General features: G+C 71.4%; 84 protein-coding genes, 1 other RNA gene and 2 pseudogenes (1 of these 87 only partly in view). 70 read left to right on the top strand and 17 right to left on the bottom strand.

What is annotated here, in order from left to right; genetic code table 11:
• Positions 1–204: 204 nt before the first annotated feature.
• Positions 205–1,206 carry an energy transducer TonB gene (locus KF823_07740; protein MBX3725795.1) on the top strand — a complete coding sequence of 334 codons (1,002 nt, stop codon included), beginning with the start codon at positions 205–207 and terminating at the stop codon, positions 1,204–1,206.
• Between the two features lie 936 nt (positions 1,207–2,142).
• Here KF823_07740 and KF823_07735 read toward each other — a convergent pair.
• Positions 2,143–3,366 carry a beta-lactamase family protein gene (locus KF823_07735; GenBank protein MBX3725794.1) on the bottom strand — a complete coding sequence of 408 codons (1,224 nt, stop codon included), beginning with the start codon at positions 3,364–3,366 and terminating at the stop codon, positions 2,143–2,145.
• Between the two features lie 76 nt (positions 3,367–3,442).
• On the opposite strand from KF823_07735, the gene KF823_07730 reads away from it, so the two are divergent.
• The 5 genes from KF823_07730 to KF823_07710 are packed head-to-tail and all read left to right on the top strand — an operon-like array spanning position 3,443 to position 9,438.
• Complete coding sequence (locus KF823_07730; GenBank protein MBX3725793.1) at positions 3,443–4,033, top strand: LemA family protein; 591 nt, start codon at positions 3,443–3,445, stop codon at positions 4,031–4,033.
• Between the two features lie 33 nt (positions 4,034–4,066).
• Positions 4,067–6,070 carry a M48 family metallopeptidase gene (locus KF823_07725; GenBank protein MBX3725792.1) on the top strand — a complete coding sequence of 668 codons (2,004 nt, stop codon included), beginning with the start codon at positions 4,067–4,069 and terminating at the stop codon, positions 6,068–6,070.
• On the top strand, positions 6,067–7,461 hold the full coding sequence (locus KF823_07720) for an MFS transporter (protein ID MBX3725791.1): 1,395 nt from the start codon (positions 6,067–6,069) through the stop codon (positions 7,459–7,461). Before KF823_07725 ends, KF823_07720 begins: the two co-directional genes overlap by 4 nt.
• Before the next feature lie 20 nt (positions 7,462–7,481).
• A complete protein-coding gene (locus KF823_07715; GenBank protein ID MBX3725790.1) occupies positions 7,482–8,603 on the top strand; it encodes a histidine kinase in 1,122 nt (373 codons plus the stop codon).
• A gap of 4 nt (positions 8,604–8,607) precedes the next feature.
• The gene (locus tag KF823_07710; GenBank protein MBX3725789.1) at positions 8,608–9,438 is read left to right on the top strand and encodes a response regulator transcription factor; all 831 of its coding nucleotides are present in this window, start codon (positions 8,608–8,610) and stop codon (positions 9,436–9,438) included.
• Between the two features lie 59 nt (positions 9,439–9,497).
• Here the strand turns inward: KF823_07710 and KF823_07705 are convergent, their stop codons facing one another.
• The 3 genes from KF823_07705 to lptF all read right to left on the bottom strand — a co-directional run bounded on the left by KF823_07705 (position 9,498) and on the right by lptF (position 13,106).
• Entirely contained in the window at positions 9,498–10,706 is a 1,209-nt protein-coding gene (locus tag KF823_07705; protein ID MBX3725788.1) for a M23 family metallopeptidase, read from the bottom strand.
• Positions 10,707–10,941: 235 nt separating this feature from the next.
• Positions 10,942–12,027 carry an LPS export ABC transporter permease LptG gene (lptG, locus tag KF823_07700; GenBank protein ID MBX3725787.1) on the bottom strand — a complete coding sequence of 362 codons (1,086 nt, stop codon included), beginning with the start codon at positions 12,025–12,027 and terminating at the stop codon, positions 10,942–10,944.
• Positions 12,027–13,106, bottom strand: coding sequence for an LPS export ABC transporter permease LptF (lptF, locus tag KF823_07695; protein ID MBX3725786.1), 1,080 nt, complete (start codon positions 13,104–13,106; stop codon positions 12,027–12,029). Before lptF ends, lptG begins: the two co-directional genes overlap by 1 nt.
• 134 nt (positions 13,107–13,240) lie before the next feature.
• Between lptF and KF823_07690 the strand changes: the two genes are divergently transcribed.
• Positions 13,241–14,719, top strand: a complete 1,479-nt coding sequence (locus tag KF823_07690; GenBank protein MBX3725785.1) for a leucyl aminopeptidase — start codon at positions 13,241–13,243, stop codon at positions 14,717–14,719.
• A 10-nt stretch (positions 14,720–14,729) separates the two neighbouring features.
• Positions 14,730–15,161: a DNA polymerase III subunit chi gene (locus KF823_07685; GenBank protein MBX3725784.1), complete on the top strand. Its 432-nt coding sequence runs from the start codon at positions 14,730–14,732 to the stop codon at positions 15,159–15,161.
• Between the two features lie 862 nt (positions 15,162–16,023).
• Here KF823_07685 and KF823_07680 read toward each other — a convergent pair.
• A complete protein-coding gene (locus KF823_07680) occupies positions 16,024–16,482 on the bottom strand; it encodes an RDD family protein (protein MBX3725783.1) in 459 nt (152 codons plus the stop codon).
• A 43-nt stretch (positions 16,483–16,525) separates the two neighbouring features.
• On the opposite strand from KF823_07680, the gene xerD reads away from it, so the two are divergent.
• The 31 genes and pseudogenes from xerD to KF823_07525 all read left to right on the top strand — a co-directional run bounded on the left by xerD (position 16,526) and on the right by KF823_07525 (position 59,206).
• Positions 16,526–17,467: a site-specific tyrosine recombinase XerD gene (xerD, locus tag KF823_07675; GenBank protein MBX3725782.1), complete on the top strand. Its 942-nt coding sequence runs from the start codon at positions 16,526–16,528 to the stop codon at positions 17,465–17,467.
• A gap of 374 nt (positions 17,468–17,841) precedes the next feature.
• A complete protein-coding gene (locus tag KF823_07670) occupies positions 17,842–18,570 on the top strand; it encodes a DsbC family protein (GenBank protein MBX3725781.1) in 729 nt (242 codons plus the stop codon).
• A gap of 165 nt (positions 18,571–18,735) precedes the next feature.
• Positions 18,736–20,769, top strand: a complete 2,034-nt coding sequence (locus KF823_07665) for a hypothetical protein (protein MBX3725780.1) — start codon at positions 18,736–18,738, stop codon at positions 20,767–20,769.
• A gap of 243 nt (positions 20,770–21,012) precedes the next feature.
• Complete coding sequence (locus KF823_07660) at positions 21,013–23,031, top strand: hypothetical protein (protein ID MBX3725779.1); 2,019 nt, start codon at positions 21,013–21,015, stop codon at positions 23,029–23,031.
• Between the two features lie 142 nt (positions 23,032–23,173).
• Positions 23,174–25,198 carry a hypothetical protein gene (locus KF823_07655; GenBank protein ID MBX3725778.1) on the top strand — a complete coding sequence of 675 codons (2,025 nt, stop codon included), beginning with the start codon at positions 23,174–23,176 and terminating at the stop codon, positions 25,196–25,198.
• A gap of 263 nt (positions 25,199–25,461) precedes the next feature.
• On the top strand, positions 25,462–27,531 hold the full coding sequence (locus tag KF823_07650) for a hypothetical protein (GenBank protein MBX3725777.1): 2,070 nt from the start codon (positions 25,462–25,464) through the stop codon (positions 27,529–27,531).
• A gap of 139 nt (positions 27,532–27,670) precedes the next feature.
• Positions 27,671–31,516, top strand: coding sequence for a phosphoribosylformylglycinamidine synthase (gene purL / locus KF823_07645; GenBank protein MBX3725776.1), 3,846 nt, complete (start codon positions 27,671–27,673; stop codon positions 31,514–31,516).
• A gap of 60 nt (positions 31,517–31,576) precedes the next feature.
• Positions 31,577–32,341, top strand: a complete 765-nt coding sequence (locus KF823_07640; protein MBX3725775.1) for a hypothetical protein — start codon at positions 31,577–31,579, stop codon at positions 32,339–32,341.
• Positions 32,328–34,052 carry a type II secretion system ATPase GspE gene (gene gspE / locus KF823_07635; protein ID MBX3725774.1) on the top strand — a complete coding sequence of 575 codons (1,725 nt, stop codon included), beginning with the start codon at positions 32,328–32,330 and terminating at the stop codon, positions 34,050–34,052. Before KF823_07640 ends, gspE begins: the two co-directional genes overlap by 14 nt.
• A 192-nt stretch (positions 34,053–34,244) precedes the next feature.
• A complete protein-coding gene (locus KF823_07630) occupies positions 34,245–35,465 on the top strand; it encodes a type II secretion system F family protein (protein ID MBX3725773.1) in 1,221 nt (406 codons plus the stop codon).
• 5 nt (positions 35,466–35,470) lie between these two features.
• Positions 35,471–35,893, top strand: a complete 423-nt coding sequence (gene gspG, locus KF823_07625; protein ID MBX3725772.1) for a type II secretion system major pseudopilin GspG — start codon at positions 35,471–35,473, stop codon at positions 35,891–35,893.
• A 56-nt stretch (positions 35,894–35,949) separates the two neighbouring features.
• Entirely contained in the window at positions 35,950–36,456 is a 507-nt protein-coding gene (locus tag KF823_07620; GenBank protein MBX3725771.1) for a prepilin-type N-terminal cleavage/methylation domain-containing protein, read from the top strand.
• On the top strand, positions 36,453–37,004 hold the full coding sequence (locus KF823_07615; GenBank protein ID MBX3725770.1) for a type II secretion system protein: 552 nt from the start codon (positions 36,453–36,455) through the stop codon (positions 37,002–37,004). The genes KF823_07620 and KF823_07615 overlap by 4 nt, the downstream gene beginning before the upstream one ends.
• A complete protein-coding gene (locus KF823_07610) occupies positions 37,004–37,750 on the top strand; it encodes a prepilin-type N-terminal cleavage/methylation domain-containing protein (protein ID MBX3725769.1) in 747 nt (248 codons plus the stop codon). The genes KF823_07615 and KF823_07610 overlap by 1 nt, the downstream gene beginning before the upstream one ends.
• Positions 37,737–38,654: a general secretion pathway protein GspK gene (locus tag KF823_07605; GenBank protein ID MBX3725768.1), complete on the top strand. Its 918-nt coding sequence runs from the start codon at positions 37,737–37,739 to the stop codon at positions 38,652–38,654. The genes KF823_07610 and KF823_07605 overlap by 14 nt, the downstream gene beginning before the upstream one ends.
• On the top strand, positions 38,654–39,892 hold the full coding sequence (locus KF823_07600; protein ID MBX3725767.1) for a PilN domain-containing protein: 1,239 nt from the start codon (positions 38,654–38,656) through the stop codon (positions 39,890–39,892). Before KF823_07605 ends, KF823_07600 begins: the two co-directional genes overlap by 1 nt.
• Entirely contained in the window at positions 39,867–40,517 is a 651-nt protein-coding gene (locus tag KF823_07595; protein MBX3725766.1) for a hypothetical protein, read from the top strand. Before KF823_07600 ends, KF823_07595 begins: the two co-directional genes overlap by 26 nt.
• Positions 40,514–41,221, top strand: coding sequence for a hypothetical protein (locus KF823_07590; GenBank protein MBX3725765.1), 708 nt, complete (start codon positions 40,514–40,516; stop codon positions 41,219–41,221). Before KF823_07595 ends, KF823_07590 begins: the two co-directional genes overlap by 4 nt.
• A gap of 11 nt (positions 41,222–41,232) precedes the next feature.
• A complete protein-coding gene (gene gspD, locus KF823_07585) occupies positions 41,233–43,491 on the top strand; it encodes a type II secretion system secretin GspD (protein ID MBX3725764.1) in 2,259 nt (752 codons plus the stop codon).
• 63 nt (positions 43,492–43,554) lie between these two features.
• Positions 43,555–43,989, top strand: coding sequence for a hypothetical protein (locus KF823_07580; GenBank protein MBX3725763.1), 435 nt, complete (start codon positions 43,555–43,557; stop codon positions 43,987–43,989).
• Between the two features lie 986 nt (positions 43,990–44,975).
• A complete protein-coding gene (locus tag KF823_07575; protein ID MBX3725762.1) occupies positions 44,976–46,565 on the top strand; it encodes a hypothetical protein in 1,590 nt (529 codons plus the stop codon).
• Positions 46,566–46,726: 161 nt separating this feature from the next.
• Positions 46,727–47,779, top strand: a complete 1,053-nt coding sequence (locus KF823_07570) for a hypothetical protein (GenBank protein ID MBX3725761.1) — start codon at positions 46,727–46,729, stop codon at positions 47,777–47,779.
• Between the two features lie 112 nt (positions 47,780–47,891).
• Complete coding sequence (locus tag KF823_07565; GenBank protein MBX3725760.1) at positions 47,892–48,887, top strand: hypothetical protein; 996 nt, start codon at positions 47,892–47,894, stop codon at positions 48,885–48,887.
• A gap of 78 nt (positions 48,888–48,965) precedes the next feature.
• On the top strand, positions 48,966–49,898 hold the full coding sequence (locus tag KF823_07560) for a peptidylprolyl isomerase (GenBank protein ID MBX3725759.1): 933 nt from the start codon (positions 48,966–48,968) through the stop codon (positions 49,896–49,898).
• Positions 49,899–49,964: 66 nt separating this feature from the next.
• Positions 49,965–50,786, top strand: a complete 822-nt coding sequence (locus KF823_07555; GenBank protein MBX3725758.1) for an ABC transporter permease — start codon at positions 49,965–49,967, stop codon at positions 50,784–50,786.
• Positions 50,783–51,967: an ABC transporter ATP-binding protein gene (locus tag KF823_07550; GenBank protein ID MBX3725757.1), complete on the top strand. Its 1,185-nt coding sequence runs from the start codon at positions 50,783–50,785 to the stop codon at positions 51,965–51,967. Before KF823_07555 ends, KF823_07550 begins: the two co-directional genes overlap by 4 nt.
• Positions 51,964–52,818: a glycosyltransferase gene (locus tag KF823_07545; protein MBX3725756.1), complete on the top strand. Its 855-nt coding sequence runs from the start codon at positions 51,964–51,966 to the stop codon at positions 52,816–52,818. The genes KF823_07550 and KF823_07545 overlap by 4 nt, the downstream gene beginning before the upstream one ends.
• Positions 52,815–53,702, top strand: coding sequence for a class I SAM-dependent methyltransferase (locus KF823_07540; GenBank protein ID MBX3725755.1), 888 nt, complete (start codon positions 52,815–52,817; stop codon positions 53,700–53,702). Before KF823_07545 ends, KF823_07540 begins: the two co-directional genes overlap by 4 nt.
• Before the next feature lies 1 nt (position 53,703).
• Entirely contained in the window at positions 53,704–55,557 is a 1,854-nt protein-coding gene (locus KF823_07535; GenBank protein MBX3725754.1) for a hypothetical protein, read from the top strand.
• A gap of 6 nt (positions 55,558–55,563) precedes the next feature.
• Positions 55,564–56,478, top strand: coding sequence for a glycosyltransferase family 2 protein (locus KF823_07530; GenBank protein MBX3725753.1), 915 nt, complete (start codon positions 55,564–55,566; stop codon positions 56,476–56,478).
• A gap of 1,492 nt (positions 56,479–57,970) precedes the next feature.
• Positions 57,971–59,206, top strand: a pseudogene (locus KF823_07525) (IS256 family transposase).
• 382 nt (positions 59,207–59,588) lie between these two features.
• Here the strand turns inward: KF823_07525 and ettA are convergent.
• Together ettA and KF823_07515 are read right to left on the bottom strand one after the other, a co-directional pair.
• Complete coding sequence (gene ettA, locus KF823_07520) at positions 59,589–61,250, bottom strand: energy-dependent translational throttle protein EttA (protein ID MBX3725752.1); 1,662 nt, start codon at positions 61,248–61,250, stop codon at positions 59,589–59,591.
• Between the two features lie 113 nt (positions 61,251–61,363).
• Complete coding sequence (locus KF823_07515; GenBank protein ID MBX3725751.1) at positions 61,364–62,920, bottom strand: hypothetical protein; 1,557 nt, start codon at positions 62,918–62,920, stop codon at positions 61,364–61,366.
• Positions 62,921–63,016: 96 nt separating this feature from the next.
• Here KF823_07515 and KF823_07510 point away from each other — a divergent pair, with 96 nt between their 5' ends.
• The 10 genes from KF823_07510 (at position 63,017) to KF823_07465 (ending at position 70,650) form a co-directional block, all read left to right on the top strand.
• On the top strand, positions 63,017–64,285 hold the full coding sequence (locus KF823_07510; protein MBX3725750.1) for a serine hydroxymethyltransferase: 1,269 nt from the start codon (positions 63,017–63,019) through the stop codon (positions 64,283–64,285).
• On the top strand, positions 64,282–64,764 hold the full coding sequence (locus tag KF823_07505) for a hypothetical protein (GenBank protein MBX3725749.1): 483 nt from the start codon (positions 64,282–64,284) through the stop codon (positions 64,762–64,764). Before KF823_07510 ends, KF823_07505 begins: the two co-directional genes overlap by 4 nt.
• Positions 64,764–65,291, top strand: coding sequence for a transcriptional regulator NrdR (gene nrdR / locus KF823_07500; protein ID MBX3725748.1), 528 nt, complete (start codon positions 64,764–64,766; stop codon positions 65,289–65,291). Before KF823_07505 ends, nrdR begins: the two co-directional genes overlap by 1 nt.
• A gap of 47 nt (positions 65,292–65,338) precedes the next feature.
• On the top strand, positions 65,339–66,418 hold the full coding sequence (gene ribD, locus KF823_07495; protein ID MBX3725747.1) for a bifunctional diaminohydroxyphosphoribosylaminopyrimidine deaminase/5-amino-6-(5-phosphoribosylamino)uracil reductase RibD: 1,080 nt from the start codon (positions 65,339–65,341) through the stop codon (positions 66,416–66,418).
• A gap of 16 nt (positions 66,419–66,434) precedes the next feature.
• On the top strand, positions 66,435–67,046 hold the full coding sequence (locus KF823_07490; GenBank protein MBX3725746.1) for a riboflavin synthase: 612 nt from the start codon (positions 66,435–66,437) through the stop codon (positions 67,044–67,046).
• A gap of 50 nt (positions 67,047–67,096) precedes the next feature.
• Positions 67,097–68,182 (top strand): 3,4-dihydroxy-2-butanone-4-phosphate synthase, encoded by a 1,086-nt coding sequence (gene ribB / locus KF823_07485; protein ID MBX3725745.1) that lies wholly within the window; start codon positions 67,097–67,099, stop codon positions 68,180–68,182.
• Between the two features lie 61 nt (positions 68,183–68,243).
• Positions 68,244–68,696 carry a 6,7-dimethyl-8-ribityllumazine synthase gene (locus KF823_07480; GenBank protein ID MBX3725744.1) on the top strand — a complete coding sequence of 151 codons (453 nt, stop codon included), beginning with the start codon at positions 68,244–68,246 and terminating at the stop codon, positions 68,694–68,696.
• Positions 68,693–69,139 carry a transcription antitermination factor NusB gene (gene nusB / locus KF823_07475; protein ID MBX3725743.1) on the top strand — a complete coding sequence of 149 codons (447 nt, stop codon included), beginning with the start codon at positions 68,693–68,695 and terminating at the stop codon, positions 69,137–69,139. Before KF823_07480 ends, nusB begins: the two co-directional genes overlap by 4 nt.
• A 72-nt stretch (positions 69,140–69,211) precedes the next feature.
• On the top strand, positions 69,212–70,177 hold the full coding sequence (gene thiL, locus KF823_07470) for a thiamine-phosphate kinase (GenBank protein ID MBX3725742.1): 966 nt from the start codon (positions 69,212–69,214) through the stop codon (positions 70,175–70,177).
• On the top strand, positions 70,156–70,650 hold the full coding sequence (locus KF823_07465; GenBank protein MBX3725741.1) for a phosphatidylglycerophosphatase A: 495 nt from the start codon (positions 70,156–70,158) through the stop codon (positions 70,648–70,650). Before thiL ends, KF823_07465 begins: the two co-directional genes overlap by 22 nt.
• A gap of 188 nt (positions 70,651–70,838) precedes the next feature.
• Here the strand turns inward: KF823_07465 and KF823_07460 are convergent, their stop codons facing one another.
• The 3 genes from KF823_07460 to KF823_07450 all read right to left on the bottom strand — a co-directional run bounded on the left by KF823_07460 (position 70,839) and on the right by KF823_07450 (position 74,336).
• Positions 70,839–72,098 (bottom strand): FAD-binding protein, encoded by a 1,260-nt coding sequence (locus KF823_07460; GenBank protein ID MBX3725740.1) that lies wholly within the window; start codon positions 72,096–72,098, stop codon positions 70,839–70,841.
• A gap of 113 nt (positions 72,099–72,211) precedes the next feature.
• Positions 72,212–72,571, bottom strand: coding sequence for a YraN family protein (locus KF823_07455; GenBank protein MBX3725739.1), 360 nt, complete (start codon positions 72,569–72,571; stop codon positions 72,212–72,214).
• A gap of 16 nt (positions 72,572–72,587) precedes the next feature.
• Positions 72,588–74,336, bottom strand: coding sequence for a penicillin-binding protein activator (locus tag KF823_07450; GenBank protein MBX3725738.1), 1,749 nt, complete (start codon positions 74,334–74,336; stop codon positions 72,588–72,590).
• Between the two features lie 28 nt (positions 74,337–74,364).
• Between KF823_07450 and rsmI the strand changes: the two genes are divergently transcribed.
• Together rsmI and bla are read left to right on the top strand one after the other, a co-directional pair.
• Entirely contained in the window at positions 74,365–75,213 is an 849-nt protein-coding gene (rsmI, locus tag KF823_07445; GenBank protein ID MBX3725737.1) for a 16S rRNA (cytidine(1402)-2'-O)-methyltransferase, read from the top strand.
• Between the two features lie 262 nt (positions 75,214–75,475).
• On the top strand, positions 75,476–76,414 hold the full coding sequence (gene bla / locus KF823_07440) for a class A beta-lactamase (GenBank protein MBX3725736.1): 939 nt from the start codon (positions 75,476–75,478) through the stop codon (positions 76,412–76,414).
• A gap of 139 nt (positions 76,415–76,553) precedes the next feature.
• Here bla and KF823_07435 read toward each other — a convergent pair whose 3' ends face one another.
• Positions 76,554–78,035, bottom strand: a complete 1,482-nt coding sequence (locus KF823_07435; protein MBX3725735.1) for an aldehyde dehydrogenase family protein — start codon at positions 78,033–78,035, stop codon at positions 76,554–76,556.
• Positions 78,036–78,057: 22 nt separating this feature from the next.
• Positions 78,058–79,704, bottom strand: coding sequence for an acetolactate synthase large subunit (locus KF823_07430; GenBank protein MBX3725734.1), 1,647 nt, complete (start codon positions 79,702–79,704; stop codon positions 78,058–78,060).
• 276 nt (positions 79,705–79,980) lie between these two features.
• Between KF823_07430 and rnpB the strand changes: the two genes are divergently transcribed.
• An RNA gene (gene rnpB, locus KF823_07425) (RNase P RNA component class A) lies at positions 79,981–80,334 on the top strand.
• 413 nt (positions 80,335–80,747) lie between these two features.
• Here rnpB and KF823_07420 read toward each other — a convergent pair.
• Positions 80,748–82,385 carry a hypothetical protein gene (locus tag KF823_07420; protein MBX3725733.1) on the bottom strand — a complete coding sequence of 546 codons (1,638 nt, stop codon included), beginning with the start codon at positions 82,383–82,385 and terminating at the stop codon, positions 80,748–80,750.
• Between the two features lie 351 nt (positions 82,386–82,736).
• Between KF823_07420 and mraZ the strand changes: the two genes are divergently transcribed.
• The 16 genes and pseudogenes from mraZ (at position 82,737) to KF823_07340 (ending at position 102,193) form a co-directional block, all read left to right on the top strand.
• Positions 82,737–83,183 carry a division/cell wall cluster transcriptional repressor MraZ gene (mraZ, locus tag KF823_07415; GenBank protein ID MBX3725732.1) on the top strand — a complete coding sequence of 149 codons (447 nt, stop codon included), beginning with the start codon at positions 82,737–82,739 and terminating at the stop codon, positions 83,181–83,183.
• A gap of 20 nt (positions 83,184–83,203) precedes the next feature.
• A complete protein-coding gene (gene rsmH, locus KF823_07410) occupies positions 83,204–84,142 on the top strand; it encodes a 16S rRNA (cytosine(1402)-N(4))-methyltransferase RsmH (GenBank protein ID MBX3725731.1) in 939 nt (312 codons plus the stop codon).
• A gap of 17 nt (positions 84,143–84,159) precedes the next feature.
• Complete coding sequence (gene ftsL, locus KF823_07405; protein ID MBX3725730.1) at positions 84,160–84,408, top strand: cell division protein FtsL; 249 nt, start codon at positions 84,160–84,162, stop codon at positions 84,406–84,408.
• Positions 84,405–87,673 (top strand): annotated as a pseudogene (locus tag KF823_07400) (UDP-N-acetylmuramoyl-L-alanyl-D-glutamate--2,6-diaminopimelate ligase). The gene ftsL and the pseudogene KF823_07400 overlap by 4 nt, the downstream one beginning before the upstream one ends.
• The gene (locus tag KF823_07395) at positions 87,667–89,022 is read left to right on the top strand and encodes a UDP-N-acetylmuramoyl-tripeptide--D-alanyl-D-alanine ligase (protein MBX3725729.1); all 1,356 of its coding nucleotides are present in this window, start codon (positions 87,667–87,669) and stop codon (positions 89,020–89,022) included. The pseudogene KF823_07400 and the gene KF823_07395 overlap by 7 nt, the downstream one beginning before the upstream one ends.
• A complete protein-coding gene (mraY, locus tag KF823_07390) occupies positions 89,012–90,097 on the top strand; it encodes a phospho-N-acetylmuramoyl-pentapeptide-transferase (protein MBX3725728.1) in 1,086 nt (361 codons plus the stop codon). The genes KF823_07395 and mraY overlap by 11 nt, the downstream gene beginning before the upstream one ends.
• Positions 90,097–91,377 carry a putative lipid II flippase FtsW gene (gene ftsW, locus KF823_07385; GenBank protein MBX3725727.1) on the top strand — a complete coding sequence of 427 codons (1,281 nt, stop codon included), beginning with the start codon at positions 90,097–90,099 and terminating at the stop codon, positions 91,375–91,377. Before mraY ends, ftsW begins: the two co-directional genes overlap by 1 nt.
• The gene (gene murG / locus KF823_07380) at positions 91,374–92,441 is read left to right on the top strand and encodes an undecaprenyldiphospho-muramoylpentapeptide beta-N-acetylglucosaminyltransferase (protein MBX3725726.1); all 1,068 of its coding nucleotides are present in this window, start codon (positions 91,374–91,376) and stop codon (positions 92,439–92,441) included. Before ftsW ends, murG begins: the two co-directional genes overlap by 4 nt.
• Positions 92,438–93,862 (top strand): UDP-N-acetylmuramate--L-alanine ligase, encoded by a 1,425-nt coding sequence (locus KF823_07375; protein MBX3725725.1) that lies wholly within the window; start codon positions 92,438–92,440, stop codon positions 93,860–93,862. The genes murG and KF823_07375 overlap by 4 nt, the downstream gene beginning before the upstream one ends.
• On the top strand, positions 93,859–94,800 hold the full coding sequence (locus KF823_07370) for a D-alanine--D-alanine ligase (protein MBX3725724.1): 942 nt from the start codon (positions 93,859–93,861) through the stop codon (positions 94,798–94,800). Before KF823_07375 ends, KF823_07370 begins: the two co-directional genes overlap by 4 nt.
• On the top strand, positions 94,797–95,582 hold the full coding sequence (locus KF823_07365) for a cell division protein FtsQ/DivIB (GenBank protein MBX3725723.1): 786 nt from the start codon (positions 94,797–94,799) through the stop codon (positions 95,580–95,582). Before KF823_07370 ends, KF823_07365 begins: the two co-directional genes overlap by 4 nt.
• Positions 95,579–96,817, top strand: coding sequence for a cell division protein FtsA (gene ftsA / locus KF823_07360; GenBank protein ID MBX3725722.1), 1,239 nt, complete (start codon positions 95,579–95,581; stop codon positions 96,815–96,817). The genes KF823_07365 and ftsA overlap by 4 nt, the downstream gene beginning before the upstream one ends.
• A 176-nt stretch (positions 96,818–96,993) precedes the next feature.
• Positions 96,994–98,178: a cell division protein FtsZ gene (gene ftsZ / locus KF823_07355; protein MBX3725721.1), complete on the top strand. Its 1,185-nt coding sequence runs from the start codon at positions 96,994–96,996 to the stop codon at positions 98,176–98,178.
• 355 nt (positions 98,179–98,533) lie between these two features.
• Entirely contained in the window at positions 98,534–100,258 is a 1,725-nt protein-coding gene (gene pilB / locus KF823_07350; GenBank protein ID MBX3725720.1) for a type IV-A pilus assembly ATPase PilB, read from the top strand.
• A gap of 552 nt (positions 100,259–100,810) precedes the next feature.
• Entirely contained in the window at positions 100,811–101,530 is a 720-nt protein-coding gene (locus tag KF823_07345) for an HAD family hydrolase (protein MBX3725719.1), read from the top strand.
• Positions 101,531–101,632: 102 nt separating this feature from the next.
• Positions 101,633–102,193, top strand: coding sequence for a hypothetical protein (locus tag KF823_07340; protein ID MBX3725718.1), 561 nt, complete (start codon positions 101,633–101,635; stop codon positions 102,191–102,193).
• Between the two features lie 906 nt (positions 102,194–103,099).
• On the opposite strand, the gene KF823_07335 is transcribed toward KF823_07340, so the two are convergent.
• Together KF823_07335 and KF823_07330 are read right to left on the bottom strand one after the other, a co-directional pair.
• Complete coding sequence (locus KF823_07335; GenBank protein ID MBX3725717.1) at positions 103,100–104,299, bottom strand: DEAD/DEAH box helicase; 1,200 nt, start codon at positions 104,297–104,299, stop codon at positions 103,100–103,102.
• A 334-nt stretch (positions 104,300–104,633) separates the two neighbouring features.
• On the bottom strand, positions 104,634–105,041 hold the full coding sequence (locus KF823_07330) for a hypothetical protein (GenBank protein MBX3725716.1): 408 nt from the start codon (positions 105,039–105,041) through the stop codon (positions 104,634–104,636).
• Between the two features lie 340 nt (positions 105,042–105,381).
• Between KF823_07330 and KF823_07325 the strand changes: the two genes are divergently transcribed.
• Positions 105,382–106,662: a hypothetical protein gene (locus KF823_07325; protein ID MBX3725715.1), complete on the top strand. Its 1,281-nt coding sequence runs from the start codon at positions 105,382–105,384 to the stop codon at positions 106,660–106,662.
• A gap of 527 nt (positions 106,663–107,189) precedes the next feature.
• A complete protein-coding gene (locus KF823_07320) occupies positions 107,190–108,146 on the top strand; it encodes a sensor domain-containing diguanylate cyclase (GenBank protein MBX3725714.1) in 957 nt (318 codons plus the stop codon).
• Positions 108,147–108,822: 676 nt separating this feature from the next.
• Here the strand turns inward: KF823_07320 and KF823_07315 are convergent.
• Both KF823_07315 and KF823_07310 read right to left on the bottom strand, forming a co-directional pair.
• Positions 108,823–112,374, bottom strand: a complete 3,552-nt coding sequence (locus tag KF823_07315) for a fused MFS/spermidine synthase (protein MBX3725713.1) — start codon at positions 112,372–112,374, stop codon at positions 108,823–108,825.
• Positions 112,375–112,522: 148 nt separating this feature from the next.
• A protein-coding gene (locus KF823_07310; protein MBX3725712.1) for a fused MFS/spermidine synthase crosses the window boundary here: on the bottom strand, positions 112,523–115,343 show its 3' portion. 206 nt of this gene lie beyond the right edge of the window; 2,821 of the gene's 3,027 nt are visible here — the last part of the coding sequence; its start codon lies beyond the right edge, outside the window; its stop codon occupies positions 112,523–112,525.

Below are 115,343 nucleotides of genomic sequence, written 5' to 3'. Positions count from 1 at the left end.
GGGTGGACAAGAGGTCTGCCCCTGAAATCTGGCGGCCAGGTGATGGCCGCGAGGGGGCATCGTCCGGCGAACGCCCCATCCGCGGGGTCGTCGACGGCGCGGCGGGGTCCCGGCCGCGCGCGTAGCCGCCTCCGTCACAGTTGTTTTCTTGCCGTTCCCGGGGGGAGCAGGTAAAAGGCTGGGCAGACCAGGGAGAAACCCGCCATGGCCCAGCCACAACGTGACGTCGTCGATCGCGTCCAGCGCGGAATGCTGATCGCGCTGATCGCCATCGTCGCCGTCCTCGCCGTCGCTCTTGCCCTTCGCTACATCGTCACCGGTCGCACCGAACTGACCAGCCTGGCCGAGAATCGCGGCACCGGCACGGGTTCGGAAGCCGCCGGCACCGTCGATGCCCTGCTCGCCCAGGCGCGCGCCGCGATGGCCGAGAGCCGGCTGGTGGCGCCGGCCGGCAACAACGCCTACGAGAACTACCTTGCGGTGCTCGAGCAGCAATCCGGCAATGTTTCCGCCCGCGAAGCCCTGAACGATCTCTACGGCATCGCCGTCAGCAGTGCCGACCAGGCGGTGGGCGCCGGTGATCTGGACGAGGCCGAGCGCCTGGCCGGCATGCTGGGGCGCACCAATCCCGACTCGTTCACCGTGGTCAACCTGCGCCAGCGTATCGAGCGCGCCCGTGCCGCGATTGCAGCGGCAGAACTGGCGGAGCAGCAGCGGCAGGCCCAGGCCGCCGCCGCCGGCGTCGCGCCGCCGCCCGCACCGGAGCCCGCCGCACCGGTGGGCGAGGTGGTCTCCGACCTTGCCAGCATGATCTCGCCGACCGCCCCGCCAACCCCGGCGCCCGAGCCGGCGGCTTCGACGCCACCGCCCAGTCCGCCGCCGGCCACCACGACGACCACCTCCGCTGCCCCGACGCAACGTCCGGCGGCCCCTGCGGTGCGCGAGGCGCGGTTGCTCAGCCGGGTCGATCCGGTCTATCCGCGCGAAGCCGCGCGCAGCCGTCAGAACGGATGGGTCGAGGTCGAATTCACCATCGGCAGGGACGGCACGGTCAGCGACGTGCGTGTGGTCGACGCCCGCCCCGCCCGCGTCTTCAACCAGGCCGCGCAGCGGGCGATCCAGGAATGGCGGTTCGAGCCGCGCCTGGAGAACGGCGAACCAGTCGCCTCCCGCATGCGCCAGCGCTTCGACTTCCGGCTCGATTGAGTCGGTCGGTCCGGCGGGCGCCCGACGCGCCCGCTCCCGCCTCCTGTCCGCCTGATTGATGTTGTGGCCCAGCTCAGGGTCGGACCAAGGGCCAGGACCCGGTGTTCGGTGAGCAGAGCGCGCTGTGCTCCCCTCTCCCAGTGGGAGAGGGGCCGGGGGAGAGGGTCGGGACTTGCCATGATCTGCATGGTTGCCGGCCCAGCTGCGTGCGCTGGCTGGGGCGGCCCTCTCCCCCGCCCCTCCCCCGCAGGCGGGGGAGGGGAGAAGTGCGGTGCCGTCGCACCGGCGAAACGCCGACTGGCAGGGGCCTGAGACACGATGCCAATCAGGTCCTGCCTGGATGCGGCTGGCGGCGGGTGGGCGTTTTCGCCTGCAGCGGTATCGCCGACACCCTGACTGCCCGGCGCAACACGACCGTCCTGGTCGGGTTGCATGCTGGCCGGCCCGGCCCTGGTCCGGTCTGACATCCCTGGTCGCAGCCGGCAGGCCGCCGTTCGACCGCCTTCCCGGCGTGCGCCAGTCGCGTGTGTACCGGCGTCGTTGCAGTACCCGCGTTGCTGGGCCGTTCGTCCCATGAGAACGCGTGGTGCGGCTGCCGAGCTCGCCTCCTGATGCGGGCAGCGGATCGACGCGCGGTTGGCCGCCTCGAATCGACTTGCGGGCGCAGGCTGCCTCATGGCGCGGAGACCGGCGGCCGCAGTAGCGGCCTCGGGAAGCACCCGGCAGGACCAGGTGTGGGAGTTCATCGTCCTGCCGCGCAGGCGCCTGGTCGCCGCCTGCCTGGATCGCCGCACTGCGATGCCTCCGTCATGCCGGAGGCGAGCGCCCGGAAGGCGAGCCGGCGCGGGGCGGCTGGAGCTGTGCCGCGGGCATGCGGCGGTTCCGCGCGCGGAGACGGACCGGGGCAGGCAGATGAACGGTTCCCGCTGTGTCTGCTCAGTCGGAGCCGGATTCGGTGCTGCCGGCGGTGGGCGGCAGTCGCACGTTGAGGCGGTTGAGCTCCAGCCAGTCGACTTCCGGCAGGCCCAGGAAACGGTCCAGGGCCACCGGCATCAGCCCGGCGGGCTGGCCGGCCTCGCTGTTCCAGACCACCGCGAAGCCGAAGCCGTGGTCGGGCAGGAAGCCCAGCATCGCCCGATAGCCCTGCACCGCACCGGCGTGGAACACCAGGCGTTCGCCAGCGTAGTCCATGACCCGCCAACCCAGGCCGTAGGCGGCGGCGTTGAGGCGCTGGCGCCGCCAGCCGGTGCCGCGGATCTCGCCGGGCGTCTCGACGATCGGCGCGTGCAGTTCGTCCAGCAGCTCGGGCGGCAGGTCCTCGGGGAAACCGCCCATCTGGGCGATCAGCCACTGGCCGAGGTCGCGGGCGCTGGCGTTGACGCCGGCCGCCGGCGCCACCCGGTAGTAGGTCTCCTTGGGGTCCACCGCCTGCAGCCGGTCCTGGCGGCGGACGTGCGGGCGCGCCCAGTTGCGCGAGCTTTCCAGGCCCTCGCGGCCGTAGGTGGCGGTGTCCATGCCGAGCGGCGCGAACAGCCGCTTCTCGACCTGGAACGAATAGAACTCGCCGGTGGTGGCGAACACCATGTCGCCGACCAGGCTGAAGGCGATGTTCTGGTAGCCGTAGCAGTCGCCGACCGGACAGCGCAGCGGGATGTCCTGCAGCGCCTGCACCAGCAGCGGGTACGGTTCGTTGGCCTCGAGGCGGCGGTCCAGCGTGTTGTAGGGCAGCCCGACCCGGTGGCTGAGGATGTCGCGCAGCGTCACGCGCTGGCTGTCGTCGGGGTTGGCGAGCTGGAAGCCGGGCAGCCACGGCTGCACCAGCATGTCCCAGCGCAGCGCGCCCTCGCGGACCAGCAGGCCGGCGACCGCGGCGGCGAAGCCCTTGGACAGGGAGGCGACCCGGAACACGGTGTCGCCGTCGACGGCCGCGCGGGTGCCGACGTCGCGGATGCCTGAGCCGTGGGCCAGCACGGTGCGACCGCCGTGGACGACGACCATGCCGATGCCGGCGACCTGGGGCAGGGTGGCCAGGGCGTCGGCGGAGCGGGCCAGGTCGCTGGCCAGCAGGGCGACGCGGTCGGCCGTGGCGTCGCCCGCCGACCGGGCCGGGGAGGCCGCGAGCAGGGCGGCCAGGGCTGCGAGGAGGGCGGTCAGGCGCATGCTATTCTTCGGCCGGCGCGAACATGCGCCCCATCATAGCCAAAAGCCGTCCGGGCTTCGTCAACGGAGTACGTCCATGTCCTGGTTGATCCTGATCCTCCTGGTCGGTCTGGTCCTGTGGGCCGTCGGCATCTACAACGGCCTGGTGATGGCGCGCAACGCGTACAAGAACGCGTTCGCCCAGATCGACGTCCAGCTCACCCGCCGCCACGACCTGATCCCGAACCTGGTCGAGGTCGCCAAGCGCTACATGGCGCACGAGAAGGACGCCCTGGAAGCGGTGATCATGGCCCGCAACTCGGCGGTCGGCGGCCTCGACCGCGCCAAGGCCAATCCCGGCGACCCGGGCGCCATGCAGGCGCTGTCCGGCGCCGAGAACCAGCTCACCGGCGCGCTCGGCCGGCTGTTCGCGCTGTCCGAGGCCTATCCGGACCTGAAGGCCAACCAGACCATGATGCAGCTCAGCGAGGAGCTGACCTCGACCGAGAACAAGGTGGCGTTCGCGCGGCAGGCCTACAACGACGCCGTGATGAACTACAACAACCGCCGCGAGATGTTCCCGAGCAGCGTGGTCGCCAACATGTTCGCGTTCACCCCGGCCAGCCTGCTCGAGGTCGAGTCGGCCGAGGTGCGCAAGGCGGTCCGGGTCGACTTCGGCGCGCCCTGAGGCGGCCGCCGGTCCGCCTGAGCGCGTCCGGTCGTGGACTTCTTCGAGCGCCAGCGGCAGGCGCGCACCGACTCGCGCCGCCTGGTCGCGCTGTTCGTGGCGGCGGTGGTCGGCATCGTCCTGGTCATCCAGGCCGCCCTGCTGGCCCTTCTGCACAGCCAGTCGATGCAGCGCCAGCGCGGCCAGCAGGCCTGGACGGCCACCGCCGCGGAGCATGCCGGCCTGATGCTGCTGGTCGCGGCGGTGGTGCTCGGCGTGATCTTCGTCGGCAGCCTGGTGCGCGCCGCGCAGTTGCGCGAGGGCGGCGCCGCGATCGCCCGGTCGCTGGGCGGCACCCAGATCCCGCCGTCCAGCCGCGATCTCGCCCACCAGCGCCTGCGCAACGTCGTCGAGGAAGTGGCGATCGCGTCGGGCGTGCCGGTGCCTCAGGTGTTCGTGCTGGAAAAGGAATCCGGCATCAATGCTTTCGCGGCCGGCTTCAGCACCGCCGACGCCGCCATCGCGGTGACCCGCGGCGCCCTGGACAGCCTGGACCGCGACGAGCTGCAGGGCGTGATCGCCCATGAATTCAGCCATGTGCTGAACGGCGACATGCGGCTCAACCTGCGCCTGGTCGGCTGGCTGGCCGGGATCACCGTGCTTTCGATGATCGGCCGCATCCTGATGCGGGCGCGCGGCCGCAACGCCGGCGGCGTGGTGATGGCCGGCCTGGTGCTGGCCGTGGTCGGCTCGGTCGGCCTGTTCTGCGCACGCATGATCAAGGCGGCGATCTCCCGGCAGCGCGAGTACCTGGCCGACGCCTCTGCGGTGCAGTTCACCCGCCAGACCCGCGGCATCGCCGATGCGCTGAAGGCGATCGCCGCCAGCAGCCACGGTTCCCGGCTGTCGGACACCGACGGCGAGGAAGTCAGCCATCTGCTGTTCGGCGACGGCGTCGGCTATTCCCGTCTGTTCGCCACCCATCCGCCGCTGGAACAGCGCATCCAGGCCCTGGAGCCGCGCTTCAAGCTGGCCGATCTCAAGGACTGGGCGCGCCAGCGCGCCGCCCTGCGCGCCGCCGCCGGCGAACGCGAGCGGGACGCCGCCGCGGCGGCGCGCTCGCGCGCCCGGGTCGGCTCGCCGATCGGCGTGCTGGGCGACGCCCTGCCCATGCCGGTGGTGCTGGCCGGCCTGGCCACCGGCGCTTCCGCCGCCCTGGACCCCAGGGAGGTGGTCGGCCAGGTCGCCAATCCCGGCAGCGAGGACATCGACACCGCCCACCTGCTGCACGAGGCGATCCCACCGGACCTCGAGGAGGCCGCGCACGACCCCGACCGGTCGGTGGCGGTGATCGCCGGCCTGCTGATCGCCACCGATGCCGCGACCCGCGAGCGCCAGCTCGGTGCCATCCAGCGGCAGTTCGGCCTGGCGACCGGCACTGCGGCGCTGGTCCAGGCGCAGCGCATCGCCGCCCTGCATCCGATGCAGCACCTGCCGCTGGCCGAGATCGCCTTCGCCTCGCTGCGCCGGCTGCCGGCGGCGGACATGCGCAAGGCCGGCGAGCTGGTCGACGTGCTGATCGCCGCCGACGGCGCGGTCGCACTCTTCGAGTTCTGCCTGGGCCACCTGCTGCGTCAGCACATCCGCGAGGCGCTCGACCCGACCGCCGTCCGCCTGTCCGGCCGGCGCTCGCTGAAGGACGTCGAGGCCGAGGCCGGGCTGCTGCTGTCGCTGCTTGCCCGGGGCGGCGGCGCCGACGCCGCGCGCGCCTTCGCCGCCGGCGTCGCCGAGCTCGGCCAGGCGGTGACTCCGCGCTTCGCGGTGCCGTCCGACTGGCCGCAACGGCTGGATGCCGCGCTCGACGCCCTCGACCAGCTCAAGCCCGCCGCCAAGTCGATGCTGGTGGCGGCGATGACCCGTACGGTCATGCACGACGGCCGCGTCGACGTCGCCGAGGCCGAATTGCTGCGCACCGCCTGCGCGGCCCTGCACTGTCCGCTGCCGCCGCTGCTGCACCAGGCGCGGACCCGGCTGGCCGGCCCGCCCACCGTCGAATGAGCGCCGGCGTCCAGGGCCTGCCCGGCGAGGCGCTGCCGCGCCAGCCCTGGTGGTCGGTCTGGGTCGGCGCGCGGCCGGGCGAATGGACGGCGCTGGCCTGGTCGTTCGCCTACTTCTTCTGCCTGCTGTGCGCCTATTACCTGATCCGTCCGATGCGCGACGAGATGGTGGTGCGCTTCGGCGCCGACCGCATGCAGTGGATCTACACCGTGGTGTTCGTGATCATGCTGGCGATCACGCCCGTCTACGGCTGGCTGGTGTCGCGCTGGCCGCGACGGCGCTTCCTGCCCTTCGTCTACCTGTTCTTCATCGCCTGCCTGGCCGGCTTCTGGCTGCTGTTCCGCTACAACGGCGCGCTCGCCGGGCTGGCCGGCGCCGACGCCGCCGCCTTCGGCCGCGGCTCGGCGGCGGTGCTGGCGATCTGGATCACCGTGTTCAACCTGTTCGTGGTCTCGGTGTTCTGGAGCTTCATGTCGGACATCTACGCCCCGGAACAGTCGCGCCGGCTGTTCGCGACCATCGCCACCGGCGGTACCCTGGGTGCGATCGTCGGCCCGCTGCTGGCACGGACCCTGGCGCCGCTGCTCGGCGTCGAGCGCCTGCTGCTGCTGTCGGGTCTGCTGCTCAGCCTGTGCCTTGTCTGCATCGCCCGGCTGATCCCCTGGGCCCGCGCCCGCGAGCGGGCGCTGCAGGGACTCGACCGCGACACGCCGATCGGTGGCAGCCTGCTGGCCGGCGCGACCCTGGTGTTCCAGCAGCCGATCCTGCGGCGCATGGCGGCCCTGATGCTGCTCGGGGTGGTGGTCGGCACCATCCTCTACAACCGGCAATTGCACCTGCAGAGCGCCAACCCGGACTCGCTCGGCCGGTTCGTGTTCTTCGCCAACCTCGACCTGTGGATCAACCTCCTGGCGATCACCGTGCAACTGGGCGCGACCCGGTTCCTGCTGCCCCGGTTCGGTGCCGGCTGGTTGCTGATGGCGCCGGGCCTGGCACTCATCGTCTGCTTCGCCGTCATCTACGGCAATCCAGTGGTGATGACGGTGGCCATAGCGCAGCTGGTTTCGCGCGGGCTGCTGTTCGGGATGCTCTCGCCCGCGCGCGAGACCCTGTATACGCGGGTCGACCGCGAGGCCCGCTACAAGGCCAAGAACTTCATCGACACCGCGGTCTGGCGAGGCGGCGACCTGGCCACGCAGTGGGGCATCGTGGTGCTGGCGGCGGTCGGCCTGGCGACGCCGGGGTTCGCCCTGGTCGGCATCGGTGCCGCGATCTGCTGGGTCGCCGTGGCCTGGGCGATCCGGCGCTGGGAGCGTGGCCGGGAAGGGCTCGAGCGCGCCGCCGCGGCCAGCGGACCCGGCACCACGCCGGGCCGAACCGGGGAGCGATAGGCCACGGCTATCATGCCGGCATGAACGCCGCCCCGGACGTCGCAGACCCTCGCACCGCGACCGTGCTCGACGGCAGCCGGCGCTCCTTCTGGCTGCTGCACAGCCTGGGCTGGATCGGCTACGGCGCCCTGCATTACCTGTCGGCGCTGAGCTACGGCAAGCACTGGGCCTATTTCGTGGTCAGCTTCGCCTCTGCGGGCATGGGCTTCGTGCTGACCCTGGGACTGCGCCTCCTGCTCAAGCGCTTCTGGGGCATCGCGCCGCCGCGCTTCGCGGTGGTGGTCGCGATCGGCGTGCTGGCGGTGGCGACGGTCTGGGCGCTGCTCTACGTCGAGATGGCGGTGCCCTACTGCCTGTGGCTGCACCCGCCCAGCGAATGCACCATGAAGATGCCCTGGGGCTACATCGGTTACATCGGCTCCCTGCTGTACGTATGCCTGAGCTGGACCGGCCTGTACCTGGGCATCAAGTACTACCGGCAGATGCGCGCGCAGACCGAGAGCGCGCTCAAGGCCAACGCCATGGCCCACCAGGCGCAGCTCAAGATGCTGCGCTACCAGCTCAACCCGCACTTCCTGTTCAACACCCTGAACGCGATCTCCACCCTGGTGCTGGAGAAGGACACCGGCACCGCCAACCGCATGGTCACCAGCCTGAGCGCCTTCCTGCGCCACTCGCTGGACTCCGACCCCATGCAGCGGGTCACCCTCAAGCAGGAACTGGATGCGCTGAACCTGTACCTGGGCATCGAGAAGGTGCGCTTCGCCGAGCGCCTGGGCCTGCGCTCCAGCATCGACGAGCAGGCCTACCGCGCCCTGGTGCCCAGCCTGCTGCTGCAGCCGCTGGCCGAGAATTCCATCAAGCACGCCATCTCGCAGCGCATCGAGGGCGGCGTGATCGAGATCGAGGCCCGTGTCGTCGACGGCCGCCTGGAGATCGCCGTGTCCGATACCGGCCCCGGCTGCGACGGCCTGCCCAGCGGCGGCGGGCTGCCGCAGGGCAGCGGCGTCGGCCTGGTCAACATCAGCGAGCGCCTGCGGGTACTCTATGGCGAGCGCAGCCGGTTCACCCTGGGCAACCGTCCGGGCGGTGGCTGCGAAGCCAGGATCGTCCTGCCCTTCGAATCCGCACTGTCAAGCTGAGCCCATGGAGTCGCCGAAGCCGCCGTCCACCTTGCGCACCGTGATCGTCGACGATGAGCCGCTGGCCCGGCGCGGCCTGCGCCTGCGCCTGGCCGGCGAGACCGACATCGACATCGTCGGCGAGTGCAGCAACGGCGACGAGGCGGTCAAGGTGATCGCCGCGCAGCGGCCGGACCTGGTGTTCCTGGACGTGCAGATGCCCGGCACCGACGGCTTCGGCGTGCTGCGCCGGCTGCCGCTGTCGTCGCTGCCGATGGTGGTGTTCGTGACTGCCTACGACCACTACGCGATCAGCGCCTTCGAGACCAACGCCGTCGACTACCTGCTCAAGCCGGTCGAGGAGACCCGCCTGGTGCAGGCGCTGTTCCGGGTCCGCGAGGCCGCCCAGGCGCGCGCCGCCGCCCGCCAGCGCGACCATCTGCTGAATCTGCTCGGCACGGTGACCGGCCAGCCGGAACTGACCCTGGAGCAGGCGCTGGCCGATGGCGCGGCCCTGCCCGATCCGCGCCGGCCGGTGCGCCTGGCGATCCGCGACGGCGGCCGTACCGTGCTGGTCGAGGAATCCGACATCGACTGGATCGACGCCGCCGGCGACTACATGTGCATCCACGCCGGCGGTGCCACCCACATCCTGCGCGGCACCCTGCGCGAGCTGGAAGCCAAGCTCGACGAGGACCGCTTCGCCCGCATCCATCGCTCGACCATCGTCAACGTCGACCGCGTGCGCGAGCTGCGCCCGCACATCAACGGCGAGTATTTCCTGACCCTGGACGGCGGCCACGAGGTCAAGCTCAGCCGCAGCTACCGCGAGCAGCTCAAGCGCTTCCGCACCTGAGCAGCCGCTCGCGGCGGCACCCTGGGGGACTCCGCACCGTCGCGCGAACCACCGCGGCTTCAGCCGCCGAAAGTCGTCGCCATCAGGATGTCGGTGCCGACGGTGAACTCGTGGCGGGCGACCTGGTCGCCGTACTGCGCCTCGAAGATCCAGACGCCATGGGCGGTGCCGGCCGGCAGCGGCTGCCAGGACCACGACCACCAGGAGGCGTTCCAGGTCTGCGGGCTGGCGTGCTGCCACTGGCTGGCGACGTTGCCGCGGCGACGCAGGCGGTAGGTGGCGGCGACGCCCTGCACCTGGTCGCGGTAGTAGGGCACCACGAACAGGTTGTCGATGCCGGGCCGGAAGTGGTTGCTGAAGTTCGGGGTTTCCTGGCCGGGGTTGGGGCAGCCGGCGTTGTGGTTGGGCACGGCCGAATGGGTGGCGAGCTTGTTGATGCCGCTGTCGCGGTAGGGCCGCTGGGCGGCCCACAGGGTCGGGCCGGTCCGGCAGGCGCCGGCATGCGGCTCGATGATGGCCGGGTTGGCGCCGGCGTCGGCGCGCAGCTCCAGGTGCAGGTGCGGGCCGGAGGAGCGGCCGGAGCTGCCGACCAGGCCCAGGTATTCGCCGGCCACCACCGGCTGGCCGACCGCCTTGGTCGTGGTGCTGCCGTTCTTCATGTGGCCGTACCAGGCGACGGTGCCGTCGGCATGCTGGACGTAGACGGCATTCCAGTTGGCGGCGGCGTTGGCGTCGCAGCTGCGGTCGGGGTGGCCGTCGTGCTTGTGCAGGATGACGCCGGGCGCCACCGCGACGATCTCGATGACCGCCTGGTCCATCATCCGCCAGGGGAACGGCCACAGGAAATAGTCGATGCCGGCGTGGTTGTAGCCGTTGGCCATGTCGTAGGTGCGGGAACCGCAGTTCCAGTCCAGCAACTGGTTCGGGAAAGCCGGGTTGAGGTCCACGTAGTTGGAGATGCCGTGGTAGTCCGGATCGCGGTAGCCGGGCCGGGCGCGCAGCGGCCAGACCAGGGCATCCAGGGCGCTGGTCGACGAGGGCGCGGGCAGCCGCCCTAGCGCGCGCAGCAGCGCCTGGCTCTGCGCCAGCTCGCGCTCGATGTTGGCGCGCACGAACGGCGGCATCTCGTCATGCGGCAGGGCGTCGGCATCCAGGCCGCCGCCCGCGGCCAGGGTCGGCGGTGGCAGCGGATCGCCGGCCAGGGCGGCGCAGGGCAGGGCGAGGGCCAGCAGCAGGAACGGCGCGGTGCGGCGATGGACGGGCTTCATGGCAGGACTCCGCAGGGTTTCGCCGACTAGGCGCAGGAAGCGCCCGGATCGGCTCATACGCGTGGCTGGACTCGCCGGGGGCAACCACGGGTTGCCTCGATGGCAGGGAACCACGCGGCAGGCACCCGGCTCGCACACCGGCGAGCGGCAGGGCAAGGTTAGTGCTGTCCGCGGCCAGCGTGCGCGGCCGGACCGGACACCGCCCGGCGCGACCGCCCCGGCTGCCAGGTGGCCGTTACGGGTGGCGGTGGTAGTACAGCCAGCCGGCCGCCCCCAGCAGCAGCAGGGGCAGGGCGTTGACCAGCGGCAGGCTGTAGCCGTAGACGTCGGCCAGGTTGATCAGCGCCCGCTGCAGGAAATGGAAGCTGACCGCGATCACGATGCCCAGGAACAGGCGCTTGCCGAAGCCGCCCGAGCGCAGCGCGCCGAACGCGAACGGCGTCACCGCGAACACCAGGGCCAGGGTGGTCAGCGGCGAGAACAGGCGCATCCAGAACGCCGCCTCGATGTCCTGGGTATGCAGGCGGTTGGCCTTGCGGTACTGCCAGCTTTCCCACAGCGCGGCCAGGTCCAGATAGCGGGCGCGGATGGCGCCCTGGCCGAGCACGGCCGGGTCCAGGCTGGACTGCCAGCCGTCGCTTTCCGCGGCCAGCGACTCGACGCGGTCGCCGTGGAAGCGGAAGCGCTGCACTTCGTCCAGGCGCCACTGGCCCTGCTCGTGGACGGCACGGCCCGCGCGGGTCACCTCGGCGAGGCGGCCGCCGGGCTCGAAGGCGAACAGGCGGATCTCGCGCAATTCCAGGCGGCCCCGGTCGTTGAGCACGCGCTTGGCGTTGATCACGGTGTCGGCGTCGCGCGCCCACAGGCCCAGGCCGGACAGCGCGTAGTCGCGGTTCTTGGCCTGCAGCGCCAGGGCCTGGGCCCAGCGCTCGCCCTGCGGCGCCAGCGTCTCGCCGATCGCGGTCACCGCCAGGGTCATGGCGGCGACCACGGCGACCGCGGCCAGCGCGATCCGGCGCTTGGCGAGGCCGGCGGCGCGCAGCGCGGTCAGCTCGCCCTGGCTGGCCAGCACGCCCAGCCCGACCAGGGTGCCGATCAGCGCGCAGTAGGCGAAGTTCTCGTGGATGCGGCGCGGCACCGTGTAGGCGACGTAGACAAGCGCCTTGACCAGGGTGTAGTCGCCCTCGCCGAGGTCCTCGAACTCGCCGACCAGGGCCAGCAACAGGTCGAAGCCGATCAGCACCGCCATCACCACCAGGGTGCTGGCGGCCACCGTCGAGGCCAGCAGGCGGTCGACCTGGCGCACCGGCAGCAGCGCCATCAGCCGGCTCCGCCGCCGGGCAGGCGGCTGTCGCGACGGTACAGCCAGCCGGCCAGCAGCAGGCCGCCGGCGTAGATCCACCACAGGCCAAGATAGGGCGGCAGCACGCCCTGCTGCAGCCAGGCGCGGCCGAGGCCGAGCAGGTTGGTCATCACCAGATAGGCCAGCAGGGCCAGCAGGATCTTGCCGTAGCGGGTGCGTCGCGGCGGCGAGCGCGACATCGGCAGCGCCAGCCAGGCCAGCAGCAGCGGCGCCAGCACCGCCGAGAGGCGCCAGTGCAGCTCCGCCCGCGCCGCCGGCGACTCGTCCTCGAGCAGGCTCAGGGTGTCGATCTCGGCGGTCGGGTGTTTGAGCTGGGTTTCCGGCGCATCGGGGATGCGCAGGCTGTTGCGCTCGAAGCGCATGGTCCGGAACGCCGCGTTCTCCAGCGTGCCCTCGACGCGGAAGCCGTCCTCGAGCTGCAGGTAGCGCTCCTCGACGGCGTCGCGGAAGAACTCGCCCGACTCGGCGCTGATGATGTCGATGCCGTCCTCGCGCTCGTTGTAGACGAACAGCTGGCCGAAGCGGGTGCCGGCGGCGTTCATCTCGCCGATGTAGAGCACCGCGTCGCGCCCGGGGATCTCCACGAAGCGGCCGGGTTCCAGGCCGGCGACCAGCATCGACCGGCTTGCCTCCTGGATCATCCGGTTGCCGGCGCGCGCGGCGCCGGGGGCCAGCCAGAACGACAGCGCCGCCAGCACCGCGGCGACCGGCAGGGCGACGCAGGCGATCGGCACCAGCAATTGCCTCGGGCCGTAGCCGGAGGCCGCTAGCACCGCCATCTCGCCGTCGCGGTACAGGCGACCCAGGCCCAGCAGCACGCCCAGGAACAGCGCCAGCGGCAGGATCAGCACCAGCGCCTCCAGCGAGCGCAGGCCGATCTGCGAGACCAGCAGCGCCGCGGCAACCTTGCCGCGCGCGATCTTGCTCAGCGTGTCGGCCATGACGCCGCCCAGCACGACGATCAGCATCACCGCCATCACCGCCAGCAGGGCCTGCAGCAGCTCGGTGATCACGTAGCGGTCGAGGCGGCCCAGCATCAGGGTCTCCGGACCGGGCTGCTAAACTCACGTGCTGCCGGGGCGCCCGCGCGCGCGCCGCCCAGGATCATCCCGGACCACCTTCACGGACCGCGGCGCCGCTGGCGCCCCGGTTCCCTTGCTGCAGGAATGCCATGTCGATCGATTTCGCTCTGACCCAGGCCCGGCCCGCTTCGGCGGCAGTGGGCGCCCTTGTCGTCGGTCTCTTCGAGGACCGCGTGATGACCTCGGCGGCGGCAGCCGTCGATGAAGCCTGCGGTGGCCGCCTGAAAGCCCTGGTCGACGCCGAGGATATCAGCGGCAAGTCGGGCAAGGTAGGCGTGCTGCACCGCCTGGATGGCCTGGATTCACCGCGCGTGCTGGTGGTCGGCCTGGGCGATCGCCGCAAGTTCGATGCCGCCGCCTACCGCAAGGCGGTGGCGGTCGCCGTGCGCGCGCTGCGCGAGACGCCAGCCGCCGACGCCCTGCTGACGCTGCCGGAAATCGACGTGCCCGGTCGCGACCGCGCCTGGCGCATCCGCCACGCCGTCCAGGTCGCCGCGGCGGAGTCCTACCAGTACACGGCCACCCGCAAGCCCAGGCCGGTGGCCCTGCGCCGCCTCGACCTGCCCGGCGGCGACGCCGACGCGCCGGCGCTGGCGCGCGCCCGCGCCACCGCCGCCGGCGTTGCTGCGGCCCGCGAGCTGGGCAACCTGCCGCCCAACATCTGCACGCCCGAGTACATGGCCAAGCACGCCCAGGCGCTGGCCGCCAGCCTGGAGGGCGTGGATTGCACGGTGCTCGAGGAAGCCGAGATGGAATCCCTCGGCATGGGCTCGCTGCTGGCGGTTGCGCGCGGCAGCGCCAACCGGCCGCGCCTGATCGCGCTGTCCTGGCGCGGCGGCGCCGAGGGCGACAAGCCGCATGTGCTGGTCGGCAAGGGCATCACCTTCGACACCGGCGGCATCTCGCTCAAGCCCGGGCCGGGCATGGAGGAGATGAAGTTCGACATGTGCGGCGCGGCCACCGTGCTGGGCGCCTTCGAAGCAGCGGTGCGCGCGCGCCTGCCGGTCAACCTGAGCGTCGTGGTGGCGGCGGTCGAGAACATGCCCGACGGCGCCGCCTACCGGCCCGGCGACGTGCTGACCTCGATGTCGGGCAAGACCATCGAAGTGCTCAACACCGACGCCGAGGGCCGGCTGATCCTGTGCGACGCGCTGACCTGGGCCCAGAAGACCTTCGAGCCGAAGGTGCTGGTCGATTGCGCGACCCTCACCGGCGCCTGCGTGGTCGCCCTGGGCAAGCATCCGCACGGGCTGTTCAGCGCCGACGACGAGCTGGCCCGCGAGCTGCTCGAGGCCGGCGAAGCCGAGCACGACCGCGCCTGGCGCATGCCTCTGTGGAGCGACTACCAGGAGCAGATCGACTCGGTGGTCGCCGATGTCGCCAACCTGGGCGGCAAGTGGGGCGGCGCGATCACCGCCGCCTGCTTCCTGTGGCGGTTCACCGAAGGCCAGCGCTGGGCGCACCTCGACATCGCAGGCACCGCCTGGGACGAGGGCCGCAAGGGCCTGGCCACCGGCCGGCCGGTGCCGCTGCTGGTGGAATACCTGGCACGCCAGGCCGCCGGCTGAGCCGCACGCCATGCCGGACGCCGTCGAGTTCCATCGCGCCGCCGGCTTTCCCGACGCCGATCCCCTGGCGCCGGCGCTTACCCTGCTGGCGCGGCTGGCCACCGGCGGCGGGCGACCGCTGCTGGTGCTGGCCGGCAACGCCACGCAGGCGCGCGTGCTGGACGACCGCCTGTGGGCGGTCGATCCGGGCCTGTTCCTGCCCCACGCGCTGGCCGACGACGAGCACGCCGCGGCAGCCTGGATCCTCATCGCGGCGCCCGGCCAGCCGGCGCCCGAGGCCGACGTGCGGCTGAACCTCGGCCCGGCGCCGCTGACCGCCGCGCCGGGACGGATCATCGAGATCGTGCCCCAGGACGACCGCGGCCGCACCGCCGCCCGCCAGCGCTGGCGCGACTACCAGGCCGCCGGGCTGGCGCCGGTCATGTTCGAGCTGGGGCCCTGAGGGGGAGCGGGGAGCGGGGAGCGGGGACCGGGGAGCGGGGAGCGGGGACCGGGGAGCGGGGAGCGGGGACCGGGGACCGGGGACCAGGGACCAGGGACCAGGGACCAGGGAGCCAGGGACCAGGGACCAGGGACCAGGGACCAGGGACCAGGGACCAGGGACCAGGGACCAGGGGCCAGGGGCCAGGGGCCGGGGCCAGGGGCCAGGGGCCAGGGGCCAGGCACCAGGGACCAGGGGCCAGGGGCCAGGGGCCAGGGACAAAGGACCAAGGGCCAGGGACCAGGGAGCCAGGGAGCCAGGGAGCCAGGGAGCCAGGGAGCCAGGGAGCAGGGACGGAGCGTGAACTGTCCTTCCCCCCGCGGCGAGGCTTGTCCCTTTCGTATCGCCACCCCCACAGCCAGCGCCCCTGCCAAGCGCGTACCGCCAGTGCGACGGCACCGCACTTCTCCCCTCCCCCGCCTGCGGGGGAGGGGCGGGGGAGAGGGCCGCCCCGGCCAGCGCGCGCCCTAAAACGTGGCCACGCCCACGGGCACCCGCGCGCCCCGGAAACGGTCGTACCGGAACACCACCCCCAAGCACGCTCACCTGCCGCGGCATGAGGGACCGGATCCCGCTGCACTCCCGGGAACTCGAAGCCCGGAACCCCGTTGCCAGATCTCTGGCCACCCCCGCCCACGTCCCCAGTCCCGGTCCCAACCCCCGACGACGAAAGAATCGCGGCACCCAGGTGCTGGGAGAGCCCGCCTAGCCACCTGGAGGACCCCTGCCGGCTTTGCTCGATGAGATCGCTCTGATCTCCAGCTTTGCCGTTGCCCCTGACCCGGCCAGCCCAGGACGCCCCGCTCAGTTGCCCGGGGACGACTCAGCCGGACGGCAGCAGCGCCATCCTGGTGCCGGCGGCAAGATCGTGCGGCGCGCGGCGGTCGCGGTCGATCAGGGTCCACAGCAGGCCGGCGCCGGCCGGCAGCGCCACCAGGCAGCCGACCAGGTAGCGCAGCCAGGCCTGGCCCCAGCCGATCCGGCCGCCGTCGCGGCTGCGCACCACCAGCCGCCAGGGGCGCATGCCCAGGGTCTGCCCGCCGAACCGCCAGGACAGCGTGTAATACAGCCCGGTGGCCAGCCACAGGGCGACATACAGCGCGATCTGCGCCGGCCAGTCGCGCACCCGCACGGCGCCGTCCTCGATCGCCGAGCCGACCGGTCCGCCACTGACCGCCACCGCCACCAGGGCGATGAAGAACCACAGCCCGATCAGCGCCATCAGGTCGTAGACGAAGGCGATCAGGCGGCGCCAGGGGGCGGCGGGCGGCTCGGCGGACATGGCGGGACTTGGCAGGGCAGGGCGGGGAACGGACCATACCAGCATGCCGCGAACCCGCCCCGCCCCTGCGCTTGCCGGCCTGCCGCCGCTGCCGGCCGCGGCCGCGGCACTGGTCGATGCGTTCCTCGACCACCACTGGTCGGAATCCGGCGCCAGCCGCAACACCCTGGCCGCCTACCGGCAGGACCTGTCCGGCATCGGCCGCTGGCTGGCCGGCCGCGGCCTGGCCCTGGACCAGCTCGATCGCGCCCTGCTGTATGACCATCTCGCCGAGCGCCTGGTCGCGGGCTACCAGCCGCGCAGCAACGCGCGGCTGCTGTCCTGCCTGCGCCGGTTCAGCCAGTGGCTGCTCCGCCAGGGCCGTATCCAGGCCGACCCCACGGCGCTGATCGAGGCCCCGAAGCCGGGGCGCAGCCTGCCCCGGGCGCCCGGCGAGGCCGATGTCGAGGCGCTGCTGCGCGCCCCCGATGTCGACACCCCGCTGGGCCTGCGCGACCGCGCCATGCTGGAATTGATGTACGCCACCGGCCTGCGCGTCTCCGAACTGGTCGGCCTGCGCCTGGACCAGGTCAACTTGCGCCAGGGCGTGCTGCGCGTGGTCGGCAAGGGCGACAAGGAGCGCCTGCTGCCGGTCGGGGAAGAGGCCGGGCACTGGCTGCAGCGCTACCTGACCGGCGCCCGCCCGCTGCTGGCCCGGCACCCGGGCGAACCTGCGCTGTTCCTCAACGCCCGCGGCGGTGCGCTGACCCGCCAGGCGTTCTGGCAGTTCATCAAGCGCCATGCCCTGGTCGCCGGCATCGACACCGCGCTGTCGCCGCATGGCCTGCGCCATGCCTTCGCCACCCACCTGCTCAACCACGGCGCCGACCTGCGCGTGCTGCAGCTCCTGCTCGGCCATGCCAGCCTGTCGACCACGCAGATCTACACCCTGGTCGCCCGCGAGGGGCTGAAGCGCCTGCACGCGGCCCATCATCCGCGCGGCTGACCTGTGGCCCCTCCTGCGGCCCATGGTTTCATCCGCGCGGCGCCGGCGGTCTGAGCCGCCCACATCATCGCTGTCAGGCGATCGGAAGGCGCCGTCCACGCAACGAGGGGCAGGGCAGGGCGACGGCAAGGGGCCTGACGTCGCACACCGCCTCGGTGGCGGGTCGCGGTGTCGCTGCGACATCGGTCACGGGACACGGCGCGCTCCAGCACCGGCGCTTGCGCCCCGGAGGGCCCTGCCTCCGCCCCGTGCTACCCTGCGCCCCGCTCCGCGCCAGGCTGGCCGCGCCAGCGTCCCGCCGCCGGTGCGCGGTGGGGAACCTGACGCCCCCGGCGCGGTCGGAGCCCCACGCCCCGCCCCTGACGGATGACCCGATGAACAAGTTCCTTGCCGCCGTTGGCCTGCTGCTGGCCGCCTCCCTTCCTGCCAGCGCCGACGACAAGGTGGTCCGCGAGGCCATCCAGGGCCTGGTGCCTGGCGCCAGCATCGACGCCATCGCCGAGTCGACCCTGCCCGGCTTCTACGAGGTCACCCTCGGCGGCCAGGTGGTCTATGTCACCGCCGACGGCCGCTACCTGGTCCAGGGCGCGGTGTTCGACATCGTCAACCGGGTCGACCTGACCGAGCAGAAGCGCGCCGGCGCCCGCCGCGAGGCCCTGGCTGCCGTGCCCGCCGACAAGCGCATCGTGTTCGCGCCGTCCGAGGTCAAGCACCGGCTGACCGTGTTCACCGACATCGACTGCGGCTACTGCCGGCGTCTGCACCAGGAGATGGCCGAGTACAACGCTCGCGGCATCGCCATCGAGTACCTGTGGTTCCCGCGTGCCGGCGTCGGCAGCGAATCCTTCCAGAAGGCCGTCAACGTCTGGTGCGCGCCGGACCGCCGCGACGCCATGACCCGCGCCAAGGCGGGCCAGGAGGTCGAGCAGCGCACCTGCCCCAACCCGGTCGGCGAGGACTACACGCTGGGCCAGCAGATCGGCATCTCCGGCACGCCGGCCCTGATCACCGAGGACGGCACCCTGCTGCCCGGCTACATGCCCGCCGACCAGTTGCTGATGCGGCTGGACGGCCTCAAGCAGGCGGCGGCCGGCACCGACTGATCGGCACCGCCCTGCGGCAGTTCCAGCGGGCCCGCCACGCGCGGGCCCGCGGCTTTTCCGGGGGCGGGGAGGCGGGCGCGCCGACCCGTCCAGGTCGCTGGTTTGACCTGCCGGCGGGCGTGGCCTACCGTACAAAGCCACGCTTGCCACGATGACGCCATCTCGATGAATGCCTGCGTCCGCTCCCGGGCAGGTCGCTTCGCCGCTGCCCTGCTGTTCCTGCTGGCGCCCGCGATCGCCCTGGCGATACCGGTCAAGCCCGGCCATGCCGGCCACTGGTCGGCGCCGGAGCGCGACGGCGAGGGCTGGGTGCTGGAGATGCTGGCTGCCGACAGCGCGCTGCTGTACTGGTTCACCTACGACGAGGCCGGCAACCAGCGCTGGCTGACGGCGGTGGGCGAGCTGCGCAGCGACGCCGAAGGCGAGTACCTGGCGTTCCCGGAACTGGTCGCCACCCGCGGCGCCCGCTTTGGTGCGGCGTTCGATCCTGACGACGTGGTGCGCGAGGTGGTAGGCAACGGCCGGCTGCGCTTCGAGGACTGCGAGCGCGCGACGTTCGGGTTCCAGGCCTACGGGCAGACGCTGACGATCCCGCTGCGCCGGCTGGCGCACCTGATGGGCAGCGCCTGCGAGCGGCCGCACGGGACGACCGGCCGGCCGTCGGCGGCGCATGCCGGGCTGAGCGGATCCTGGTTCGATCCGTCGCGCAGCGGCGAGGGTTACGCGCTGCAGTGGATCAATCCCGAGCAGGCGATCGTGACCTGGTACACGTACGACACGGCGGGCCGGCAGTACTGGCTGATCGGCGAGGGCCGCTTCGATGCGCAGGGTCGGATCGTCGCGCAGGTGCACAGCACGCGTGGCGGCCGGTTCGGCGCGGCCTTCGATCCGGGCCAGGTGGAGCGGGTCGACTGGGGCGAGGTGGTGCTGTCGATCGGCTGCGACGGCGGCCCCGGCGACTATGCCTCGACGGTGCCAGGCTTCGGCCAGGGTCGCCAGCAATTGCAGCGGCTGACCGCCCTGCACCGGCTGGGCTGCCCCTGGCAGGCGCCGCGGCTGACCGACCTGTACGAGGTCGAGCTGGTGGAGCTGCCCCGCGACATCGCCGACGCGCAGTACCCAGGCCACTCCAACCAGACAGCCATCCTTACCGATTTGAGCAATCTTGGTTACCTGAACGACGCCGGCGCCCTCTGGTCGGAAGGTCAGATCGGGAGTCCGTTCGCAGCTCCGCTCAGGCCCGTGGTGAGCCTCTCGCCGGGTGACACGGCCTGGCGGGTGCTGGGGCCTCTGCCCGCCTACATGTACTGGTTCCGGGGTGCGGCTCAGGGGGGCGAGTTGGTTGGGTACAGGGGCTCCATCTCCGGCTCTAGCGTGGAGACGGTTCGCTGGTCGGGTGAGACCTGGCAGGGCATCGATCCGGTTCACGGGCCAGGTCACGCGCCGGAGGCCATGTCTGCCGATGGCCAGAACCTTGTGCTGAGGCGTTTCGCGGCCGGCCAATCCGTCGGGCAGTACCGCTGGACCCGGGGCTCGGCCCCAGTCGAGCTGCCGCGGGGCCCGTATGCGGCCACCCGCGCGTTCCTGGTGGGAGACGGCGACGGGCCCGCCGTCGGCATCGTCACTGATGCAAGCGCGGGCGGCGCCTCGTCCATGGCGATCATCTGGAACGAACCCGGCCAGCCGCCGCATCGGCCGTCCGGCCCGCCGATGCAGCCCGGCAACCCGGCTTCGCCGCGCTGGGTTCTGGTTCGCCCAGGCGCCTGCTCCAGCGATTGTCGCATCGTGTTCGGCGGGGAGGCGGCGGCCGGCGACGACGCATCGTGGCTCCGCGCGGAGCCCTGGTACCTGCTGGCCGATGGCCGCAGCGCCTTCCTGGGCGCCGTGCCCGTTCCGGCGAGCCAGCAGCCGCGGTCCCGTTACTTTCTCCGGGGCGCCGCGGCGGATGGCAGCCTGCTGTCCGGCTGGGAGTCCAGTGCGGCGGCCGGCCCGTTCGCAGACCGGTACGACGGCTTCATCTGGACGCAGCTCACCGGCATGGCATCGCTGAGTGCGGTGCTGGAAGAGGTTGGTGTGCCAGTGGCCGACTGGGGCAGCGCCCGGGTCCACTTGGTGTCACCCAGCGGACTTCGCATGATGGTCGTGGGTGGTGCGGGCCGATACCTGCTCACCCTGGTTCCCCGAACCAACGCACGCTGAAGGCGTCCCTTCGCGCTGACGCAGGGTTCGCTGGGCGGGGCGACCCAAGGGACTTGCTGGTCGGGTGCAGGACCGACGAGTGCCCTGCTCGTGTGGCAAGGCCGACCCAGGTCCCGGCCACCGCCGATGCGCCATCGGGAGCCCGGGCAGACCAGGTGCGCGTGCCGTGACGGGGACGCCCGCCGATTGACCCCGCGGCACCGCGCACCTACGGTGCGAAGGCGAAAATGCTGGAGCATCGCCATGTCGACGAAAGAACGCGCCACGATGCGCCGCAATGGCTTCGCCGCTGTCCTGCTGCTCCTGCTGGCGCCCGCGATCGCCCTGGCGATGCCGGTCAAGCCCGGCCATGCCGGCCACTGGTCGGCGCCGGCGCGCGACGGCGAAGGCTGGGTGCTGGAGCTGCTGGATGCCGACAGCGCGCTGCTGTACTGGTTCACCTACGACGAGGCCGGCAACCAGCGCTGGCTGACGGCGGTGGGCGAGCTGCGCAGCGACGGCGAAGGCGAGTACCTGGCCTTTCCCGAACTGGTCGCGACCCGCGGCGCCCGCTTCGGTGCGGCGTTCGATCCGGACGACGTGGTGCGCGAGGTGGTCGGCAGCGGCCGGCTGCGCTTCGAGGACTGCGAGCGCGCGACGTTCGGGTTCCAGGCCTACGGCCAGACGCTGACGATCCCGCTGCGCCGGCTGGCGCACCTGATGGGCAGCGCCTGCGAGCGGCCGCACGGGATGACCGGCCGGCCATCGGCGGCGCATGCCGGGCTGAGCGGATCCTGGTACGACCCGGCGCGCAGCGGCGAGGGTTACGCGCTGCAGTGGATCAATCCCGAGCAGGCGATCCTCACCTGGTACACCTACGACACGGCGGGCCGGCAGTACTGGCTGATCGGCGAGGGCCGCTTCGATGCGCAGGGTCGGATCGTTGCGCAGGTGCACAGCACGCGTGGCGGCCGGTTCGGCGCGGCGTTCGATCCTGACCAAGTGGAGCGGGTCGACTGGGGCGAGGTGGTGCTGTCGATCGGCTGCGCCGGCGGTCCTGGCGACTATGCCTCGACGGTGCCGGGCTTCAGCCAGGGCCGCCAGCAGTTGCAGCGGCTGACCGCCCTGCATCGGCTGGGCTGCCCCTGGCAGGCGCCGCGGCTGACCGACCTGTACGACGTCGAGTTCGTCGAGCTGCCGACCCGTCTGGCCGACCCGGATCGATCGATAGGCTTTTTCTTGAGTCGAACCGAGATCAGCAACGCCGGGGCAGTGTGGAGTCTCGGGAGCGCTGCCCCCCTGATGGGCTTGTGGGCGCTGAGCTATACGCCTGGCGACTCGGCATGGCACAGGATGGGGACCATCTCCGATGCCTACAGTCTGCTCGCGGGTGGGCATGACAGCGGCCGTTTGATGGCGAGCTACCGGGTAAGCCAGTTCGGAGGCTATCGCACGGCCGTATGGGATGGACAGGAATGGCGGGCAATCGTCGAACCCCAACTCGGTATAGGGGACGTTATTGATGTGATGTCGGCCGATGGTCGGGGACTGCTTTTTTCCCTATCGTCGCCCGTGCCGGGGGGCACTCGTCCCCGGGCTCGCTGGCAGGCGGATACAGGCATTCAGGAAATCAACCCCGGAGCCTATCTCGTGCATTCCGTGCACCTGCTGGGCGACGATTCCGGCCCCCTGGTAGGCCGGATCACTGTGCTTCCCGGCGGAGGGGTGGGCGACCAGGCGACCGTGGTCTGGACGGATCCCACCCAGCCTCCACTGCGTCCCCCTGGACCGCTGATGGACCCGGCGGCCCCGGGCGGTCTGCGTTGGGTCCTGGTCCGCCCCTCTGCCTGCTCGGCCGACTGCCGGATCATCTTCGGCGACGACGCCTTGGCTGGCGACGATGCGAGCCGGTTCCGGGCCGAGCCCTGGTATCTGCTGGCCGACGGACGCAGCGGATTTCTGGGCCAGATCAACCATGGCCAGCAGACCCGCTATGCGATCGCTCGAGGCGCGCACGACGGCAGCCTGGTGGCAGGGGTGATCACGCAGCCAGGTGGCGGCGCCTTCGCCGACGGCACGGAGGACGGATTTATCTGGACATCCCTGACCGGGCTGTCGGCTCTGGGTACGGTGCTTCAGGAAGGTGGCGTGCCAGTCGACGACTGGATCAGTGCCAGGGTCCAGGTCGTCTCCCCTAACGGTCTTCGCATGCTGGTCATCTTCCGGGCCAGCATGCTTGAGACCCGGCTGGGGATACTTACCCTGGTTCCGCGCGTGGACTGATCCCCGGTTCCCGTTCACCGCGCATCGCGCGCCATTGGGTGCGCGAGCGGGCGAGACGCGGATCCTGCGTTGTGTCTCCTCCGGGTTGACCCCGCGGCACCGCGCATCTACGGTGCAAAGGCGACAACGCTGGAGCATCGCCATGTCGAGGAACGAACTGCTTGGGATTCGCCGCAGCGGCTTCGCTGCTGTCGCCGTGCTCGTGCTGCTCCTGCTGGCGCCCGCGATCGCCCTTGCGACGCCGGTCAAGCCCGGCCATGCCGGCCACTGGTCGGCGCCCGAGCGCGACGGCGAGGGCTGGGTGCTGGAGCTGCTGGATGCCGACAGCGCGCTGCTGTACTGGTTCACCTACGACGAGGCCGGCAACCAGCGCTGGCTGACCGCGGTGGGTGAGCTGCGCAGCGACGCCGCAGGCGAGTACCTGGCCTTTCCCGAGCTGGTCGCGACCCGCGGTGCCCGCTTCGGTGCGGCGTTCGACCCGGGCGATGTGGTGCGCGAGGTGGTTGGCAGCAGCCGGCTGCGCTTCGAGGACTGCGAGCGCGCGGTGTTCGGGTTCCAGGCCTACGGCCAGGTGCTGACGATCCCGTTGCAGCGGCTGGCGCATCTGATGGGCAGCGCCTGCGAGCGGCCGCACGGGACGACCGGCCGACCGTCGGCGGCGCACGCCGGGCTGAGCGGGTCCTGGTACGACCCGTCGCGCAGCGGCGAGGGTTATGCGCTGCAGTGGATCAATCCCGAGCAGGCGATCCTCACCTGGTACACCTACGACACGGCGGGCCGGCAGTACTGGCTGATCGGCGAGGGCCGCTTCGACGGCGAGGGTCGGATCGTCGCGCAGGTGCACAGCACGCGTGGCGGCCGGTTCGGCGCGGCCTTCGACCCGGGCCAGGTGGAGCGCGTCGACTGGGGCGAGGTGGTGTTGTCGATCGGCTGCGCCGGCGGCCCCGGCGACTATGCCTCGACGGTGCCTGGCTTCGGCCAGGGCCGCCAGCAGTTGCAGCGGCTGACCGCCCTGCACCGGCTGGGCTGCCCCTGGCAGGCGCCGCGGCTGACCGATCTGTATGACGTCGAGTTCGTCGAGCTGCCGAGCGGCCTGGTCGAGCCGGACCTGAACGTGGGTTTGGCTGATCCCGTCTACCTGGATGATTCGGGCGCCCTTTGGGCGCGCGGAGGGTGGGCGCCTGTGTTCGGGGGAGCCTGGGCGGTCGGACTCGCCCCTGGCGATTCGGTGTGGAGGCGGTTGGGCACGATCGTGGACGTCCGTTCGCTCTTCGTGGCAGATGGGGGCGGTATCGTGCTGGCAACCCATGTTCCTGAACGATTCGCGCCGTACCAGAGGGGGCGCTGGGATGGGCAGGAATGGCAGACCCAGACAGAACCGGAGCTTGGTCCCTTCGACTTCATCAACGCGGTCTCCGCCGATGGGCGGGGATTCCTGCTGACGCCCTCGCGGCAGTCCCCGAACGACCCCTGGCGCCGCGTGCGTTGGCAGGCGACCACCGGGTTCGAGGACATTTCCTTCGGCCCCTACACCTCTCCCACCCCGACCTTGCTGGGCAATGCCTCTGGGCCGATGGTCGGCCGGGTCGCGGCATTGCCGGGTTCCGGTGCGGCCGACCAGATGGCCGTCATCTGGGTGGATCCCCGGCAACCGCCGCAGCGCCCGCCCGGCCCGCCGATGAACCTGGAGGACCCCGCCTCCCCTCGCTGGATCCTGGTGGCACCCTCCGTGTGCTCCGCTGACTGCGGGATCGTCTTCGGCGACGCCGCGGTGGCGGGCGACGACGCGAGCCGCTTCCGGGCTGAGCCTTGGTACCTGCTTGTCGAGGGTCGCAGCGCGTTCCTGGGACAGGTCAACGCGGGGGTGGAGACCCGGTACACCATCCGTGGCAGCGCACAGGACGGCAGCCTGGTCGCGGGCCGGATCGCGCAACCTTCGGCAAGTGCATTCTCGACCACCACGACCGACGGATTCGTCTGGACCCCGCTGACAGGCATATCGGCCCTGAGTACGGTCCTGCAGGATGCCGGCATGCCGGTGGACGAGTGGGCCTGGGCCGAGGTCCGGTCAGTGTCGCCCAATGGGCTTCGCATGTTGATGTACGTGCGGACCGACGGGTCTGGTTTCGCCCGGGGCATGCTGACTCTGGTGCCTCGCATGGAGTGAAGGGCAGTTCCTGGCGTGCGCCTCGTGGGTATTCGCCAAGGTCCGGGCAAGGACCGGAAGACTGCAACGAGACGGGTTGGATGCCGCGCACCTGATTGCCTGCGGTGTGTATTCCACGGTTTCGCGAGCGGCCTGGTCATGCGTATCTGGCCAGTGCCTCCTGCACGCAAGGGGATACTCGGGCCGTGCAAGGCGAGCAGCAGCGGTTGACCCCACGGCGCGATGCACCTACGGTGCAAAGGCGACAACGCTGGAGCATTGCCATGTCGACGAAAAAACGCGCGACGATGCGCCGCAACGGCTTCGCCGCACTCCTGCTGCTCCTGCTGGCACCCGCGATCGCCCTGGCGATGCCGGTCAAGCCCGGCCATGCCGGCCACTGGTCGGCGCCCGAGCGCGACGGCGAGGGCTGGGTGCTGGAGTTGCTGGATGCCGACAGCGCGCTGCTGTACTGGTTCACCTACGACGAGGCCGGCAACCAGCGCTGGCTGACGGCGGTGGGCGAGCTGCGCAGCGACGCCGACGGCGAGTACCTGGCGTTCCCGGAACTGGTCGCGACCCGCGGTGCCCGCTTCGGTGCGGCGTTCGATCCTGACGACGTGGTGCGCGAGGTGGTCGGCAACGGCCGGCTGCGCTTCGAGGACTGCGAGCGCGCGACGTTCGGGTTCCAGGCCTACGGGCAGACGTTGACGATCCCGCTGCGCCGGCTGGCGCATCTGATGGGCAGCGCCTGCGAGCGGCCGCACGGGACGACCGGCCGGCCGTCGGCGGCGCATGCCGGGCTGAGCGGTTCCTGGTTCGATCCGTCGCGCAGCGGCGAAGGTTACGCGCTGCAGTGGATCAATCCCGAGCAGGCGATCCTCACCTGGTACACCTACGACACGGCGGGCCGGCAGTACTGGCTGATCGGCGAGGGCCGCTTCGACGGCGAGGGGCGGATCGTCGCGCAGGTGCACGGCACGCGTGGCGGCCGGTTCGGCGCGGCGTTCGATCCTGACCAGGTGGAACGAATCGCCTGGGGTGCCGTTGCCCTGGAAATCGATTGTGAGAGCGGCTATGCGGTCTATGCCTCCGAGCTGCCCGGCTTCGGCGACGGTCTGCTGGAGCTGCAGCGGCTCACCGCCAACCACCGCGTCGGCTGCCCGTGGCAGGCCCCGACCCTTGGGGTGCTCTACACGCTCCAACTGGATGAACTGGACAGTGCCGTGGCTGCATTGCCCGGGGCGGTTGCGTCGGGCAGTCTCGCAAGCCTCGGCGATTCGGGCGCGATCTGGACGACGACCAGCGGGCCGGGCGAGACGGGGCAGCGGGCGGTCACGCTGCAGCCGGGAGCCTCCCAGTGGCAGACGCTGGGATCCATCCGGCATGCCGGGCGGCTCTGGGTGGCGGCGCAAGGCGCGGTGCTGGTGTCAACCTGGGCAGCGTCGGACGAGTCCACGGTACCGGTCCGCTGGTCCGGCGACGCCTGGGCGCCCATCGATCCGGGCCTGGGCGAGCAAGCGCGCGTCACAGGGATATCGAGCGATGGCGAAGTCGTGCTGCTCCAGTCCCGGCCCGAGTCGCCGGGTACGCAGCTGGCATGGCGCTGGCGTGCCGACACGGGGGCCCTGGAGCTGCCCATGCAGGAGCACAGCTCCCAACGGGTGACGGCGGTGTTCGCCGGCATCGACGACGGTCCGGTGATCGGCCTTGTCGACCCGGTACGACCGCCCGGCGCATCCACGACGCGGCGGGCGCTGTTGTGGACCGGTCCCATGCAGTCGCCCGAGACCCTGTGGGGTCCCCCGGTCTTCGCCGGCCAGCCCTGGCCCTGGATGCTGCTGGAACCGGCGGCCTGCGCCAGCGACTGTTCCGTGGTGTTCGGCAATGCGACGATGTGGACCCAGCCATCGCCACCGGCCCTGAACGCCGAGCCCTGGTACCGGCTGGACGACGGCCGCAGCGCCCTGCTCGGCCGGCTGCCGGACGAGGATCCCCGCGTCGCCTACGGGATCAGTGGCGCCTCCCTCGACGGCAGCATCGTGGCCGGCAGGGCCGGCGTGCCGTACGGCTTTTCCTTAGGGGCCGAGGGACTGGCCGGTCAGGACGACTGGCGCTGGAATGGCTTCGTGTGGACCCAGCACACCGGCATGGTGTCGCTGCGGGCGCTGCTCGCCGGGGCCGGGCTGACGCTCGACGGCTGGCGCGACGCCGAGGTCGCCGCGGTGTCGCCGGACGGCCTGCGCCTGCTGCTTTCCGGCAACCGCCAGGGTCCAGGTGCGCCCGGGGTGATGACCCAGGGCCTGGCCGTGCTGACGCTGGTGCCGCGCGACGGCGGGCAGCCGTTGCGCTGAGGCGGGCAGGGCGGGTCCGCGCCCTGCCGGTGCGGGCGCTTCCGGCATCGGTCACCGGGCCGACCCCGGGACGGCGGCGGGCACCGGCCGCAGGCCGCTCCGGTATCCTAGGCGCCCCCCGATGCCCCCCCGCCGCCGCATGATCGTCCTCCACGGCGCCGCCGCGCTGTCCCCGTTCCGGCTCGACCGTCTGAATCAGGCCCTGGCCGGGGCCGGCCTGGGCCAGCGCGTCCGGGCCGCGCACTGGCGCTACTACGTCGATCCCGAGGGCGGCGTCGATGTCGAGGCCCTGGTCGCGCGCCTGGCGCCGATCGTCGAGGGGCGCCCTGCCGACCCTGCCGACGCGGCGCAGGCGCACGTGGTGCCGCGCCTGGGCACGATCTCGCCCTGGTCCTCCAAGGCCACCGAGATCCTGCGCGGCTGCGCGCTGCCGGTGCGCCGCATCGAGCGCGGCCGCAGCCTGGTGCTGGACGGCCCGGCGCCGGACGACGCGCAGGCGGCGCGCCTGGCCGGACTGCTGCACGACGCCATGACCGAGACCTGGCTGCAGCGCGCGCCGACCGCGGTCGACCTGTTCGCTGCCGGCGCGCCACGGCCGCTGGTGCGGATCGACGCGGAAGCGCTGGCGCAGGCCAACCGGTCCCTGGGCCTGGCGCTCAGCGACGACGAGATCGCCTACCTGCGCGACAGCTACGCGGCGCTCGGCCGCGCCCCGACCGATGCCGAACTGATGATGTTCGCGCAAGCCAACTCCGAGCACTGCCGGCACAAGGTGTTCAACGCCACCTGGACCCTGGACGGCGTCGATCAGTCGCGCTCGCTGTTCGCGATGATCCGCAACACCCACGCGGTGACGCCGGACGGCACCTTGTCGGCCTACAGCGACAACGCCGCGGTGATCGAGGGTCATGCCGCTGCCCGTCTGCGTGCCGACCCCGCCACCGGCGTCTTCGTGCGCCAGGCCGAGGCGGCGCCCTATGCGATCAAGGTCGAGACCCACAACCACCCGACCGCGATCGCGCCATTCCCCGGCGCCGCCACCGGCGCCGGCGGCGAGATCCGCGACGAGGGCGCGGTCGGCCGCGGCGGCAAGCCGAAGGCCGGCCTGGTCGGCTTCTCGGTCTCGCACCTGCGCGTTCCCGGCCAGCCGGAACCCTGGGAGAGCGAGCGGCCGCTGCCGCCGGGCTATGCCACGGCCTTCGAGATCATGCGCGACGGCCCGATCGGCGCCGCCGCCTTCAACAACGAGTTCGGCCGGCCCTGCCTGGCCGGCTATTTCCGCAGCTTCGAGCAGGACGAGGGCAGCGGCCGCGTGCGCGGCTACGACAAGCCGATCATGATCGCTGGCGGCCTGGGCGCAGTGCGTCCCGACCACGTCGCCAAGCGCCGGGTCGCGCCGGGCGACCCGGTGATCGTGCTGGGCGGGCCGGCCATGCTGATCGGCCTGGGCGGCGGCGCCGCGTCCTCGAAGGCGGCCGGCGACAGCGCCGAGCTGGACTTCGCGTCGGTGCAGCGCGACAACCCGGAGATGCAGCGCCGTTGCCAGGAAGTGATCGACGCCTGCATGGCGCTCGGCGCCGCCAACCCGATCGTCGCCCTCCACGACGTCGGCGCCGGCGGCCTGAGCAACGCGGTGCCGGAGCTGCTGCACGACGCCGGCGTCGGCGGCGAGCTGTCCCTGGACGCCATCCCCTGTGCCGACCCGGCGCTGAGCCCGATGGAGCGCTGGTGCAACGAGTCGCAGGAGCGCTACGTGCTGGCGGTGCGGCCCGACGACCTGGCCGGCTTCGCGGCGCTGTGCGCGCGCGAGCGCGCGCCGTTCGCGGTGCTCGGCCAGGCCACCGCGCAGGAACACCTGCTGCTGCGCTCCGGCGACGGCGAGGCGGTCATCGACCTGCCGATGTCGGTGCTGTTCGGCAAGCCGCCGCGCATGCACCGGCAGGCCGACACGGCGCCCGCCGACGCCGCCGCGATCGACCTGACCGGCATCGACCTGGCGCAGGCGCTGCCGCGCGTGCTCTCCCATCCCAGCGTCGGCGACAAGGGCTTCCTGGTCACCATCGGCGACCGCAGCGTCGGCGGCCTGTGCGCGCGCGACCAGATGGTCGGTCCCTGGCAGGTGCCGCTGGCCGACTGCGCGGCGACCCTGGCCGACTTCGACGGCCACGCCGGCGAGGCGATGGCGATCGGCGAGCGCACGCCGCTGGCCCTGCTCGATGCCGCCGCCAGCGCCCGGATGGCGGTCGCGGAGGCCTTGACCAACCTGCTGGCCGCGCCGGTGGCCCGCCTCGAGGACGTCAAGCTGTCGGCGAACTGGATGGCCGCGGTCGGCCAGCCCGGCGAGGACGCCGCCCTGTACGCCGCGGTGCGCGCGGTCGGCATGGAACTGTGCCCGGCGCTGGGCGTGTCGATCCCGGTCGGCAAGGATTCGATGTCCATGCAGGTGCGCTGGCGCAACGGCGACGGCGGCGAGCGCGCCACGGTCGCGCCGGTGTCCCTGGTCGCCAGCGCCTTCGCGCGCATCGACGACGTCCGCCAGGTCTGGACGCCGGTGCTGGTGCGCGACGCCGCCAGCGAGGTCTGGCACGTCGACCTGGGCGCCGGGCGCGCCCGCCTGGGCGGTTCGATCCTGGGCCAGGTGTTCGGCCTGCGCGGCGGCACGGCCCCGGATCTCGACGAGCCGGCCCGGTTGCGTGCCCTCGCGGGCCTGCTGCGCGACGCCCGCAGCGCCGGCCTGGTGCTGGCCTACCACGACGTCTCCGACGGCGGCGTGCTGACCGCCCTGGCCGAGATGGCGCTGGCCAGCCGCTGCGGACTCGACATCATGCTGGATGCGCAGCCAGCGGAGGCGGCGCTGGCCGCGCTGTTCTCCGAGGAACCCGGTGTGCTGGTGCAGGTGGCGCAGGCCGACCGCGCCGCCTTCCAGGCGCTGCTCGGCGACGCCGGCCTGGACGCCTGCGCAAGCGTGCTGGCCACGGTCCGCGCCGAGCCGGTGCTGAAGGTCGCTGCCGGCGACATCGAGCTGGCGCAGTGGGACTGGCAGGACCTGATGGTGGCGTGGAGCCGCACCGGCCATGCCATGGCCCGGCTGCGCGACGACCCGGCCTGCGCCGACGAGGAGCAGGCGGCGCGCCTGGACGTCGCGGCGCCCGGCCTGGTGCCGCTGCTCACCTTCGATCCGGCCGTCGACGTCGCCGCGCCGATGATCGGCACCGGCGCCCGGCCGCGCGTGGCGATCCTGCGCGAGCAGGGCGTCAACGGCCAGGTCGAGATGGCCGCCGCCTTCGACCGCGCCGGCTTCGAGGCGGTCGACGTGCACATGAGCGACCTCGCCGCCGGCCGCCATGATCTTGCCGGGTTCGCCGGCCTGGCTGCCTGCGGCGGCTTCTCCTACGGCGACGTGCTCGGCGCCGGCCGCGGCTGGGCCACCTCGATCCTGGAGAACCCGGCGCTGCGCGACCGATTCGCCGCCTTCTTCGCCCGACCCGACAGCTTCGCCCTGGGCGTGTGCAACGGTTGCCAGATGCTGGCCCGGCTGCGCGACATCATCCCGGGCACCCGGCACTGGCCGGTGTTCGTGCGCAACCGCTCCGAGCAGTACGAGGCGCGCCTGAGCCTGGTCGAGGTGGTCGACTCGCCGTCGATCCTGCTGGCCGGCATGGCCGGCAGCCGCATCCCGGTGGTGGTCGCGCACGGCGAGGGCCGCGCCGATTTCGATGCCACCGGGGCCGACCCGGGCCAGGCGCGGGTGTGCCTGCGCTACGTCGATGGCGACGGCGCGGTGGCGTCGCGCTACCCGGCCAACCCGAACGGCTCGCCCGGCGGCATCACCGGCCTGACCAGCGAGGACGGCCGGGTGACCGTGGCCATGCCGCATCCGGAGCGCGTGTTCCGCACCGCGCAGATGAGCTGGGCGCCGGCCGGCTGGGGCGAGGCCTCGCCCTGGCTGCGGATGTTCCGCAACGCCCGCGCGGCGCTGGGGTGAGCGGATGAACGGTCCCGTCGCCCGCCCTGGTCGCCGCTGCCACCCTGCCGGGACCGCGTCATGAGCGCGGTGCCGATGCGGCGCTTCTTCCTGGCTGCGTTGCTGTGGCTGCCGGCGATGTTCTTCATCTGGGTGTACTGGTCCAGCGTGTTCATGCTGCCGTCCAGCCTGGCCGCGCAGTCGGTGCTGCGCGGCCAGCCGGCCCTGTTCGAGGATGTCTGGCGCGGATTTCCCCGGCACCTGATCGATCCGGGCGCGAGCCTGCCGACCGGGCCGGGCGCACCGACCGAAGGACGCACCGCGCGCGACGACCACCTGCTGGTGCTGCGTTTTTCGGAGCAGGCGATGCCGGCGCCGATGCGTGCCGAGAAGCAGGCCACCGGCGAGGAGCCGCTGCCGGTGGTCAACACCATGAAGTACGGTTACGGCCTGGCGTTGATCTGGGGCCTGGTGATGGCGACGCCGCTGGGCGCCCGGCGCCGGCTGGCGCAGATGCTGGCCGGCTGGCTGGCGGTCTGCGTGGTGCAGGCGTTCGGCGCGGTCACCGGCGCCTGGGTGGTCGCCCTGCAGTTCCTGGGCGCCGACGCCCTGCGCGGCGCCGGGCTGGAGCCCGAGCTGGTCGCGCTGGCCTACCAGCTCGGCTACCTGATCCTGCCGGCGGTGGTGCCGGTGGTACTGTGGATGCTGATGAACCGGCGCCTGGTCGAAGACCTGGCGCGGCCGGCCGCGGCGGAACCTGCGGCCCCGACGCCGGTCCCAGCGCCACCCGCCCCGGCCGCGTCCGGTCCGGAGGCAACCAGGAATGAACCCGATGGACGTGGCTGAACCGCAAGCGCCGGTGGCGACGCTGGACGAGAATGAGGTGCGCATCTGCGCTGCCCTTGTCGAACGCGGTCGCCTCAAGGAGGCCGACCTGGGCCGCGCGCGGCGCCTGCACGAGGAGTCCGGCGGCAGCCTGGTCGCCCTGCTGACCAAGCTGGGCCTGGCCTCCGAGCGCGACGTCGCCGAGGCGATCGCAGCGGTCATGGGCCTGGACGTGCTGGCCGCCAAGGACGCGCCGGAGTCGCCGCCCGAGAACATCCAGCTTCCGATGCGCTTCCTAAAGCAGTACCACGTGGTGCCGATCGCCGAGACCGAGGCCAGTGTGCGCCTGCTGGTCGCCGATCCGCAGGAGGACTACCCGGTGCAGGCCACCGCCCTGGCCACCGGCCGCCGGGTCGAGGTCGCGGTCGGCCTGCGCTCGGAGATCGACGACCTGATCGAGCGTTACTACGGCCAGGGCCGTTCGGCCCTGGGCACCATCGTCGAGAGCCTGTCCGAGGACGGCGGCCGCGGCGAGGACGACGTCGAGCACCTGCGCGACCTCGCTTCCGAGGCCCCCGTCATCCGGCTGGTCAACCTGGTCATCCAGCGTGCCGTCGAGGGTCGCGCCAGCGACATCCACATCGAGCCGTTCGAGAACCGCCTGAAAGTGCGCTACCGCGTCGACGGCGTGCTGCACGAGGTGGAATCGCCACCGGCCTCGAGCACCGCGGCGGTGATCTCGCGCATCAAGATCATGGCCAAGCTCAACATCGCCGAACGGCGCCTGCCGCAGGACGGCCGCATCATGCTGCGCGTGCAGGGCAAGGAGCTCGACCTGCGCGTCTCCACCGTGCCGACCGCGCACGGCGAGAGCGTGGTCATGCGCATCCTCGACCGCGAGAGCGTGGTCTTCGACTTCCACCGGCTGGGCTTCACCGACGAGTTCCTGCCGCGCTTCCTGAAGGTGCTGGAGCTGCCGCACGGCATCATGCTGGTGACCGGCCCGACCGGCTCGGGCAAGACCACCACGCTGTACACCGCGCTGTCCCAGCTCAACACGCCGGACGTGAAGATCATCACGGTCGAGGATCCGGTCGAGTACCAGATCGAGGGCATCAACCAGATCCAGGCCAAGCCGCAGATCGGCCTGGACTTCGCGCACGCGCTGCGCTCGATCGTCCGCCAGGACCCCGACATCATCATGATCGGCGAGATGCGCGACCTGGAGACGGCGAAGATCGCCATCCAGTCGGCGCTGACCGGCCACCTGGTGCTGTCGACCCTGCACACCAACTCGGCGGCCGGCGGCATCACCCGCCTGCTCGACATGGGCGTCGAGGACTACCTGCTGTGCTCGACCATCAACGGCATCCTGGCGCAGCGCCTGGTGCGGCGCATGGAGCCGACCCACGCCGAGCCCTACGTCGCCCTGCCAGAGGTGGTCGCCGAGTACCGCCTGGAGCGCTACACCAGCGAGCGGCCGGTGAAGCTGTTCCGGCCGATGCCCTCGACGATCACCCCGACCGGCTACTTCGGGCGCACCACGATCATGGAGTTCCTGACCATGAGCGAGCCGCTGCGCCGCCTGATCATGCAGCACGCCGACGAACTCAAGCTGCAGGCCCAGGCCCAGGAAGAGGGCATGCGCATCATGTTCGAGGATGGCCTGGCCAAGTCGGTCGCCGGCGTGACCACGGTGGAGGAGGTGTTGCGTGTCACGCAGGAGGGCTAGGGCGCAGCGCAGCTGTCCGGGACCGGGGACCGGGGACCGGGGACCGGAGGTCGGCCCGTCGTGGCGGGCTGAGCTTACCTGCCGGTCTTGGGTGCTGCGTGTCCCGCGCCTGCCGCTCAGCACGGTTCGCGAACGCTCCTGCCCTGCCCCGGTCCCCGGTCCCCGGTCCCCGGTCCCCAGCCCCCCCAACCCATGACCCTCTACCGCTACAAGGCCGTCACCCCCGCCGGCGACACGCTGGAGGGGCAGATGGACGCCGGCAGCGCCGACGAGGTGATCCTCAAGGTGCAGGAGGCGGGCAACATCCCGCTGTCGGCCGAGGAGGCCGACGCGGCGATGGCGGGCGGGCTGTTCGGCGGGCTGATGCGCAAGAGCGCGATGAACGCCAAGCAGGTCACCGCGTTCACCGACCAGCTGGCCACCCTGATGGGTGCCGGGCAGCCACTCGACCGGGCCTTGCAGATCCTGCTCGACATGCCCGAGAGCGAGAAGGCGCGCGCCATGATCGGCCGGGTGCGCGACCAGGTGCGCGAGGGCAGCACGCTGTCCGACGCCCTGGAGGCCCAGCACGGCTCGTTCAGCCGCCTGTACGTGAACATGGTCCGTGCCGGCGAGATCGGCGGCACTCTGGAGCGCACCCTGCGCCGCCTTGCCGAGTACATGGACCGCAGCCAGAAGCTGAAGGCCACCGTGATCAGCGCCCTGATCTACCCCGCCATCCTGGTGGTGGCGGTGCTGGCCACCATCGTGCTGCTGCTGATGTTCGTGGTGCCGCAGTTCGTGCCGATGTTCGAGGACCTTGGCACCGACCTGCCCCTGATCACCCGCATGGTGCTGGCCTTCGGCAACCTGCTGACCGGCTGGTGGTGGCTGCTGCTGGGCGGCTTCGTGGTGCTCGCCGCCTGGTTCCGCCGCCAGCTCGCGCAGGCCGATACCCGGCGCGCCTGGGACGAGCGCTTTCTGCGCATGGGCCTGTTCGGCACCCTGATGCTGCGCCTGGACACCGCGCGCCTGGCGCGCACCCTGGGAACTTTGCTGCAGAGCGGCGTTCCATTGCTTGCGGCCCTGTCGATCGCCCGCAACGTGCTCAGCAATTCGGTGCTGGCCGAGGCGGTCGACGAGGCCGCCGGCCTGGTCAAGACCGGCGACGGCCTGGCGTACGCCCTGGGACAGCAGAAGCGCTTTCCCAAGCTGGCGCTGCAGATGGTCGCGGTGGGCGAGGAGTCGGGCGAGCTGGACACCATGCTGCTCAAGGTCGCCGACGCCTTCGACAACGAGACCAAGGCCACCATCGACCGCCTGCTGGCGGCGCTGACCCCGGTGCTCACCCTGGTCATGGCGCTGGTGGTCGGGCTTATCATGATGGCGCTGCTGATGCCGATCATGACCATCATGTCCACCGTAGGAGGCTGAACCCCATGCTGCACGCCCTTCCCCGCAACCGCGCCGGCGGTTTCAGCCTGATCGAGATGGTCGCCGTGCTGGTGCTGATCGGCATCGTCGCCACCCTGGTCGTGCGCGGCGTCGCGCCACAGTTCGGTCGCGGCCAGGTCAACGCGGCCAAGTCGCAGGTGAAGATCGTCGCCGCCGCGGTCGAGAACTTCTACATGGACACCGGCAGCTATCCGAACGGGCTGCAGGAACTGGTCACCCGGCCGTCCGGTGTCGGCAACGACTGGGGCGGTCCGTACATCCGTGAGGCCCAGCTCAAGGACCCCTGGGGCACCGACCTGGTCTACCGCCTGCCCGGCCAGCACGGCGACTTCGACATCGTCTCCCTGGGCCGCGACAAGCAGCCCGGCGGTGACGGCAACAACGCCGACATCGGCAGCTGGCAGTAGGCCCGGGCGCCGGGCGGAGCCCGCCGGCGCCGGCGCCGCCCGGCAGGACGACAGCCATGACCAGCTCCTGCCGACCGCCCATTCCGGGTGACCGCCACCGGTCGCGGCGCGGTCGCCGCGGGCGCGCTTCCGGCTTCTCGCTGATCGAGCTGGTGGCGGTGCTGGCGCTCAGCGTGATCGTGGTCAGCGCCATGGCGTTCAGCCTGTCCCGGGGCCTGGCCTCGACCAAGGTCAAGTCGGCCAGCCGCGACCTGGCTGCGGCGCTGCGCTACACGCGCGGCCAGGCGATCCTGCAGCGCCAGGAGCGGGCCCTGGAGGTCGACGTCGAGGCGCGCACATACAGCGCGCCCGGCAGGGCGACCGTCAAGCTTCCGGACGACATGCGGATGGTGCTGCGAACCGCCCGCCAGGAGATCACCCAGGAGACCGCCGGCCGCATCCGGTTCTTCCCGGACGGCAGCTCGACCGGCGGCTTCGTCCGCCTGCTGGCCGGCCAGCGCGAGTGGCTGGTCAACGTCACCTGGCTGACCGGCGAGATCTCGCTCGAGGAGGTCAGGCGATGATGCGCCTGCCGCCAGCGCGCCGCGCCGCGCACGGCTTCACCCTGATCGAGGCGATCGCCGCCTTCGTGCTGCTCGCCATCTTCCTGGGCGTGCTGATGTCGGCGCTGAGCATCTCGATGCGGCAGACCGTGCGCGCCGAGCAGGAATCCCTGGCGGCGCAGTGGGCGCAGAGCAAGCTGGACCTGGTCGGCATCGGCGAGAAGCTCGAGGAGGGCAGCAGCCGCGACCGCTTCGACAAGGACTTCCGCTGGGAGATGCTGGTCGAGGAATACGTGCCCGAGCGCGACGAGCCGGTCGACACCGAGTCCATCGGCATGCGCCTGTACCGGGTCGACCTGGACGTCTTCTGGGGGCGGCCGCCGCGCGAGCGCAGCACGCGCTTCACCACGCTGCGCGCCTATGCGCCCGACCAGGCGGTGCTGTTCGACACCCCGCCTGGCGAGACCGCCGGCGAGGGCGGCGCGCTGCCCACCCAGCGGTCCTCCCGGGGCGGCAGGGGCGCCGGCAACCGCGATCCGGGCGGCAGCATGGCGGAGGAGAAGCGGTGATGCCGCGCATCGCCCGGCGCTCCCGCGGCTTCACGCTGATCGAGGTGGTGCTGGCCATGATCCTGGTCGCCATGATCATGGCGATCGCGGTGGGCGCGATCCGCATGAGCCGCAAGGCGGCCGAACGCGGCGAGCAACGCATCGAGGCGGTCAACTCGATCCGGGTCACCCAGGAGTTCGTGCGCCGCCAGCTGTCCCGGTCGGTGCCGCTGGCGTTCGCCGCGGATCGCCGCGAGGGGCGCAATCACGTGTTCGCGGGGAAGGAGCGCGAGATCACCTTCGTGGCGCCGATGCCGGGCTACCTGAGCAGCGGCGGACCCTATGTGCAGTCGCTGTCGATCGAGCGGGGTCGGCTGGTGTTCAACCACCGCCTGCTGCTCGGCGACGAGGACGACGCAGCCGAGCCGGTGTTCCTGCTCGACCGCATCCGCCGGGGGCGCTTCGAGTTCCGCGGCATCGACGAACGCGGCCGTCTGGGCGACTGGCGGGACGACTGGGAGGACCCCTCGCGCACGCCGATGATGGTCCGACTGAGCATCGATTTCGACCGTGACAGCGGCCTGACCTGGCCGGTGCTGGAAGTGCCCCTGCTGATCGACGTCGGCGGCGTCAACAACGCCTACCGGTTCTTCGGCGGCGACGACCAGGCGGGCATGGAGGCCTCCGGCATCATCCAGCCGATGACGCCGGAGGGTCAGCCGGTACCGCAACCGCCCGTAGGGAACAACCCCAATGCCGAACGCTGACCGCCATCACCCGCGCCGGGCGCGCGGCGCCGCCCTGCTGTTCACGGTCTGGGCGACCGCCATGCTGACCCTGATCATCGGCGGCTATGCCCTCATCGCCCATGTCGAACACCTGCAGGCGCGCAACCTGTTCGACACCACCCGCGCCCGCTACCTGGCCGAAGCAGGCCTGCACCGGGTGGTGCTGGAGATGCGCCTGCCCGATCCCGCGCTGCGCTGGATCCCGGACGGCCGGCCGTACGCCTTCGAGATCGACGGCGTGCGCATCGAGGTGGCGATCGTCGACGAGAGCGGCAAGCTGGACCTGAACATCTCCGATGAGGCGACCCTGGTGAACTTCCTGCGCGGCAAGGGGGTCGAGGAGCTCCATGCCCAGGAACTGGCACACGCGATCATGGATTGGCGGGACCCCGACGACTCGGCCATGCCGCTCGGTGCGGAATCGGCCGACTACCGCGCCGCCGGCTATCCGTACGGCGCGAAGAACGCCTATTTCGACACCGTCGCCGAGCTCCAGCAGGTGATGGGCATCACCTATGAGCTGTTCCGCGAACTCGAGCCGGCGGTGACGGTCTACGCCGGTCGCATGCAGCCGAACGCCGCCTACGCCTCCGCCGACGCCCTGCTGGCCCTGCCCGGCATGACCCCGGAAATGGCCGAGGAATTCGTCGCCCAGCGGCGCGAGCTGCCGCTCGGCGACCCGGCCATGGCCGGCCTGCTGACCCTCCCCGACGGCACCCCCGTCATGGCGGGCGGCGGCGGTTTCACTTACAGTGTGCGGTCCAAGGCCACGCTGGCCAACGGCGCGACCGGGCTGCTCGAGGCCACCATCCGCATCGGCGGTGCCGCGGCGAACGGCCGCCCGTTCGTCATCCTGCGCTGGCGCGACAACGAAAACGCCTGATGCCCCTGCTCGACGCCCTCAAACCGACGGTCGCCCCCTGGGTGGCGCGCTACCGGCGCTCCCCGGTGCCGGTCTTTCTTGCCTGGTGGCGGGCCGAGCTGGTCGGGCTGCTGCCGCCGCACTGGCAGGGCTGGTTCCAGGACCGGCGCGTGGCCTGGCTCGTGGAGCTGGATGGCCAGGAGCTGCGCCTGCGCCGTGGCGGCGAGGCCGAGCCGTTCGCGCGGCTGCCGCTCGAGGGCGATCGCGACATCCTGCGCGCCGACGCCCAGCGCCTGCTCGGGCGCGAGCCCGATCCCGACCGCCGCCTGCTGCTGGTCCTGCCGTCCGGCCAGGCCCTGCTCCGTTCCTTGCAGTTCCCGGCCGCCGTCGAGACCAACCTGCGCCAGGTCCTGGCCTTCGAGATGGACCGGCAGACGCCCTTCAAGGCCGATCAGGTCTACTACGACCAGCAGGTCGAGCCGGCCGCGGCCGGCCGCCAGATCAAGGTCCGGCTGGCGATCGTGCCCCGGCCGGTGCTCGACGGCCTGGTCGAGCGCGCGCGCGCCCTGGACCTGCCGCTGGACGGTGCCGACCTGCTGACCGGTCCGGCGCGCGAGCCGGCCGGCTTCAACCTGCTGCCCGAGACGCTGCGCGCCCGGCGCAGCGACCCCCAGCGGCGCATGAACTGGATCCTGGCCGCCGCCGCCGTGCTGCTGGCGGTGCTGGCCATGCAGCAGTCCCTGGCCAATCGCGCCCAGGCACTCGAGGGCCTGCGCGCCAACGTCGAGCAGGCGCGCACCGAGGCGCGCGCCGTGACAGCGCTGCGCAACCAGCTCGACAACGCCGTCGAGGGCGCCGGCTACCTGACCGAGCGCAAGCGGCAGACGCCATCCGCGCTGCGGGTGCTGGCCGACGTCAGCGCCCGCCTGCCCGACCACACCTGGCTCGAGCGGCTGAGCTTCCGCGAGGGCGCCCTGGAGATCGCCGGACAGAGCGACGAGGCGACCCGCCTGATCGCACTGCTGCAGGATTCCCGGACCCTGGCCAACCCCGCCTTCATCGGCCAGATCTCGCCGGACGCCCGCACCCGCAAGGAGCGCTTCACCCTGAATGCCCGCTACCGGCTGCAGCCCGGTGCGGACGACCCCGTCGTGCCGCCGACGCAGGCGCCCGACAAGCCCGACGACGCGCCGGAATCCCCCCCGGAGCGACAGGACGACGAGGAGGCCGCCGATGCGGGTGCTTCCGCCGCCGGGTAAGGGCCGGTTGCTGGCCGTGGTGCTGGCCCTGATCGTCGCGATCGGCGGCTACCTGCTGCTGGTCCACTGGTGGTTCGTGTCGCCGCACCTGGCCATGGCCGGCGAGATTTCCGACCTGCGCCAGCAGGAGGCGCGGTTCCGCGCCGCGATCGCCGCCCGTACCGACATCGAGGCGCGCCTGGCGCAGGTGCGCGCCTTCGAGTCCGGCAGTCCGTCCTTCCTGCCCGAGGCCGACTTCGATTCGGCGGCCGCGGCGCTGTTCCTGCGCCTCAAGGACGTCGTCACCCAGCATGCCGAGGTGCCCGAGCGTTGCGAGGTGGCGAGCCACAATCCCAAGCGCTCGATGGCCGAGGAGCGCTACGAACGGGTCACCATCTCGGTGCACCTGCGTTGCGACATCGACGATTTCGGCGAGATCCTGCACGCGCTGGAAGGCGGCAAGCCCCTGCTGTTCGCCGACGAACTGAACATCTACCGGCAGCAGGTCGCTGCCGGGCGTCCGACCGCGTTCGGCGGCGGCACCGGCGCGCCTGTCGGCAGCTACCGTCTGGATATCCGCTTCGATCTGTACGGTTACCTGCGGGCGCCCGGCCCCGGGGCGGGCGGCGCAAGGACCGGCCGATGAGCAGGCAGCAGCGACAGCGCCTGACACGCGTGCTGGCGGCGGTTGCCGCCGGCGCCGGCCTGCTCTATCTGCTCATGCTGGCAGGGTTCGGCCGTGGCGTGCCGGGCGTGCGCGAGCCGGTGCCGGAGCCGGTACCGGAACTGGCCCTGACCGAGGCCCAGGTCGACCTTCCGCCGCTGGACCGTTTCCCCGACCTGGCGCAGCGACCGCTGTTCGCCGAGGACCGCCGGCCCGAGCCCAAGGAAACGCCGGAAGCCCCCGAGCCGGTGGTCGAACAGCCCCCGACCGCGCCGCTGAACGCCGTGCTCACCGGCGTGATCCACACGCCCCGTACCCGCATCGCGCTGCTGCGCGACAACAGCAACGGCCAGAACCTGCGGCTGAGCGAAGGCATGCCGATGCCGGGTGACCAGGGTGGCTGGGTGGTCAAGACCGTGGAGCCGCGCCGGGTGGTGTTCGAGGACGCCGCCACCAGCACCGAGGAGACCCTGGAGCTGGCGATCGGCGGCGGTGCCGCCATTCCCGCCCCGCCACCGCTGCCGCAGCCGGTTGCGGCGCCTGCCATGGCGCGGCCGGGCCAGGCCGCGGCCGAGGCGGTCGGCAGCGAGGAGGACGAGGTCGCGCGCCGTGCCGCCGAGATCCGCCGCCGTATCGAGGAGCGCCGCGCCCAACTGCGCCGCGAAGCCGAGCAGAGCAAGCAATGACGAGTGAATTCATGATCCCCTCCCGCACTTCCTGCCGCGTCGCCGCGGCGTTCGCCCTGCTTGCGATGCTGGCCGGCTGCGCGACCACGCCCACCCAGGCGCCGGTGCAGCCGCCCGCGCGTGACTGGAACCAGCCGAGCCGGGCGCTTTCCTACGTGGGTGGCGAAGACCGCGTCGCCGCGGCCGACCCCGCGAACGACGCCGGCATCACTCTGGAGGAGGGCAGCGGGGACGACGACGACGCCATCCGCGAGGAGATCATCCAGATCGGCAGCCGCGACCTGGTCAACGTGCAGGCGGCGTCGCGGCCGTTGCCGGTGCCGCCGACCGACGGCGAGGTCAACTTCAATTTCCAGGACCAGCCGATCCAGGCCGTGGTCCAGGCGATCATCGGCGAGGTCTACGGCGAGAACTACCTGATCGCCCCGGGCGTCGGCGGCACCGTCACCTACGTCACCCAGAAGCCGATCCGCGCCGAGCAGGCGATGGCCGTGCTGGAGTACCTGCTGGCGCTCAACAACGCCAGCATCGTGTTCAAGGAAGGCCGCTACGAGATCCTGCCGGTGACCGGCGCGGTGCCCGGCAACCTCAGCCCGCGCATGGGCCCGATCCCGGCCGGACGCGGCTACCAGGTGCAGATCGTGCCGTTGACCTACATCTCGCCCAGCGAGATGCAGCGCCTGCTGGCGCCGTTCGCCCGGCCCAACGCGGTGATCAGCGCCGACAACTCGCGCGGCATCCTGGTGCTGGCCGGCACCCGCGAGGAACTGCAGGCCTATCTGCGCACCATCGAGATCTTCGACGTCGACTGGCTGAAGGGCATGTCGATCGCCTTCTACCCGCTGGAGAACGCTGAAGTTGCCGAGGTCATGCCGGAGCTGGAGAAGCTGTTCATGGACCCGAACGGCTCGCCCCTGGCCGGCATGTTCCGGTTCCTGCCGGTCGAGCGCCTGGGCGGCCTGTTCGTGATCACCCAAAATCCCGACTATCTCGACGAGGCGCGCCGCTGGCTGCGCCGCCTCGACCGCAACAACGCCTCGGTGGCCGGCACCCAGCTGTTCGTCTACGACGTCCGCAACATCAAGGCGGTCGACCTGGCCGACTACCTGGGCGCGATCTTCTCCGGTGGCGGCACGCCGGCCGGGCCCAGCCAGCGCCGGGCGCCGCGCGCCAATGTCGCGCCCGGGCTGGAGGCGACCGAGATCGGCAGCGGCGGCACCGTGCCCGCCCCCGCCCAGACCCGGCGCCGCCAGCAGGCGGGCGGCGAGGGCGGCATCGCGGTCAGTGGAAGCGACGAGATCAGCTTCACCGCGGTCGAGGAGAACAACCAGTTGCTGGTGCGCGCCACCAGCAGCCAGTACCAGGCGGTCCTGGCCGCGATCCGCAAGCTCGACATCGAGCCGCTGCAGGTACATGTCGAGATGCAGATCATCGAAGTCAGCCTGACTGGCGACCTGCAGTACGGCGTTCAATGGTTCCTGGAGGGGCTGTTGGGCGGGAACACCAACCTGCAACCTGGCAACAAGCAACAATGGGCGATCGGCTCTGGCGGCGCCAACTATGACGGTGAGCCTTTCTTTTACAGGTTCCTAAACAACGAGCTCAACGTCGCCATCCGAGCGCTGCAGTCGAGAAGCGAGGTACGGATTCTTTCCGCGCCCTCTCTGACGGTATTGAACAATCAGGAGGCAACCATCAACGTTGGCGACCAGATTCCAGTCGTCTCGCAGTTCCTCAATCCCGGAAGTGTTGGAGGGGTGGGTGCCTTCAACACCAATACGGTGCAGTTCAGGGACACTGGCGTGATTCTTTCGGTCAAGCCCCGCGTGAATCCCGGAGGGCTGGTTTACCTGGAGCTGTCGCAGGAGGTGAGCAAGCCTGGCGAAATCGAGGAGCTCACCCGGAATCGAGCGATCAATCGTCGCACGGTGGAAACGCAGGTCGCCGTCCAGGGCGGAGAGTCCGTGCTTATCGGTGGCTTGATTGACGAAGAGAATACCGGTGGGCGCCGCGGTGTCCCTGGCCTCTCGAACATCCCAGTGGTAGGCAAGCTGTTCGGCAGCACTTCGAGGCGCGAGGTGCGACGGGAGCTGATCGTGCTGATACGTCCTACGGTCCTGCGCGACGTGCGGGATGCTCGAGGCATCACGGAGGAGTATCAGCGCAACTTCCGCCAGTTGAAGCCTCTTGATCTGCGCACTGGGCAGCCATTGGGCGTGGGAACTCCCGCTCCGGAAGACAGTCAGGTCGAACCCCTGCCGGAACACTAACTATCCGCGCCCACATCCGGGCGCGGCACCCCGGTCCATTGCCCCCTTTCCCGGAGACCCACCATGACGGCCCGTTTCCCAATCCTGCCGCTGCTCACTCTGGCCATGATGGTCTGGGCCCTGCTGGCCGGCTGCGCAAGCAACCCGGCCGGCCGCGCCCCGGCCGACCCGCTGGTCGCGCTGGAGCAGCGCGCCACCGCCCGTTGGCAGCACCTGATCGCCGACCAGTTCGCAGAGGCCTACGCGTTCTTCAGCCCGGGCTACCGTTCGACCCGCTCACTGGAGGGCTATGCCTCCGGCGCCCGCTCCGCCGCGCTGCGCTGGGACGGGATCGAATGGCAGGAGGCGCGCTGCGCCAACGAGGACAGCTGCACCGCGATCCTGCTGCTCACCTATTCGGTGCGCATGCCGGGTGCCGGCGACGTTCCCGGCGTCCGCCAGGTGGAGGAGCAGTGGGTCCGACTGGACGGCACCTGGTACCACGTTCCCGAGCGCTGATCCGCGCTCTCCGCGGCGCCGATCACGGCCTGTCGCGTAGCCGGCTTGCTCGGCGAGGAGTGGGGCCGGACGCTGACCGTTCCGCACGCGTCGGGCCGGGTGCCCGGCGCTCCGCCCCCTCCCGGCTTGCCCTGGCAGAGTGGGCAGGGCAGGGGCACGGCGGCCACGAAGTTGCGGTTCCGGCGGTGCTGCATGCGTTGGCGCAGGCCAACTCGGGCCGTAGGCCGGCTCTGCACCGAATCTCCGTGGTCGGCCCGATCGATCGTCGGTCCCGGCCGATCCGGCCCCGCTGCCCCCGGGGCCCAGGGTCCAGCCGAAACCCCTCCGGGGTCGGACACGGCGCAGGAGCCACGCGCCCACCCCCACGGCAAGACCCGATTAGCGTCGTGTCTCAGCCCAGGATCGGGGACCAAGGACCAGGACTCGGTGTTCGGTGAGCGGCTCGCGCTGTGCTCCCCTCTCCCTGTGGGAGGGGGCCGGGGGAGAGGGTCGGGGCTGGCCATGATCTGCATCGTTGCCGGCCCAGCGGCGTGCGCTGGCCGGGGTGGCCCTCTCCCCCGCCCCTCCCCCGCAGGCGGGGGAGGGGAGAAGTGCGGTGTCGTCGCACTCACGTAAAGCCGCCTGGCAACGGGCTGAGACACGACGCTAGTCAGGACGGCAGGTTGCCGGCCAACTGCGCGTCCTGGGCCAGGGTGGCCCGGGCCCCGCGACTGCCCGCCGCAGGTCCTGCGTCCGGCGGCCAGGCGGCGTCGCCGCCGGTCCCGGGCCGCTTCGAGGGCGTCGGATCGCCGCCTGCCGGCCCCTCGAGGAGGGGCCGGAACCGCCGAAAAGCCGCCCCGGTGGGGCTATTGCGCTGCCCGAACCCTTTGTCCTATAGTTGCGGCGCTGTTGCCTTCACCGCCCGTTGAACCGGGGCGTATGCCTGCGGCACACGGCGGTGGGGGGTCGAGCACAAAAAGCCCTGTGGTCCATTAGGAGTGTCTGTAATGAGAAAGAATGCTTTGACGAGCGCCGTCGTCGCCGGTTTCGCCGGCCTGGCGGGCGTCGGCAGCATCGCCGATGCCGTTAACCTGAACCCGGATGGCCTGGGTCAGGTCCTGATCTACCCGTACTACACCTCCCAGGGTGGCAACGACACCCTGATCTCGGTGGTCAACACCGCCGCCGTCGCCAAGGCCGTCAAGGTCCGCTTCCTGGAAGGCCGGAACAGCCGCGAAGTCCTCGACTTCAACCTGTACCTGTCGCCGTTCGACGTGTGGACCGCGGGCATCTTCCAGATCCCGCAGGGCGCCACCGGCTTCCCGGCCGCCGGCATGTTCACCCGCGATCGTTCGTGCACCGCGCCGAACATCGTCACCAACCCGGACCTGCCGGAGATCGGCGGCACCCGCTACGTGCCGTTCGTGAACTTCGCCTACTCCGGCGTCGCTGCCGACCATCCGGCCGCCGCCGCTGGCGTGCTGAGCTCGCTCGAGCGTACCCGTGAGGGCTACATCGAGATGATCGAGATGGCCGACATCATCGGCACCCAGGCCGCTTGGGTCACCCACAACGCCTCGGGCAACCCGGCCAACTGCGCCGCGGTCAGCAACCAGTGGCTGACGGGCACCTGGCCGGATGCCGGCCACCGCGCCCCGACCGGTCAGGGCCAGCTGTTCGGCAACGCCATGGTCGTCAATCCGTCGCGTGGCACCATCGCCGGCTATGCCGCCGACGCCATCGAGGGCTTCAACTACTCCATCCTGCACTTCGCGCCGGGTGATGCCGAGCCGTCGCTGGCCGACGTCAACAACCCGGGTGGCGATTTCAGCCAGGCCACCGCCAACGTGTTCGAGTTCGGCCAGCTGATCCAGGCCACCTACTCGGCCGCCGCGCCCGGCAACTTCGGTCGCGTCGACGCGCTGTCGGCCCTGTACGCCTCCCCGCGTGTGGTCAACGAGTACTACCTGGACGGCAACGCCTCGGTCCAGGGCAACTCGGAGTGGGTGATCAACTTCCCGACCAAGCGCTTCTACGTCGACCGTTCGCCGTTCATCCAGGATCAGTTCGGCACCGTCAACCCGGCGTTCAACCCGGCGGCCCCGGTCGCTCCGTTCGCCAACGCGTTCGGCGCCAACGGTTCCTGCCAGGGCATCCGCGTCCGTCTGTACGACCGCGAGGAGCGTACGCCGGCCGGTGGTGGCCTGGGCTTCTCGCCGCCGCGTCCGGGCACCCCGCAGAACGCTCTGTGCTGGGAGGCCCAGGTGGTCACCTTCGGCCAGGGCGCTCGCCTGACCGCCAATGAGCCCTCCAACATCCTGGGTTCGACCTACTACACCAACATCACGCCTCCGACCGGTTTCGACGCCGGCTGGACGTCGATCGAGTTCGGTCAGCAGGCGGGTGGCGGCTTCACCGTTCCGGCCATGCGTCCGTCGACCACCCAGCAGGTGTTCCGCGGTCTGCCGGTCACCGGCTTCTTCGTGGCCAACTACGACAACGGCGTGAACGCCAGCGGCGTGCTGGCCAACTACACCTCGCTGTTCCGTCACCGTACGGAGCGCGACTGTGTGGTCGGCTCGGTGGCCTGCTCCTAAGCAGCGCCTGCAACAAGGGTTGAATGGTGCTGCCCATGCGGACACCAGACAACCTTGAGTGATCCGGTCGGCCCTGTCGCAAGCCAGGGCCGACCTTTTTTGTGATGCCGGCCGTCCGACGTCGCGCGACGGTCGCCTTCCCGTCCAACCGGAAGCCCTTTATGAAGTCCCTGCTTGGCAAGATTCTCGCCGCCACCGTCCTGACGGCTGCGGCCTCCCCCCTGCTGGCCACCGTGCCGGTGTCCTGCGCCCCCGGCCTGCCGCCGGTGCAGAGCGAAGGTATCCGCATCAATGCCGGCACCATCGAACTGCTGGACGATGCCTGTCGCCCGGCCACCGGCGGTACCCTGCCGCCTGCGCTGCAGTTCAGCAATACGGCCGCAACGCCGAACATCATCAATGCCGGCGAAACCACCACCTACAGCGCCAGCGTCAGCAACTTCATCGCGATGCCGGAGCCGAACGTCACCTACGACACCTGCTCGCTGGACGTCGTGCGTCCGAACGGCAACGTCAGCGCCACGGTGCCGGTGCCAGCGCTGAGCGCCAGTCTGGCGCTGCCGGTCACCATTCCCGCCGGCTCGCCGGCCGGCAATTGGCAGCTCAACATGCGCTGCCGCCGTTTCGTGTCCGGGCAGGAAATCGTCCTCCCGGCGGTCGCCAGCGTCGCCGTGCAGGTGAACTCCAACGTCGCCCCGGGCGGCTGCGAGAGCCTGCCGGCACCGTTCGTGGCGGGTACGGTGGGTACGTACGAGTCGCACTACCAGGTGCCGTTCGGCACCAACCACTCCTGGATGTGGGATTTCACGGGCAACAACTACAACCTGAACAATGAGCTGATCGGCGTTCGCGTGCGAGCCTACTCGTTCGTCGCGCCCCAGGCCGGCCTACAGGCCAAGCTCAGCCTGCCCTCGTCGGTAGCCGGCGTCACCGCAAGCATCAGCAGTCAGTGCGGCAACTTCGACGTGCCGTCTTCGTGCATCGCCGGCGCTTCCGGTGCACTGCAGTGGTCGACAGCCAGTGCGCCGCCCACCTTCCGCTGCGCCTTGGTGCCCGGCCAGACCTATTACGTCAATTTCGCCTGGATGGACCTGGCAACCTGGATCAACAGCGGTACCGTGAACTCGACCTGCGTCTGTCCGGGACCGACCTGCCAGACCTCGGGCAACGTGCAGAGCAGTTCCTGCCAGTTCGGCAACAACGCCACCCCGTGACCACGGCAGCCACTCCTGATGCCGCAACACGTACGCCGGTGCCGACCCTCTGGGTCGATGCCTGGCTACGGCAATGGCGTGGAGTGTGCCCTGACGACCAGGCAGGAGAACCATGAACAAGCAATCGATTCAATGGCTGGCGCCTCTGGCGTTGGCCCTCGTCGTTGGCGCCACAGGCGCCAGCCAGGCCCAGACCGCAGGTCTGCGTCTCTCCGTGGATGCCCTGAACGACGTCCTGTTGACCGACATCGCCTCCGGTGATGCCGTCCGCTTCACCCGTCCCCAGCCCCAAGCAGGCTCGACGCTGGTGGTCCGTTCCGTGGAGCCCGTGCTGTGCGCCTCCAGCGGCGTGGTGCCCGGCACGCTCCAGGGTTTTGCTCTCGATCCAAACGGCTACCTTCCATCGTTCGTGATAGGCGCCCGCGGAGATGAGCCGGAACTGCAGCTCGCCACGTATCCGGACGGTGCCCTGTTCCGCACTGCCGATCGGGTGACTTTCGGCGACATGATCTATCCCGTGCCGCCCAACTACGTCGTGGTTGGCAACCTGGAATCCAATTGCGTGGTTGGACTGACACAGCCCACGGCGCCATCGGTTCCGGCCTGCACGGTACAGGCGGACAGCTACACTGCGGACCGTATCGCCAACCTCAGCTTCGAGACGGGCGGTCAGCTCCAACTGCAGACACGGATCATCGACCGGACCCCATCCGGCATCTACTACGAGCACGTACTTACCGCGAGCGGTGGACGGGTGGCCGGGGTGCAGCTGCGAGAGATGTTTCCCTACAGGGACAACCTGCCCGGCCAGTCGCGTTTCAAGCAGTCCATGCTGATCGATTCAGCCTGGGTGTGCCGGGCCTCCGAAGGTGCGCAGTGCTCGAGTTCGGCGGTAACGGATGCTGGCAGGGGCTACGCCCAGCTCGACAGCGCCTCCCTGGATGCCGGCGCCTGCTTGCGGGTGGTGGCCATCCGCCCCACAGACAGCACCGGCCAGATCGACAACGATTTCTCCGGAAGCCTGCATGGCGCGGTGTTCTACCCGGGTCACAACGCGAACGGCGGTTACCAGCTGGGGACCGACCGCAGCCGTGTGAACTTCGATTGAGCCTTTCGGTCCCATGACTGAACCCACCCCGGCCGCTGGCCGGGGTGTTTACTTGGGCCCTCGCAAAACGGAAAGAACATGACCGCACCGATTTCCCTCCGACTCGCCTTTCTGCCCCTCATGGTCGCAGTCCTGCTGCCCCGCGTTGCCCAGGCCGAGCAGCCCGATGCCGTGCTGGTCAGCCGGGGGGAGCACGTCCTGACCCTGGGCGACATGGATGCCCGGATGTCGCGCTTTCCGGCCCACGAGAGGGCGCAGTTCGCGCACAACCCGGAGAACATCGGGCGTCTGATGGATCGCCTGCTGATCGACAGCCAACTCGCCGAACAGGCGCGCGAGCTCGGTATCGATCAGCGCCCCGAGGTGCGGCGGGACCTCGAGCTTGCCGTGCGCGAGGTGCTTGCCATCCATCGGATGAACCGGTTGTTCGAGCCGGACCAGATGCCCGACTTCCGGTTGCTGGCGCGAGAGCGCTACCTGGCCGACCCGGCCAGCCAGGTCCAGCCCGAACGCCTGGTGGTCGAGCATGTGCTGGTCAAGACGGAGACCCGTGACGAGGCGCAGGCACAGGCCCTGGCAGAGCGAATCCGGGACCAGGCGCGTCGCGATCCCGCCGCCTTCGCGACCCTGGTGCGCGAGCACTCCGAGGACCCGTCGAGCGCCGACAACAATGGCCGCTTCGTCATCGAGGATACGGCCCAGTTCGTGCCCGAGTTCGTCGCGGCGGCCCAGACACTTGCGAATGCCGATCAAATCAGCGAGCCGGTTCGGACCCAATTCGGCTACCACGTCCTGCGGTTGGTCGAGCGGGTTCCGGCCCGGGCCCTCGCCTTCGAGGAGGTCGAGGCGGCTCTGATCCGCGGCGCGGAGCTCAACTACCTGGAGACGGCACGCACGGACTTCCTGGCCGAGCTGCGCGGTCGCCACCCTGAAACCGGCGACGAGGCGCTGCTGCGTTCCCTGCCTGCCCGTTACGGTGGCCGTCCGGAACAGCCCGGCGGCGCGAACTGACCCTTCGCAGCGCCGATGGGTGCGTCCTGACAGGCCGCACCCGCACGCCCCTCCACCGCCATACCCATGCCCGGCCCAGCGCAGACATCGGCATTGCCGCCCGGATCGGCCATCCGCCATCTGAACCTGCTTCGTGAGCTGGTCCGTCGCGACCTGCGCCAGCGCTACCTGGGCACCTTTTCGGGTGCCGCCTGGGCGCTGCTGCAACCGCTGATGCTGCTGGCGATTTACGGCTACGTGTTCGGCACCATCTTCCGGGCCCGCCTGCCCGAGGCCGAGTTCGGCGAACTGGGCTTCGTCACCTTCCTGGCGATCGGGCTGTGGCCCTGGACCGCCTTCGCCGAGTCGCTGGCACGGGCCAGCACCGCGATCCCCGACAATGCCGGCCTGCTGGGCAAGGTCGCCTTGCCGCGCTCTTTGCTGGTCCTGGTCCCGGTGGCGTCGGGCTTCCTGCTGCACCTGGCCGGATTCGCGATGGTGGTGATGGTGCTGCTCGGCCTGGGCTGGCTGGAGCCGCGCTGGTCGATGCTCTGGCTGCCGCCCCTGTTCCTGCTGCTGTCCCTGTTCACGCTGGGCCTGGCCTGGCTGTTCGCGGCGCTGAGCGTGTTCGTGCGCGACTTCAGCCACATGCTGGGCCAGGCGCTGGTCCTGCTGTTCTTCCTGACACCGGTGTTGTATCCGCGCAGCCTGGTGCCGCCGGCCCTGCAGCCGGTCGCCGACGGCAACCCGATGGCACTGTTCGTCGCGCTGTTCCGCCAGGCTGCGCTCGGCGTCGGCGAGATCGGCCTCGTCCATGCCGCGATTGCGGTGCTGGCGACGGCCGCCAGCCTGCTCCTGGGTCTGGTCGTGTTCCGCAGGCTGGCACCGCACTTCGAGGATTTCCTGTGACCGCCCTGCTGGTCGAGGCGCGTGGCATCAGCAAGCGCTACCCGCTGGTCAGCCAGCGCGACGCCCGGCTGCGCGCGCTCGCAAGCCTGCTGTTGCGGCGACCCGGCGGCCCGGTGCACGAAGTGCTCAAGCCGATGGATCTGCAGATCCACCGCGGCGAATCGACCGGCATCATCGGCGCCAACGGCGCCGGCAAGTCGACCCTGCTCAAGCTGCTCACCGGCGTGCTGACCCCTTCGACAGGCAGCGTCCGGGTCGATGGCAGCATCGGCGCCCTCCTCGAGCTGGGCGCCGGCTTCCATCCCGAGTACAGCGGTCGCGACAACCTGCGCATGGCCGCCGCCCTGGCCGGCCTCTCGCCGGACGCCATCCGCGAACTCCTACCGGGCATCGTCGAGTTCGCGGACATCGGCGACTACGTCGACGAGCCGGTCAAGCACTACTCCAGTGGCATGGTGGTTCGCCTGGGCTTCGCGATCGTCGCCGCACTGAAGCCCGACCTGCTGATCACCGACGAGGTACTGGCGGTCGGCGACGAGTCCTTCCAGAAGAAGTGCATCGCCTGGATGGAGCGCTACCTGGGCGATGGCGGAACCCTGCTGCTGGTTTCGCACGGCATGTACCACGTCCAGAAGCTGTGCAGCCGCGCGCTGTGGCTGCACCAGGGCAGGGTGGAGGCCGCCGGAGATGCGTTCACGGTGACCCAGGCCTACCTGGCCTGGCATGAGCGCCAGGGCCGCAAGGGCGCCCAGGTCGCCCTTGCCGATGGCGCGCTCGCCGAGTACCGGATCACCGCCTGGCGCATCGACGGCGAGGCCGACGTCGAACATCTGCTGATCGACGGCGAGCAGCGCGAAGTCGGCGTCGAAGTCGAGCTGGCCAGCGTGGACGACCGTCCGCCGGTGCTGCTGGTCGGGGTCGCCCAGGCGGCCGGCCTGCCGGTCTACGGCATCAGTTCCGAAATGGCAGGTGCCGCAGCCGAGCGACTCGGTCCGGGCCGCTACCGGCATTCGCTGGTGCTGGACCTGAAGGCTTTGCTGCCGGGCGAGTACCTGCTGCGCCTGCACCCCATGGACCCCGAAGGCCTGCGTCTGTTCGGCACCCGGGAGATCCAGGTCCTGGTTCGCGGCGCGACCCGCGAGATGGGCACGGTGCGGCTGCCGCACCGCTGGTCGTCGTGAGCGCTGTGCAGGAAGCGGCGCGCCCCCCCGAGGTGGTGGTGCCGATCCACAACGCTGCGGATCTGCTCGAGGACTGTTTGGATGCCTTGGCACGCACATTGCCGGACGGGGCAACCGTGCAGCTCGTCGACGATGCCAGCACCGAGGCCGGCGTGGCCGGACTGCTGGCGGCACATCCGCTGGTGCGTCGACTGGGGGTGCAGGTGCTGCGGCAGGACCGCAATCTCGGCTTCGTCGCCACCGTGAACGCCGCCGTGGCGCGGGCGCCCGGCGACGTCATCCTGCTCAATTCCGATACCAGGGTGACCCCGGGGTGGTTGGAGCGGCTGCTCGCATGTGCCGACAGCGACCCGACCATCGCCTCGGTCACGCCCTGGTCCAACAACGCGGAGATCTGCTCCCTGCCGGACTGGTGTCGGAACAACCAGGTGCCTGCCGACCCCGATGCCGTGGCACTGGCACTGGCCGGCGCCGGACGGCCCGAGTACCCGTCGCTGCCCACCGCGGTCGGATTCTGCATGTTCCTGCGCCGCGCCGCCTGGGATCAGGTCGGCGACTTCGATGTCGCCACCTTTGGCCGCGGCTACGGCGAGGAGAACGACTGGTGCCTGCGCGCCACTGCGTTCGGCTGGCGCCACGCGCTGTGCGACGACGCCTACGTCGTGCATGTCGGCGGCGCCTCCTTCGCCGCCACCGGACACCGGCCGGGCGGCGGACAGCTGCAGCGCCTGTGCGCCCGCTATCCGCACTACAATGCCCTGATCGCGGACTTCATCCGGTCCGATCCCTACGCCGCCCGCCGAAAGGCCCTCCTGGCCGATCCCGCGCTGGCGGCCGCACTGCGTCCATGACCGACACCGACAACCCCGGCATCCTCGACTTCACAGGTGAGCGCTTCACGCCCGAATGCGTGCGCGAGATGTGGTACGAGCACTGGCACCGCTACGCGCTGGCGCAGCCGCTGGCCGCCGGCCGCCGGGTGCTCGATGCGGCCTGCGGCGAAGGCTACGGCAGCGCGTTCCTGGCAGAAGGCGCCACCGAGGTGACCGGCGTCGACGTCGATGCGCAGACCATCGAGCATGCGCGCCGCCGCTATGGCGACAGGGCAGGCCTGCAATTCCGGCAGGGCAGTGTGGCGGAGCTGCCGCTCGCCGATGCCAGCGTCGATCTGGTGGTCTCGTTCGAGACTATCGAACACCTCGACGAACAGGCGCGGATGGTCTCGGAATTCGCACGCGTGCTCGCGCCGGGCGGCTGCCTGCTGATTTCCTCGCCGGACCGCCACGCCTACAACGCACAGGGCGACGGCACGCCCAACCCCTTCCACGTGCGCGAGCTGGACCGCGACGAATTCACCGGCCTGTTGCGGCCGCACTTTCCGGCGATACGCCTGTACGGTCAGCGCCTGGCCTTCCAATCGACCGTGTGGGCGGTGGAACCGAAGACTGAGGACCGTTGCGAGCAGCTCCGCATGGACGCCGCCGATGGCGTCCTGCGGCGGGGAGGCGACCCGTCGCCGGTTTACTGGCTGGCAATGTGCGCGCGCAGCGAAGCCGACCTGCCATCACTGCCATCGGTATCGGTGTTCGCCGATGCCGCGCACTCCATCTACGCGCACTACAACCAGGAGATCCGGCGGGTCATCCAGGCCGACCGGCGCATCATCGAACTCGAGCGTGAGCTGGCCGTGCTGCGGGCCCGGCCTGCATCCGCCCGCGAGCCCGGACAGGCCTGACATGGAATTCGACCCCACCCCCGCCGCACCCAACGCCACCCAGCCGGCTGCGCAGGTACCGCAAGGGCCCTTGCTCGCGGCGGTGGACGGCCGCGCCGCTTCCCTGTCGAACAGCGAGTGCATATTCCAGGCGCGCGACGGTGGCGAACTGCACGTCATGACCCACCAGGTTCTGCAGGCGCTCGACCAGTGCCGGGAGTTCCGGACCCTGGACGAACATGTCGCCCGTGTGACCTCGGTGCTGCCCGGGCTGGGCGGCCAGGCCGATGCCGTCCGCCACGTGCTGGCGGGACTTGCCGAGCGCGGCGTGTTGCGCACCGACAGCCAGTTCCTGGCAGCCCTGACGCAGACCAGCGAGGCTGCACCGGTCGCGCTGGCGGCAATCGCCATCCGGGCCTGCGACCGGCCGGCGCAACTCGCCCGCCTGCTCGCCAGCCTTGCCGAGCACGGCCGTCGCCACGGGCGTACGGACGCGGTATGGATCATCGACGACTCGCGCGACCAGGCGGCCCGCGATCGCCATCTCTCGCTCGCCCGCGAGCATGCCCAGGGCGCAGGCGTCCCGGTCCGGCATATCGGGCCGGAACAGGCCGCCGCCGTGGCCGAGCGCCTGGCACGGGAGCTGCCACAGGCCCGCGAGGTCCTGCGTGCCCTGCTGCTGCGCGATCGCACGAGTGATGCGTTCGGCGGCGGTCGTGGCTACAACCTGGCGCTGCTGCTGTCGGCGGGCTCGCGACTGTCCATGCTGGACGACGACTACGTCCTGCCGTTCCACCAGGCCAGTGTCGCCCGCCCCGGCCTGGAGCCCACCCCGGCGACGTCCTTCGAGGCCCGCTTCCAGGACGGACTGGACGCGTCGCTGGCGACCGGCCCGGCGCTTGCCGAGGACGGCTTCGCCCTGCAGCAGGACCTGGTCGGTTCCACCCTGGGCAATGCCATCGCCCGGCATCCGGCGCTGCTCGGGCTCGATCGCCAGCGCCTTCGTGGCCAGACCCTGGCCCGCCTGGCGCACCTGGGCGGCAAGGCCCGGGTGCTGGCCACCTTCACCGGTACGCGCGGTGCGTCCTTCACCGGCGACAGCCTGTGGCTGTACCGTCTGGCCGGACCCTCGCGCGAGGCGTTCTGGGCCAGTCGCGAGGGCTACCTGGCCAACATCCACGCCGAGGCCCTGGAGTTCGCGCCGGCGCGGGCGATCGCCCGGCCACATGGTCTGTTCACGCCCTTCATGCTCGACAACAGCGCCCTGCTGCCCTGCACCTCGGTGCTCGGTCGCGGCGAGGACGGGTTGTTCGGCGTCGCCGCCAGCTACCTGTATCCCGATGCCCTGACCCTGCACCTGCCGATCACCATCGGGCACGTCCAGGAGGGCCGCCGCGACCGCCACGCGCGGGCCATGGCGCCGCTGACCCCTGGCATCAACCGGTTCCTGCGCGAGTGGATCGTCAACCAGGCGCAGCCGGCACGCAGCGCCGATCCAGGCGAACGCCTGGCCCTGCTCGCCGCCCAGCTCGAGGACCTGGCCGGCGCGCCGCTGGCTGTCCGCATCGAGATGCTCGAGGAATACCTGCGCTACGTCCGTGCCGACCTGATCGAGCACCTGCAGCAGCAGATCCTCGACAACCCCAAGGCGCCGGTGTACTGGCTGGCCGACGTCCGGCAGATCGTCGAGGCCAACGGCCGGGCACTGCTTGCCGGCGAGCCGCCCCGGCTCGACGAGTGGCCGGCCGGGCTGACCGCGGAAGAATGCGGCGAGCGCCTGGCGGCGGCCTGCCGCGATCTGGCGGCAAGCTGGCGCCTCTGGCCGGCAGTGTGGCGCCGCGCCGCGGACCTGGGCGGCCGCCTGCTCGCGGACTGAGCGACCTTGGCCACGTCGTCCGCCAAGTGCGCGGCGCCGGCCGTCTCCAAACCTGTCGCCGGCCTCACCTCGGTGGTGGTGGTGAGCCACCGCTCGGCGACGACCCTGGGGCGCTGCCTGGATGCAGCGCTGTCGCAGTCGGCGGCGGTCGAGGTGATCGTGGTCGACAATGGTTCGGATGACGGCACGGTGGAGCTGGTACAGGCGCGGCTGGCGCGTGAGCCCTGCCTGCACCTGCTCGCCAATGAAGCCAATCGCGGGTTCGCCGCGGCCTGCAACCAGGGCGCGGCCCAGGCGCGGGGCGACGCCTTGCTGCTGCTCAATCCCGATGCCTTCCTGGGCGCCGATGCGGTCGCGCGGCTGCGCCGCCACCTCGATGCCGATCCCGCCCTCGGCCTGCTGGGCTGCGCGGTTCTGGACGAGTCCGGTCGTCCGCACGGCCCGCAGCGTCGTCGCGAACCGACACCCGCGCGTAGCCTCGCCAGCCTGCTGCGCCTGGACCGCTGGGCAGGTCGGGAGGGCATCGAGGCGACGACCGACGCGAAGGCGGCCGGCCATCCGGAGCCGGTCGACGCGGTCAACGGCTCGGTGATGCTGGTCGACCTCGGCCTGTACCTCCGGCTGGGCGGCATGGACGAACGATTCCTCCTGCATGCCGAAGACCTCGACCTGTGCCGTCGCGTGCGCGAGGCGGGCAGGGCGGTCGCGCGCGCTGGCGACGTCGCCGTGGTGCACCTGGGCGGCGTCTCCGGCCGGCGCCGGCCGCTATGGGTGGAGTGGCAGAAGACCCGTTCGCTCTGGCGCTACTACCGCAAGCACTACCCCGCCGCTGGCGCGGCCCAGTGCATCTCGGTCGCCGCCGGCCTGTCGGTTCGTCTGCTCGCCCGCCTACCGTTCCTACTACTGCGGCGCCGCCACTAGATTTCGGTGAGGCTGGCGATATGCATGTTGATGGCATCTCGGGCGAATTAGTTTTGTGACGCTTTTCGCGGTATACAAAACACTAAAGCCGTACTGTTCATGTGCAGATGATGGGGGTGCTTCTCCAGGACATCTGTCACAACGCAAAGGGAGTTAGGCGCATGAGAGCCTGTAAGGTGGGAAGGTGGGTATTTGGTCTTGTCTCGACGCTCGGTGCTGTCGGTGGAGTTGCATCAGAGGATAGTTTCGCATCGACAGAGTTGTTTAGGCCAATTTCCGGGGGCAGCGTGTCATCCGACGCGCTCGATGTGCGAACTAGGCCGGAGCTTGCGCTCATACCTGCAGAATGGGAGATCTTGGCTGATCCGCTAACAGGGTTTGAGCACAGCCTTGATTCGATGGCCGATGCAACAAATGCTCCAAAAGCGACCACTCCGCTTACTTGTACGACTCCCGGAAACGCATTGCCGCCTAACGGATGGACTATAACTTACACGGCCAACTCATCCGTATGCACGCCTCCATTCACTCCCACCTACCATCAGGTTTGTTGGCCCATCGGCTATTGTTACAACCAGTATAGATTCACCTCATATTATGACATTCCTGTGGGCGGAACTCTAAGGTATTGCTCCGCAGTAGGTGTGCCGACTGGTTGGGTCGTTATCCAGACTGGGCTTCCCCCATCGTGCGGAACGTCCGGTCCAGACTTTGTAATGCAGCATGTCTCTTGTATTTCCGGACGCGACACGAACTGTTACCCGCAAAGCGCTTCAATCAATGCGTGGCCGCAGACTGTCACTGTGCCCTATGGTTCCACTTTTGGGGAAGTCACGGTTGGTTGGAATACCACTAATGCCAACAATGCTTGCGTTTGGGTGCAAAATTCTGGTGGGCCAGTCGGGCTGTGGTCATGCATGGGTGGCGGGGCGCATTCTCAAGTATGGCCTTATGTTCCTGCAGGGGGCACTTCAACCTTTTGGGTTAGTGGGGGTGGCAATACATCAGCATCCCCAAATCTCGCCCAAGTGGTGGTCACAGGAGTTGCTGGAACGGCGCCTACGATCTCCGCATCCCCAACAGTGGTGAACGTTCCGGCAGGCCAATCCCACGGTAGCACCGCGATCAGCTACAGCATCCAAGGCTCTGGATATAATGGCATTTGCATTTGGATCTCTCAGAATGCCGGGCCACCATCACTCTGGGCGTGCGAAGGAGCCCAGAGTGGAACATTGGTATGGCCGTATGTGCCCAAGGGGGGGTCGACGGAATTTGGTCTAAGTAGAAGCTCGACATCCTATGTGCATCTAACCAATACCGTGGTCGTCTTTGGCCAGTGACTTAGGAAAGATTGGGCCCGGTTCAGATTTCTTTCTTGATCGGGCCCTTCTTCTGGGTCGAGCATCTAGGAAAAGGCCGGTCGGATTAAAGACGGAGAGGCTGTCAGAAATTTTGTGTGAGAGGCATACCATGAGGCTGCCAATGAGCATGTATGCCCCGCAAGAAGAAGACGCCGGTGGTCACGCCGGCCCTTGATTTGCCAAAGGAGTTTCTGGAGAAGCTGATCCCGGGCCCGATGGACGCCGCGGGGGTCGAGGCTGTGTTTCAGCAGCTCAAGAAGGCCGTGATCGAGCGGGCGCTGGGAGCCGAGCTGGGCCTTCACCTGGCCAACGCCGAGGGCGGGAGCGGCAACCACCGCAATGGTCGCAGCTGCAAGACGGTGCTGACCGAAGAGGGCCCGTTGCGCATCGATGTGCCACGGGACCGGACCGGGACTTTCGAGCCGCAGCTGATCCCCAAGCATGAGCGGCGTTTTGCCGGGTTCGACGAGCGCATCGTCTCGATGTACGCCCGCGGCATGACAGTGCGGGAGATCCAGGGCCATCTGGCCGAGATGTACAGCGTCGAGGTGTCGCCGGAGTTCATCAGCAAGGTCACCGACGAGGTGATGGCCGAAGTGACCGCATGGCAGGCGCGGCCGCTGGAAGCGATGTATCCGGTGGTGTTCTTCGACGCGCTGCGGGTGAAGATCCGCGGGGACGGTGTGGTGCGCAACAAGGCTGTGTACCTGGCGCTGGGCGGTCTGGCCGACGGCACCCGCGACATCCTTGGACTTTGGATCGAGAACACCGAGGGTGCGAAGTTCTGGATGCGGGTGTTCAACGACCTCTAGACCCGAGGGGTGGGTGACATCCTGATCGGCGTGGCCGACGGCCTCAAGGGCTTCCCCGAGGCGCTGGAGGCGGTATTCCCGGCGAGCACGCTGCAGACCTGCATCGTGCACCTGATCCGCAACAGCCTGGAGTACGCGAGCTGGAAGGACCGCAAGGCGCTGGCCGCGGCGATCAAGCCGATCTACACCGCGCCGACAGCCGAGGTCGCTGAGGCCGCGCTGGACGCGTTCGAGGCCGGCGACTGGGGTCAGCGCTTCCCGACGGTGGTCGCCGCCTGGCGCCGCGCCTGGACGCGCGTAGTGCCGTTTTTCGCCTTCCCGCCGGACGTGCGGCGTGTGATCTACACGACAAACGCGATCGAGAGCGTGCATGAGCGCCTGCGCAAGATCATCAAGACCCGCGGCCACTTCCCAAGCGACGAGGCCGCCACCAAGCTGATCTGGCTGGCCTTGCGCAACATCACCGCCGACTGGAGCCGCGCAAGCCGCGACTGGAGGGCGGCAATGAACCAGTTCGCGATAATCTACGACGACCGATTCACGCTGGCCCGTTGACGGAAGCACCGAGACTACACCGCCTCACACACGAAAAATCGGACACGCCCGCGGCCAGCGACCACCGAACGCCGAAAGGCAAAAGCCGAAAGGCAAAAGCCGAACAGCGGGAGCCGAACATCGAAATGCGACGCCAGTCCATGGCGCGCGCCCCGCATCATCCGTGCCGGGGCGCCGCACTTCTCCCCTCCCCCGCCTGCGGGGGAGGGGCGGGGGAGAGGGCTGCCTGGGCAGCGCGCACTGCTGCGCCGGCAACGATGCAGATCATGGCCAGCCCCGGCCCTCTCCCCCAGCCCCTCTCCCTGAGGGAGAGGGGAGTACTGCGCGCTCCGAGTCCCGAGTCCCGGGTACCGGGTACCGGCTCCCCAGTCCCGGCTCCCGATCAGGCCAGCTTCTTGAAGCGCAGCCGGTGCGGGCGGTCGGCCTCGGCGCCCAGGCGGCGCTTTTTGTCGGCCTCGTATTCCTGGTAGTTGCCCTGGAAGAACTCGACGTGCGAGTCGCCCTCGAAGGCCAGGATGTGGGTGGCGATGCGGTCCAGGAACCAGCGGTCGTGGCTGATCACCAGCGCGCAGCCGGGGAACTCCAGGATGGCGTCCTCGAGCGCGCGCAGGGTCTCGATGTCGAGGTCGTTGGACGGCTCGTCGAGCAGCAGCACGTTGCCGCCCTGCAGCAGGGTCTTGGCCAGGTGCAGGCGGCCGCGCTCACCACCGGACAGGGTGCCGACCAGCTTCTGCTGGTCCTGGCCCTTGAAGTTGAAGCGGCCGATGTAGGCGCGCGACTGGATCTCCACGCCGTTGATGTTGAGGATGTCCGAGCCGCCGGAAACTTCCTGCCAGACGTTGTTGTTGCCGGCCAGCGCGCCGCGGCTCTGGTCGACGTAGGCCAGCTTGACGGTCTGGCCGATCTTCACCTCGCCCGAGTCCGGCTTCTCGGCGCCGGTGATCATCCGGAACAGGGTCGACTTGCCGGCGCCGTTCGGGCCGATGATGCCGACGATCGCTCCGGGCGGGATCTTGAAGCTGAGCTTGTCGATCAGCAGGCGGTCGCCATAGGCCTTGCTGACGTCGACGAACTCGATGACGTTGTCGCCCAGGCGCTCGCCCGGCGGGATGAAGATCTCGTTGGTCTCGTTGCGGCGCTGGTACTCCTGCGAGTTCAGCTCCTCGAAGCGGGCCAGGCGCGCCTTGCCCTTGGACTGCCGGCCCTTGGCCGCCGAGCGCACCCATTCCAGTTCGCGGGCGATCGCCTTCTGGCGCGCCTTCTCCTGGTTCTCTTCCTGCTTCAGGCGGGCGTCCTTCTGGGACAGCCATTCCGAGTAGTTGCCCTTCCAGGGGATGCCGCGGCCGCGGTCCAGCTCGAGGATCCACTCGGCGGCGTTGTCGAGGAAGTAGCGGTCATGGGTGACCGCCACCACGGTGCCCGGGTAGCGCTGCAGGAACTGCTCCAGCCACTCCACCGACTCGGCGTCCAGGTGGTTGGTGGGCTCGTCGAGCAGCAGCATGTCGGGCTTCTGCAGCAGCAGGCGGCACAGCGCGACGCGGCGCTTCTCGCCGCCGGACAGCGGGCCGACCTTGGCCTCCCAGGGCGGCAGGCGCAGGGCGTCGGCGGCGACCTCGAGCTGCTGTTCCAGGGTGTGCGCGTCGTTGGTGGCCAGGATCGCCTCCAGGCGCGCCTGCTCGGCGGCCAGCTTGTCGAAATCGGCGTCCGGCTCGGCGTAGGCCTCGTAGACCTTGTCCAGCGCGGCCTGGGCGTTCAGCACCTCGGAGACGCCTTCCTCGACCGCCTCGCGCACGGTCTTGTCAGGGTCCAGGCTCGGCTCCTGCTCCAGGTAGCCGACCTTGATGCCGGGCTGCGGCCGCGCCTCGCCCTGGAAGTCCTTGTCGACGCCGGCCATGATCCGCAGCACGGTCGACTTGCCGGCGCCGTTCAGGCCGAGCAGTCCGATCTTGGCGCCCGGGAAGAAGCTCAGCGAGATGTCCTTGATGATCTCGCGCTTTGGGGGCACGGTCTTGCTGACCCCCTGCATGGTGTAGATGTACTGCATGGCGTGTCCTGGCTGCGGCGCGGCCTGATCCGGGCGCCGGTGCGGAAAGAAGGAAACAGCCGGGCATTATCGGGCAGCCGCCGGGCCGGCGCCATGGTGCGAGGCGCGTCCGTTCAGGCCGGGCCGCAGGTGGCCAGGAACTCGGCCAGGGCAGCCGCGCTCGCGGCGCGGTCGTCGAGAGCGGCCGGGGCCGCCTGCCGCAGTTGCCCGGACAGGTCCTGGCGGCGCCCGGGGTCGCCGGCCAGCGCGATCGCCTTGGCGCACCAGTCGGCCTCGTCCCTGGCGATCAGCTCGGCGACGCCCATCCGTTCCAGCAGCACGGCGGTCTGCCGGCTGCGCAGCGTCCGTCCCGGCAGGGTGACCGTGGGCAGGCCGCGGCGCAGAAGGTCCATGCCGCTCATGCCGCCCGACCAGCCGATGCTGTCCAGGTTGACGGCGCAGCCGTCGGCCAGCGCCAGGAATCCGTCCAGCGGCTGGTAACCATGCATGACCACCCGGCGGTCGGCATCGATACCGTGTCCGGCCAGGCAAGACCGCAGCCGGTCGAGCAGGCCGGCGCGTACCCCGGCGTCGAAATGCGGGATCAGATGCAGCCGCGCCGCCGGCAGGGCGGCCAGGACACGAGCGAACAGCGCGTCCTGGGCCGGCATCAGCTTGAACACGCTCTGCGCGCACAGCAGGTTGGTCCCTGGCGCCGGCGGCGCGGCCGCGGCGGCGGGAGGCTCCAGGCCGTTGCCCAGGCCCGGAAGGCGCAGCAGGCGCTCGCTGTAGTGGTCCTGCGCGTCGGCCGGCTCCAGCGCGTCGGCGCTGATGAACCAGTCGATGGTGGGCAGGCCGGTGGTCACCGGGTGCCCCCAGAGCACGCACTGCACGGGCGCCAGGCGCAGCGCCGCCAGCACCTGCGGCAGGGGATGCATGCCGATGTCCAGGTAGACGATCACGTCCGGTGCCAGCTCGGCGAACAACTGTCGCCACTGCGGTCCGGCCCGGGGTCCGGCATGGAAGGTGCCGGCGGCGCGCGCGCGCGCGGTCATCGCGTCCGACTCCGCGCCCAGGTGCGCCAGGTGGACATCGAAACGCGCGGCGTCGAGGTCCTCGATCAGGGGCAGGAACAGGCGGGCGACGGTGTGCTGGAACAGGTTCGGGGAAACGAACAGGATCCGTCGGCGGCCGCTGCGCATCGCCCGCGCCGGCTCGCCAGGATCGAGCGCCGCCATCATCCGGTGCACCAGTCGGCCGTAGCGTTTCGCAGCGGCTACAGCGTCGTCCACGTAGTGGCGGTAGAAGGCGGGTGCCGAGCCGATGCAGCCGAACACCTGGGCACGCAAGGCCGGTTGCCGGAAATCCATCGCCTCGAAGGCGGCGACGCCGGCTTCCCAGCGCTGGCGGAAACGCTCGGCGTCGTCCTCGTCCGCGGGCGACGGCGCCTCGGGAAACTGGAAATGCAGCCACCGGGCGGCCAGCAGCCCGGGGTCGCGGCGCAGGGACTCGGCCAGCGCGGCATGGCCGTGGCCGAACCGCCAGCCCGCGAAGTGCTCGAAGGCGAGATTGAGCCAGGCCACGGCGTCGCCGCCGGCCATCGCCACCGCTTCCGCGGCCTGCATGCGCACCGGATCGCCCGCCGGCCGCTGCCCGCATGCACGGACATAGGCCTGTTGCAGGGCCGCCATTGCGGGGGAGTTCGGGTCGCTGGGCACCTGGTCCACCGGGCCATCGAGGGGGGCGCCAAGGTATCATGCGTCTTCGCATCGCAAGGTCCCCAGCCCATGTTCCCCGCAGACGCCGACATCGCAGGATTCGACCCCGAACTGGCCGCGGCGATCGCCGCCGAGCGCAGCCGCCAGGAGGACCACGTCGAACTGATCGCCTCGGAGAACTACGCCAGCCCGCGCGTGCTGGAGGCACAGGGCAGCGTGCTGACCAACAAGTACGCCGAGGGCTACCCGGGCAAGCGCTACTACGGCGGCTGCGAGCATGTCGACGTCGCCGAACGGCTGGCCATCGAGCGCTGCAAGGCGCTGTTCGGCGCCGACTACGCCAACGTCCAGCCGCATTCGGGCTCGCAGGCCAACCAGGCCGTCTACCTGGCGCTGCTGCAGCCCGGCGACACCATCCTGGGGATGTCGCTGGCGCATGGCGGACACCTCACCCATGGCGCCAAGGTGAACATCTCCGGCAAGCTGTTCAACGCCGTCCAGTACGGCGTCAACGACCAGGGCCTGATCGATTGCGACGAGGTCGCCCGGCTGGCCCGCGAGCACCGGCCGAAGATGGTGGTGGCCGGGTTCTCCGCGTACTCGCGGGTGGTCGACTGGGCGCGCTTCCGGGCCATCGCCGACGAGGTCGGCGCGTTGCTGTTCGTGGACATGGCGCACGTTGCCGGCCTGGTCGCCGCCGGCGTCTACCCGAACCCGGTGCCGCACGCCCACGTGGTCACCTCGACCACCCACAAGACCCTGCGCGGGCCGCGCGGCGGCATCATCGTCGCCAGCCACGCCGCCAATGGCGACGGCGCCGCCGACCTCGAGAAGAAGCTGCAGTCCATCGTCTTCCCCGGCATCCAGGGCGGCCCGCTGATGCACGTGATCGCCGCCAAGGCGGTGGCCTTCAAGGAAGCGCTGGAGCCCTCCTTCCGGGCCTACCAGCAGCAGGTCGTCGCCAACGCCCGGGCGATGGCGAAGGTGCTGGTCGAGCGGGGCTACCGGATCGTCTCCGGTGGCACCGACAACCACCTGATGCTGGTCGACATGATCGGCAAGGGCGTCACCGGCAAGGCCGCGGAAGAAGCGCTGGGCCGCGCCCACATCACGGTCAACAAGAACGCCGTGCCGAACGATCCCCAGAAGCCCTTCGTCACTTCCGGCCTGCGCATCGGCACGCCGGCGGTGACCACCCGTGGCTACGGCGAGGCCGAGTGCATCGACCTGGCCGGCTGGATCGCCGACGTCCTGGACGCGCCCGGCGACGACGCCGTGATCGCCGCGGTGCGCGACAAGGTCACCGCGCAGTGCCAGGCGTTCCCGGTCTACCGGTGACCGCAGCCGGCGACGGGCGTTTCGCCAGGACGACATTCGCCGTCGCCGCGCTGGCGCTGGGCGCGCCGACCGTGGTGTTCGGGGGCTGGCTGGCGTCGGTGGGTCTGTTCTACGGCCTGGCCGGGGCGATGTCCGGCGATGCGGGCAGCCTGCTGCTCATGCTGTGGGGACTGGCCGGGCTGGTCGGCGTGATTGCTGCACTGACCCTGTCGGTGTCCTACGTGCACGGCGGGCGCGCGTCGCTGCGCAGGCGCGCCTGGCCGTGGTGGCCGGCACTGCTGGCCGGCATGGCGGCGGCCTCGGTCTGGCTCCCGGCGAGCCTGCCTTTGCGCGACGGCGAGTGGATCGCGCTCGCCGCCGGCCCGCTGCTGTTGCCGGTGGCGCTCGCACTGCTGGTGCTGCGCGGGTCCGCTCGCGGCGCCTTCACGGCCCCGCCTTCGCCACCGGTCCCCGGTCCCCGGTCCCCGGTCCCCCCCTGATGCACTGCCCCTTCTGCCAGCACGACGACACCCGGGTCATCGACTCGCGACTCAGCGAGGACGGCGCAACGGTGCGCCGCCGCCGCGAGTGCCCCTCCTGCGGCGCCCGCTTCAACACCCATGAGACGGCCGAGCTGAAGCTGCCGGCGATCGTCAAGCACGACGGCCGCCGCGAGGCTTTCGACGAGGCCAAGCTGCGCGCCGGGCTGGAGCTCGCCCTGCACAAGCGGCCGGTGGCCGCCGACGCCGTGGACCGGGTGCTGGCCGGCATCATCGATGCCCTGCGTCGCAGTGCCGAGCGCGAGGTGCCGGCGCGTCGGATCGGCGAATGGGTGATGGAGGCCCTGCGGCCGCTCGACCAGGTCGCCTACGTCCGGTTCGCTTCGGTGTACCGGCGCTTCGAGGACGTCCAGGCGTTCCGCGAGGAGATCGAGCGCCTGGAGCGCGACATCCCGGTGCTGGAGGGCAAGCAGTTGCCGTTGCTCGATTCCGGCGCCAGCCCCGGCGGACCGCGCCGCAAGCCGTGAACGCGCACCCTGGGGCCACCGCCTTCTCCGCCATCGACCACGCCCACATGGCCCACGCCCTGCGCCTGGCGGCGCGCGGCAGCCACACGACCCGGCCGAACCCGATGGTCGGCTGTGTGCTGGCGCACGGCGGCGACATCGTCGGCCGCGGCTGGCACCAGCGCGCCGGCGAGGCCCATGCCGAAGTCCATGCCCTCGCCGACGCCGGTGCCCGGGCGCACGGCGCCACCGCCTACGTCACCCTGGAACCCTGCGGCCGCCACGGCCGTACGCCGCCCTGCGCCGACGCCCTGGTCGCGGCCGGCGTCGCGCGCGTGGTGTTCGCCAGCGAGGACGGCTTCCAGGACGAGGGCGATGGCCTGGCGCGCCTGCGCGCGGCCGGCGTGGTCGTCGAACAGGGCCTGATGCGCGCACAGGCGCGCGAGCTCAACCGCGGCTTCTTCAGCCGCATCGAACGCGGCCGGCCCTGGCTGCGCATCAAGCTCGGCGCCAGCCTGGACGGGCGCACCGCGCTCGCCGACGGTCGCAGCCAATGGATCACCGGGAGCGCGGCCCGCGCCGACGTGATGTGCTGGCGCGCCCGCAGTTGCGCGCTGCTGACCGGCGCCGGTACCGCGCGACTGGACGACCCCCGGCTGACCCTGCGCTGGCCGGCGGGCGGCGCGCCCGAGCCGACGCCGGCACCGGTGCTGCGCGTGCTCCTCGACGCCGGCCTGACCGTTCCGGATGGCCACCACCTGCTGGATGGCAGCGCCCCGACCCTGGTCATGCACGCCGCCGCGACGACGGTGCCGCCACGATTCGCCGCCGTCGAGCGCCTGGCGCTGGCTGCGACAGGCGGCCGGCTGGACCTGGGTCAGGTGCTCGCGGCGCTGGCCGGGCGCGGCTGCAACGAAGTCCAGGTCGAGGCTGGCGCCACCCTGGCGGGCGCCTTCGTGGCCGCCGGTCTGTGCGACGAGCTGCTGCTATACCTTGCGCCCCGTCTGCTGGGCGATGCCGGCCGGGCGTTGCTAGCCCTGCCGCCCCTGGCCGGCCTGGAGCAGGCCCGAGCCTGGCGCTGGCACGATGTCCGCCAGGTCGGCGACGACCTGCGTGTCTTGCTGCGGCCGCCCCTGCCGCCTTCCTGAGCGAGTCCTGCGCCCCATGTTCACCGGCATCGTCACCGCCATCGGCCGCATCGCCAGCACCGCCCCGCACGACGGTGGCCTGCGCCTGGCCATCGATGCCGAAAACCTGCCCGGCGAAGCCCTGGTCCTGGGCGAGAGCATCGCCGTCGCCGGCGTCTGCCTGACCGTCGCCGGCATGGCCGGTCGGCGCTTCGACTGCGACGTCTCCGGCGAAACCCTGCGCCTGACCACGCTGGGACGGCGCAATGCCGGCGATGCCGTCAACCTGGAGCGCGCGCTGCGTGCCGGGGACCGCCTGGGCGGCCACCTGGTCAGCGGCCACGTCGACGGCATCGGCCACCTGCGTTCGATCGGCGACGACGGTCTGTCCCGGGTGTTCCGCTTCGAGGTGCCGCAGGCGCTGCGCCGCTACCTGGCCCCGAAGGGCTCGATCACCGTCGACGGCACCAGCCTGACCGTCAACGCGGTCGACACCGACGGCTTCACCGTCAACCTGATCCCGCATACCCTGGCCCACACCACCCTGGGCACCCTGGCGCCGGGCGACGCCGTCAACCTCGAAGTCGACCAGGTCGCCCGCTACGTCGAGCGGCTGCTGGCCTGGCGCGACGAGGCCTCCGGCCAGTAGACGCGCGGCCGCCGGGCCGCACCAACGACAGCACACCGACACCAACCGCCATGACCTTCGCCCCCGTCCCCGAACTGCTGGAAGAGCTGCGCGCCGGCCGCATGATCGTGGTGCTCGACGACGAGGACCGCGAGAACGAGGGCGACCTGCTGATGGCGGCCCAGCACGTGCGGCCGGAGGACATCAACTTCATGGCCCGCGAGGGCCGCGGCCTGATCTGCCTGACCCTGACCCGCGGGCACTGCGAGCGCCTGCGCCTGCCGCTGATGGTGCGCGACAACCGCAGCCGGCACAGCACCAAGTTCACGGTGTCGATCGAGGCCGCGCGCGGCGTCAGCACCGGCATCTCCGCGCACGACCGCGCGCTGACCGTGCGCACCGCGGTCGACCCGGCCAGCGGCCCCGACGATGTCGTGCAGCCCGGCCACATCTTCCCGCTGATGGCCGAGGACGGCGGCGTGCTGGTGCGCGCCGGCCACACCGAGGCCGGCGTCGACTACATGCGCCTGGCCGGGCTCGACCCGTCGGCGGTGATCGTCGAGATCATGGCCGAGGACGGCACCATGGCCAGGCGGCCCGAGCTGGAGCGCTTCGCCGCCCGGCACGGCCTGAAGATGGGCAGCATCGCCGACCTGATCCGGCACCGCCTGCAGCACGAGTCCAGCATCGACCGCGTGCTCGAGCGCGACGTCGACACCCTGTACGGGCCGTTCCGCCTGGTCGTCTACCGCGACCGCATCGAGGGCGGCACCCACTACGCCCTGCTGCATGGCGACCCGGCGCCGGACGACGTGGTGCTGACCCGGGTGCACGTGCAGACGCCGCTCAGCGACCTGCTGCACCTGCGCGACGACGGCGTCAGCCTGCCGCTGCACCAGGCGTTCGCGCGGATCGCCCAGGCCCGGCACGGCTGCCTGCTGATCCTGGCCGCACCGGGCGGCGGCGACGCGCTGGCGGCGCTGACCGGCGTCGATCCGGGGGATTCCGACCTGCTGCGCCAGTGGCGGCGCACCGGGCTGGGCGCGCAGATCCTGGCCGACCTGCGCCTGCGCCGGCTGCACCTGCTGGGCACGCCGCGCGCCTATCCCGCCTTGGCTGGCTTCGGCATCGAAGTGGTAGACTTCGCAGCCCCCTGACCGCCCCCGGCCGGCGCCCGGCGGCCACGCGCCCCGGCGCGTGCCGACTGCCCGAGCAGCCATGTCCAGCGTCCTTCCCGACGGCCAATTCGTGATCGTGCACTCCCGCTGGAACGACGCGGTGGTGCGTCCGATGCTGGCCGCCGCACGCGCCACCCTGGCGGCGGCCGGCGTCGCAGCCGATGCCATCGAGGTGGTCGAGGTTCCGGGTGCCTGGGAGCTGCCGCTGGCCGCGGCCCACCACGCCGACCGCGAGGAGGTGCTGGCCCTGGTCGCCCTGGGCTGCGTGGTGCGCGGCGAGACCCGCCACTTCGAGCATGTCGCCGACGAGTGCGCGCGCGGCCTGATGACCGTGCAGCTCACCTCCGGTGTGCCGGTCGCCAACGGCGTGCTGGCGGTCGAACGCTACGCGGATGCCGAGGCCCGCGCCGGCGGGGCGCTGGGCAACAAGGGCGAGGAGGCGGCCCTGGCCGCCCTCGAGATGGCCCGCCTGCTGGCGGGGATGGCGCGATGACCGGCGCCCTCGACCGCAACGAGCGGCTGCTGCGCACCCGGGCGCGCCGGCGCGCCCTGCAGGCGGTCTACGCCTGGCAGCTCAGCGGCTATCCGATGCGCCAGGTCGAGCAGCAGTTCGCCCATGAGCAGGACGACGAGACCGCCGACCTCGAGTATTTCAAGGCGTTGATCGCCGGCGTCGAGACGCAGGTCGAGCAGCTGGACGCCCAGCTCGGCCAGGTGCTCGACCGGCCGCTGGCGCAGGTCGATCCGATCGAGCGCGCGGTGTTGCGGCTGGCCGCCTGGGAACTGATCAACCGCATCGACGTGCCCTACAAGGTGGTGCTCAACGAGGCGCTGGAACTGGCCAAGCGCTTCGGCAACGAGCAGGGCCACGCCTACGTCAACGGCGTGCTCGACCAGTTGGCCGCACGCCTGCGTCGGGCCGAGTACCGGGCCTGAGCGTTGCCGGCCGATGACCCTGCGTCGCGCCTCCCGTTCCGGCCGGCCTTCGCTGCCGCAGCAACCTGGGCCATGTCCGAGTTCGAACTGATCGCCCGGCTGCGCCGGCGTCTCGGCGCGACCGGTGCCGATCGCCTCGAGGTCGGCAACGGCGACGATGCCGCGGTCTGGCGCCCTGGCCACGGAATGCATGTGGTCGCGTGCTGCGACACCCTGGTCGAGGGACGCCATTTCCCCGTCGGGACGTCGCCATTCGACCTGGGCTGGAAGGCGCTCGCGGTGAACCTGAGCGACCTGGCCGCGATGGCCGCACGCCCGGCGGTGGCGCTGCTGGCGTTGACGTTGCCGGCCGATCCGGGTGCCGACTGGATCGAGGACTTCTGCGCCGGCTGGGAGGTGCTGGCGCAGCCGCACCGCCTGGCCCTGGCCGGTGGCGACCTGACCCGCGGGCCGGTGCTGACGGTGACCGTCACCTGCCTGGGCGAATTGCCGCCCGGCGCCGCTCTGCGCCGGGCCGGCGCCGCGGCCGGCGACGCCATCTTCGTCAGCGGCACGCTGGGCGATGCCGCCGCCGCACTGGCCCTGTGGGACCGGCGCGGTGAGCCGGAACTGACACCGTTGATGGCCCGGCTCACCCGGCCGACGCCGCGCCTGGCGCTGGGTCGCGCCCTGCGCGGCGTGGCCAGCGCGGCCATCGACGTCTCCGATGGCCTGGTCGCGGACCTGGGTCACCTGCTCGACGCCAGCGGCGTCGGCGCGCGCATCGACGCCGATGCCGTGCCCTGCGGCGAACTGGCGACCGCGCTGCTGGGCGCGACGCAGGCGCGCACGCTGGCCCTGGCGGGCGGCGACGATTACGAGCTGTGCTTCACCGTGCCGGCCGACCGGATCGACGCGGCCGCCGCCGCGGCGGCGGCGGCCGGGACCCCGGTCGCGCGGATCGGAACGGTCGAATCCGGGGCCGGTCTTGCGGTGGTCGACCGCAACGGCCGGCCGGTGCCGCTGGCACGGGCCGGATGGGATCATTTCCGGTCATGAGCGTCCCGCCCGTCGCGCTGTTGCGGCATCCGCTGGGCTGGCTGGCCACCGGCTTCGGCAGCGGCCTGCTGCCGAAGGCGCCCGGCACCGCCGGCTCGCTGGTCGCGCTGGCGCTCTGGCTGGCCTTCCTGCAGGCCTCGCCCTCGATCACCTTGCAGGCGGTCGCGGTGGTCCTGGCGATCGGCCCGTGCGTGCTGGCCGCCGACTGGGCGGCGCGCCGGCTGGGTCGCAAGGATCCCGGCTGCGTGGTCAGCGACGAACTGGCCGGCCAATGGCTGGCCCTGCTGGCGGCGCCGCCGGCCTGGCCCTGGTGGCTGGCGGCGTTCGTGCTGTTCCGGATCTTCGATATCGCCAAGCCCTGGCCGATGCCGGCCCTGGAGCGCCTGCCGGGCGGCCTCGGCATCGTGCTGGACGACCTCGCCGCTGGCGCCTACGCTGCCGTCCTGCTGTTGCTCGCGGCGCGGTTCTTGTAGCGGCGCGCCCGGAACGGTCGCACCCGTCGGCCTGCCGGCTGTGCGACGGCGTCCGCGGCCGCCATCGGGCAGGTGCCGCCACCCGGTGGGGTCAAAGCTGCCAGCGGATCGCCCTGGATCCGGCGCGAAGGATGCGGGTCGAGCTTGCAGCAGGCGGGCCCGGTCAGCCTGGGCAAGCCCCGGGCGCGCTACGGCAGCAGCTTGCCGGGATTGAGGATGCCGTCGGGATCGAATGCCTGGCGGATGCCCGCCATCAGCGAGAGCGCGACCGGATCCAGCGCCTGCGGCATGAACGGCCGTTTGTCCAGGCCGATGCCGTGTTCGCCGGACAGGCTGCCGCCCAGTTCCAGCACCCGCCCGAACAGGCGCTGCAGCGCGAGCGGCGCGGCGGCCGCCTGGGCCGGATCGGCGGGGTCGTACATCAGGTTGACGTGCAGGTTGCCGTTGCCGGCATGGCCGAAGCAGACGATGGCGATGCCGCTCTCGGCTTCCAGGACATCCAGGAAGGCGGTCAGCTCGGGCAGGCGCGGCACCGGCACCACGATGTCCTCGTTGATCTTCTTCGGCGCGACCGCACGCAGCGCCGGCGACAGCGCCGTGCGCGCCGCCCACAGGGATTCGCGCCCGCCGTCCTCGCCGGCCTCCCGGAAGTCGAGCAGTCCCTCGACGTCCGCCGCGGCACGCAGGGCCGCCACCTGGCCGTCCAGCGAGGCGGCGGGACCATCGACCTCCATCAGCAGCAGGGCGCCCGCCTGCGGCACAGCATCGCCGGCGCGCGCGCGCGCCAGCGCCAGCGACTTGCCGTCCAGGAACTCCAGCGCCGATGGGGTGGCCGCCTGCGCCATGATCCGGGTCACCGCCTGCGCGGCTGCCGCGACGTCGCGGAATGCGGCCGCCAGGGCCCGGCTGGCCTCGGGCCGTGGCAACAGGCGCACGGTGGCCTCGACGATCAGCGCCAGGGTGCCCTCGCTGCCGACCAGCAGGCGGGCCAGGTCGTAACCCATGGCCTGCTTGGCCAGCGGCCGGGCGCTGTCGAACAGGCGGCCCTGGCCGTCGACCGCGGTGACCGCCAGCACGTTGTCGCGACTGGCGCCGTACTTGACCGTGCGCGGCCCGCCGGCATTGCAGGCGAGGTTGCCGCCGACCGTCGACCAGGGTGCGCTGGTCGGATCCGGCGGCCAGAAGAAGCCGTGCGCCGCGGCGGCCGCCTGCAGGTCGCCGTTGAGCACGCCCGGCTCGACCACGGCCAGGCGCTGTTCGGGATCGATGGCGACGATCCGGTCCATGCGCTCGAAGGAGACCACCAGCGCGCCGTCGGGGGGCACCGCAGCGCCGGTCGTGCCGGTGCCGCGGCCGCGCGCGGTCAAGGCCACGCCATGGGCGCGGCAGGCCTGGACGATTGCCACGACCTGGTCGCGGTGGGTCGGCAGGGCGACCGCGCACGGCATGCCCTGGCGCCGGGAATTGTCGTAGCCGTAGGCCAGGCAGTCGGCCGGGTCGGTGCGCAGGGCCGTCGGCGCCAGCACCGCGCGCAGGCGCGCGAGCAGGTCCGGTGGCGCGCTCACAGGCCGGCCTCGAAGGCGGCGCGTCGCCAGTCCAGTCGCGGTGCCTCGCGCGGACCGCCCAGGGCGACCACGTCGAAGCGGCAGGGCAGGGTGGCCAGGCGTGGGTTGGCCTGCAGGAACTGCGCGGCGGCGGTCGACAGGCGGCCGCGCTTGGCGGCGGTGATGCTGTCGGCGCCGCCGCCGTGCCCGGATCCGGCGCGATAGCGGACCTCGACGAACACCAGGGTGTCGCCGTCGCGCATCACCAGGTCGATCTCGCCGTGCCGGGTGGCGAAGTTGCGCGCGAGCAGCCGTAGGCCGGCGGCCTGCAGGTGGTCGCAGGCCAGCGCTTCGAACGGCTCGCCTGCGCGGTTCACCCGGGCGTCGTGCGGGTCACGGCTGCAGCGGGTCGCCGAAGCTGAGCGCGCCCTCGACCGGTTCCGGCACGCCGCCCCGGAACCGGGCCCAGGCAAGCTGCCGGCGCACCTGGCGCGATTCGTCGACGCTCAGCTCGCCGGTCGCGCCGTTGACGAAGGAATAGGGGCGCCCGGACAGCCAGTCGACGTAGCCGAGCAGGCGGTAGGCGTCCATGCCGAAGGCGAACAGCCGCAGCGCCGGCCCCTGCAAGCCGCGCAGTGCCGGTGCCAGTTCGACGCGGCTGGGCACGCCGCTGGCGGTGCCCACCACCCAGGGGGCATCTGAGAACTCCAGGCCATCCAGGTCGCGGTCCAGCGCCGGCATCGGCGAGCCGCCATAGACGCGCGACATGGCGAGCCAGGTGCCGCCGACGCCGTTGGCGCGAAGCTGCGGAACCAGCAGTCGCGCGGGCTGGGCGCCGATCGCCAGGAACACGGCATCGGCGCCGGCATCGGCCACTGCTGCGGCCGGCCTTCCAAGGTCGAAGTCGCGGGCGTTGATCGGCACCTCGCGCAGGACCTCGCCGCCGGCCGCCTCGTACTGGCTGCGGAAGGCGAGCGCGGCGCGGCTGCTCCAGTCCTCGTCGGTGCGCACCACCACCGCGCGCACCAGGCCCAGTCTCAGCATGCGGTCGGCGGCGGCGAGCGCCTCCTCGTCGGGCAGCAGGCCGAACTGCACGCTGCCCTCGGGCGGGACCGCGCCATCGGCGTGGTTGAGCGCGAGCAGCGGGACCGGCAGCATCGGCTCACGGAACAGCGCGCTGACCGCCTCGCGCGACAGCGGGCCGACCACGCGCTCGGCGCCGCCTTCCAGTGCCCGGCGATAGGCGGCCACGGCGGTTTCCGGCGTGCTGCCCGAATCGATCACTTCGACTTCCGGTCGGGGCGCGGCCCCCGCGAAGTAGGCGCTCATGAAGCCGTCGCGGACCGCCTGTCCGGCGGCCGCGATCTGGCCGGTCAGCGGCACCAGCAGGGCGACCTTGCCGTAGAGCGCGCGGCCATCGGCGTCGGTGGGCGGCGGCTCACGCGGCGCCATCGGATCGCGGCCGCCAGCGAGCATCCGGGGCGGCGTCACGCCGCGCGCGCGCAACGAGGCGTCGGCGGCGCCGCGCAGCGGGTCGTCGGCCGCCATCGCCACGCGTTCCCGGTACAGCTCGCGCACTTCGACGCTGTCGAGCAGGCGTCGTACCTGGGCCTGCAGGGCCTCCTGGTCCTCGGCATCGGCGAAGCGCATCTGCTCGCCCCGTTCGCGCGCGGCGGCCAGCGGCTGACCCAGCTCGACCAGCGAGCGCGCGCGCAGGTCGTGGAATCGTGGGCGCAGGCGATCGGGCACCCGGTCGGCAGGGACGGTCAGCAGGTCGAGGGCTCGCTCGTGCTCGCCCTCGACCACCGCCAACTCGGCCAGCAGAAGGTCCAGGCGCAACTGTTCGCCGGGGCGCAGGTTGCCGTGCAGGATGCCGTTGCTGACCTGGCGGACCGCGGCGTAGTCGGCGAGTTGCCGGTAGCTCTCCGTGGCGCGCAGGTTGAACGCGTCGGCTTCGGCGCCGCGACTGCGGCTGGCGGCCTCGAGGTATTCGCGGGCCGCCTGCGCGAAGTCGCCGGCGGCGAACGCGGCCTCGGCACGGTCGGCGGCACGGCTGCCGGTGCCGACGCCGGCGCAGGCGCCGAGGAAAACGGCGAGAATGAGCAGGCCGCAGCGGGCGGCGAGCGCGGGGTGGAACTTCATGGGCGGGCCATCTCTTCCTGACCCGGGCATGATAGCCGAGCGTCGCGACGCCCCGGGCGCCCTGTTCGTGGTGGCCACGCCGATCGGCAACCTCGAGGACATCTCGGCGCGGGCGCTCGATACGCTGCGTCAGGCCGACCTGATCGCCGCCGAGGACACCCGCGGCAGCCGCGTCCTGCTCGACCGGTACGGCATCGGAACGCCGATGCAGTCCCTGCACGAGCACAACGAGGCCGCCCAGTGCGAGCGCCTGGTGGAGCGTCTGCGCGCCGGCCAGCGCATCGCGCTGATCTCCGATGCCGGCACCCCCCTGGTCAGCGATCCGGGCTTCCGGCTGGTCGCGGCGGTGCGCGCCGCCGGCCTGCCCGTGCATCCGCTGCCAGGTGCGTGCGCCGCCATCGCGGCGCTGAGCGTGGCCGGCCTGGCCAGCGACCGCTTCGTGTTCGAGGGTTTCCTGCCGGCCCGCGCCGCGGCCCGCCGGTCCCGGCTGGCGGCCCTGGCCGCCGAGCCGCGCACGCTCATCCTCTACGAGTCGTCGCACCGGATCGTCGACAGCGTGGCCGACATGGTCGCCGTGTTCGGCGGCAACCGTCCGGCGACCCTGGCGCGCGAGCTGACCAAGCGCTTCGAGACCCTGATCGGTCCGGATCTCGCGACCATCGCCGCGGCGCTCGCCGCCGATGCCGACCAGCGCCGGGGCGAGTTCGTCCTGGTGGTGTCGGGCAATGCCGAGGAGGGCGCCGCCGCATTGGCCGAGGGCAGGCGCCTGTACGCGGCGCTCGCGCGCGAACTGCCGCCCAGCCGCGCCGCCCGCATCGCCGCCGAACTGAGCGGCGCGCCGCGGCGGGCGCTTTACGAGGGTGCCGGCGAAGGCTGACCGGCTCCGAACCTGTCGGCCAGCGCACCGAGGCGACGTTCCCGATCGGCTCTCGCGTGCCTGGCCGACTCCAACTCCTGCCGCGCCTCCGGCCGGGCCCGGGAAGCGTGCCGGGGTCAGCGCCGCATTCGGGCCCCTGCGCGGACGCCGTCTAGTCGACGGCCGGGGCGCCGCCCGGACCCGGCCGCAATGTGCCCGAAGATCGCCAGGTGGGCGATCTACCATCGTGGCCCGCCCTCGACCCGAGCCGTTCCCGATGCCCATGCGTACACCCTCGATCACCCGCCGTCAGGCCCTGCACCTTCTCACCGCTGCCGGCGCCTCCGCGCTCGTCGCCTGCGCCGCGCGCGACCGCAACGCGGCAGGCGGGCACGACACCGAAGCCGGCCTGCGCGATCTGGAAAGGACCCATGGCGGGCGCCTGGGCGTGTTCGCGCTGGATACCGGCAGCGGCAAGGCCCTGGCCTGGCGCGCCGACCAGCGCTTCGCCCTGTGCTCGACCTTCAAGCTCCTGCTCGCCGGCATGGTCCTGCACATGCACCAGCAAGGCAGCCTGGACGGCGATTCGCCGATCGGCTTCTCCGCCGGGGATCTGGTGCCGCATGCGCCGGTGATACAGGCACGCCTCGACGCCGGCATCCAGGCCATGAGCGCACTGGAGCTCGCGCGCGCCACCCAGGTCACCAGCGACAATGTCGCCGCCAACCTGCTGGTCCGCCGACTCGGTGGACCCCGGGCGGTCACCGCCTACTGGCGGGACGTGTTCGGAGATTCCGTGTCGCGGCTGGATCGCTGGGAACCGGAGATGAACCGGGTCGGCCCCGGCGAGGAACGCGACACCACCACCCCGCGCGCGATCGCCGGGACGACGGCCCGGCTGCTCGGCGGCGACCTGCTCGCCCCGCGCGGGCGCCGGCAGCTCGAGGACTGGCTGGTGGAAACCGGCACCGGGCTGAAGCGACTGCGTGCCGGCCTGCCACCGGACTGGCGGGCCGGCGACAAGACCGGCACCGCGATCGTCGACGGCCTTCCCAGCAAGTACAACGACGTGGCCGTCGCCTGGCCGCCGCAGCGGGCACCGCTCGTGATCGCCTGCTACTACGAGGCCGACGGCCACCATCCGCGCATCCGCCCCGAGGACGAGGCCGTGCATGCGAAGGTCGCGCGCCTGGTCGCGGAGCATCTGCTGGCGAGCACCTGATCGCCGGCGCCTGGCCTTGCGACGCCGGTCGCAACGCGCCTGCGCCGCCCTGTCGGACCGCGCGGGCGCCCATGCCGCCGGCTCGCTTCGGGACGCCGGGGCCGAGCCGCCGCGCGCCTCGCGGCGGTACCGCCCCGGCTCAGGTCCTGACCACCAGCAGGCGGGGTTCGCTCATGTCCTCGATGGCGTGGCGCACGCCCTCCCTGCCGAGCCCGGACTGCTTGACCCCGCCGTAGGGCATGTTGTCCACGCGGAAGCTGGGCACGTCGCCCACCACCACGCCGCCCACGCGCAGCCGGTCCCAGGCGAGCATCGTGTGCGCCAGGCTGCCGGTGAACACGCCCGCCTGCAGTCCGAAATCGCTGTCGTTGACGCGCTCGATGGCCTGCTCGAAGTCCTCGAAGGGCTCCATCATCGCCACCGGGCCGAACACTTCCTTGCGATAGAGATCGCTGTCGCGCGGCACCTTTTCCAGCAAGGTGGCGGGCAGCAGGTTGCCCTTGCGCTTGCCGCCCGCGAGACGCCTGGCGCCCTTGCGCTCCGCGGCTGCGACCCAGGACTCGATGCGCCTGGCGGCGTCCTCGTCGATGACCGGGCCGATGAAGGTCCTCTCGTCGCGCGGATCGCCCATGCGCAGACCAGCGACCTTGTCCCTGAACCGCTTGCGCAGGGCAGGGTAGAGACTGGCGTGGACCAGGATGCGCTGCACGCTGATGCAGCTCTGGCCGGACTGGTAGTAGGCACCGAACGCCAGGCGATCGACCACGTGGTCGAGATCGGCGCCCGGGTCGGCATCGACGATGCAGGCGGCGTTGCCGCCCAGTTCCAGGGTGACCTTCTTGCGACCGGCACGCGCCTTCAGATCCCAGCCGAGCAGGCTGCCGGTGAAGCTGAGCAACGCGATGCGTTCGTCCTCGACCAGGATGGCCGCGTCCTCGTTCGAGCAGTTGAGCACCGAGAACGCGCCCTTGGGCAGGTCGGTCTCGGCGAGCACCTCGCCGATGATGAGCGCGCCCACCGGCGTCTTCATGGCCGGCTTGAGCACGAACGGGCAGCCCGCGGCGATCGCCGGCGCCACCTTGTGCGCAACGAGGTTGAGCGGGAAGTTGAACGGCGTGATGAAGCTGCATACGCCGACCGGCACGCGCTTGACCATGCCGCGGTAGCCGCGGGTGCGCGGCGACAGTTCGAGGTTGATCACCTCGCCCGGCGGGCGTGTCGCTTCGCCGGCGGCGATCCGGAAGGTGTCGATCAGGCGGTCGACTTCGCCCCGCGCATCCTTGATCGGCTTTCCCGCTTCGATGCAGAGCGACAGCGCGAGTTCGTCGTGGCGCTCGACGAAACGGCGCACGCAGTGTTCCAGAACGTCCCTTCGGGCGTCGGGCGGGAACGCCGCCATCGCCTCGCGCGCCCTGTAGGCGGCGCCGACTGCCTTGCGTACCTCGGCGGCACCGACCAGCGGCACCCGCGTGGCGACCTCGCCGGTGAACTTGTCGAGGACGTCGAGGTCGGCCTTCGCCGCGACCGGCCTGTTGGCGAGGTACCAGGGATAGCTGGCGGGCAGCCTGGCCTCGCCCGGCTTGCCGTCCCTGGAAGTATTGCTGCGCTTGCGCTTGGTCATGGAGGTCTCCGTCATGTGCAGGTCATTCGACCGCGGCGGCCAGCCTGGGGATGTCCTCGTTGAGCAGCCGGTCGTCGTCGACATAGGTGATCGGCACTTCGACGACATGCACGCCGGGCATGTCCAGGATCTCGCGCAGGCGGGGCGCGAAGGCGTCCAGCGAGCCGATCCGGTGCCCGTGCGCGCCGTAGCTTTCGGCGTATCGCACGAAGTCGGGGTTGCCGGTGTCCATGCCGTAGACCGGGTAGTTCTCGTGCTGCTGCTTCCACTTGATCATCCCGAAGGCGTCGTCGCGCAGCACCAGCACCACCAGGTCCTGCCGCAGACGCACCGCGGTCTCCAGTTCCTGCGAGTTCATCATGAAGCCGCCATCCCCGCAGATGGCGACGACCTTGTGTTCGCGGTCGTGGATGCGCGCGGCGATGGCCGATGGCAGCCCGGCGCCCATCGTCGCCAGGGCGTTGTCCAGCAGCATCGTGTTCGGATGCCTGCAGCGGTAGTTGCGCGCGAACCACAGCTTGTACAGGCCGTTGTCCAGGCACAGGCGGTCGCGTGGCGAGAGGATCTGCTGCAGTTCGGCGACCATCCGCGGCACGGTCATCGGGAAGCGGTCGTCCTGGCCGCAGCGCTCGATCTGCCGCAGCAGGGCCTCCCGGGTCCGCCGGAAGAACCCGAAATCCCAGTGCGGTTGCGCTTCGAGCGCCCCGGCCAGCTGCCAGACGGCATCGGCGATGTCGCCGACCACCTCGATCTGCGGGAAGTACACCGCATCGACCTCGGCGCTGCTGTAGTTGACGTGGATCACCGTGCGCCGGCCCTTGCGCATGAAGAACGGCGGCTTCTCGATCACGTCGTGGCCGATGTTGATGATGCAGTCGGCGGCGTCGATGGCGCGGTGCACGAAATCATGATCGGACAGCGCCGCATTGCCCAGCCACAGGGGATCCTCCTCGTCCATCACGCCCTTGCCCATCTGCGTGGTGAAGAACGGGATGCCCAGCTTGCCGAACAGGTTGCGCAGGCTGTTGGCCACGGTCTTGCGATTGGCGCCGGCGCCGATCATGACCAGCGGATGGCGCGCGCTGCGGATCGCATCCGCCGCGGCGGCGACGGCCTTGCGCTCGGCGATGGGCCGACGCGAATACGACGCGGGAATCACGGTCGCCTCGCTGTCGTCGCCGGCGATGTCCTGGGGCAGTTCCAGGTGGGTCGCGCCCGGGCGTTCCTCCATGGCGCGGCGGAACGCTTCGCGCACCCGGGCGGGTATGCTGTCGGCGGCGACGATCTGCCGGGTGTACTTGGTCAACGGCGACATCATCCCGACCACGTCGACGATCTGGAAATGCCCCTGCTTGCTGCTCCGGATGGGTTTCTGGCCGGTGATCATGATCATCGGCATCGCGCCCAGCTGCGCGTAGGCCGCGGCGGTGACCAGGTTGGTCGCGCCCGGCCCCAGCGTGGCGAGACACACGCCTGCCTTGCCCGTGAGCCGGCCGAGGGTGGCCGCCATGAAGCCGGCACCCTGCTCATGGCGGGTCAGCACCAGCTCGATGGAGGACTTGCGCAGGGATTCGAGCAGGTCGAGGTTCTCCTCGCCGGGAATGCCGAAGACGTGTGTGACGCCCTCGGCTTCGAGTGCGGCGACGAACAGATCGGATGCCTTGGTCATGCGGCCGTGTCCTCCGAGGGAGCGGGGCGGGCGCCCGCGGCGACGCCTTGTCGTCGACGCAAGGGCATGCGCCAGTGTGCGCGACGACAGGTTATCGGGAGGCGAAGACGTGGCGCGACCCGGTCGGGATCGCGGGCGTGCCAGGACTGGCCCGAGCGGGGATCGGGAACATGCGAGCGGGATGGCGCCTGTGCACAACCGCGCAAGCGCATGATCCGTGGCGTTCGCCGCGCGTTCCCGGCGCCCGGCGGGGCGGCATCCGGTACACTGCGACCTGGAGTCGGCCGGACGGTCGCTGCCGCCGCAAGGCGGTGGAGGAAAGTCCGGGCTCCGCAGGGCAGGATGCCAGGTAACGCCTGGGCGGCGCGAGCCGACGGAAAGTGCAACAGAGAGCAGACCGCCGAACGGCGCCGCAAGGCGCGCGTGGCAAGGGTGAAACGGTGCGGTAAGAGCGCACCGCGAGTCCGGCAACGGACCGGCACGGCAAACCCCATCCGGAGCAAGGCCAAATAGGGACCCCATGACGTTGCCCGCGTCGGGTCCGGGTAGGCCGCACGAGGCGCACGGTGACGTGCGTCCCAGAGGAATGACCGTCCTCGACAGAACCCGGCTTACAGGCCGGCTCCAACCTTTCCAGCGCGCCCGGTGCGGACCCGGCCGGTGCGTCGCGCCGGGTGCGGCTGGCCCGCATGGCCGACGCCCCGGCCTGCCGGGGCCACCGATCCTGGCGCTGTGGCGCGGCCTGTGCGGGGTTCTCGAAACGACCTCGCGCCGGCCGCGATCCGCCGCCCCCCCGCTCAGACCCCGGCACCCCGGCGCGATCCTGGCATCCCTGCGTGGGCCGGGAAACGCCCGATCACTCGAACCTTCCCGTGTCCCGTGGAACTTCCCCGGCGACTTGAGGAACGACCGTCCCGGTCGTTCCTCAAGTCGCCCGTCCGGCGCAGTTCCGGAGGCGCCCGGGTCCACGCAACTGCCTGCGCGGCCGCTTCGTCGAGCGGCCATCCATGGCCGCAGCCGGCAGCCTGTGCTTCAGCTGCCCGCTAGTTCGGCGCGTGCACGGTGCCGCCGCCGTCGTCGTGGCTGCGCTGGGCCACCCGGGGATCGATCGAGGCGCCGCCGATCAGCTGCGAATAGCGCAGCGCCCGGGCCGACAGGTGCTGTGGCAGCGCGCCCGGAAACGGCAGCGTGCCCGCGTTGCGTCCGAACGGATCGGTGAACCAGCGGGTCGGGCCGCCGGCGTTGTCGATGTCGGCCGGCTGGAAATAGGCGCCCCGTTCCAGGCCGCGGAAGCCGGCCGTCGGATGGTCCCATTCGACATGGACGGTGCCGAACTGCGTCGACCAGTCGCAGGCTCCGCCGCGCGCGCGGCGACCCTGGCCGGACAGGCTGTCGTCGTGGCACAGGTCCTGGCTGTAGCCCAGGTGGCTTCCGGCCAGCTCCGGCCGCACGAGGTGGTACCCGCGCTGCAGCTTGAGCGGCTCCGGGTAGTGGTAGCGGACCGCGTCCATCACGTCGAACAGCAGATTCACGCCGGACACCAGGGCGCTACCGTCGGGCCGGCGCAGCGAGAGCGACGCTGGCCAGGCCTCGTACATGATCTGCGACCACTGACCCGGGGGCACCAGGAAGCCGATCTCCACGCAGGCGCGATCGACGATCTCACGATCGCCCTCGCCATCGGGATACCAGGGGGACCAGGGGCTGGGCGGCATCGCGACGAAGTCCTGGGGATCGTTGCGCCGGGGCACGTTGCACATCGGCATGAAGCGGGTGAAACCACCGCTGCGTCCGAATGGCTGCAGTACGGAAACGCTCATCGCGTGGTTTTGCGGGTGGCGATCGGGGCACGAATGCAGGTCGTCCGGATCGATGCAGTCGGCCAGGTCGTCGCGGTGTCTGCAGTCGGCCAGGTAGAGCACCTCGTGCAGGTTGTGGGTGAAGGCGTCGGCGGTGGACACGCCCTGATGGGTCTTGGCCAGGAAGAAACAGCGCATGCCGGTGTCCTGCGCCATCACGCCATTGCCGAGCCGTCCGATCCAGACCCCTCCGTTGGCGGCGCTGCTCATGCCGTGGGTCGCGATGTCGGGTTCGCCGTTCGCCCACTCGATCTTGTGGCCGACATGGTCCTCGTGGCGCATTGCCGGGATGCCTTGCGACTGGAACCACGCGTCGGCGGTCTCCGCGACCCAGCCGAACGGCACGCCGGCAAGCGCCGCCTCGAAATCGTCCATTTCGCCGTTGCCGTTGGCGTCCCAGAAATAGCTGCGCTGGATCTGGCCGGTCTTCCAGAGTTGCGAAAGACGCGGGTCGCGACCGTGTTCATGGCCGAACGTGCAGGGCTGGCCGGTGGCGGGATCCGTCGCGGTGGGCGGATGCCAGGTCGGATAGCGACGGCCGTCGGGCGCCACCACGAAGAAGCTGTCGTGGAACGCCTGCGAGCAGGTGTCGTGGACAGGGTGCGGATTCCAGCGCGCCATCGCATGGCTGTCGGCCGCCAGATCCAGCCACTCGAAACCGGACCGATGGACGCGGTCGTCCGGGGCGCTGGTGACGGATCCGTCGCACAGGGCGGGGTCGGTCCCGGGGAAGGGCGCTCCCACGCCGGCCAGGGCGGCGCCGAGCAGTCCGGCACTGAACGTGCAGGCGGGCAGGGCGAGAGCGAGCAGGCGGCTGGCCATGGCGCACACCGGTTCCGACGGACCGGCCCAGTGTAGGCCAGGTCCGACCAGCCAACCCGGACCTTGCTCTCGGAATGGCCCGGCGGCGTGGTCCTGGGGGCATCCCGCGCCTGTCAGGTGCCGGACCGGCGAGCGACGGCTGCGGAGCGTGTCCCCGGGGGCTGTGGACAAGTCCTTGGACAGTTTTCGGTCGCGCTCGCTATTTCAACCACTTAGGGCGCCTAGCTCATGTAGCCTCTCGGTGACCTAAGTGATTGCCACGGCTTGCATTTTTCCTTGACAGGCCTCTGGGCCGGGCGTAACGTGCGTCCGGTGGAGATTCGTGGGGATCTGTGGGGATAAGTGGCGAACATGATTCAGGGCGAGACCACCATCACGATCGACGACAAGGGTCGGATGGCCGTTCCAACGGCCTACCGGGACACCCTGGCGGGTCTGTGTGGCGGGCGCCTGGTGTTCGCCTACAACCCATTCGACGCGTTCTGCCTGTGGCTGTTTCCCGCGCCCGAGTGGGAGCGGGTGCGCGACCTGGTCGCGCCGCTGTCCAGCTTCAACCCGGCGCACCGGGAACTCAAGCGCAAGCTGGTCGGATCGGCCTGCCCGGTCGAGCCCGACGGCCAGCACCGCGTCCTGGTGCCGCCCAGCATGCGGCTCGCCGCCGGCCTCGAGAAGCGCGCGGTGCTGCTGGGCCTGGGCGACAAGTTCGAGCTGTGGAGCGAGGAGGCGCACCTCAAGCGCATCGCCACGACCATCTCTGCCGAGGACATCACCGCCGAAATGCAGTCCCTCCGTTTCTGACCCGGGAAGCCAAGCCGACCATGTGTGCCGTTCCGGCCGCGCTGCGCGATCCAAGCCACCTGCCCGTGCTGCTCTACGAGGCGGTGGCGGCGCTCGCCATCCGCCCGGAGGGCCGCTATCTGGACGGCACCTTCGGGCGCGGTGGCCATGCGGCCCGGATCCTGGCAGCCCTGGGCGAGGGCGGCCGGCTGCTGCTGATGGATCGCGATCCCGAGGCCATCGCCGCGGCGAAGGCGCGTTTCGCGGACGATCCCCGGGTGGCGATACGACAGGCGCCGTTCTCGACGCTCGGCGAATGGCACGAGGCGCGCGCCGGACTCGACGGCGTGCTGCTCGACCTCGGCGTGTCTTCGCCGCAGCTCGACCAGGCGGCCCGTGGCTTCAGCTTCGCCGCCGATGGTCCGCTCGACATGCGCATGGATCCCGGGGCCGGCCAGCCGGTCAGCGCCTTTCTCGCCCAGGCCGACGAACGAACGATCGCCGACGTGCTGTGGCGGCTGGGCGAGGAAAAGCGTTCCCGTGCGATCGCCCGCGCGGTGGTCGCGGCCCGGAGCCAGGCGCCGCTGCTGCGCACCGGCCAGCTTGCCGAGCTGGTCGCCTCGGTGCCGGGCACCCGCGATGGCCACAAGCATCCCGCCACGCGCTCCTTCCAGGCGCTGCGCATGCACGTCAATGACGAGCTGGGCGAGGTCGAGCGCGGCCTGGCCGCCGCGCTGGACTGCCTGCGCCCCGGCGGACGGCTGGCGGTGATCAGCTTCCACTCCCTGGAGGACCGCCTGGTCAAGCGCTTCATCGCCGCTCATGCCGGGCGCAGCGAGGGCAGCCGCCGGCTGCCGGCCGCCCCCGCCGCCCCGGCCCGGCTGCGCCCGGTGGCCCGTGTGATGCCGGGCGACGCCGAACTCGCCGCGAATCCGCGCGCCCGCAGCGCCGTGCTGCGGGTCGCCGAGGTGCCGTCGTGAGCGCCCGCCTGTTTTTCATGACGATCGCCCTGGTCGCAGCCATCGCCAGCGCGATCGCCGTGGTGCACGTCCGCCACGAGGGCCGGCAGCGCTACATCGAACTGCGCGCCCTGAACGCCGAGCGCGACGCCCTGGATATCGAGTACGGAAGACTGCAGCTGGAGCAGGCGACCTGGGCGGAGATGAGCCGGGTCGAGCGGGTCGCCCGCGAGGAGCTCGGCCTGGTGCGGCCCGAGCCGGCGCAGATCGTCGTGGTGCGCCGATGAGGCGGCGGCCGCGCAACAGCCTGCGCCTGCGCCTGGGTGTCGTGGCCGGGCTCTTCACGCTGGCCACCTTCGCCCTGGTCGTTCGCGCGGTCGACCTGCAGGTGGTGCGCAAGGATTTCTACCAGCGCCAGGGCGACGCCCGCTTCCTTCGCGAGATCGCGATCCCGACCTCGCGCGGACAGGTACTCGACCGGAACGGCGAGCCGCTGGCGGTGTCGACCCCGGTGGAATCGCTGTGGGCCAATCCGCCGGTGCTGATGGAGAACGCCGAGCGGATACCGGAACTGGCGCAGGCGCTCGGACTGGATCCGGTCGCGCTGCGCGAGCGCCTGGCCGAGCGCGCCGCCAACCGCCGCGAATTCGACTACCTGCGCCGCCATCTCAATCCCGAGCAGGCATCGCGCGTGCTGGCCCTGGACATTCCCGGCGTCAACAGCCTGCGCGAGTTCCGGCGCTACTACCCGGCCGGCGAGGTGATGGCGCACGTGCTGGGCTACACCAACATCGACGACCAGGGCCAGGAGGGGCTGGAGCTGGCCTTCGACCACTGGCTGGCCGGCAAGCCGGGCAGCCAGCGGGTGATCCGCGACCGGCGCGGCCGGGTGGTCGAGAACGTCGAGCTGGTGCGGCCCCCGGAACCGGGCCGCGACCTGGTGCTGAGCATCGACCGCCGCATCCAGTACCTGGCCTATCGCGAGCTGACCGCGACCCTCCTGGAGAAGAACGCCAGCTCCGGCTCGATGGTGATCCTGGACGCGCCGACCGGCGAGATCCTGGCGATGGTCAACCAGCCTTCCTACAACAACAACGCCCGGGGCGCGGCAGAACCGGCGCAGCGCCGCAACCGTGCGGTCACCGACCTGTTCGAGCCCGGCTCGGTGATCAAGGCCTTCACCGTGGCCGCGGCGCTGGAGAGCGGCCGGTTCACCCCGGAATCGGTGATCGACACCCATGGCGGCAGCCTGCGGGTCGCCAACCACACGGTGCGCGACATCCGCAACTTCGGGCCGACCGACCTGACCCGGATGCTGACCAAGTCGAGCAACGTGGCCGCCGCCAAGATCGCGCTCGAGCTGGAGAACCAGCAACTGTGGAGCGTGTTCGACCGCATCGGCATCGGCCAGGTGACCGGCTCGGGCTTCCCCGGCGAGGCCAGCGGCGTGCTGCCGCCGCCGCAGCGCTGGGGCACCTTGCACAAGGTCACCATGTCCTACGGCTACGCGATCTCGACCTCCGCCCTGCAGGTGGCGCAGGGCTATGCCGCGCTGGCCAACCGCGGCGTCCTGCAGCCGCCGACCTTCGTCAGGGGCACCCGGCGCGAGGCGCGCCGGGTATTCGACGCGGCGATGTCCGAACGGATCGTCGCGATGCTGCAGACGGTGACCGAGCCGGAAGGCTCGGGCACGCGGGCGGCGGTGCCCAACTACACCGTGGCGGGCAAGACCGGCACCTCGCGGCGGGCGACCGCCGGCGGCTACGAGAGCCGCTACGTCAGCGTGTTCGCCGGCATGGTTCCGGCCAGCAACCCGCGCCTGGTCGGCGTCGTCGTGGTCAACGATCCGCGCGGCCGCGACTACTACGGCGGCCTGGTGGCGGCGCCGGTGTTCGGGCGCGTCATGACTGGCGCACTGCGCCTGCTGGACGTGCCGCCGGACCGCGTGCTGGCGGCGATCGACGTCGCGCCCCTGGAGCACGGCGACGCCGCCGAGGCGATCCAGGACATTCCCGGCGAGCTCGCCGAACTCGCCGCGCCGAACCCGCCATGAGCCACCGGATGCCGCCGCTCGCGCAACTGCTGGCCGGCCTGATCGAGCCGCCGCCGGCGCTGGCCGGCCTGGTGCCGGCGGACCTGCGCCTGGACAGCCGCCAGGTCGGTCCCGGCGATGCCTTCTTCGCCGTCGCTGGCGCCCGGGGGCACGGCCTGGCCCACCTGGAACAGGCACGTGCGCGCGGCGCAAGTTGCGTGCTCTACGAGCCGCCGGTGCCGGCCGACCTGGAGTCCTCACTGGCCGGCCTGCCGGCGCTGCCGGTGCCGATGCTGCGCGACCACCTCGGCCTGATCGCCGAGCGTGCCTATGGCGCACCGTCCGGCGAGCTCGGCGTGGTCGGCGTCACCGGCACCAACGGCAAGACCTCGAGCGTGCACATGATCGCCCAGGCGCTGGCCGGCGCCGGCATCGACGTGGCGACGATCGGTACCCTGGGGGCCGGGCGCCCCGGGCAGCTGGACGCGGGCGAACGCACCACCCCGGACGTGCTGGCCGTGCACGCCCTGCTGCGCAGATTCCTGGACGAGGGCATCAGCCACGTCGCGATGGAGGTGTCCAGCCACGCGCTCGACCAGGGCCGGGTCGACCGGGTGCGCTTCGCGGTCGCGGTGTTCACCAACCTCAGCCGCGACCACCTGGACTACCACGGCAGCATGGCGGCCTATGGCGCCGCCAAGGCGCGACTGTTCGACTGGCCGGGGTTGTCGGCGGCGGTGATCAACGTCGACGACGCGTTCGGGCGCGAGCTCGCCGGACGTCTGCCGGCCGGCGTCCGCCTGCTGCGTTGCGGCCGCGGCGATCGCGCCGGCGGCACGCCACCCGAATGCCGGGCCTCGGCCGTGCAGGCCGACATGTCCGGCCTGTCCTTCCGCCTGCACCTGCCCGATGGCGAGGCCGATGTCCACGCCGCCCTGCTCGGCCGGTTCAACGTCGCCAACCTGCTGGGCGTCGCCGGCACCTTGCATGCGTTCGGGTGGCCGGTCGACCAGGTCGCCCAGGCAGTGTCCGGCCTGGTCAGCGTGCCGGGCCGGATGAACCACTACGGCGGCGGCGAGCGGCCGCTGGTGGTGGTCGATTACGCGCACAGCCCCGATGCCCTCGAACAGGCCCTGCGCTCGCTGCGCGGGCACGTCGAGGGCCGCCTGCATTGCGTGTTCGGCTGCGGCGGCGAACGCGACGCCGGCAAGCGCCCGCAGATGGCCGCGATCGCCCAGTCGCTCGCCGACCGGGTGGTGGTCACCGACGACAATCCCCGCCGGGAGTCCGGCGACGCCATCGTCGCCCAGATCCTCGCCGGCTTCGGCCGCCCCGGCGACGTGCGCGTCGAGCGCGACCGCGCCCGGGCGATCGCCACCGCAGTCGCCGACGCCCGTCCGGGCGACATCGTCCTGGTCGCCGGCAAGGGTCACGAGGCCTGGCAGGAGGTCAACGGCGAGCGCCGCCCGTTCGACGACGCCGCCCACGCGCGGTCGGCCCTGGAGGCCTGGCCATGCTGAGCGCGCGCCTGTCCGAGCTGGCGCTCTGGCTGGGCGGTCGCCTTGCCGGCGCCGATGCCGTGGTGAACGGCGTCGGCCACGACACCCGCACGCTCCGGCCGGGCATGCTCTACGTCGCCTTGCGCGGCGAGCGCGTCGACGGCCACGCCTTGCTGCCGCAGGCTGCAGCCGCAGGTGCGGCCGGCGCCCTGGTGGCCACCGCCGATGCCGGTATGCCTTTGCCGCAGCTGGTGGTCGCCGATCCGCTGCTCGCCCTGGGCGAGCTGGCGCGCCGGCATCGCGAGCGGATGCCGGCGCGGGTGGTCGGCATCACCGGCAGCAACGGCAAGACCACGGTCAAGACCCTGGTCGCCGCGATCCTGTCCCGGGTCGGGCGCTGCCACGCCAATCCCGGCAACCGCAACAACGAGGTCGGCCTGCCGCTGGCGGTGCTCGAACTCGATGCCGGCCACGACTACGCGGTGTTCGAGATGGGCGCCGGCAAGCCCGGCGACATCGCCTACCTGGCCGCCATCGCCCAGCCGGCGATCGGCCTGGTCAACAACGTCGGCCCCGCCCATCTCGAGCGCCTGGGCTCGCTGGACGGCGTCGCCGAGACCAAGGGTGCGCTGTACGCGGCGCTGCCCGCCGAGGGCGTGGCGGTGATCAACGCCGACGACGCCTACGCCAGCCGCTTCGAGCGCCAGGTGGCGTCGCGCCGGCTGCTGCGCTTCGGCCTGCAGAACGATGCCGACGTGGGGGCCGACGCCATCGAGCTGGGCGAGCGCTGCCGGTTCCGGTTGCGCTGTCCGGCCGGCGAGGGCGAGGTCGAACTGCCCCTGCCGGGCCGCCACAACCTGATGAACGCCCTGGCCGCCGCCGCCATCGCCTGCGCGCTGGAGGTGCCGTTCGCGGCGATCCGCGATGGCCTGGCCGCGGCCAGCGGCGTAGCCGGCCGCCTGCGCCTGCTCCGCCAGCCGGGCGGTCACGCCCTGGTCGACGACACCTACAACGCCAACCCGGCCTCGGTGGCTGCCGCCATCGACACCCTGGCCGGCCTGCCCGGCGAGCACTGGCTGGTGCTGGGCGACATGGGCGAGCTTGGCGCCGACGCGCCGTCGCTGCACGCGCAGATCGGCCGGCACGCCCGCCAGGCCGGCCTGGCCCGGCTGGACACGGTCGGCGAACTCAGCCGCGAGGCGAGCGCCGCGTTCGGCGCCGGTGGCCGCCATCACGAGACGCTGGAGGCGCTGGTCGCCTCGCTGCAGGCGGCACTGCACGCGGGCGTGGTCTGCCTGGTCAAGGGCTCGCGCTCTGCGGGCATGGAGCGGGTCGTCGCGGCCCTGCGGGGAGATTCCGATGCTGCTTGAACTCGCGCGCCTGCTGCAGGACCAGTTCGGCGCCCTCAACGTGTTCGGCTACCTGACCTTCCGGGCGATCATGAGCGCCCTGACCGCGCTTGCGCTGTCGCTGTGGCTGGGGCCGCGGGTGATCCGCGCGCTGCAGTCGCGCCAGGGCGGCGGCCAGCCGATCCGCAGCGACGGCCCGCAGACCCACCTCGCCAAGGCCGGCACGCCGACCATGGGCGGTGCCCTGATCCTGCTGGCCCTGGTCGCCTCGACCCTGCTCTGGTCGAACCTGACCAACCGTTACGTTTGGATCGTGCTGGCGGTGACCGTGGCGTTCGGCTTCATCGGCTGGCTGGACGACTACCGGAAGCTTGTCCTCAAGAACAGCAAGGGCCTGCCGGCGCGCTGGAAGTACCTGCTGCAGACCGTGTTCGGCCTGGCTGCGGCGCTGGCCCTGTACCTCAGCGCCGACGTGCCGGCCAACACGCAGCTCTACGTGCCGCTGTTCAAGACCGTGGCGCTGCCGCTGGGCGTCCTGTTCGTGGTCATCGCCTACTTCATGATCGTCGGGTTCTCGAACGCGGTGAACCTGACCGATGGACTGGACGGCCTGGCGATCATGCCCTCGGTGCTGGTCGCCTGCGCGCTCGGCGTGTTCGCCTACGCGGCCGGCCATGCGGTGTTCTCGAGCTACCTGCAGATCCCGCACATCCCCGGCGCCGGCGAGCTGACCGTGTTCCTGGCGGCGCTGGCCGGCGCAGGCCTGGGCTTTCTCTGGTTCAACACCTACCCGGCAATGGTGTTCATGGGCGACATCGGCGCGCTGGCGGTGGGCGCCGCGCTGGCCACCATCGCCGTGATCGTCCGCCAGGAAATCGTGTTCATCGTCATGGGCGGCCTGTTCGTCCTTGAGACGGTCTCGGTGATGCTGCAGGTGGCCAGCTACAAGCTGACCGGCCGGCGCATCTTCCGGATGGCGCCGATCCACCACCACTTCGAACTCAAGGGCTGGCCGGAGCCGCGCGTGATCGTGCGCTTCTGGATCATCTCGGTGATGCTGGTGCTGGTCGGCCTGGCGACGCTGAAGGTCCGCTGATGGCCCACGCCCGCCGCCACGACGAACTGCAGGGCCGGATCGACTGGCTGCTGCTGCTGCCGGTCCTGCTGCTGGTCGCGCTGGGCGTGGTGATGGTCGCCTCCAGCTCGGTCGCAGTGGCCGAAGCGCAGGCCGGCAACCCGTGGTACTACCTCAACCGCCACCTGATGTTCCTCGCCCTCGGCCTGCCCGTGCTGCTGGTGCTCTCGCACTGGCCGCTGGAGCGCCTGGAGCGGATCGGCCAGGGCTGGCTGTGGCTCAGCCTGGCCCTGCTGGTGCTGGTCCTGGTGCCGGGTGTAGGTCACACCGTCAATGGTGCGACCCGCTGGATCCGCCTGGGGATCACCAATTTCCAGGCGGTCGAGGCAGTCAAGCTGTTCCTGATCCTGTACCTGGCCGGCTACCTGGTGCGACAGTCGCACAGCGTCAGCCTGACCGTGCTCGGCGCGATCCGGCCGATCCTCGCGGTCGGCTGCCTGCTGGCGCTGCTGATGGTCCAGCCCGATTTCGGCAGCGCCGTGCTGATCGTGGTGGTGACCGTCGGCATGGTCTGGCTGGGCGGCGCGCGCTTCTCCAGCCTGGCCCTGCTTGCGGCCGGCCTGCTGCCGGCGCTGGTCTGGGCGGCGTTCTCGGAGTCGTACCGGCTCAAGCGCCTGTACAGCTTCCTGGATCCCTGGCAGGACCCGTTCGCCGATGGCTTCCAGCTGACCCAGGCGCTGATCGCGATCGGCCGCGGCGAGTGGTTCGGGGTCGGCCTGGGCGGCAGCGTGCAGAAGCTGTTCTACCTGCCCGAGGCGCACACCGATTTCATCCTGGCGGTGCTGGCCGAGGAGCTGGGCCTGGCCGGCGTTCTGCTGGTACTGGCGCTGTTCGCATGGCTGACCGCGCGCCTGCTGCTGATCGGCTTCCGCTGTCAGCAGCATGGCCTGCGCTTCGCCGGCCACTGCGCATTCGGCGTCGCCCTCTGGCTGGGCGCCCAGGCGCTGGTCTCGGTCGGCGTGAACATGGGCGTGCTGCCGACCAAGGGCCTGACCCTGCCGTTGATCTCCTCGGGCGGGTCCAGCCTGCTGATGACCTGCGCCGCCCTCGGCCTGGCCCTGCGCTGCGCCCGGGAACTGGACCAGGCCGAGCGGCGGGGCGCCGCGGCCGCCGCGGACCGGCCCGAAGACGAGGACGACCAGGCCGTCGCGCCGTCGTTGCCGCCGGTTGCCGGCATCGGCGGCATCCCGGCGGTTCCCGGACGCCGGCGGCTGGAACCCTCGCTGGGGCTGCCGGCATGAGCCGCCCGGTCCTGATCATGGCCGGCGGCACGGGCGGTCACATCTTCCCGGGGCTGGCCGTGGCGCAGGCGCTGGTCCGGCGCGGCGTGCCAGTGGCCTGGCTGGGCGCCGAGGGCGGCATGGAGACGCGCCTGGTGCCGGCGGCCGGCATCGAGCTGCACACGGTGCCGATCGGCGGGTTGCGCGGCAAGTCCAGGGCGACCCTGCTGCTGGCGCCGCTGCGCCTGCTGCGGGCGCTGGCGCGCACCCTGCGCCTGTTCGGCCGGCTGCGCCCGCGCGCGGCGATCAGCTTCGGCGGTTATGCGGCGGGCCCCGGCGGCCTGGCCGCGCACCTGCGCCGCGTGCCGCTGCTGGTCCACGAGCAGAACGCCGTGCCAGGTTGGACCAACCGCAAGCTGGCCCAGTGGTCGGCGCGGGTCCTGACCGGCTTCCCGGAGGCCATCGGCGGCGGCCAGTGGGTCGGCAATCCGGTGCGGCCGGAGATCGCCGCCCTGCCGGCGCCGCAGGCCCGCCTGGCCGGGCGCGGCGGTCCCCTGCGCGTGCTGGTGCTTGGCGGCTCGCTCGGTGCTGGCGCACTCAATGCCGCGGTGCCGTCGGCACTGGCCCGGCTGGCGCCGGCCGCGCGACCGCTGGTTCGCCACCAGTGCGGCCGCGGCCATGAGGACGGCACCCGGTCGGCCTACGCGGCAGCGGGTGTCGAGGCGACGGTCGAGCCGTTCATCGCCGACATGGCCGCTGCCTACGGCTGGGCCGACCTGGTCCTGTGCCGTGCTGGCGCCCTGACCCTGGCCGAGCTGTGCGCCGCCGGTGTCGGCGCGCTCCTGGTGCCTTACCCGCACGCGGTCGACGACCACCAGACCCGCAATGCCGCCGCCCTGGTCGAGGCCGGTGCCGCCGAGTTGCTGCCGCAGGCGCGCCTCGATCCGCCCGCGCTGGCCGCGCGGGTCGCGGCGCTGGCCGGCGACCGCGTCCGGTTGCTGGCGATGGCGGTTGCGGCGCGTGGCCTGGCCCGGCCGGATGCCGCCGAGGCGGTCGCCGACGCCTGCCTGGAGGTGGCCCGATGACCGTGCAGCGCTTCGCGGATCGCGGCGGCACCATCCGCGCCTTCAGCCACGTGCACTTCGTCGGCATCGGCGGTGTCGGCATGAGCGGCATCGCCGAGGTCCTGCACACCCTGGGCTACACGGTCAGCGGCTCCGACCTGCATGGAGGCGGCGCCTGTGCGCGCCTGGCGGGCCTGGGCATCACCGTGCACACCGGTCATCGCGCCGAGCACGCCCAGGGCGCCGACGTCGTCGTCGTCTCCAGCGCGATCGCCGCCGACAACCCGGAGCTGGCCTGGGCGCGCGCGCAGCGCGTGCCGGTGGTGCCGCGCGCCGAGATGCTCGGCGAGCTGATGCGCTTCCGGCGCGGCATCGCCGTGGCCGGCACCCACGGCAAGACCACCACCACCAGCCTGGTCGCCAGCGTGCTGGCCGAGGGCGGCCTGGACCCGACCTTCGTGATCGGCGGCCAGTTGCTCAGCGCCGGCGCCAACGCACGCCTGGGCAGCGGCAGCTTCCTGGTCGCCGAGGCCGACGAGAGCGACGGCTCCTTCCTGCTGCTGACGCCGATGATCGCGGTGGTCACCAACATCGACGCCGACCACCTCGAACACTACGGCGGCGATTTCGACCATCTTCGCCAGGCGTTCTCCGATTTCCTGCACCGGCTGCCGTTCTACGGCCTGGCGGTGCTCTGCGTGGACGATCCGGAAGTCGCCCGGCTGGCCGAGCAGGCGCCCCGGACGGTGATGTCCTACGGCCTGTCGGAGTCCGCCGACGTGCGCGCCACCGGCCTCGTCCAGCGCGGCATGCAGATGCACTTCGACCTGCAGTTGCCGCAGGCACCGCCGCTGCCGGTGCAGCTCAACCTGCCCGGCCGCCACAACGTGCTGAACGCCCTGGCGGCCGCCGCGGTCGGCTGGCAACTGGGCGTCGACGCCGACCACATCGCCACGGCGCTGTCGCGCTTCGCCGGCATCGGCCGACGCTTCAACCTGCACGGCGAGGTCGCCGTCGGCGGTCGCCGGGTGCTGCTGGTCGACGACTATGGCCATCATCCCAGCGAGCTGGCCGCGGTGTTCCACGCCGCGCGCGGCGGCTGGCCGGAGCGCCGCCTGGTGGTGGTCTTCCAGCCGCACCGCTACAGCCGCACCCGCGACCTGCTGGACGACTTCGCGCGCGTGCTCGCCGATGTCGACGCGCTGGTGCTGACCGAGGTCTATGCCGCCGGCGAGGCGCCGATCCCCGGCGCCGACGCGCGCGCGCTGGCGCGCGCCATCCGCGCCCGCGGCAAGGTCGACCCGGTGCTGGTGGACTCGCCGCGCGAGCTGGCGGCGGCGCTGCCGCCGCTGCTGCAGGACGGCGACCTGGTCCTGCTGATGGGCGCTGGCGACATCGGCCAGGCGTCCGCCCGACTGCTTGCCGCCAAGGACGCGCCATGAGCCGCATCACTGACCCGCGCGCCTTCGGACGCGTCGCCGTGCTGCTCGGCGGCACCAGCAGCGAGCGCGAGGTGTCGCTGGATTCCGGCGCCAACGTGCTGGCGTCCCTGCAGCGCAGCGGCATCGAGGCGTTCGCGGTCGACGGCATCCCGGCCCTGGTCGAGGCGATCGCCGCCGGCCGCGTCGATCGCGTCTTCAATATCCTGCACGGTACCCGCGGTGGCGGCGAGGATGGCGTGCTGCAGGGATTGCTGGAGGCGCTGGGCGTGCCGTGCACCGGCGCCAGCGTGCTCGGCTCGGCGCTGAGCATGGACAAGGTGCGCAGCAAGCAGGTCTGGCAGGCGATCGGGCTTCCGACGCCGGCCTATCGTGCGGTGCGTCCCGGCGACGACGTGCTGGCGGCAGTGCGCGCGCTCGGCCTGCCGGTGATCGTCAAGCCCGCCCATGAGGGATCGAGCGTCGGCGTCACCCGCGTCCATGCCGAAGCCGACCTCGACCGGGCGGTGGCGCTGGCCGCCCGCTACGACGGCGAACTGCTGGTCGAGCGCCTGATCGAGGGCGACGAGCTGACCGTCGCCATCCTCGACGACGTCGCCCTGCCCAGCATCCGTATCGTGCCGGCCGGCGCCTTCTACGACTACCACGCCAAGTACGTGGCCGAGGACACCACCTACGTGTGCCCCGGCCTTGAGGGCGCCGCCGAGGCCGACCTGCGGGCGCTGGCCCTGGCGGCGTTCCGGGCCCTGGCGGTGACCGGCTGGGGCCGGGTCGACGTGATGCGCGACCGCGGCGGCGGCAACTGGCTGCTGGAGGTCAACACCGCGCCGGGCATGACCAGCCATTCGCTGGTGCCGAAGGCGGCCGGGGTCGCCGGCATGGACTTCGACGCACTGTGCTGGCGCGTGCTGGAAACCAGCCTGCCGGGAGAGCGCCGATGAACGCCAGCGCCTGGATCCGGCTGCTGGCCTGGTGCGTCGCGCTGGGCCTGCTGGCGTTGCCGGTGGTCGGTCTGCTGAACGGCTCGTTCGCCTCCGACCGCTGGCCGCTGCGCAACCTGGACCTGGTCGCCGAGCACCGCCACGTCGAGCCCGAGGCGGTGCGGGACGCGGTCGCCCGCCATGCCGGACGGGGTTTCTTCGCGCTCTCGCTGGTCGAGCTGCGTCGCGACCTGGCGGCGCTGCCCTGGGTGGAGGCGGTCGAGGTGCGCAAGCGCTGGCCGGACACGGTGGTGGTCCGCCTGCTCGAGTACCAGCCCTATGCGGTCTGGAACGACGACGCCCTGGTGTCGCGCGGCGGGCAGATGTTCGAGGTCCCCGGCATCGAGGACATCGCCGGACTGCCGCGCCTGCACGGCCCGCAGGAGCGGGTCGCCGAGGTTGCCAACTTCAACGCCAGGGCCCAGGCGATCCTGTCCGGCACCGGGCTGGCGTTGTCGCACACCCGGTTGAGCGAACGCGGCAGCTGGAGCATCGAGCTGGCCGGCGGCACCGTGCTGCTGCTGGGCCGCGACCAGGCCGAACAGCGGCTGGCGCGCTTCGCGGCCACCGCCCCTGGCCTGCTGCGCGCGCAGCCCGAACGGCCGCTGGTGCGCGCCGACCTGCGCTATCCGAACGGCTACGCCCTGGCCTGGGGCGAGCCGCGACCGGCCGCCGGCGACGGCGCTGCCATTCCCCCGGCGGGCGCCGCGGCGCCCGCCCGCGAACAGGGCGACAACGCATGAACATGAAGGGCAAGTCCGACAAGGCGCTGCTGGTCGGCCTGGACATCGGCACCTCCAAGGTGGTGGCGATCGTCGCCGAACACCAGCCCGGCGAGGCGATCGAGGTGATCGGCGTCGGCTCGCACCCGTCGAAGGGCCTCAAGCGCGGCGTGGTGGTCGACATCGAGTCGACCGTGCAGTCGATCCAGCGCGCCATCGAGGAGGCCGAGCTGATGGCCGGCTGCGAGATCCGCTCGGTGTTCGCCTCGATCTCCGGCAGCCACGTGCAGAGCCGCAACTCGCCGGGCGTGGTGGCGATCCGCGACAAGGAGGTCACCCCTGGCGACGTCGAGCGGGTGATGGACGCCGCGCGCGCGGTGGCGGTGCCCGCCGACCAGAGCGTGCTGCACGTGTTGCCCCAGGAATTCGCGATCGACGAGCAGGAAGGCATCCGCGATCCGGTCGGCATGTCCGGCGTTCGCCTGGAGACCCGCGCCCACCTGATCACCTGCGCGCTGTCGGCGCGGCAGAACCTCAGCAAGTGCGTGAACCGCTGCGGCCTGGCGATCGACGAGTTGATCCTCGCGCCGCTGGCCAGCGCCGACGCCGTGCTGACCCCGGACGAGAAGGAGCTGGGCGTCTGCCTGGTCGACATCGGCGCCGGCACCACCGACCTTGCCATCTACACCCAGGGCGCGATCCGCCACACCGCCTCGCTGCCGATCGCCGGCGACCTGGTCACCAACGACATCGCCCAGGCGTTCCGCACGCCCACCCAGTACGCCGAGGAGATCAAGGTCCGCTACGCCTGCGCGCTGACCCAGCTCGCCGGTGCCGAGGAGACCATCCAGGTGCCCAGCGTCGGCGACCGGCCGCCGCGCCGGCTCGCCCGGCAGATGCTCGCCCAGGTCGTGCAGAGCCGCTACGAGGAGATCTTCTCGATGGTGCAGGGCGAGATCCGGCGCAGCGGCTACGAGAGCCTGGTCGCCGCCGGCGTCGTGCTGACCGGCGGCGCGGCTTGCATGGAGGGCGTGGTCGAGCTGGCCGAGGAGCTGTTCCAGATGCCGGTGCGGGTCGGCCAGCCGGCCGGCGTCGAGGGCCTGGGCGAGGTCGTCAACAACCCGGTGCACGCCACCGGGGTCGGGCTGCTGCGCTTCGGCGCGCGCCATTTCGGACGCGGCCGCGGGCGGATCGCCCTGGGCAGCGCGGATTCCCCGTGGAACCGGCTGGTCGGCTGGTTCCGCAAGCAGTTCTAGGCAGGCGTGCCGCCGCCCGCGGGCGGTGGCGGCCTTCCGAACGGCGGCCACGCGGCCGCCGGCAGGCACAAGAGGCGGCCGCAAGGCTGCCAGGGAACGGCGGCCCCGGCCGCCGCAACGGGCAGGACCAGCAACACACAAGCAGGAGAGTCGCAGTGAAGACGGAAACCGCAAACATGTTCGAGTTGATCGACAGCGACGGCGCCAACGCCGCGATCAAGGTGGTCGGCATCGGCGGCGGCGGCGGCAACGCCATCGCGCACATGGTCGAGGCCCACGTCGAGGGCGTCGAGTTCGTCGCCATGAACACAGATGCCCAGGCGCTCAAGCGCACCGGCGCGCAGGTGCAGCTCCAGCTCGGCCCGAACGTCACCAAGGGCCTGGGCGCCGGCGCCAACCCCGAGGTCGGCCGCCAGGCCGCGCTCGAGGACCGCGAGCGGATCACCGAGGTGCTCAAGGGCGCCGACATGGTGTTCATCACCGGCGGCATGGGCGGTGGCACCGGCACCGGCGCGGCGCCGGTGGTGGCGCAGCTCGCCAAGGAGATGGGCATCCTGACCGTCGCCGTGGTCACCCGGCCGTTCCCGTTCGAGGGCCGCCGGCGCATGCAGGTCGCGCACAAGGGCCTGGAGGAGCTGACCCAGTTCGTCGACTCGCTGATCACCGTGCCGAACGAGAAGCTGCTCAGCGTGCTCGGCCGCGAGGTGTCGCTGGTGAACGCCTTCCGCGCCGCCAACGACGTGCTGATGGGCGCCGTGCAGGGCATCGCCGACCTGATCACCCGACCCGGCGTCATCAACGTCGACTTCGCCGACGTGCGCACCGTGATGAGCGAGATGGGCATGGCGATGATGGGCACCGGCACCGCGCGCGGCGACGATCGCGCCCAGGCCGCCGCCGAGGCCGCCATCAACAACCCGCTGCTGGACGACGTCAACCTGTCCGGCGCCTGCGGCATCCTGGTCAACATCACCGCCGGGCCCTCGCTGACCCTGCGCGAGTTCGACGAGGTCGGCCGGATCGTCTCCGAGTTCGCCTCCGAGGACGCCACCGTGGTGGTCGGCACCGCCACCGACATGGAGATGCAGGACGAGGTCCGGGTAACCGTGGTCGCCACTGGCCTGAACCGCGTAGCCGCGCGGCAGCCGCTCAAGGACGGCGCGCGCATCCGGCCGACCCTGATCCGCGGTGGGGCCGAGTCGGCCCCGGCCATCCAGCCCGGCTACCTGCTGCGCACCGGTACCGGCCCGGCGGTCATGGTCGGCGCCGAGGGCGGCACCGATGCCGCGGCCGGCGTCCCGTCGCCCGGCGGCATCGACTACCTGGACATTCCGGCCTTCCTGCGCAAGCAGGCCGACTGATCCGGCCACGGCCGGATCGGTCTCCGCGGGCGCGCAGCGCGCCGCGGCCGACGCCCCGGCGGCCCGCCCAAGCCGCCGGTCGTCGCCCTGTCCCGCCGCCTCCTGCCGGCGGGGCGGGTTCTGGTCCGGGTCCGGCCGGGGCGACAGCCCTGCCGGGGTCGTCCCGGGGCCCTTCTGTCAAGGGCCAACCGGGCTCAGGACCGGTCACAACTGTGAATCAAATCACGGATTTAACGAAAGTTTGCAATCTTCGGCCTGAAACCTGTTGCCGGCCGGTCCGGCCGGCGTATGCTGCGCCTGCATAGCCGTTCGTCGGACCGACGAGCGGCGGGCTCGAACACAGGGGCGTGATCCGATGGTTGCCGCAGTACAGACGATGATGGGCCTGCGAGGCCTGGCGCGACGGCTCGCCGTCGATGGCGTGATGGAAGAGAAGGCGGCGCTCGCCGCCCAGGACGAGGCGGCCAAGCACCGGGTGCCGCTGCATCGTTACCTGGCGAGCAAGAACCTTGCCGATCCCCTGGCCGTCGCGCACAGCGCGGCCACCGAGTTCGGCCTGCCGCTGATCGACGTCGGCGGCGTCGACCTCAAGCACGCGCCGTTCGACGCGGTCGACGCCAAGCTCATCGAAAAGCACAAGGCGATGCCGCTGATGAAGCGCGGCAACGTCCTGTACATCGCGATCAGCGACCCCACCGATGTCCGTGCCGTCGACGATTTCGCGTTCCAGACCAACCTCACCATCGCGCCGGTGCTGGCCATCGAGGGCCAGCTCGAGCGCGCCATCGAGACCGCCTTCGACCAGCGCCAGGCCAACCTGCCGGACCTCGACCCGGACGGCGACAGCGGGCTGGAGGGTGTCAGCGTCGGCACCGATCGGGACGAATCGGAAAGCTCAGCCGTCGCCACCGGCGACGAGGACGCGCCGATCGTCAAGTTCGTCAACAAGGTGCTGCTCGACGCCATCCGGCGCGGCGCCTCGGACATCCACTTCGAGCCCTACGAGGGCAACTACCGGGTCCGCTACCGCCTGGACGGCGTGCTGCGCCCGGTGGCGGCGCCGCCGGCGAAGATGTCGCCGCGCATCAGCTCGCGCCTCAAGGTCATGTCCGGCCTGGACATCGCCGAGAAGCGGGTGCCTCAGGACGGCCGCATCAAGCTCAACATCTCCAAGACCAAGTCGATCGACTTCCGCGTCAGCACCTGCCCGACCCTGTTCGGCGAGAAGGTGGTGCTGCGCATCCTCGACCCGGCCGCGGCCCGCATGGGCATCGACAAGCTGGGCTACGAGGATTTCCAGAAGGAGCTGTTCGTCGAGGCGATCAACAAGCCCTACGGCATGGTTCTGGTGACCGGTCCGACCGGATCGGGCAAGACCGTGTCGCTGTACACCGCGCTGAACATCCTCAACACCGACGGCCGCAACATCTCCACCGTCGAGGACCCGGTGGAAATCCGCGTGCCCGGCATCAACCAGGTGGCCGTCAACGAAAAGCGCGGCATGACCTTCTCGGTGGCCCTGCGCTCGTTCCTGCGCCAGGACCCCGACGTGATCATGGTCGGCGAGATCCGCGACATCGAGACCGCCGAGATCGCCATCAAGGCGGCGCAGACCGGCCACATGGTGCTGTCCACCCTGCACACCAACGATGCCCCGCAGACCCTGGCGCGCCTGGCGGTGATGGGTATCGCGCCCTACAACATTGTTTCGGCGGTGAACCTGGTGATCGCCCAGCGCCTCGCCCGTCGCCTGCACGATTGCCGCAAGCAGGTCCAGGTGCCCAAGGAGGCGCTGATGCGGGAAGGCTTCACCGAGCAGGAGCTGGCCTCCAACCCGCCGCTGTTCGAGGCGGTCGGCTGCGACCAGTGCAACGAAGGCTACAAGGGCCGTACCGGCATCTACCAGGTGATGCCGATGTACGAGTCGATCCAGAAGGTGATCCTCGAGGGCGGCAACACCCTGGCGATCGCCAAGGCGGCCATCGAGGCCGGCATCCCGGACCTGCGCCAGTCGGCGCGCAAGAAGGCCATCGACGGCGTCACCTCGCTCACCGAGATCAACCGGGTGACCATCGAGTAGTTGGTCTGAAAAGCCGGGACTCGGGACTCGGGACTCGGGACCCGGGACCCGGGATTCGGGATTCGGGATTCGGGATTCGGGATTCGGGATTCGGGATTTGGGATTCGGGATTCGGGATTCGGAGCGCGATCTGCTCCCCTCTCCCGCCCCGCGGGAGAGGGGCTGGGGGAGAGGGCCGCACTTGCGGGGAAGCCGCCCGAACGACCTCACCCTCACCGCGGCATAGGGGCTGGGGGAGAGACCTCTGCAGTTTGCTGCACTGCCCGCTTGTTCCCCGGAACCGGGGCGGCCTGTCGACCGTCAGGGCGCTTTGCAGCCCCCAAAACGCGTCGCTAAGCCACGGATTCCAAGAAGGTTCCCGGGTAGGGCCGCTCTTGCGGGACAGTCACCCCGGGAGTCCGCGCGATCTCCCCCTGCCGTGCCCTGCCTGCGCGGTGGGTCAGCAGGAGAACGGCGCGCGCGACGGATGGGCGCAAGCCGGTTGCGGAGGACGTCTGCCCTGTTCGGGCCGTCGACTGTGCGACCATGCCGCCCCCACGACGAGGCCCCATCATGATCGAACTGGTCGGATTCGACGGCGACGACACGCTCTGGCGCAGCCAGGAGTACTTCGACGCCGCCCAGGCCGAGTTCGAGGCGATCATGGGTGCCTGGCTGGACCTCGGCGATGCCCGCCTGCACGAACGCATGCTCGAGACCGAGCGCGCCAACCTGGCGCTGTTCGGCTACGGCGCCAAGGCGATGACGCTGTCCATGCTGGAGACCGCCATCAGCCTGACCGACGGGCGCATCGGCGCAGCCGATCTCGGCCGCATCCTCGACCTGGGCAAGGCCGTGCTCCAGCACCCGGTGGCGTTGCTGCCGGGCATCGCCGAGGCGGTCGCCGAGGTCGCGGAACGCCATCCGGTGGTGCTGATCACCAAGGGCGACCTTTTCCACCAGGAACGCAAGGTTGCGCAATCCGGCCTGGCCGGGCTGTTCCGCCGGATCGAGATCGTCTCGGAGAAGGATCCGGCAGCCTATGCCCGGGTGCTCGCCGAATTCGACCTGGACGCCGCGCGCTTCGCGATGGTCGGCAATTCGCTGCGCTCGGACGCCGAGCCGGTGCTGGCCCTGGGCGGCTGGGCGGTGCATGTGCCCTATCACACTACCTGGGCGCACGAACTCGCTCACGGCGTCGAAGCCGGCCACCCGCGGCTGTGCCTGGCCGATGGTCCGGCGGCCATCCCCGCGGCGCTGGCCGAGCTGACGGCGCGTGCATCCACTGCCTGAACGAGGCGCGCCGCGGCGCTGCCGGTGCGCGTCGCGATCCGCTAAGGTGCGCCTGCGTCGGCGAGCGAGCCGGCCTCCCCAACCTCCCTGCACGGAATCGCCATGGCTGCCCCGACCCTGCTGCGCCCCCTCATCCTGGTTGTTGCCGCGTGCCTCGTCCCGCCCGTGTCGGCCCAGGACGACGAACTGGTGGTGGTCGACCAGGCCGAGCTGGACCGCTACTGGCGGGCCGACGAGCGCACCGCCCAGACCGCACTGCTCGGTGGCGAGGGCGAGCCGCAGTACGGGTGCATGGCGGTTCCCTTCGTCATCGAGACCGACGGCCAGGTGCAGCCTGGGCGCCGACCCCTGCTGATCCGCATCAGTCCGGCCCGCGGTGGCCAAGGTCTCGGCGTCGACGGCCTGTATGCCCTGATGATGGGCAGTCTGCCGATGTACGAATCGACCTGGGACAGGCTGCCCGGCAACGCGATCTACAGCACCCGGGCGATGGTGTTCGCCGACCGGCGGCTGGTCGAGCGGCTGGGTCCGGAAGCCTGGGACGAAGCCCACGGCAAACTGCAGCGTGCCTGCCGCATCGACGACCTCGCCGGCTGGTTGGGCCGCAACGACGATCGCACCGTACAGGAAGCCCTGCCGGCGGACATCGCGCAGTTACGGTGATCAAGGGGCCGAGACTCGGGACTCGGTGAGCCGAGTCCCGAGCTCCGGGATCCTGGACCCGGAGCGCGCTGTGCTCTCCCTCTGGGAGACCTGACTAGCGCCGTGTCTCAGCCCAGGATCGGAGACCGAGGACCAGGACTCGGTGGTCGGCGAGCGGAGCGCGCTGTGCTCCCCTCTCCCTGTGGGAGAGGGGCCGGGGGAGAGGGTCGGGGCTTGCCATGATCTGCATCGTTGCTGGTCCAGCGGCGCGCGCTGGCCCGGGCAGCCCTCTCCCCCGCCCCTCCCCCGCAGGCGGGGGAGGGGAGAAGTGCGGTGTCGTCGCACCGACCGTCCGCGTCTGGCAGATGGCGAGCCACGCTGGAGGCGGCAAGCACCGATCAGTTGCCGCGAAGGGCGGCACCTGAGGCCCAGCGCAACGCCGTCTGAAGCCCAGGCGTACTGTTCCCCGGTCCCCGGTCCCCGGTGCCGGTTCCGGTTCCGGTTCCGGTTCCGGTTCCGGTGCCGGTGCCGGTTCCGGGTCCCGGGTCCCGGCTCCCTAGGCCCCCGGACGCGGCGCGCGGCGGCGCTCTCCCTGTGGGAGAGGGGCCGGGGGAGAGGGTCGGGGCTTGCCATGATCTGCGGTGCGGCGAGGCGGCGGTGCGGTCGCCGCCGCGGCCGCCGGTCGGCCGGCGCCGGTCATGCCACGGCCTGCACCGGCATGGCCGCGGGCCACTGCTGCGGCGCTTGCCCGGCTGGCCCTCGCGCCGCGCCACCGGCTTCGCCAGCGCGGCCACTGGGTGCTGCCGGACTGGCCGTCACGGCCAGCGCCCGTACGGCCGCCGAGCTGGCCGGCGCGTCCCGACCCGCCCGCGCGGGGCTGGCCGGTGCCCCGCCGGCGGTTCGCCGCGCTGCCCCTGGGCCTGGCCGTTACCGCCACTCGGCGCGGCGCGCCGGCTGGCTGGGGGCGCGGCCATCCAGGCGCAGCGGCTGGTGCGGCTCGAAGCCGGCGACCAGCGCCTGCTCGATGTCGCGGCCGATCACCCGCTGGATGTCGCGCAACTGCGAGGACTCCTCCGGGCAGACCAGCGAGATCGCCTGGCCCTCGGCGCCGGCCCGGCCGGTGCGGCCGATCCGGTGCACGTAGTCCTCGGCCACCATTGGCAGCTCGAAGTTGATCACCACCGGCAGCTGGTCGATGTCGATGCCGCGCGCGGCGATGTCGGTGGCGATCATGATCGTCGCCTTGCCGGCCTTGAAGTCGGACAGTGCGCGGGTGCGGGCGTTCTGGCTCTTGTTGCCGTGGATCACCGCGCAGCGCAGGCCGCTGGCCTCCAGGAACTTCGCCAGCTTGTCCGAGCCGTGCTTGGTGCGGGCGAACACCAGGGTCTGCCTGCGGCTGTCGCGGCTGAGCAGCTCCAGCAGCAGCTCGCGCTTGCGCGCAGCGTCGACCGGGTGCACGCGGTGGCTGACCGTGGCGGCGACGCTGTTGCGCGCCGCCACCTGGACCTCGGCCGGGCTGCGCATGAACTCGCGGGCCAGAGCCTTGATCGGCTCCGGGAAGGTCGCCGAGAACAGCAGGGTCTGGCGGTTCTGCCGCGGCAGTGCGGCCAGGACCCGTTGCATCGCCGGCAGGAAGCCCATGTCGAGCATGCGGTCGGCCTCGTCCAGCACCAGGATCGAGATCCCGGACAGGTCGACGCTGCGCCGGCCCATGTGGTCGATCAGGCGGCCCGGGCAGGCCACCACGATGTCGACGCCGCGGCGCAGCGCGTCGACCTGCGGCTGCATGCCGACACCGCCGAAGATCACGGCGGTCTTCAGGCGCAGGTGCTTGCCGTAGGCGCGCAGGCTCTCGTTGACCTGCAGGGCCAGCTCGCGGGTCGGGGTCAGCACCAGGGCGCGCGGCCGGGTCTGGCCGGGCTGCCGGGGCAGGGCGGACAGGCGCTGCAGCAGCGGCAGCGCGAAGGCGGCGGTCTTGCCGGTGCCGGTCTGCGCGGCGGCCAGCAGGTCCTGGCCGGCCAGCGCCGGCGGGATCGCCTGGGCCTGCACCGGGGTCGGGTCGGTGTAGCCCTGGTCGGCCAGGGCACGGATGAGTTCGGGCAGCAGCCCGAGGTCGTCGAAACGCATGGTTCAGTCCTTGTCGATAGACGCCGCGCCAGGTTGGCGGGCGAGGGGACCGGGGCGTTCCTTCAACGCCGCACCACGGAACCCCGTTGGGTCGTACACGCCGCGGACGAAGCGTCCGGGGCGGGCGGGCGACGGCAACCGATCGGCAGGACGGCGGGCCGGGGCACCTGCGGGGCAGGGGCCGGGCGGTCGCGGGCCAGGAGGAAAGTCGGAAAACGGCGCAACTTGCGGGGCGCAGCATAGGGGCAGCGCCGCCCCGGCGCCAGCCCGCCGCGCGCGGGCGGTTCAGGTTGTCTGCACCGGGCCGGCGCCCCTGGCGCCGTGCATCGACGGCTCAACCCGCCAACGATCCCCTGCGCGCCGCGAGGGCCAGACGCGTGGCGGCCAGGGCCAGGAAAGGCAGGCCCAGGTGCAGCAGCGCCGCGGAGGGACTCGCCAGCGGCACGATGGGGAAGCGGAAGCTGGGGACGGCCTGCGCCGCGGCGGCGGTCAGGAGGGTCAGGACCGCCCACCAGTGGAAAAGCAGATAGCTGGCCAGGGCCGCGGCCTGGACCGGCCAGGAGGTGCCGAGCAGGCGCCAGCCGACGACGCTGGCCAGCGGCACCGCCACCCCTGCCATCGCCAGGGCCTCGGGCACCGTTGGCCTGGCCAATCCCTGCAGCAGGAACGCCAGCGCCAGCGTCGCGCCCAGCATGACGACGAAAAAAGTCACGGCGCCCGCCAGTTCCTTCCGGATCGACATTGCGGTCATCCACGCCTCGACTCGGGGCCGCGCTGCCGAGGACACGTCCCGGCAATCGGGCGGGGCCGGCCGACGACCGGCGACTGCGCAATGATAGGCCTTGACCGCCTAGAGGCAGTCCGCAGGCTCCCGGCCGCGCCGGGAAAGGCCTTGTGGGCAGGTGGAGGTGCCGCCGCGTCTCCACCCGAGCACGGTCCCCTGCCCCCGGTGGGCGGACGCCCGGGGCGGGATCTGGCGGCAATTCGCCCCGCCGTGACAGTCGCGACCTTCGAATCACGTTCGAAGTAGAACGCCGGTCTTTTCGGTCCGCGCGCCTGTCCATTTCACAGGGAGTCCGTCCATGTTCCACTCCACCCGCTTCCGTCTGCTGGCCGCCCTCGGCCTTGCCCTGACCGGCGCCGCCGGCCTGGCCCTGGCCAAGTCGACCTCACCCGCCACGCTGCAGGGCGGCCCCGCGCCCGTGGTGCGCGTCATCAACGGCACGCCGCTGACCATCCACGTCGGCGCCGACCAGTCGTTCCAGGTATTCAACGCCGACATCCCCGGCCAGGGCCAGATCTACCCGTCCAATTCCGGCGCCGACACCGCCGACATGGGCTGGTTCGTGCGCGTCGGCGGCACCCTGTTCGCGCCCGACTTCAGCAACCACCCGGCCGGCAGTGCGACCGGGGCGATCGGCCCGTACACCACCTTCTCCAATCCGGCGATCAGCGCGGTCGCCGGCAGCGGCAGCGCCGCCGATCCGTTCCGGGTGACGGTCACCGGCAGCCTGCCGGGGCAGAACATCAACGTCACCCAGGTGGTGGAGTACGTCAACGGCAACAACTACTTCACCAAGCGGCTGAGCCTGGCCAACACCGGCGGCGCCAACCTCAGCGCGCAGGTCTACCTGGGCGGCGACATCTACCTGGCCAGCTCGGACAGCGGCGTGCCGTTCCGCGAGCCGGTCTCCGGGTCGGTCGGCGGCCAGACCTGCCCGCCCGCCGACGCCCCGGCCGGCGCCGGCGGCACCTACACCATCCTCTACATCCCGCAGACCCCGGCGGATTTCTATAGCGGCAACGGCTACAGCACGGTCTGGGGCCAGATCGGCAGCAGCCAGCTCAGCAACACCCTGGCCGCCGGTTGCCTGGACAACGGCGCCGCCCTGCAGTGGAACCGCAGCCTGCCGGGCGGCGCGACGATCGCCATCCAGGCGTCGACCTCGTTCGGCGACATCCCGCCGATCACCCAGTTCAACGTCAGCTCCGTCAACCCGGCCAGCGGCAGCGCCGGCACCAGCGTGCCGGTGACCATCACCGGATTCGGCTTCCAGCCCGGCACCACCTTCGACTTCGGCGCCGGCATCACGGTCGGCAGCCTGGTCATCGTCAACGCGACCACCGCGACGGCCACCCTGGCGATCGCCGGCGGCGCCACCCCGGGACCGCGCAATGTCACCGGCACCCAGGCGCCGGCCGGACTGACCTCGACCCTGGTCAACGGCTTCACCGTCATCACCGGCACCCAGCCGCCGCCGCCGGCGGCAGTGACGCCGGTGCCGGTCGACAGCCCGTGGGCACTGCTGCTGCTGGCGCTTTCGGTGCTGCTGCTGGCCGGTGTGGTGGTTCGGCGCGGCTGATTGGGATTGGGGACCGGGGACCGGGGACCGGGGACCAGGGACCGGGGACCAGGGACCGGGGACCAGGGACTGGGGACCAGGGACCGGGGACCAGGGACCAGGGACCAGGGACCAGGGACCAGGGACCAGGGACCAGGGACCAGGGACCAGGGACCAGGGACCAGGGACCAGGACTCGGGACTCGGGACTCGGGACTCGGGACTCGGGACTCGGGACTCGGGACTCGGGACTCGGGACTCGGGACTCGGGACTTGGGACTTGGGACTTGGGACTCGGGACTCGGGACTCGGGACTCGGGACTCGGGACTCGGGACTCGGGAGGGGGCGGGGGTCGATCGGATCCCTGTCGCCTCGGCGGTCGGAGGAGGGTGGCGCCCCGCCGGGTGTGGCGGGGTGCTCGGCGACTGACGCCGTCCTGAACGGCGTTCATGAAAGTTTGCAATGCCGCGCTGGCAATGCGGCTAGGGTCGCTGTCCTCCGTCCCAGGGCGCACAGACGCCCGGGTCGCCCGACTGAAGCCAGCCGCCGTGAATCCCGCCGAGCTCGACCGCGCGCAGGAGGCCGACCGCCTCGCCGCCCTGCGCGCCCTGCACTTGCTGGACACCCCGCCCGAAGACCGCTACGACCGCATCACCCGGCTGGCGAGGCGGGTGTTCGACGTGCCGATCGCCCTGGTCACCCTGGTCGACGCCGACCGCCAGTGGTTCAAGTCCCGCCAGGGCCTGGAGGGCGAGGAGACACCGCGCTCGGAATCGTTCTGCTCGGTCGCCATCGAGAAGCAGGAGACCCTGGTGGTGCGTGACGCCCGGCTGGACCCGCGCTTCGCGCACATGTCCGGGGTCACCGGTGAACCGTACGTGCGCTTCTATGCCGGCCGGCCGCTGCAGGCGCCGGGCGGGCAGCGCGTCGGCACCCTGTGCCTGATCGACACCCAGCCGCGCACCCTCAGCGACGAGGATGCCACCCTGCTCGACGATCTGGCCTGCATCGCCGAACAGGAGCTGACCAGCGCCTACATGGCGCAGACCGACGAGCTGACCGGTCTGCTGAACCGGCGCGGTTTCGGGTTGCTTGCCAGGCACGCGCTCAGCCTGTGCCAGCGCATGGAGCAGCCGGCCTGCCTGCTGTTCTTCGACCTCGACCAGTTCAAGCCGATCAACGACGGCTATGGCCACGCCGAGGGCGATCGCGCGCTGCGCGAGTTCGCCGCCATCCTGCAGCGCAGCTTCCGCCAGGCCGACGTGATCGGTCGGCTGGGCGGCGACGAGTTCGCCGTGCTGCTGACGCCGGCCGACGAGGACATCGCCGATCACCTGCTGCTGCGCGTGCAGGTGGCGGTCGCCGAGTTCAACCAGGAACGCAGCCCCGGCTATGCCCTGCAGTCGAGTTGCGGCGTCGTCCGCTACAGGGCAGACCAGCACACCGACCTGGACGACCTGCTGTCCGAGGCCGACGCGCTGATGTACCAGGCCAAGGAACGCTAGGAGCCTGCGCAGCCTGGGGTGGACCTACCCGGGAACCTATGTATAATCAGTGCGTTAGCTACGCATTATTTGGGGCACAAAGCGCCCCGGCGGTCGACAGCCCGCCCCGGTTCGGGGTCACAAGCCGGCAGCGCGGCGAGCTGCAGAGGTCTCTCTCCCCGGCCTCCCCAGGTCCTGATTAGCGTCGTGTCTCAGTGCAGGATCTCCGACCGACGACAATGACTCGGTGCTCGGTGAGCGGAGCGCGCTGTGCTCCCCTCTCCCTTCGGGAGACCTGATTAGCGTCGTGTCTCAGCTCAGGATCTGGGACCAAGGACCAGGACCCGGTGTTCGGTGACCGCAGCGCGCTGTGCTCCCCTCTCCCTGTGGGAGAGGGGCCGGGGGAGAGGGTCGGGGCTTGCCATGATCTGCATCGTTGCTGGTCCAGCGGCGCGCGCTGGCCCGGGCAACCCTCTCCCCCGCCCCTCCCCCGCAGGCGGGGGAGGGGAGAAGTGCGGTGTCGTCGCACTGACGTAAAGCCGCCTGGCAGCGGGCTGAGACACGACGCTAATCAGGTCCCCAGGTGGGGGAGGGGAGACGTGTGCTGCCGTCGCGGGGTCGGCGCGCGCCTGGCCAGGTGAGCCGGACTGGCCAGTGGTGCTCGGCCTGGGGGAATACGACGCGGGTCGGGTGCCGGTCAGGGCAGGGTGGCCAGGGCGTGCAGGTAGCGGCGCACCATGGCGTATTCGTGGCTGGGCGGGGCGAGGGCGTCCAGGCGCTCCAGGCGCTGGCGGGCGTCGGCGCGGTCGCCCAGGGCAAGGGCGGCAAGGATGGCGGCCTGCTGCAGGTGCTCGCGCAGCAGGGCGGGAACGGTCGGGACGGGACCGCCGGAGGCGCCTCCCACTGCCGGGCCGGCCTCGGTCCGGGACGCGACCTCCGCGTCGCCCTGCAGCACGGCCAGCGGTTCCGCACCGCCGTCGCGCCGGGCCAGCGCCGCCGGCGCGGCCGATGAATCGTTGTCCGCCGGCATCGCCGCGTCCAGGGCCTGCAGCGCCGCATCCGCCCGCGGCCGCATCGCCGGCAGGTCGCGGGCGGCGATCGCCGCATAGGCGGCCAGTACGGCGGCGACCTGCGGCGGCGCCTCCCCGGCGGGCAGCCACACCGGCGCCTGCCACAGCGGCTCAAGGTCGGCGGCAGGCAGGTGGCCCAGGGTGTATTCGCCGATCACGGCCAGCGCTTCCAGCCAGCGGGGCAGGGCGTCGGGCTGGCCGGGATCGGGCCAGCCGCCCTTCAGGACATGCACCTGGCCCAGCACCAGCGGCTGGCGATCGTCATGCCGGGCAGGAAGCCGCAGGCGCAGGGGCGCGCCGTCATCCACCGCGACGTCCGCGGGCGGATCCACCGTGCCATGCGCGCGTCGCTGTGCGACGTCATGTCCGGCCAGCATCCCGGAACGCACGTCGCGCGCCTGCCAGTGGTTGACCACGCCCTGGCTGTCCGGGTCCCACGCGGGCGTCGCGGCCAGACCGACCGGCTGGCGGCCGGCGGTGAGTTCCAGCACCGGCAAGCCGGTGGCGGCCAGTGCCGGCAGCAGTTCGACATGGGCGCCGGTGAAGCGCGCGCGCGGCGCCTGCAGGGCGACCACCGGATGGAAGTCCGAATGCGGCACCGCACCGGCGGCGGCGACCAGGCCATGCAGCAGGCGGGCATCGCCGAGCCGGCGCAGGGCGATGTCGGCCGTGCCGGCCAGGCCCACCCGCGCCAGCTCCGCGTGCAGCACGGCGCTGTCCAGGCGCGCGAAATCCGGCGCCGACAGCGGCTGCTTCGAGGCCAGCAGGATCAGGTCGCTGCTGTGCGCCACGTACACCTCGACGTGCGCGAAGACCTCGAGCAGCGCGGCGACCATGGTCGCCAGCAGGGCGTCGTCCAGCTCGTAGGTGTGCAGCCACTGCACCAGCACGCCGTGCTCGGCCAGGTGGCGCGCCAGCAGGGCATGGAACTGCCGGGTGAACAGCGCGGCGACGCCGCTCACCCAGGGGTTGGAGGGCTCGGAGACGATCACGTCCCAGCCTTGCCGGGCGGCACTGAAGAAGGTCCGGGCATCGTCGATGTGGGTCACCGAGCGCGGGTCGTCGTAGGCGCGCGCGACGCGTTGGCCGAAGCCGCGCGCCGCGCGCACCATCGCCGCCTCGATCTCCACCGTCGCCACCTGCACCGGCCGCGGCGAGCCCAGCAGGGTGTGCGTGGACAGCCCGGCGCCCCAGCCGACCACCGCCACCTGCGCCGGCGCCGGATGCACCAGCAGGGGCAGGGCGCCCAGCAGCAGCATGGTCGGCTCGTCGCCGGTCGGCGTGCCGTCGGGGTCGAGCTGCAGCGCGGCATCGGGCTTGCCGTTGGTGGCCACCGTGGCGACGCTGCCCTGCCGGTACAGCGCCACCGTGGCGGTGCGACCGTCCTCGATGAAGTCCACCGTCACCGCCGCGTCCAGGCGCGCGTGGCCGTGCCGGAACACGCCCGAGGCCAGCGCCCGCGGGTCCGGCCGGCCCGGGCCCAGCGCCAGCAGCAGGGCCAGCGCCAGCACGCCGGCCAGTGCCAGCACCTGGCGGCCGGACAGGCCGGAGGGCGCCGCGCGCAGCAGGGCGATGCCCAGCGCCGCATCGAGCAGGGCCGCGGCGATCACCGCGCCGGCCAGGCCCAGCCAGGGCACCAGCACCGCCACGGTCAGCGCGACGCCGGCCACCGCGCCCAGCGTGTTGGCCGCGTAGATCCGGCCGATGCCGCCCTCGCCGGCGCCGGCGCGCAACGCGGCGCTGGTCAGCAGCGGCAGCACCAGGCCGGCGCAGAACGCCGCCGGCAGCATCACCGCCAGCGCGATCGCCGCGCTGCCGGCCAGGAACAGCGCGTAGCCGGCCTCGTTGGCCGGCAGCCAGCGCACCAGCAGCCCGACCCAGTCGAAGCTGCGCGCGAACACCGGCAGCGAGGCCAGCGCCGCCGCCGCCATCGCCACCTGCGCCCAGCCCGCCCAGGCCAGGGCATCGCGCACCCGGTGCGCGCGCCGGCGCAGCCACCAGCCGCCCAGCGCCAGGCCGCCGACGAAACTGGCCAGCATCAGCTCGAAGGCGTGCAAGGTGGTGCCCAGCGCCTGGTTCAGCAGCCGCACCCAGGCGATCTCGTACACGAACGACGCCACCGCCGTCAGCGCCGCCACCGCCGCCAGCCAGCCCACGCCCGCACTCCGCGCGCGCACCGCGTCGCTGCCACTGGCCGCCCCACCTTGCGATGGCGCCTCATGGCGGCCAACCGCCACCCCGACCGGCGACGGCACCCCACTTCTCCCCTCCCCCGCCTGCGGGGGAGGGGCCGGGGGAGAGGGCCGCCCCGCCAGCGCCGCACCGTCGCCGGCGCCGATCTCCCAGCGCCGCTCCACCGCCGCGCTGCTTACGACCGGGCGATCGGGCCATGCGTTTTCGAGCCCGACGTCCGAATCCTCGCCGCCAATCGGCGACGGCACCCCACTTCTCCCCTCCCCCGCCTGCGGGGGAGGGGCCGGGGGAGAGGGCCGCCCCGCGAGCGCCGCACCGTCGCCGTCGCCGACGTCCCAGCGCCCGGCCAGTCGCCACGCCCAAACCGCCACCACCAGGTTCACCAGCCCCGCCACCGCCACCGAGCCCGGCAGGCCCAGCCAGGGCAGCAGCACGAAGGCTGCCGCCAGCGCGCCCACCGCCGCACCCAGCCCGTTGCCGAAATACAGCCCCGCCAGCACCGCGGTGTCGCGCGTCGGCGCCAGCCGCAGCCAGGCCGCGCCCAGCAGCGGAAAGGTCATGCCCAGCAGCACGCACTGCGGGGCGATCAGCGCCGCAGCGCCGCCCCATTGCCAGGCGCGCACCGCCAGCGTCGAATCCAGCGCCGGCAGCACCGCCTGGCCCAGCGCATCCAGGCCCACGAACACGCCGTGGAAACCCAGCCCGGCCACGCCGATCACGCCCTCGGCGAGCGCGTACGCCCGCAACGGCCGCCGCCAGCGCGCCCCGCGGCGCCCGGCCAGCCAGGCACCCAGCGCCATGCCGCCCATGAACAGTGCCAGCACCAGCACCTGGGCATGCGCGGCATGGCCCAGCACCAGCCCCAGGTAATGCGACCACAGCGCCTGGTAGACCAGGGCGGCGGCGCCGGACAGGGCGAACAGGGCGAGCAGGGGGCGGTCGGGCAGGGCGCCGTTGCCCGCTGCCCGGCCGGATGGGATCGACATGAGCGGCAGAGTACGCGGCAGGTGCCCCTGCTCCAAGCGGCCAGCCCGGGTGTCGCGCGCCGCAGGGGCTGCCGCCGCGACCGCCTGCCCTGGCGGGGCGATCCACACCCGTGGCCACGCGCCGGTCAGGGCGCGCGGCCGCGGTGGCTCATTCGCCGGTGACGTCGAGCCAGGCGTTCAGATAGGCACGCGAGAATCCGTAGGGTTTCGAACTGGCCGGGATTCGACGCCCGAGGTCCTGCTCATAGGCAAGCGCCAGCTCGCGTCGTCCCTGGCCGATCGCGCCCAGGCGGGCGATCAGCAGCATCTGGTTGGCGATCATCGGCGTGGCGTCGGCACCCAGGGTGTCCAGGGCCGCCATGGCGCGCGTTTCCATGGCCGCGGCATCGCGCCGCGCGGTGGCCTCGTAGGCCGCCAGCAGCGCCGCCATGCCGTCGTCCAGCCGCTCCGGTGCGACCCACACCGGGTCGATCCAGACCCCGACATGGTCTTCGGCGGGCAGGAAGCCCAGGCTGTATTCGGCCATGGCCGCGGTGATGTCCAGCCAGTCGCTGCGCCCGTCGGCGTCCAGCGCATCAGCCGACAGCGAGAGCAATTGCGCGACGCTCTGCGCCAGTTCCTGGTTGAGCTGCGGCACATGTGTCGCCGTCTCGCCCAGCAGCAGGCTACGCAGGTCACGCGCCACCCAATGGTCGACGGCTCCGAAGCTGATGTCCTCGAACAGCACGTCGTCGGCCACCGAGGCCGGGCGACGCGCACCCGTCAACTCCAGCACCGGCATGCCGGTGCCCATCACCAGGGTGTGGATCTCGGCGCTGCGCCGGGCGAAGCGGTCGCGCGGCGCGTTCAGCGATACCACCGGGTGGAAGTCGGTGTGCGGCTGCGAGCCGGCCAGGGCGGCGATCGCGCGCAAGGTGTCGCGGTCGCCGACCTTGCGGACCGTGAAGCCGCCGATGTTGCCCAGTCCGACGCGGGCCAGCTCCGCACGCAGGTCCGGCTCGGTGAAGCGGTCGTAGTCCAGGGCCGGGATCGGCGCGGTGCCGGCCAGGAACAGCAGGTCGCCGGTGTTGGTCAGGTAGATGTCGACGTGCGGGAACTCCTCGGCCAGGGCCACCATCATGGTGCCCAGCAGATGGTCGCCCAGCTCGTAGGCCTGCAGCCACTGCACCAGCAGGCCGCCTTCGTTGAGGTGCTTGCGCAGGAACGCGTAGAACTCCCGCGTGAACAGGCTGGCGACGCCGCTCACCCAGGGGTTGGACGGTTCGGAGACGATCACGTCGAAGCCGCGCCGGCCGGTCGCGAAGAAGGTGCGCGCGTCGTCGATGTGGACGATCGAGCGCGGGTCCTCGTAGGCGCGCCGGACGCGGTTGCCGTAGTGGCGGGCGCCCTCGACCATGGCCCGCTCGATCTCGATCGACTCGACCCGGCGCGGCCGGCTGCTGCCCAGCATGGTGTGCGTGGACAGGCCCGAGCCCCAGCCGATGATGGCGATGTCCTTCGGGTCCGGATGGGCGGCCAGGGGCAGGGCGGCGGCCATGATCATGGTGATCTCGTCGGCCGAGGGCGGCTCGGCCGGGTTGACCTGGATGGAGGCGTCCGGCTTGCCGTTGGTGGCGATGGTGCCCGAGGTGCCCTGGCTGTAGAAGGCGATGGTGGCGGTCTTGCCGTCGCGCAGGAAGTGGATGTGGGCGTCCTCGGCGAGCGTGGCGCTGCCGTGCCGGAACACGCCCGAGGCGATCGCGCGCGGCGAGGCCTGGCCGAACAGCAGGCTCAGCAGCAGGCCGGCCAGCACCGCGCCGGCGGCGACCTGGAAGGCGCGCCGCGGCACCGCCACGGCGTAGCGCTGCAGCAGCACCAGGCCGATCAGGATGTCGACCACCGCCGCCAGCATCAATGCGTAGCGCAGCCCGAGCAGGGGGATCAGCACGTGCACCGCCAGCGCCACGCCGAGGATGGCGCCCAGGGTGTTGGCGGCATAGATGCGGCCGATGCTGGCCTCGCCGGCGCCGCGGCGCAGCAGGGCCATGGTGAACAGCGGCAGGGTCATGCCGGCGAAGAAGGCCGCCGGGAACATCACCAGCATCGAGATGCCGGCGCTGGCCAGCATGAACCAGGTGTAGCCGCCGTCGTCGCGCGGCAGCACCGACATCAGCCAGCCCACCCACGAGAAGCTCTGCGCGAACACCGGCAGCGAGGCCAGGGCGGCGACACCCATCCAGACCTGGGCCAGGCCGGCATAGGCCACCGGGTCGGTGATCCGTTCGCTGCGCCGCCGTATCCACCAGCCGCCGAAGGCCAGGCCCAGGATGAATGCGGCCAGCATCAGTTCGAAGGAGTGCACGGTGGTGCCCAGCACCTGGTTGAGCATGCGCACCCAGCCGATCTCGTAGACGAACGAGGCGGCGCCGCTGAAGAAGGTGGCGCCCAGCATCAATGCCGTGAACGCACCCAGCGGCAGTGGCCGGCGCGCCTCGGTGGACCCCGCAGCCGGTGCGGCGACCGGTGCCGGTGCCGAGGGCGGCAGCGGTCGCAGGCCATCGGCGTGGCGGGCCACGAAAATGGCCAGCACGCCGACCACCAGGTTCAGCACGCCGGCGGTGGCCACCGTGCCGGGCATGCCGATCCAGGGCAACAGCACGAAGGTGGCGACCAGGGCGCCGAACGCCGCGCCGACGCTGTTGCTGAAATACAGCCCGCCCAGGATCTCGCCGTCGGCGTCCGGCGCCAGGCGCAGGTAGCCGCCGCTCATCAGCGGAAAGGTCATGCCCAGCAGGATGCACTGCGGCAGGATGATCAGCGCCGCCGAACCCCACTGCCAGGCGCGTACCGCCGCCTCGCCGGACAGCGCCGGGTAGACGGTTTCCTGGGAGAACCCCGTGTACCAGACGAACAGCGCATGGAAGCCCAGTCCGGCCAGGCCGATGACGATCTCGACCACCGCATAGGCCAGGATCAGCCGCCGCCAGTGC

The sequence above is a fragment of the Lysobacterales bacterium genome, from assembly GCA_019634735.1.
GTDB lineage: Bacteria > Pseudomonadota > Gammaproteobacteria > Xanthomonadales > UBA2363 > Pseudofulvimonas.
Note: the sequence above shows the minus strand (reverse complement) of the source record. Positions and strands in the feature narration are given on the sequence as shown.

Excerpts from the sequence above, each read along its gene's own strand:
- KF823_07605 (MBX3725768.1), top strand. The coding sequence starts at position 37,737 with ATGCCGAACGCTGACCGCCATCACCCGCGCCGGGCGCGCGGCGCCGCC.
- KF823_07315 (MBX3725713.1), bottom strand. The coding sequence starts at position 112,374 with ATGTCGATCCCATCCGGCCGGGCAGCGGGCAACGGCGCCCTGCCCGAC.
- KF823_07615 (MBX3725770.1), top strand. The coding sequence starts at position 36,453 with ATGATGCGCCTGCCGCCAGCGCGCCGCGCCGCGCACGGCTTCACCCTG.
- ettA (MBX3725752.1), bottom strand. The coding sequence starts at position 61,250 with ATGCAGTACATCTACACCATGCAGGGGGTCAGCAAGACCGTGCCCCCA.
- KF823_07565 (MBX3725760.1), top strand. The coding sequence starts at position 47,892 with ATGAACAAGCAATCGATTCAATGGCTGGCGCCTCTGGCGTTGGCCCTC.
- murG (MBX3725726.1), top strand. The coding sequence starts at position 91,374 with ATGAGCCGCCCGGTCCTGATCATGGCCGGCGGCACGGGCGGTCACATC.
- KF823_07610 (MBX3725769.1), top strand. The coding sequence starts at position 37,004 with ATGCCGCGCATCGCCCGGCGCTCCCGCGGCTTCACGCTGATCGAGGTG.
- KF823_07630 (MBX3725773.1), top strand. The coding sequence starts at position 34,245 with ATGACCCTCTACCGCTACAAGGCCGTCACCCCCGCCGGCGACACGCTG.
- KF823_07740 (MBX3725795.1), top strand. The coding sequence starts at position 205 with ATGGCCCAGCCACAACGTGACGTCGTCGATCGCGTCCAGCGCGGAATG.
- KF823_07600 (MBX3725767.1), top strand. The coding sequence starts at position 38,654 with ATGCCCCTGCTCGACGCCCTCAAACCGACGGTCGCCCCCTGGGTGGCG.
- KF823_07555 (MBX3725758.1), top strand. The coding sequence starts at position 49,965 with ATGCCCGGCCCAGCGCAGACATCGGCATTGCCGCCCGGATCGGCCATC.
- KF823_07330 (MBX3725716.1), bottom strand. The coding sequence starts at position 105,041 with ATGTCGATCCGGAAGGAACTGGCGGGCGCCGTGACTTTTTTCGTCGTC.
- KF823_07580 (MBX3725763.1), top strand. The coding sequence starts at position 43,555 with ATGACGGCCCGTTTCCCAATCCTGCCGCTGCTCACTCTGGCCATGATG.
- nusB (MBX3725743.1), top strand. The coding sequence starts at position 68,693 with ATGACCGGCGCCCTCGACCGCAACGAGCGGCTGCTGCGCACCCGGGCG.
- gspD (MBX3725764.1), top strand. The coding sequence starts at position 41,233 with ATGATCCCCTCCCGCACTTCCTGCCGCGTCGCCGCGGCGTTCGCCCTG.
- KF823_07685 (MBX3725784.1), top strand. The coding sequence starts at position 14,730 with ATGCCGGACGCCGTCGAGTTCCATCGCGCCGCCGGCTTTCCCGACGCC.
- lptG (MBX3725787.1), bottom strand. The coding sequence starts at position 12,027 with ATGGCGCTGCTGCCGGTGCGCCAGGTCGACCGCCTGCTGGCCTCGACG.
- KF823_07705 (MBX3725788.1), bottom strand. The coding sequence starts at position 10,706 with ATGAAGCCCGTCCATCGCCGCACCGCGCCGTTCCTGCTGCTGGCCCTC.
- KF823_07345 (MBX3725719.1), top strand. The coding sequence starts at position 100,811 with ATGATCGAACTGGTCGGATTCGACGGCGACGACACGCTCTGGCGCAGC.
- KF823_07670 (MBX3725781.1), top strand. The coding sequence starts at position 17,842 with ATGAACAAGTTCCTTGCCGCCGTTGGCCTGCTGCTGGCCGCCTCCCTT.
- ribB (MBX3725745.1), top strand. The coding sequence starts at position 67,097 with ATGACCTTCGCCCCCGTCCCCGAACTGCTGGAAGAGCTGCGCGCCGGC.
- KF823_07395 (MBX3725729.1), top strand. The coding sequence starts at position 87,667 with ATGCTGAGCGCGCGCCTGTCCGAGCTGGCGCTCTGGCTGGGCGGTCGC.
- pilB (MBX3725720.1), top strand. The coding sequence starts at position 98,534 with ATGGTTGCCGCAGTACAGACGATGATGGGCCTGCGAGGCCTGGCGCGA.
- KF823_07590 (MBX3725765.1), top strand. The coding sequence starts at position 40,514 with ATGAGCAGGCAGCAGCGACAGCGCCTGACACGCGTGCTGGCGGCGGTT.
- KF823_07665 (MBX3725780.1), top strand. The coding sequence starts at position 18,736 with ATGAATGCCTGCGTCCGCTCCCGGGCAGGTCGCTTCGCCGCTGCCCTG.
- KF823_07335 (MBX3725717.1), bottom strand. The coding sequence starts at position 104,299 with ATGCGTTTCGACGACCTCGGGCTGCTGCCCGAACTCATCCGTGCCCTG.
- gspE (MBX3725774.1), top strand. The coding sequence starts at position 32,328 with ATGGACGTGGCTGAACCGCAAGCGCCGGTGGCGACGCTGGACGAGAAT.
- KF823_07655 (MBX3725778.1), top strand. The coding sequence starts at position 23,174 with ATGTCGAGGAACGAACTGCTTGGGATTCGCCGCAGCGGCTTCGCTGCT.
- KF823_07490 (MBX3725746.1), top strand. The coding sequence starts at position 66,435 with ATGTTCACCGGCATCGTCACCGCCATCGGCCGCATCGCCAGCACCGCC.
- KF823_07660 (MBX3725779.1), top strand. The coding sequence starts at position 21,013 with ATGTCGACGAAAGAACGCGCCACGATGCGCCGCAATGGCTTCGCCGCT.
- xerD (MBX3725782.1), top strand. The coding sequence starts at position 16,526 with ATGCCGCGAACCCGCCCCGCCCCTGCGCTTGCCGGCCTGCCGCCGCTG.
- KF823_07435 (MBX3725735.1), bottom strand. The coding sequence starts at position 78,035 with ATGACCAAGCGCAAGCGCAGCAATACTTCCAGGGACGGCAAGCCGGGC.
- KF823_07560 (MBX3725759.1), top strand. The coding sequence starts at position 48,966 with ATGACCGCACCGATTTCCCTCCGACTCGCCTTTCTGCCCCTCATGGTC.
- mraZ (MBX3725732.1), top strand. The coding sequence starts at position 82,737 with ATGATTCAGGGCGAGACCACCATCACGATCGACGACAAGGGTCGGATG.
- rsmH (MBX3725731.1), top strand. The coding sequence starts at position 83,204 with ATGTGTGCCGTTCCGGCCGCGCTGCGCGATCCAAGCCACCTGCCCGTG.
- KF823_07420 (MBX3725733.1), bottom strand. The coding sequence starts at position 82,385 with ATGGCCAGCCGCCTGCTCGCTCTCGCCCTGCCCGCCTGCACGTTCAGT.
- mraY (MBX3725728.1), top strand. The coding sequence starts at position 89,012 with ATGCTGCTTGAACTCGCGCGCCTGCTGCAGGACCAGTTCGGCGCCCTC.
- KF823_07720 (MBX3725791.1), top strand. The coding sequence starts at position 6,067 with ATGAGCGCCGGCGTCCAGGGCCTGCCCGGCGAGGCGCTGCCGCGCCAG.
- ribD (MBX3725747.1), top strand. The coding sequence starts at position 65,339 with ATGGCCCACGCCCTGCGCCTGGCGGCGCGCGGCAGCCACACGACCCGG.
- KF823_07325 (MBX3725715.1), top strand. The coding sequence starts at position 105,382 with ATGTTCCACTCCACCCGCTTCCGTCTGCTGGCCGCCCTCGGCCTTGCC.
- KF823_07650 (MBX3725777.1), top strand. The coding sequence starts at position 25,462 with ATGTCGACGAAAAAACGCGCGACGATGCGCCGCAACGGCTTCGCCGCA.
- rsmI (MBX3725737.1), top strand. The coding sequence starts at position 74,365 with ATGATAGCCGAGCGTCGCGACGCCCCGGGCGCCCTGTTCGTGGTGGCC.
- KF823_07620 (MBX3725771.1), top strand. The coding sequence starts at position 35,950 with ATGACCAGCTCCTGCCGACCGCCCATTCCGGGTGACCGCCACCGGTCG.
- KF823_07680 (MBX3725783.1), bottom strand. The coding sequence starts at position 16,482 with ATGTCCGCCGAGCCGCCCGCCGCCCCCTGGCGCCGCCTGATCGCCTTC.
- KF823_07690 (MBX3725785.1), top strand. The coding sequence starts at position 13,241 with ATGTCGATCGATTTCGCTCTGACCCAGGCCCGGCCCGCTTCGGCGGCA.
- ftsW (MBX3725727.1), top strand. The coding sequence starts at position 90,097 with ATGGCCCACGCCCGCCGCCACGACGAACTGCAGGGCCGGATCGACTGG.
- ftsA (MBX3725722.1), top strand. The coding sequence starts at position 95,579 with ATGAACATGAAGGGCAAGTCCGACAAGGCGCTGCTGGTCGGCCTGGAC.
- KF823_07515 (MBX3725751.1), bottom strand. The coding sequence starts at position 62,920 with ATGGCGGCCCTGCAACAGGCCTATGTCCGTGCATGCGGGCAGCGGCCG.
- KF823_07715 (MBX3725790.1), top strand. The coding sequence starts at position 7,482 with ATGAACGCCGCCCCGGACGTCGCAGACCCTCGCACCGCGACCGTGCTC.
- ftsZ (MBX3725721.1), top strand. The coding sequence starts at position 96,994 with ATGTTCGAGTTGATCGACAGCGACGGCGCCAACGCCGCGATCAAGGTG.
- KF823_07370 (MBX3725724.1), top strand. The coding sequence starts at position 93,859 with ATGAGCCGCATCACTGACCCGCGCGCCTTCGGACGCGTCGCCGTGCTG.
- KF823_07365 (MBX3725723.1), top strand. The coding sequence starts at position 94,797 with ATGAACGCCAGCGCCTGGATCCGGCTGCTGGCCTGGTGCGTCGCGCTG.
- KF823_07480 (MBX3725744.1), top strand. The coding sequence starts at position 68,244 with ATGTCCAGCGTCCTTCCCGACGGCCAATTCGTGATCGTGCACTCCCGC.
- KF823_07450 (MBX3725738.1), bottom strand. The coding sequence starts at position 74,336 with ATGAAGTTCCACCCCGCGCTCGCCGCCCGCTGCGGCCTGCTCATTCTC.
- purL (MBX3725776.1), top strand. The coding sequence starts at position 27,671 with ATGATCGTCCTCCACGGCGCCGCCGCGCTGTCCCCGTTCCGGCTCGAC.
- KF823_07570 (MBX3725761.1), top strand. The coding sequence starts at position 46,727 with ATGAAGTCCCTGCTTGGCAAGATTCTCGCCGCCACCGTCCTGACGGCT.
- KF823_07575 (MBX3725762.1), top strand. The coding sequence starts at position 44,976 with ATGAGAAAGAATGCTTTGACGAGCGCCGTCGTCGCCGGTTTCGCCGGC.
- KF823_07540 (MBX3725755.1), top strand. The coding sequence starts at position 52,815 with ATGACCGACACCGACAACCCCGGCATCCTCGACTTCACAGGTGAGCGC.
- KF823_07510 (MBX3725750.1), top strand. The coding sequence starts at position 63,017 with ATGTTCCCCGCAGACGCCGACATCGCAGGATTCGACCCCGAACTGGCC.
- bla (MBX3725736.1), top strand. The coding sequence starts at position 75,476 with ATGCGTACACCCTCGATCACCCGCCGTCAGGCCCTGCACCTTCTCACC.
- KF823_07595 (MBX3725766.1), top strand. The coding sequence starts at position 39,867 with ATGCGGGTGCTTCCGCCGCCGGGTAAGGGCCGGTTGCTGGCCGTGGTG.
- KF823_07430 (MBX3725734.1), bottom strand. The coding sequence starts at position 79,704 with ATGACCAAGGCATCCGATCTGTTCGTCGCCGCACTCGAAGCCGAGGGC.
- thiL (MBX3725742.1), top strand. The coding sequence starts at position 69,212 with ATGTCCGAGTTCGAACTGATCGCCCGGCTGCGCCGGCGTCTCGGCGCG.
- KF823_07465 (MBX3725741.1), top strand. The coding sequence starts at position 70,156 with ATGGGATCATTTCCGGTCATGAGCGTCCCGCCCGTCGCGCTGTTGCGG.
- lptF (MBX3725786.1), bottom strand. The coding sequence starts at position 13,106 with ATGCTGGGCCGCCTCGACCGCTACGTGATCACCGAGCTGCTGCAGGCC.
- KF823_07640 (MBX3725775.1), top strand. The coding sequence starts at position 31,577 with ATGAGCGCGGTGCCGATGCGGCGCTTCTTCCTGGCTGCGTTGCTGTGG.
- gspG (MBX3725772.1), top strand. The coding sequence starts at position 35,471 with ATGCTGCACGCCCTTCCCCGCAACCGCGCCGGCGGTTTCAGCCTGATC.
- nrdR (MBX3725748.1), top strand. The coding sequence starts at position 64,764 with ATGCACTGCCCCTTCTGCCAGCACGACGACACCCGGGTCATCGACTCG.
- KF823_07730 (MBX3725793.1), top strand. The coding sequence starts at position 3,443 with ATGTCCTGGTTGATCCTGATCCTCCTGGTCGGTCTGGTCCTGTGGGCC.
- KF823_07735 (MBX3725794.1), bottom strand. The coding sequence starts at position 3,366 with ATGCGCCTGACCGCCCTCCTCGCAGCCCTGGCCGCCCTGCTCGCGGCC.
- KF823_07375 (MBX3725725.1), top strand. The coding sequence starts at position 92,438 with ATGACCGTGCAGCGCTTCGCGGATCGCGGCGGCACCATCCGCGCCTTC.
- KF823_07340 (MBX3725718.1), top strand. The coding sequence starts at position 101,633 with ATGGCTGCCCCGACCCTGCTGCGCCCCCTCATCCTGGTTGTTGCCGCG.
- KF823_07460 (MBX3725740.1), bottom strand. The coding sequence starts at position 72,098 with ATGCCGTGCGCGGTCGCCCTGCCGACCCACCGCGACCAGGTCGTGGCA.
- KF823_07535 (MBX3725754.1), top strand. The coding sequence starts at position 53,704 with ATGGAATTCGACCCCACCCCCGCCGCACCCAACGCCACCCAGCCGGCT.
- ftsL (MBX3725730.1), top strand. The coding sequence starts at position 84,160 with ATGACGATCGCCCTGGTCGCAGCCATCGCCAGCGCGATCGCCGTGGTG.
- KF823_07710 (MBX3725789.1), top strand. The coding sequence starts at position 8,608 with ATGGAGTCGCCGAAGCCGCCGTCCACCTTGCGCACCGTGATCGTCGAC.